The organism is Mycolicibacterium boenickei (assembly GCF_010731295.1).
Classification (GTDB): domain Bacteria; phylum Actinomycetota; class Actinomycetes; order Mycobacteriales; family Mycobacteriaceae; genus Mycobacterium; species Mycobacterium boenickei.
This window is the reverse complement of sequence record NZ_AP022579.1, coordinates 1,358,179-1,471,526: the sequence shown is the minus strand read 5'-3', so window position 1 is coordinate 1,471,526 and position 113,348 is coordinate 1,358,179. Positions and strand designations below refer to the sequence as shown.

The 113,348-nt window shown below is 66.1% G+C and carries 111 protein-coding genes and 1 pseudogene (2 of these 112 only partly in view); 49 read left to right on the top strand and 63 right to left on the bottom strand.

Translation table 11 applies throughout. The features are described 5' to 3' along the window. Positions 1 to 128, top strand: the final stretch of a protein-coding gene (locus G6N57_RS06865) for an NDMA-dependent alcohol dehydrogenase (RefSeq protein ID WP_077739824.1). It extends 997 nt beyond the left edge of the window; 128 of the gene's 1,125 nt are visible here — the last part of the coding sequence; the start codon falls outside the window, past its left edge; it ends in the stop codon at positions 126 to 128. A 59-nt stretch (positions 129 to 187) separates the two neighbouring features. On the opposite strand, the gene G6N57_RS06860 is transcribed toward G6N57_RS06865, so the two are convergent. Together G6N57_RS06860 and G6N57_RS06855 are read right to left on the bottom strand one after the other, a co-directional pair. Further along, the gene (locus G6N57_RS06860) at positions 188 to 601 is read right to left on the bottom strand and encodes a YkvA family protein (protein ID WP_077739823.1); all 414 of its coding nucleotides are present in this window, start codon (positions 599 to 601) and stop codon (positions 188 to 190) included. A 75-nt stretch (positions 602 to 676) separates the two neighbouring features. Beyond that, positions 677 to 1,453: an SDR family NAD(P)-dependent oxidoreductase gene (locus G6N57_RS06855; protein ID WP_036390576.1), complete on the bottom strand. Its 777-nt coding sequence runs from the start codon at positions 1,451 to 1,453 to the stop codon at positions 677 to 679. A gap of 72 nt (positions 1,454 to 1,525) precedes the next feature. Here G6N57_RS06855 and G6N57_RS06850 point away from each other — a divergent pair, with 72 nt between their 5' ends. The 7 genes from G6N57_RS06850 to G6N57_RS06825 all read left to right on the top strand — a co-directional run bounded on the left by G6N57_RS06850 (position 1,526) and on the right by G6N57_RS06825 (position 8,888). After that, complete coding sequence (locus G6N57_RS06850) at positions 1,526 to 2,245, top strand: pirin family protein (protein ID WP_077739822.1); 720 nt, start codon at positions 1,526 to 1,528, stop codon at positions 2,243 to 2,245. Beyond that, positions 2,223 to 3,467: a PQQ-dependent sugar dehydrogenase gene (locus tag G6N57_RS06845; RefSeq protein ID WP_077739821.1), complete on the top strand. Its 1,245-nt coding sequence runs from the start codon at positions 2,223 to 2,225 to the stop codon at positions 3,465 to 3,467. The genes G6N57_RS06850 and G6N57_RS06845 overlap by 23 nt, the downstream gene beginning before the upstream one ends. Before the next feature lie 16 nt (positions 3,468 to 3,483). Continuing rightward, entirely contained in the window at positions 3,484 to 3,918 is a 435-nt protein-coding gene (locus tag G6N57_RS06840; RefSeq protein ID WP_077739820.1) for a helix-turn-helix transcriptional regulator, read from the top strand. A 5-nt stretch (positions 3,919 to 3,923) separates the two neighbouring features. Continuing rightward, a complete protein-coding gene (locus tag G6N57_RS31785) occupies positions 3,924 to 4,343 on the top strand; it encodes a VOC family protein (RefSeq protein WP_174814462.1) in 420 nt (139 codons plus the stop codon). Positions 4,344 to 4,346: 3 nt separating this feature from the next. Further along, entirely contained in the window at positions 4,347 to 6,710 is a 2,364-nt protein-coding gene (locus G6N57_RS06835) for an ATP-binding cassette domain-containing protein (protein WP_174814461.1), read from the top strand. Positions 6,711 to 7,013: 303 nt separating this feature from the next. Then, positions 7,014 to 7,745: a TMEM165/GDT1 family protein gene (locus tag G6N57_RS06830; RefSeq protein WP_077739819.1), complete on the top strand. Its 732-nt coding sequence runs from the start codon at positions 7,014 to 7,016 to the stop codon at positions 7,743 to 7,745. 63 nt (positions 7,746 to 7,808) lie between these two features. Next, on the top strand, positions 7,809 to 8,888 hold the full coding sequence (locus G6N57_RS06825) for a phosphodiester glycosidase family protein (RefSeq protein ID WP_077739818.1): 1,080 nt from the start codon (positions 7,809 to 7,811) through the stop codon (positions 8,886 to 8,888). A 7-nt stretch (positions 8,889 to 8,895) separates the two neighbouring features. Here G6N57_RS06825 and G6N57_RS06820 read toward each other — a convergent pair whose 3' ends face one another. The 3 genes from G6N57_RS06820 to G6N57_RS06810 all read right to left on the bottom strand — a co-directional run bounded on the left by G6N57_RS06820 (position 8,896) and on the right by G6N57_RS06810 (position 10,353). Next, complete coding sequence (locus G6N57_RS06820; RefSeq protein ID WP_077739817.1) at positions 8,896 to 9,429, bottom strand: adenylate/guanylate cyclase domain-containing protein; 534 nt, start codon at positions 9,427 to 9,429, stop codon at positions 8,896 to 8,898. 208 nt (positions 9,430 to 9,637) lie between these two features. Next, positions 9,638 to 9,916 carry a barstar family protein gene (locus G6N57_RS06815; protein ID WP_077739816.1) on the bottom strand — a complete coding sequence of 93 codons (279 nt, stop codon included), beginning with the start codon at positions 9,914 to 9,916 and terminating at the stop codon, positions 9,638 to 9,640. Next, positions 9,913 to 10,353, bottom strand: a complete 441-nt coding sequence (locus tag G6N57_RS06810; RefSeq protein ID WP_234815779.1) for a guanyl-specific ribonuclease — start codon at positions 10,351 to 10,353, stop codon at positions 9,913 to 9,915. Before G6N57_RS06810 ends, G6N57_RS06815 begins: the two co-directional genes overlap by 4 nt. 80 nt (positions 10,354 to 10,433) lie before the next feature. Here G6N57_RS06810 and G6N57_RS06805 point away from each other — a divergent pair, with 80 nt between their 5' ends. Beyond that, positions 10,434 to 12,581: an acyltransferase family protein gene (locus G6N57_RS06805; protein WP_077739815.1), complete on the top strand. Its 2,148-nt coding sequence runs from the start codon at positions 10,434 to 10,436 to the stop codon at positions 12,579 to 12,581. Between the two features lie 73 nt (positions 12,582 to 12,654). On the opposite strand, the gene G6N57_RS06800 is transcribed toward G6N57_RS06805, so the two are convergent. After that, complete coding sequence (locus G6N57_RS06800) at positions 12,655 to 13,110, bottom strand: MarR family winged helix-turn-helix transcriptional regulator (RefSeq protein WP_077739814.1); 456 nt, start codon at positions 13,108 to 13,110, stop codon at positions 12,655 to 12,657. Between the two features lie 61 nt (positions 13,111 to 13,171). Between G6N57_RS06800 and G6N57_RS06795 the strand changes: the two genes are divergently transcribed. Next, positions 13,172 to 13,498 carry an antibiotic biosynthesis monooxygenase family protein gene (locus tag G6N57_RS06795; RefSeq protein ID WP_077739813.1) on the top strand — a complete coding sequence of 109 codons (327 nt, stop codon included), beginning with the start codon at positions 13,172 to 13,174 and terminating at the stop codon, positions 13,496 to 13,498. A 3-nt stretch (positions 13,499 to 13,501) separates the two neighbouring features. Here the strand turns inward: G6N57_RS06795 and G6N57_RS06790 are convergent, their stop codons facing one another. Both G6N57_RS06790 and G6N57_RS06785 read right to left on the bottom strand, forming a co-directional pair. Continuing rightward, positions 13,502 to 15,601 (bottom strand): AAA family ATPase, encoded by a 2,100-nt coding sequence (locus G6N57_RS06790; RefSeq protein WP_097926254.1) that lies wholly within the window; start codon positions 15,599 to 15,601, stop codon positions 13,502 to 13,504. A 436-nt stretch (positions 15,602 to 16,037) separates the two neighbouring features. Next, positions 16,038 to 16,853 carry a fructosamine kinase family protein gene (locus tag G6N57_RS06785; protein WP_268950796.1) on the bottom strand — a complete coding sequence of 272 codons (816 nt, stop codon included), beginning with the start codon at positions 16,851 to 16,853 and terminating at the stop codon, positions 16,038 to 16,040. Between the two features lie 108 nt (positions 16,854 to 16,961). Here G6N57_RS06785 and G6N57_RS06780 point away from each other — a divergent pair, with 108 nt between their 5' ends. Both G6N57_RS06780 and G6N57_RS06775 read left to right on the top strand, forming a co-directional pair. After that, a complete protein-coding gene (locus G6N57_RS06780; RefSeq protein ID WP_163646616.1) occupies positions 16,962 to 18,626 on the top strand; it encodes a BamB-related PQQ repeat family beta-propellar protein in 1,665 nt (554 codons plus the stop codon). Between the two features lie 227 nt (positions 18,627 to 18,853). Then, complete coding sequence (locus G6N57_RS06775; RefSeq protein ID WP_234815907.1) at positions 18,854 to 19,588, top strand: hypothetical protein; 735 nt, start codon at positions 18,854 to 18,856, stop codon at positions 19,586 to 19,588. Here the strand turns inward: G6N57_RS06775 and G6N57_RS06770 are convergent. The 14 genes from G6N57_RS06770 to fadD5 all read right to left on the bottom strand — a co-directional run bounded on the left by G6N57_RS06770 (position 19,539) and on the right by fadD5 (position 35,087). Then, the gene (locus tag G6N57_RS06770; protein ID WP_077739808.1) at positions 19,539 to 20,237 is read right to left on the bottom strand and encodes a YoaK family protein; all 699 of its coding nucleotides are present in this window, start codon (positions 20,235 to 20,237) and stop codon (positions 19,539 to 19,541) included. The genes G6N57_RS06775 and G6N57_RS06770 overlap by 50 nt on opposite strands. Positions 20,238 to 20,253: 16 nt before the next feature. Further along, positions 20,254 to 21,201: a mammalian cell entry protein gene (locus G6N57_RS06765; RefSeq protein ID WP_077739807.1), complete on the bottom strand. Its 948-nt coding sequence runs from the start codon at positions 21,199 to 21,201 to the stop codon at positions 20,254 to 20,256. Beyond that, entirely contained in the window at positions 21,168 to 21,728 is a 561-nt protein-coding gene (locus G6N57_RS06760; RefSeq protein ID WP_077741806.1) for an Rv1363c family protein, read from the bottom strand. Before G6N57_RS06760 ends, G6N57_RS06765 begins: the two co-directional genes overlap by 34 nt. Beyond that, positions 21,725 to 22,702, bottom strand: a complete 978-nt coding sequence (locus G6N57_RS06755; protein WP_077739806.1) for an RDD family protein — start codon at positions 22,700 to 22,702, stop codon at positions 21,725 to 21,727. Before G6N57_RS06755 ends, G6N57_RS06760 begins: the two co-directional genes overlap by 4 nt. Beyond that, positions 22,699 to 23,352, bottom strand: coding sequence for an Rv1363c family protein (locus G6N57_RS06750; protein ID WP_065459099.1), 654 nt, complete (start codon positions 23,350 to 23,352; stop codon positions 22,699 to 22,701). Before G6N57_RS06750 ends, G6N57_RS06755 begins: the two co-directional genes overlap by 4 nt. Next, a complete protein-coding gene (locus G6N57_RS06745; protein WP_165777818.1) occupies positions 23,322 to 24,875 on the bottom strand; it encodes an MCE family protein in 1,554 nt (517 codons plus the stop codon). The genes G6N57_RS06750 and G6N57_RS06745 overlap by 31 nt, the downstream gene beginning before the upstream one ends. Positions 24,876 to 24,881: 6 nt before the next feature. Beyond that, complete coding sequence (locus G6N57_RS06740; RefSeq protein WP_077739804.1) at positions 24,882 to 26,033, bottom strand: virulence factor Mce family protein; 1,152 nt, start codon at positions 26,031 to 26,033, stop codon at positions 24,882 to 24,884. A gap of 86 nt (positions 26,034 to 26,119) precedes the next feature. Beyond that, positions 26,120 to 27,760 carry a virulence factor Mce family protein gene (locus tag G6N57_RS06735; protein ID WP_097926541.1) on the bottom strand — a complete coding sequence of 547 codons (1,641 nt, stop codon included), beginning with the start codon at positions 27,758 to 27,760 and terminating at the stop codon, positions 26,120 to 26,122. Positions 27,761 to 27,769: 9 nt separating this feature from the next. After that, on the bottom strand, positions 27,770 to 29,335 hold the full coding sequence (locus G6N57_RS06730; protein ID WP_077741805.1) for an MCE family protein: 1,566 nt from the start codon (positions 29,333 to 29,335) through the stop codon (positions 27,770 to 27,772). Further along, the gene (locus tag G6N57_RS06725) at positions 29,332 to 30,363 is read right to left on the bottom strand and encodes an MCE family protein (RefSeq protein ID WP_077739802.1); all 1,032 of its coding nucleotides are present in this window, start codon (positions 30,361 to 30,363) and stop codon (positions 29,332 to 29,334) included. Before G6N57_RS06725 ends, G6N57_RS06730 begins: the two co-directional genes overlap by 4 nt. Further along, positions 30,360 to 31,580, bottom strand: coding sequence for an MCE family protein (locus G6N57_RS06720; protein WP_077739801.1), 1,221 nt, complete (start codon positions 31,578 to 31,580; stop codon positions 30,360 to 30,362). The genes G6N57_RS06725 and G6N57_RS06720 overlap by 4 nt, the downstream gene beginning before the upstream one ends. Positions 31,581 to 31,584: 4 nt before the next feature. Further along, entirely contained in the window at positions 31,585 to 32,454 is an 870-nt protein-coding gene (locus G6N57_RS06715) for an MlaE family ABC transporter permease (protein ID WP_077739800.1), read from the bottom strand. 1 nt (position 32,455) lies between these two features. Then, a complete protein-coding gene (locus tag G6N57_RS06710) occupies positions 32,456 to 33,256 on the bottom strand; it encodes an MlaE family ABC transporter permease (RefSeq protein ID WP_036443857.1) in 801 nt (266 codons plus the stop codon). 241 nt (positions 33,257 to 33,497) lie between these two features. Next, the gene (fadD5, locus tag G6N57_RS06705) at positions 33,498 to 35,087 is read right to left on the bottom strand and encodes a fatty-acid--CoA ligase FadD5 (RefSeq protein WP_077739799.1); all 1,590 of its coding nucleotides are present in this window, start codon (positions 35,085 to 35,087) and stop codon (positions 33,498 to 33,500) included. A 126-nt stretch (positions 35,088 to 35,213) separates the two neighbouring features. On the opposite strand from fadD5, the gene G6N57_RS06700 reads away from it, so the two are divergent. From G6N57_RS06700 to G6N57_RS06690, 3 genes are all read left to right on the top strand, one after another. Beyond that, positions 35,214 to 35,906 carry a GntR family transcriptional regulator gene (locus G6N57_RS06700; protein WP_077739798.1) on the top strand — a complete coding sequence of 231 codons (693 nt, stop codon included), beginning with the start codon at positions 35,214 to 35,216 and terminating at the stop codon, positions 35,904 to 35,906. A gap of 286 nt (positions 35,907 to 36,192) precedes the next feature. Next, entirely contained in the window at positions 36,193 to 36,342 is a 150-nt protein-coding gene (locus tag G6N57_RS06695; protein WP_162563929.1) for a hypothetical protein, read from the top strand. A 4-nt stretch (positions 36,343 to 36,346) separates the two neighbouring features. Next, a complete protein-coding gene (locus G6N57_RS06690) occupies positions 36,347 to 36,649 on the top strand; it encodes a hypothetical protein (protein ID WP_077739797.1) in 303 nt (100 codons plus the stop codon). On the opposite strand, the gene G6N57_RS06685 is transcribed toward G6N57_RS06690, so the two are convergent. Together G6N57_RS06685 and G6N57_RS06680 are read right to left on the bottom strand one after the other, a co-directional pair. Beyond that, a complete protein-coding gene (locus tag G6N57_RS06685) occupies positions 36,646 to 37,086 on the bottom strand; it encodes an SRPBCC family protein (protein WP_077739796.1) in 441 nt (146 codons plus the stop codon). The genes G6N57_RS06690 and G6N57_RS06685 overlap by 4 nt on opposite strands. Next, positions 37,055 to 37,525, bottom strand: coding sequence for an acyl-CoA thioesterase (locus tag G6N57_RS06680; RefSeq protein WP_077741804.1), 471 nt, complete (start codon positions 37,523 to 37,525; stop codon positions 37,055 to 37,057). The genes G6N57_RS06685 and G6N57_RS06680 overlap by 32 nt, the downstream gene beginning before the upstream one ends. Positions 37,526 to 37,560: 35 nt before the next feature. On the opposite strand from G6N57_RS06680, the gene G6N57_RS06675 reads away from it, so the two are divergent. Beyond that, the gene (locus tag G6N57_RS06675; RefSeq protein WP_077739795.1) at positions 37,561 to 38,652 is read left to right on the top strand and encodes an alcohol dehydrogenase catalytic domain-containing protein; all 1,092 of its coding nucleotides are present in this window, start codon (positions 37,561 to 37,563) and stop codon (positions 38,650 to 38,652) included. Here G6N57_RS06675 and G6N57_RS06670 read toward each other — a convergent pair. Beyond that, complete coding sequence (locus G6N57_RS06670; RefSeq protein WP_077739794.1) at positions 38,649 to 40,367, bottom strand: acyl-CoA dehydrogenase; 1,719 nt, start codon at positions 40,365 to 40,367, stop codon at positions 38,649 to 38,651. The two genes, G6N57_RS06675 and G6N57_RS06670, sit on opposite strands and share 4 nt — an antisense overlap. A 9-nt stretch (positions 40,368 to 40,376) precedes the next feature. Next, positions 40,377 to 41,261, bottom strand: a complete 885-nt coding sequence (locus G6N57_RS06665) for a sigma-70 family RNA polymerase sigma factor (protein ID WP_077739793.1) — start codon at positions 41,259 to 41,261, stop codon at positions 40,377 to 40,379. Positions 41,262 to 41,341: 80 nt separating this feature from the next. Between G6N57_RS06665 and G6N57_RS06660 the strand changes: the two genes are divergently transcribed. Beyond that, complete coding sequence (locus G6N57_RS06660) at positions 41,342 to 41,722, top strand: DoxX family protein (protein WP_077739792.1); 381 nt, start codon at positions 41,342 to 41,344, stop codon at positions 41,720 to 41,722. Here the strand turns inward: G6N57_RS06660 and G6N57_RS06655 are convergent. Together G6N57_RS06655 and G6N57_RS06650 are read right to left on the bottom strand one after the other, a co-directional pair. Then, positions 41,715 to 42,488, bottom strand: coding sequence for an SDR family oxidoreductase (locus G6N57_RS06655; RefSeq protein ID WP_077739791.1), 774 nt, complete (start codon positions 42,486 to 42,488; stop codon positions 41,715 to 41,717). The genes G6N57_RS06660 and G6N57_RS06655 overlap by 8 nt on opposite strands. A gap of 3 nt (positions 42,489 to 42,491) precedes the next feature. Then, positions 42,492 to 43,169, bottom strand: a complete 678-nt coding sequence (locus G6N57_RS06650; protein WP_065458920.1) for a TetR/AcrR family transcriptional regulator — start codon at positions 43,167 to 43,169, stop codon at positions 42,492 to 42,494. A 126-nt stretch (positions 43,170 to 43,295) separates the two neighbouring features. Between G6N57_RS06650 and G6N57_RS31970 the strand changes: the two genes are divergently transcribed. Further along, the gene (locus G6N57_RS31970; protein WP_003883225.1) at positions 43,296 to 43,406 is read left to right on the top strand and encodes a hypothetical protein; all 111 of its coding nucleotides are present in this window, start codon (positions 43,296 to 43,298) and stop codon (positions 43,404 to 43,406) included. A gap of 94 nt (positions 43,407 to 43,500) precedes the next feature. Here G6N57_RS31970 and G6N57_RS06645 read toward each other — a convergent pair. Beyond that, a pseudogene (locus G6N57_RS06645) lies at positions 43,501 to 43,935 on the bottom strand (CGNR zinc finger domain-containing protein); the annotation flags it as partial. A gap of 85 nt (positions 43,936 to 44,020) precedes the next feature. Between G6N57_RS06645 and G6N57_RS06640 the strand changes: the two are divergent. The 3 genes from G6N57_RS06640 to G6N57_RS06630 are packed head-to-tail and all read left to right on the top strand — an operon-like array spanning position 44,021 to position 46,538. Continuing rightward, positions 44,021 to 44,884 carry an alpha/beta fold hydrolase gene (locus G6N57_RS06640; RefSeq protein ID WP_077739789.1) on the top strand — a complete coding sequence of 288 codons (864 nt, stop codon included), beginning with the start codon at positions 44,021 to 44,023 and terminating at the stop codon, positions 44,882 to 44,884. Then, positions 44,884 to 45,561: a haloacid dehalogenase type II gene (locus G6N57_RS06635; RefSeq protein ID WP_077739788.1), complete on the top strand. Its 678-nt coding sequence runs from the start codon at positions 44,884 to 44,886 to the stop codon at positions 45,559 to 45,561. The genes G6N57_RS06640 and G6N57_RS06635 overlap by 1 nt, the downstream gene beginning before the upstream one ends. Continuing rightward, positions 45,558 to 46,538 carry a zinc-binding alcohol dehydrogenase family protein gene (locus tag G6N57_RS06630; RefSeq protein WP_077739787.1) on the top strand — a complete coding sequence of 327 codons (981 nt, stop codon included), beginning with the start codon at positions 45,558 to 45,560 and terminating at the stop codon, positions 46,536 to 46,538. The genes G6N57_RS06635 and G6N57_RS06630 overlap by 4 nt, the downstream gene beginning before the upstream one ends. Positions 46,539 to 46,640: 102 nt before the next feature. Here G6N57_RS06630 and G6N57_RS06625 read toward each other — a convergent pair whose 3' ends face one another. The 3 genes from G6N57_RS06625 to G6N57_RS06615 form a co-directional block, all read right to left on the bottom strand. Next, positions 46,641 to 47,429, bottom strand: a complete 789-nt coding sequence (locus G6N57_RS06625) for an ABC transporter ATP-binding protein (RefSeq protein ID WP_077739786.1) — start codon at positions 47,427 to 47,429, stop codon at positions 46,641 to 46,643. Beyond that, positions 47,410 to 48,441 carry a taurine ABC transporter substrate-binding protein gene (locus G6N57_RS06620; protein ID WP_077739785.1) on the bottom strand — a complete coding sequence of 344 codons (1,032 nt, stop codon included), beginning with the start codon at positions 48,439 to 48,441 and terminating at the stop codon, positions 47,410 to 47,412. The genes G6N57_RS06625 and G6N57_RS06620 overlap by 20 nt, the downstream gene beginning before the upstream one ends. Before the next feature lie 232 nt (positions 48,442 to 48,673). Continuing rightward, positions 48,674 to 49,537, bottom strand: a complete 864-nt coding sequence (locus tag G6N57_RS06615) for an ABC transporter permease (protein ID WP_097926466.1) — start codon at positions 49,535 to 49,537, stop codon at positions 48,674 to 48,676. A gap of 216 nt (positions 49,538 to 49,753) precedes the next feature. Between G6N57_RS06615 and G6N57_RS06610 the strand changes: the two genes are divergently transcribed. From G6N57_RS06610 to G6N57_RS06600, 3 genes are read left to right on the top strand one after another with little or no spacing between them, the layout of a single operon-like run. After that, positions 49,754 to 50,398: a TetR/AcrR family transcriptional regulator gene (locus G6N57_RS06610; protein ID WP_235652668.1), complete on the top strand. Its 645-nt coding sequence runs from the start codon at positions 49,754 to 49,756 to the stop codon at positions 50,396 to 50,398. Further along, positions 50,395 to 51,252 carry a 3-hydroxyacyl-CoA dehydrogenase gene (locus G6N57_RS06605; RefSeq protein WP_077739783.1) on the top strand — a complete coding sequence of 286 codons (858 nt, stop codon included), beginning with the start codon at positions 50,395 to 50,397 and terminating at the stop codon, positions 51,250 to 51,252. Before G6N57_RS06610 ends, G6N57_RS06605 begins: the two co-directional genes overlap by 4 nt. A gap of 16 nt (positions 51,253 to 51,268) precedes the next feature. Beyond that, complete coding sequence (locus G6N57_RS06600; protein ID WP_077741803.1) at positions 51,269 to 53,038, top strand: oleate hydratase; 1,770 nt, start codon at positions 51,269 to 51,271, stop codon at positions 53,036 to 53,038. Positions 53,039 to 53,051: 13 nt separating this feature from the next. On the opposite strand, the gene G6N57_RS06595 is transcribed toward G6N57_RS06600, so the two are convergent. Further along, entirely contained in the window at positions 53,052 to 53,666 is a 615-nt protein-coding gene (locus G6N57_RS06595; protein WP_077739782.1) for a DUF3159 domain-containing protein, read from the bottom strand. Positions 53,667 to 53,770: 104 nt separating this feature from the next. On the opposite strand from G6N57_RS06595, the gene G6N57_RS06590 reads away from it, so the two are divergent. The 3 genes from G6N57_RS06590 (at position 53,771) to pntB (ending at position 57,905) form a co-directional block, all read left to right on the top strand. Beyond that, positions 53,771 to 54,784, top strand: coding sequence for a magnesium transporter CorA family protein (locus tag G6N57_RS06590; protein WP_077739781.1), 1,014 nt, complete (start codon positions 53,771 to 53,773; stop codon positions 54,782 to 54,784). A gap of 118 nt (positions 54,785 to 54,902) precedes the next feature. Beyond that, on the top strand, positions 54,903 to 56,429 hold the full coding sequence (locus tag G6N57_RS06585) for a Re/Si-specific NAD(P)(+) transhydrogenase subunit alpha (protein ID WP_077739780.1): 1,527 nt from the start codon (positions 54,903 to 54,905) through the stop codon (positions 56,427 to 56,429). Positions 56,430 to 56,465: 36 nt separating this feature from the next. After that, a complete protein-coding gene (gene pntB, locus G6N57_RS06580) occupies positions 56,466 to 57,905 on the top strand; it encodes a Re/Si-specific NAD(P)(+) transhydrogenase subunit beta (protein ID WP_036446145.1) in 1,440 nt (479 codons plus the stop codon). Positions 57,906 to 57,975: 70 nt separating this feature from the next. Here pntB and G6N57_RS06575 read toward each other — a convergent pair whose 3' ends face one another. Continuing rightward, entirely contained in the window at positions 57,976 to 58,560 is a 585-nt protein-coding gene (locus G6N57_RS06575; protein ID WP_162563928.1) for a TetR/AcrR family transcriptional regulator, read from the bottom strand. Positions 58,561 to 58,647: 87 nt separating this feature from the next. On the opposite strand from G6N57_RS06575, the gene G6N57_RS06570 reads away from it, so the two are divergent. Both G6N57_RS06570 and G6N57_RS06565 read left to right on the top strand, forming a co-directional pair. Then, a complete protein-coding gene (locus tag G6N57_RS06570) occupies positions 58,648 to 59,478 on the top strand; it encodes a phytanoyl-CoA dioxygenase family protein (protein WP_077739778.1) in 831 nt (276 codons plus the stop codon). Positions 59,479 to 59,492: 14 nt separating this feature from the next. Beyond that, positions 59,493 to 59,876, top strand: coding sequence for a RidA family protein (locus tag G6N57_RS06565; RefSeq protein WP_077739777.1), 384 nt, complete (start codon positions 59,493 to 59,495; stop codon positions 59,874 to 59,876). A gap of 72 nt (positions 59,877 to 59,948) precedes the next feature. On the opposite strand, the gene G6N57_RS06560 is transcribed toward G6N57_RS06565, so the two are convergent. Together G6N57_RS06560 and G6N57_RS06555 are read right to left on the bottom strand one after the other, a co-directional pair. Next, on the bottom strand, positions 59,949 to 62,750 hold the full coding sequence (locus G6N57_RS06560) for a cadherin-like domain-containing protein (RefSeq protein ID WP_077739776.1): 2,802 nt from the start codon (positions 62,748 to 62,750) through the stop codon (positions 59,949 to 59,951). 216 nt (positions 62,751 to 62,966) lie between these two features. Continuing rightward, complete coding sequence (locus G6N57_RS06555) at positions 62,967 to 65,780, bottom strand: cadherin-like domain-containing protein (RefSeq protein WP_165777808.1); 2,814 nt, start codon at positions 65,778 to 65,780, stop codon at positions 62,967 to 62,969. Between the two features lie 121 nt (positions 65,781 to 65,901). On the opposite strand from G6N57_RS06555, the gene G6N57_RS06550 reads away from it, so the two are divergent. Then, positions 65,902 to 67,062, top strand: coding sequence for an ROK family transcriptional regulator (locus tag G6N57_RS06550; RefSeq protein WP_077739774.1), 1,161 nt, complete (start codon positions 65,902 to 65,904; stop codon positions 67,060 to 67,062). A 31-nt stretch (positions 67,063 to 67,093) separates the two neighbouring features. Then, on the top strand, positions 67,094 to 68,233 hold the full coding sequence (locus tag G6N57_RS06545) for an acyl-CoA dehydrogenase family protein (RefSeq protein ID WP_077739773.1): 1,140 nt from the start codon (positions 67,094 to 67,096) through the stop codon (positions 68,231 to 68,233). Here the strand turns inward: G6N57_RS06545 and G6N57_RS06540 are convergent. Next, positions 68,208 to 69,122, bottom strand: a complete 915-nt coding sequence (locus G6N57_RS06540; protein ID WP_077741801.1) for an alpha/beta fold hydrolase — start codon at positions 69,120 to 69,122, stop codon at positions 68,208 to 68,210. The genes G6N57_RS06545 and G6N57_RS06540 overlap by 26 nt on opposite strands. Positions 69,123 to 69,214: 92 nt before the next feature. Here G6N57_RS06540 and G6N57_RS06535 point away from each other — a divergent pair, with 92 nt between their 5' ends. After that, positions 69,215 to 70,837 (top strand): LCP family protein, encoded by a 1,623-nt coding sequence (locus G6N57_RS06535; RefSeq protein WP_077741800.1) that lies wholly within the window; start codon positions 69,215 to 69,217, stop codon positions 70,835 to 70,837. A 6-nt stretch (positions 70,838 to 70,843) separates the two neighbouring features. On the opposite strand, the gene G6N57_RS06530 is transcribed toward G6N57_RS06535, so the two are convergent. Beyond that, the gene (locus G6N57_RS06530) at positions 70,844 to 72,010 is read right to left on the bottom strand and encodes a sensor histidine kinase (RefSeq protein WP_077739772.1); all 1,167 of its coding nucleotides are present in this window, start codon (positions 72,008 to 72,010) and stop codon (positions 70,844 to 70,846) included. 1 nt (position 72,011) lies between these two features. Next, positions 72,012 to 72,650: a response regulator gene (locus G6N57_RS06525; RefSeq protein WP_234815871.1), complete on the bottom strand. Its 639-nt coding sequence runs from the start codon at positions 72,648 to 72,650 to the stop codon at positions 72,012 to 72,014. Positions 72,651 to 72,705: 55 nt separating this feature from the next. On the opposite strand from G6N57_RS06525, the gene G6N57_RS06520 reads away from it, so the two are divergent. Together G6N57_RS06520 and G6N57_RS06515 are read left to right on the top strand one after the other, a co-directional pair. Beyond that, a complete protein-coding gene (locus tag G6N57_RS06520; protein WP_077739770.1) occupies positions 72,706 to 73,587 on the top strand; it encodes a LysR family transcriptional regulator in 882 nt (293 codons plus the stop codon). 46 nt (positions 73,588 to 73,633) lie between these two features. Then, on the top strand, positions 73,634 to 74,881 hold the full coding sequence (locus G6N57_RS06515; RefSeq protein ID WP_234815870.1) for an MFS transporter: 1,248 nt from the start codon (positions 73,634 to 73,636) through the stop codon (positions 74,879 to 74,881). Here the strand turns inward: G6N57_RS06515 and G6N57_RS06510 are convergent. Then, the gene (locus G6N57_RS06510; protein ID WP_077739769.1) at positions 74,827 to 75,312 is read right to left on the bottom strand and encodes a nuclear transport factor 2 family protein; all 486 of its coding nucleotides are present in this window, start codon (positions 75,310 to 75,312) and stop codon (positions 74,827 to 74,829) included. The genes G6N57_RS06515 and G6N57_RS06510 overlap by 55 nt on opposite strands. Before the next feature lie 43 nt (positions 75,313 to 75,355). On the opposite strand from G6N57_RS06510, the gene G6N57_RS06505 reads away from it, so the two are divergent. Next, the gene (locus tag G6N57_RS06505) at positions 75,356 to 76,582 is read left to right on the top strand and encodes an acyl-CoA dehydrogenase family protein (protein ID WP_162563927.1); all 1,227 of its coding nucleotides are present in this window, start codon (positions 75,356 to 75,358) and stop codon (positions 76,580 to 76,582) included. Beyond that, positions 76,579 to 77,376: a tyrosine-protein phosphatase gene (locus G6N57_RS06500; protein ID WP_077739767.1), complete on the top strand. Its 798-nt coding sequence runs from the start codon at positions 76,579 to 76,581 to the stop codon at positions 77,374 to 77,376. Before G6N57_RS06505 ends, G6N57_RS06500 begins: the two co-directional genes overlap by 4 nt. 97 nt (positions 77,377 to 77,473) lie before the next feature. Here G6N57_RS06500 and G6N57_RS06495 read toward each other — a convergent pair whose 3' ends face one another. Genes G6N57_RS06495 through G6N57_RS06470 form a run of 6 tightly spaced genes read right to left on the bottom strand, consistent with a single transcriptional unit; the run spans position 77,474 to position 81,791 of the window. Beyond that, positions 77,474 to 78,001: a YceI family protein gene (locus tag G6N57_RS06495; protein ID WP_097926317.1), complete on the bottom strand. Its 528-nt coding sequence runs from the start codon at positions 77,999 to 78,001 to the stop codon at positions 77,474 to 77,476. Continuing rightward, positions 77,998 to 78,486 carry a DUF456 domain-containing protein gene (locus G6N57_RS06490; RefSeq protein WP_077739766.1) on the bottom strand — a complete coding sequence of 163 codons (489 nt, stop codon included), beginning with the start codon at positions 78,484 to 78,486 and terminating at the stop codon, positions 77,998 to 78,000. The genes G6N57_RS06495 and G6N57_RS06490 overlap by 4 nt, the downstream gene beginning before the upstream one ends. Continuing rightward, positions 78,483 to 79,217 (bottom strand): methyltransferase domain-containing protein, encoded by a 735-nt coding sequence (locus G6N57_RS06485; protein WP_077739765.1) that lies wholly within the window; start codon positions 79,215 to 79,217, stop codon positions 78,483 to 78,485. Before G6N57_RS06485 ends, G6N57_RS06490 begins: the two co-directional genes overlap by 4 nt. Positions 79,218 to 79,226: 9 nt before the next feature. Beyond that, positions 79,227 to 79,922, bottom strand: a complete 696-nt coding sequence (locus G6N57_RS06480) for a haloacid dehalogenase type II (protein WP_077739764.1) — start codon at positions 79,920 to 79,922, stop codon at positions 79,227 to 79,229. A gap of 31 nt (positions 79,923 to 79,953) precedes the next feature. After that, positions 79,954 to 80,922 carry an NADPH:quinone oxidoreductase family protein gene (locus tag G6N57_RS06475; protein ID WP_077739763.1) on the bottom strand — a complete coding sequence of 323 codons (969 nt, stop codon included), beginning with the start codon at positions 80,920 to 80,922 and terminating at the stop codon, positions 79,954 to 79,956. A gap of 5 nt (positions 80,923 to 80,927) precedes the next feature. Next, a complete protein-coding gene (locus G6N57_RS06470) occupies positions 80,928 to 81,791 on the bottom strand; it encodes an SDR family oxidoreductase (protein ID WP_065509720.1) in 864 nt (287 codons plus the stop codon). Positions 81,792 to 81,981: 190 nt separating this feature from the next. Between G6N57_RS06470 and G6N57_RS31635 the strand changes: the two genes are divergently transcribed. After that, positions 81,982 to 82,149, top strand: a complete 168-nt coding sequence (locus G6N57_RS31635; RefSeq protein WP_097926318.1) for a hypothetical protein — start codon at positions 81,982 to 81,984, stop codon at positions 82,147 to 82,149. Positions 82,150 to 82,296: 147 nt separating this feature from the next. Continuing rightward, positions 82,297 to 82,494, top strand: coding sequence for a hypothetical protein (locus tag G6N57_RS06465; protein WP_036443800.1), 198 nt, complete (start codon positions 82,297 to 82,299; stop codon positions 82,492 to 82,494). Between the two features lie 67 nt (positions 82,495 to 82,561). Here the strand turns inward: G6N57_RS06465 and G6N57_RS06460 are convergent, their stop codons facing one another. From G6N57_RS06460 to G6N57_RS06450, 3 genes are all read right to left on the bottom strand, one after another. Next, entirely contained in the window at positions 82,562 to 83,494 is a 933-nt protein-coding gene (locus tag G6N57_RS06460; RefSeq protein ID WP_077739762.1) for a class I SAM-dependent methyltransferase, read from the bottom strand. Next, positions 83,491 to 84,453: an SAM-dependent methyltransferase gene (locus G6N57_RS06455; protein WP_077739761.1), complete on the bottom strand. Its 963-nt coding sequence runs from the start codon at positions 84,451 to 84,453 to the stop codon at positions 83,491 to 83,493. Before G6N57_RS06455 ends, G6N57_RS06460 begins: the two co-directional genes overlap by 4 nt. Before the next feature lie 72 nt (positions 84,454 to 84,525). After that, positions 84,526 to 85,161, bottom strand: coding sequence for a TetR/AcrR family transcriptional regulator (locus G6N57_RS06450; protein ID WP_077741797.1), 636 nt, complete (start codon positions 85,159 to 85,161; stop codon positions 84,526 to 84,528). Between the two features lie 122 nt (positions 85,162 to 85,283). On the opposite strand from G6N57_RS06450, the gene G6N57_RS06445 reads away from it, so the two are divergent. Both G6N57_RS06445 and G6N57_RS06440 read left to right on the top strand, forming a co-directional pair. Beyond that, the gene (locus G6N57_RS06445) at positions 85,284 to 85,859 is read left to right on the top strand and encodes a TetR/AcrR family transcriptional regulator (RefSeq protein WP_077739760.1); all 576 of its coding nucleotides are present in this window, start codon (positions 85,284 to 85,286) and stop codon (positions 85,857 to 85,859) included. A gap of 11 nt (positions 85,860 to 85,870) precedes the next feature. Beyond that, positions 85,871 to 88,027 (top strand): FUSC family protein, encoded by a 2,157-nt coding sequence (locus tag G6N57_RS06440; protein ID WP_165777794.1) that lies wholly within the window; start codon positions 85,871 to 85,873, stop codon positions 88,025 to 88,027. Positions 88,028 to 88,032: 5 nt separating this feature from the next. Here G6N57_RS06440 and G6N57_RS06435 read toward each other — a convergent pair whose 3' ends face one another. Further along, positions 88,033 to 89,007, bottom strand: a complete 975-nt coding sequence (locus G6N57_RS06435) for a pirin family protein (RefSeq protein ID WP_077739759.1) — start codon at positions 89,005 to 89,007, stop codon at positions 88,033 to 88,035. A 76-nt stretch (positions 89,008 to 89,083) separates the two neighbouring features. Beyond that, positions 89,084 to 90,766 carry a phosphoenolpyruvate--protein phosphotransferase gene (ptsP, locus tag G6N57_RS06430; RefSeq protein WP_163646614.1) on the bottom strand — a complete coding sequence of 561 codons (1,683 nt, stop codon included), beginning with the start codon at positions 90,764 to 90,766 and terminating at the stop codon, positions 89,084 to 89,086. Between the two features lie 102 nt (positions 90,767 to 90,868). Here ptsP and G6N57_RS06425 point away from each other — a divergent pair, with 102 nt between their 5' ends. The 7 genes from G6N57_RS06425 to G6N57_RS06395 all read left to right on the top strand — a co-directional run bounded on the left by G6N57_RS06425 (position 90,869) and on the right by G6N57_RS06395 (position 98,273). Beyond that, the gene (locus G6N57_RS06425; protein ID WP_077739758.1) at positions 90,869 to 91,636 is read left to right on the top strand and encodes a DeoR/GlpR family DNA-binding transcription regulator; all 768 of its coding nucleotides are present in this window, start codon (positions 90,869 to 90,871) and stop codon (positions 91,634 to 91,636) included. Next, positions 91,633 to 92,601, top strand: coding sequence for a 1-phosphofructokinase family hexose kinase (locus G6N57_RS06420; protein ID WP_077739757.1), 969 nt, complete (start codon positions 91,633 to 91,635; stop codon positions 92,599 to 92,601). Before G6N57_RS06425 ends, G6N57_RS06420 begins: the two co-directional genes overlap by 4 nt. After that, positions 92,598 to 94,637 (top strand): PTS fructose transporter subunit IIABC, encoded by a 2,040-nt coding sequence (locus tag G6N57_RS06415; RefSeq protein WP_077739756.1) that lies wholly within the window; start codon positions 92,598 to 92,600, stop codon positions 94,635 to 94,637. The genes G6N57_RS06420 and G6N57_RS06415 overlap by 4 nt, the downstream gene beginning before the upstream one ends. 21 nt (positions 94,638 to 94,658) lie before the next feature. Beyond that, positions 94,659 to 94,916, top strand: a complete 258-nt coding sequence (locus tag G6N57_RS06410) for an HPr family phosphocarrier protein (RefSeq protein WP_029110534.1) — start codon at positions 94,659 to 94,661, stop codon at positions 94,914 to 94,916. Between the two features lie 228 nt (positions 94,917 to 95,144). Beyond that, the gene (gene mycP / locus G6N57_RS06405) at positions 95,145 to 96,494 is read left to right on the top strand and encodes a type VII secretion-associated serine protease mycosin (RefSeq protein ID WP_077739754.1); all 1,350 of its coding nucleotides are present in this window, start codon (positions 95,145 to 95,147) and stop codon (positions 96,492 to 96,494) included. After that, positions 96,491 to 97,888, top strand: coding sequence for a type VII secretion protein EccE (gene eccE / locus G6N57_RS06400; RefSeq protein ID WP_077739753.1), 1,398 nt, complete (start codon positions 96,491 to 96,493; stop codon positions 97,886 to 97,888). Before mycP ends, eccE begins: the two co-directional genes overlap by 4 nt. 46 nt (positions 97,889 to 97,934) lie before the next feature. After that, a complete protein-coding gene (locus G6N57_RS06395) occupies positions 97,935 to 98,273 on the top strand; it encodes a YbaB/EbfC family nucleoid-associated protein (RefSeq protein ID WP_077739752.1) in 339 nt (112 codons plus the stop codon). Between the two features lie 152 nt (positions 98,274 to 98,425). Here the strand turns inward: G6N57_RS06395 and G6N57_RS06390 are convergent, their stop codons facing one another. The 7 genes from G6N57_RS06390 to G6N57_RS06360 form a co-directional block, all read right to left on the bottom strand. Beyond that, positions 98,426 to 99,943, bottom strand: coding sequence for a PPE domain-containing protein (locus G6N57_RS06390; protein ID WP_133118370.1), 1,518 nt, complete (start codon positions 99,941 to 99,943; stop codon positions 98,426 to 98,428). Positions 99,944 to 100,193: 250 nt separating this feature from the next. Next, the gene (locus tag G6N57_RS31965; RefSeq protein WP_234815802.1) at positions 100,194 to 102,485 is read right to left on the bottom strand and encodes an EspK C-terminal domain-containing protein; all 2,292 of its coding nucleotides are present in this window, start codon (positions 102,483 to 102,485) and stop codon (positions 100,194 to 100,196) included. Next, entirely contained in the window at positions 102,464 to 103,636 is a 1,173-nt protein-coding gene (locus tag G6N57_RS06380; protein ID WP_077741794.1) for an ESX-1 system-associated protein, read from the bottom strand. The genes G6N57_RS31965 and G6N57_RS06380 overlap by 22 nt, the downstream gene beginning before the upstream one ends. A gap of 29 nt (positions 103,637 to 103,665) precedes the next feature. Continuing rightward, entirely contained in the window at positions 103,666 to 104,604 is a 939-nt protein-coding gene (locus G6N57_RS06375; protein ID WP_077739751.1) for a hypothetical protein, read from the bottom strand. A 402-nt stretch (positions 104,605 to 105,006) separates the two neighbouring features. Further along, positions 105,007 to 105,606, bottom strand: coding sequence for a hypothetical protein (locus tag G6N57_RS06370; protein WP_097926320.1), 600 nt, complete (start codon positions 105,604 to 105,606; stop codon positions 105,007 to 105,009). A gap of 52 nt (positions 105,607 to 105,658) precedes the next feature. Continuing rightward, positions 105,659 to 105,979, bottom strand: coding sequence for a type VII secretion target (locus G6N57_RS06365; RefSeq protein WP_162563926.1), 321 nt, complete (start codon positions 105,977 to 105,979; stop codon positions 105,659 to 105,661). Next, positions 105,972 to 106,913 (bottom strand): EspA/EspE family type VII secretion system effector, encoded by a 942-nt coding sequence (locus G6N57_RS06360; RefSeq protein WP_133118371.1) that lies wholly within the window; start codon positions 106,911 to 106,913, stop codon positions 105,972 to 105,974. Before G6N57_RS06360 ends, G6N57_RS06365 begins: the two co-directional genes overlap by 8 nt. A gap of 166 nt (positions 106,914 to 107,079) precedes the next feature. Between G6N57_RS06360 and G6N57_RS06355 the strand changes: the two genes are divergently transcribed. Together G6N57_RS06355 and G6N57_RS06350 are read left to right on the top strand one after the other, a co-directional pair. Beyond that, on the top strand, positions 107,080 to 107,541 hold the full coding sequence (locus G6N57_RS06355) for a hypothetical protein (RefSeq protein WP_133118372.1): 462 nt from the start codon (positions 107,080 to 107,082) through the stop codon (positions 107,539 to 107,541). After that, positions 107,538 to 108,002 carry a hypothetical protein gene (locus G6N57_RS06350; protein ID WP_077739748.1) on the top strand — a complete coding sequence of 155 codons (465 nt, stop codon included), beginning with the start codon at positions 107,538 to 107,540 and terminating at the stop codon, positions 108,000 to 108,002. The genes G6N57_RS06355 and G6N57_RS06350 overlap by 4 nt, the downstream gene beginning before the upstream one ends. A 304-nt stretch (positions 108,003 to 108,306) precedes the next feature. On the opposite strand, the gene eccD is transcribed toward G6N57_RS06350, so the two are convergent. From eccD to G6N57_RS06325, 5 genes are all read right to left on the bottom strand, one after another. Further along, positions 108,307 to 109,842, bottom strand: coding sequence for a type VII secretion integral membrane protein EccD (eccD, locus tag G6N57_RS06345; RefSeq protein WP_077739747.1), 1,536 nt, complete (start codon positions 109,840 to 109,842; stop codon positions 108,307 to 108,309). After that, positions 109,839 to 111,269: a MinD/ParA family ATP-binding protein gene (locus tag G6N57_RS06340; protein ID WP_077739746.1), complete on the bottom strand. Its 1,431-nt coding sequence runs from the start codon at positions 111,267 to 111,269 to the stop codon at positions 109,839 to 109,841. The genes eccD and G6N57_RS06340 overlap by 4 nt, the downstream gene beginning before the upstream one ends. A gap of 129 nt (positions 111,270 to 111,398) precedes the next feature. Further along, positions 111,399 to 111,686: a WXG100 family type VII secretion target gene (locus G6N57_RS06335; RefSeq protein WP_077739745.1), complete on the bottom strand. Its 288-nt coding sequence runs from the start codon at positions 111,684 to 111,686 to the stop codon at positions 111,399 to 111,401. A gap of 31 nt (positions 111,687 to 111,717) precedes the next feature. After that, positions 111,718 to 112,020, bottom strand: a complete 303-nt coding sequence (locus tag G6N57_RS06330) for a WXG100 family type VII secretion target (protein ID WP_077739744.1) — start codon at positions 112,018 to 112,020, stop codon at positions 111,718 to 111,720. 91 nt (positions 112,021 to 112,111) lie between these two features. Further along, positions 112,112 to 113,348: the 3' portion of a PPE family protein gene (locus G6N57_RS06325; protein WP_077739743.1), read on the bottom strand. The gene runs 92 nt beyond the window's last position; 1,237 of the gene's 1,329 nt are visible here — the last part of the coding sequence; its start codon lies off the right edge, out of view; the stop codon is at positions 112,112 to 112,114.

Below are 113,348 nucleotides of genomic sequence, written 5' to 3'. Positions count from 1 at the left end.
GCCTGCTCAACATCGACGACATGATCACCCGGACCTACAAGCTCGAAGACATCAACCAGGGCTACCAGGACATGTTGGACGGCAACAACATTCGCGGCGTCATCAAGTTCGACGAGTCGGACTGGTAACACTTTCCGCACCAGACCCAAAACCCCCTTTCAGCGTCGAAAGGGGGTTTTGCGTCTCTTCAGCGGTCGAGCCCGGTCAGGCGCACCAGGACGTCGAACCCGTCGTCAGTGCCCGGCCAGTGCGCCCGCACGGCGGCCACACCGGCATGACGGACGACGCTGCGCAGCACCACGGTCACGATGATGGCGTCGTCGGCGTAGCCGAGTACCGGGATGAAATCGGGGATCAGATCGATGGGCAGTGCCAGATAGACGACCAGCAGGGCAAGCCGGACGCGGACGCCTCGCGGCAATGTCTTGTCGGCGGCCAGTCGCCGGATCAGCCGCAGCAGGTCCGGAAGGATCCGCAGCGCCTCGGCGAGCAGGTTCCCGCGCGGACGCACGATGATCAGCGCGATGACCAGAACCAGCCAGCTCAGCACCAGGGCCGCCCCGAGGCCGATCAGCGTGTTACCCCACCAGGTGTCGACCACGTGATGATTGTCCAGCAGACGCAGAAGTCCCCCGGAACGTGCGCTCCGGGGGACCTCCGTGTCTGTTCGCGAGAGTTACTTGGGTGGCATCCGGATGCCACCGTCGACGCGGACGACCTCTGCGTTCATGTACGAGTTGGTCAGCAGCTCGACCACCATCGAGGCCAGCTCGTCCGGCTTGCCGAGGCGGTGCGGGAACAGCACCGACTCGCCCAGCTTGGCCTTGAACGCCTCGGAGGCTTCGCCCTCCCCGTAGATCGGGGTGTCGATCAGGCCGGGGGCCACGGTGTTGACGCGAATGCCCACGGCGGACAGATCGCGGGCCACAGGGAGGGTCAGGCCGACCACGCCACCCTTGGACGACGAGTAGGCCGCCTGGCCGATCTGGCCGTCGAAGGCCGCGACACTGGTCATGTTGACGATCGCGCCGCGCTCGCCGGTGTCGGTGAGCTCGTTGCGGCTCATCGCGGTGGCGGCCAGCCGGATGCAGTCGAAGGTGCCGACCAGGTTGATCGCCAGGACCTTCTTGTAGGCGTCCAGGTTGTGCGCAGAGGCGAACTCGCCGTCCTTGCCGATGGTGCGCTGGGCCCAGCCGATGCCGGCCGAGTTCACCAGGGCGCGCAGCGGGCCGAGCTCGACGGCCTTGTTGACCGCGGCCTCGATCTGCTCGGTGCTGGTGACGTCGACGCTGACGAAGGCGCCGCCGATCTCCTTGGCGAGGGCCTCGCCCTTATCCGCCTGCAGGTCAGCCACGACAACGCGGGCTCCCTTGGCAGCCAACTGGCGGGCAGTCGCCGCGCCGATACCTGATGCGCCGCCGGTGACGATGGCGCTTGCTCCGTTGAGTTCCACGCCCAACACACTAAGCCGTTGCCCTACCCGATCCACCAGTTGGTCAGCTACGGCCGTCGGTAGGCTGGCGCCATGGCTTCCGGGACGTCCAAGGTCGACATCCGACGCGCGGACGACCGCGGCGCGAGCACGACCGACTGGCTGCAATCGCGGCACTCGTTCTCATTCGCCGACTACTACGACCCGGCCAACACCCACCACGGGCTGTTGCTGGTGAACAACGACGACATCGTCGCGCCCGGGAGCGGCTTCGACACTCACCCGCACCGGGACATGGAGATCGTCACGTGGGTGCTGTCGGGCCGGCTGGCGCACGAGGATTCGATGGGCAACTCCGGGGTGATCTACCCCGGTCTGGCGCAACGCATGTCGGCGGGCACCGGCGTGCAGCATTCCGAGAAGAACGGATCTGCCAGTGAGCCCGTGCATTTCGTGCAGATGTGGGTGCTGCCCGACACCGCAGGGGTGACGCCGAGCTACCAGCAGCAGGAAATCGAACTGGCCAACTCGTTGACGCCGATCGCCTCCGGCGCCGTCGACGCGGCCGTCACCCTGCACAACCGCAATGCCACGCTGTACGGCGCCCGCCTGCAGCCCGGCGATTCGGTCGACCTGCCGCAGGCCCGCTACGTCCACCTGTTCGTCGCGCGCGGGTCCGTCACGCTCGAGGGGGCGGGGCCGCTCGCCGAGGGTGACGCCGCCCGGCTCACCGACGCGGGCGCACGGGTCACCGCTGACACGGAAGCCGAGATCCTGGTCTGGGAGATGAATGCGGGTCTGGGCGGCGCGTAGCGCGCTCGCACTCATCACCGCGACCGCACTGGTCGCGTGCGGGAGCAACCCCGACCCGGCGCCACCATCCCCATCGAGCGCCGAACCACCCGCAGGGCTGATATCCGCCGCCCTGCAGGTACCGGACGAACTGGCCCAGGATCCGCTCGACGAGCCACGCCAGGCCCTGATCCCGCCCGGCTGGACCATCGAGGTGATCGCCCGCGTGCCCAAGGCCCGGATGGCCGCGTTCGCCCCGGACGGCGCGTTGCTGGTGTCGGTCCCGGCCACCGGACAGGTCCTGATCGTGCGCCCCGACCAGCGCACCCTGCTCGACGGGCTGGAGCAGCCGCACGGGCTGTTCTTCGCCGGGCCGACGCTCTACGTCGCCGAGAGCAACCGTGTCGACGCCTATGACTACGTCGACGGCCGGGCCGTCAACCGCCGCACCGTCGCCGGTGGGCTGCCGGACGCCAAGAGCCCCGAACTGCACGGCGCCTACTCCCATGCGCTCAAGAGTGTGGTCGTGGGATCCGATGGCGCGGTGTACTTCTCGATCGGATCGACCGGCAACGTCTCAGCCGAGGACCGTGGCGCCACCCCGCCGCGGGCCACCATCATGCGGGTGCCTCCCGGCGGTGGGCCCGCCGCCCCGTTCGCCACCGGGGTGCGCAACGGCACCGGCCTGGCCCTGGCGCCGGACGGCGCACTGTGGACGGCGGTGAACAACCGGGACAACGTCGCGGATCCGCAGGGCCGGGTGCGCCAGGACTATGTGGACGACCATCCGCCGGAATCGGTGGCGAAGGTGACGCCGGGACGCGAATTGGGTTGGCCGTACTGCAATCCCGACGGCACGCCACCGGCCGGGTTCATCCGGGACATGGAGACCAACGCCGACGGCAGCAAGATGGACTGTGCGGCCCTGGCGCCCGTCGAGCAGACGTTGGGAGCGCATGCGGCCCCGCTGGGTATGAGTTTCGCCGCGCTGCCCCTGCCCTACGGGCAGGGGGCGCTGGTCGGGGTGCACGGCTCATGGAACCGACAGGCACCGCAAGCGCCCGAGGTGTCGTTCTTCGGTTGGCGCAACGGCACATTGGGACCACAGCAGACGTTGGTCGGTGGCTTCCAGGACGACGACGGCACCCGCTGGGGACGACCGGTGGCCGCGGTCGCCGGGCCGGACGGCGCGGTGTACGTCACCGACGACTACGCCGGCGCGGTGTATCGGCTCGCCCCGTAGACGTACGATCGCCGTTGTGGCCGACCAACAGCTGCGCGATCTCAAGCTGCTGCGCCGGGTCAGGGACCGCATCGACCGCGAGTACGCGCAGCCGCTGAACGTCGAAGCGCTTGCCCGCGGGGTGAACATGTCCGCCGGTCACCTGTCCCGGCAGTTCAAGGTCGCCTATGGGGAGTCGCCGTACTCCTACCTGATGACCCGTCGTATCGAGCGCGCGATGGCGCTGCTGCGCGGCGGCGAGATGTCCGTCACCGAGGTCTGCTTCGCCGTCGGCTGCTCCTCGCTCGGCACGTTCAGCACCCGGTTCACCGAGCTCGTCGGCATTCCGCCGAGTGCGTATCGGCAGCAGACTGCCGGAGTAACGGAAGGCATGCCGTCCTGCGTCGAAAAGCAGGTCACCAAACCGGTCAGGAATCGAGAAGCGCCCGCCACCCGCCTGCACCTAGCGTGAATGCCATGACAAGCACAGACATCACCATTCACTCCAGCATGCTCCCCCTCGACGATCCGGAAGAGGCGCTCGCGTTCTATCGCGACGTCCTCGGCTTCGAGGTCCGTCTCGATGTCGGCAAGGACAAGATGCGCTGGATCACCGTCGGTCCGCCGAACCAGCCCGACACCGCCGTCGTCCTCTACCCGCCGTCGGCCACCCCCGGCCTCACCGACGACGAGCGCCGCCTGATCGCCGAGATGATGGCCAAGGGCACTTTCGGAACACTCCTGCTCGCCACCAAAGATCTCGACAGTACGTTTGAAAAGGTGCAGGCCGGAGACGTCGAGGTGGTCCAGGAACCGACTGAGCAGCCATACGGCGTGCGGGACTGTGCCCTTCGTGACCCTGCCGGCAACATGGTCCGTATCCAGGAGTCGCGCTAGCCGATGCATCCCGCCGACAGCCACGATCTGATCCGGGTCACCGGTGCCCGGGAGAACAACCTCAAGGACGTCGACATCGAGTTGCCCAAACGCCGGTTGACGGTGTTCACGGGCGTCTCGGGGTCGGGCAAGAGCTCACTGGTGTTCGACACGATCGCCGCCGAGTCCCAGCGGTTGATCAACGAGACCTACAGCGCCTTCGTGCAGGGCTTCATGCCGAACCTGGCCCGTCCCGAGGTCGACGTCCTCGACGGGCTGACCACCGCGATCATCGTCGACCAGCAGCGGATGGGTGCCGACCCGCGCTCGACCGTCGGCACCGCCACCGATACCGGGGCGATGCTGCGCATCCTGTTCAGCCGGATCGGCACCCCGCATATCGGTTCACCCCAGGCCTTTTCGTTCAACGTGGCCTCGATCAGTGGTGCGGGGGCGGTGACGCTGGAGAAGAGCGGGCGCACGGTCAAGGAACGTCGCGAGTTCAACATCGTCGGCGGGATGTGCCCGCGGTGCGAGGGGCGCGGTGCGGTCAATGACATCGACCTGACCGCGCTGTACGACGACACCAAATCGCTCAACGAGGGTGCGCTGACCATCCCCGGCTACAGCATGGACGGCTGGTACGGCCGGATCTTCCGCGGCTGCGGCTTCTTCGACCCGGACAAGCCGATCAACAAGTTCACCAAGAAGGAACTCGACGCACTGCTGCACAAGGAGGCGACCAAGCTCAAGGTCGACGGGGTCAACCTGACCTATCTCGGGCTGATCCCGCAGATCCAGAAGTCGTTCCTGTCCAAGGACGTCGAGGCCATGCAGCCGCACATCCGGGCGTTCGTCGAACGCGCGGTCACCTTCACCACCTGCCCGGAGTGCGATGGGACCCGCCTGTCGGAAACTGCGCGGTCGTCGAAGATCGACGGCGTCAACATCGCCGAGGTCTGCGCCATGCAGATCACCGACCTGGCCACCTGGATCGGCGGTCTGGCGAAGAAACCCACAGCCAAGCCCGTGGCTCCACTGCTCGCGGCGTTGCAGCACACGCTGGATTCGTTCGTCGAGATCGGGCTGGGCTATCTGTCGCTGGACCGCCCCGCCGGCACGCTGTCGGGCGGAGAAGCCCAGCGCGTCAAGATGATCCGGCACCTCGGCTCGTCCCTGACCGACGTCACCTACGTGTTCGACGAACCGACCATCGGCCTGCACCCGCACGACATCGCCCGGATGAACAACCTGCTGCTGGCCCTGCGCGACAAGGGCAACACTGTGCTGGTGGTCGAGCACAAGCCCGAGACGATCTCGATTGCCGACCATGTGGTGGACCTGGGCCCGGGCGCCGGGGCGGCCGGGGGCGAGGTGGTCTTCGAGGGCAGCGTGGCGGACCTTCGGGACAGTGACACCGTCACCGGACGCCACCTGGGTTACCGCGCCGCGCTCAAGGATTCAGCACGGAAAGTCAACGGCGCGTTGGAGATCCGTGGCGCAGACACCCACAACCTACGCGATGTGGACGTGGATATCCCGCTCGGCGCGCTGGTGGTGATCACCGGTGTCGCGGGCTCGGGCAAGAGTTCGTTGATCGACGGGTCGGTGGCCGGCCGCGACGGCGTGGTGGTGGTCGATCAGAGCCCGATCCGCGGCTCGCGCCGTAGCAATCCGGCCACCTACACCGGGTTGCTCGACCCGATCCGTAAGGCTTTCGCGAAGGCCAATGACGTCAAACCGGCGCTGTTCAGCTCGAATTCGGAGGGCGCCTGCCCGACCTGCAACGGTGCCGGGGTGATCTACACCGACCTCGGTGTGATGGCCACGGTCGAGACCACGTGCGAGGAGTGCGAGGGCAGGCGGTTCGGCGCCTCGGTGCTGCAGTACACCCTCGGAGGTCGCAACATCGCCGAGGTGCTGGCCATGCCGGTCAGCGAGGCGGAGCGGTACTTCTCCGAGGGCGAGGCCAAAGTTCCTGCCGCACAAAAGATCCTGTCCCGCATGGCCGATGTGGGCCTGGGTTATCTGACCCTCGGGCAACCGCTGACCACGCTGTCCGGTGGCGAGCGGCAGCGCCTCAAGCTGGCCGCGCAGATGGGCGAAAAGGGCGACACGTACATCCTGGACGAGCCGACCACTGGCCTGCACCTGGCCGATGTCGAACAGCTGCTCGGGCTGCTGGACCGGCTGGTCGATTCGGGCAAGTCGGTGATCGTGATCGAGCACCATCAGGCGGTCATGGCGCATGCCGACTGGATCATCGATCTGGGGCCGGGAGCGGGGCATGACGGTGGCCAGGTCGTCTTCGAGGGCACCCCGGCGGCTCTGGTCGCAGAGCGCGCCACACTCACCGGACAGCACCTCGCCGAATATGTGGGTGCCTGAACCTACATTGTCAGGGGACCCGAACTTTCTGGTGTTGATCCCCAAACTTATTGTCGAATAAGCACTTTCGGGCGGGACGGTTTGCATCGTCCCGTCCGAAGTGCGTATGGTGGGTGACAGCGAAGGGGAGTAGCCCCCAATCGGATATTCGACATACTGGCCGCGCAGCGATGCGGAACCGGCCCGGTTATCCGAACCGGCCACAGCCCGGTGGGCGAGACCTTCGGCCGTAGACCATTGGTTTGCCGGCCGGAGGCATCTGATTCAGCCCCCAACGGCAGCCAACGACCGAGGAGTTGTTGAGTGCTGGCTGCTCTGCTCTTGAGTTTCGCTGTCATCTTCGTCGCCGAGCTCGGCGACAAGTCGCAGTTGATGGCCATGACCTTCGCGCTGCGCTACCGCTGGTGGGTGGTGCTCGTCGGTATCACCGCGGCCACCACTGCGGTTCACCTGATCTCCGTCGCCGTCGGCCACTATCTGGGCGCGGCGCTGCCGACCCACCTGCTCGGCATCCTCGCCGGTGTTGCGTTCGTGTTCTTCGGGCTCTGGACCCTGCGCGGCGACAAGCTGTCCGACGACGAGGCGACCAAGGCCCAGCGTTCGACCGCCCCCGCGTTCTTCACGGTCACCTCGGCCTTCCTGCTCGCCGAACTCGGCGACAAGACGATGCTCGCGACCATCACGCTGGCCGCCGACAACAACTGGGTGGGGGTGTGGATCGGTTCCACCATCGGCATGGTGGCCGCCGACGCGCTCGCCATCATGGTCGGGGCGATCGCAGGCAAGCACCTGCCCGAGCGGGTGATCCAGCTGGGTGCCGCGGCGCTGTTCGTGATCTTCGGCCTGGCGATGCTGCTGGAGGCCGCCTTCCCGGCCGCGCCGGTCTGGGCGACCACCGCGGGTGCGATCGCGGTGACCGCGCTGTGCGCTGCGGCCCTCCGTGCGCTGCCCGCGAATTTGCGGCCGGCGGTGCTGCGCAAGCCCGATGTGGCCGAACCAGCTAACACCGATCAACCAGGTGCGATCGCCTCTTGATCCAACCGTGACCAGGCTGTTACGCATGTTGACAGAGTTTCCTGTGTGGTTATTGTGTAGTTCGTGCCAGGCCTGGCAAAACTCCTCCAACGCGCGGTCGCCACTGCGTCCGCCGTTGCCGTCTGCGCGGCATTAGCCACCAGCGGCTCCCCCGTCGCACGCGCCGAGGACGCCCGGACGCTGTTGCTCGGGGCGATCGCGAACACCAAGGGTTCCTACCTCGTCTACAACTTCGGCGGCCAGTTCGCGGCACCGTTCCTGTCCGCCGACGGACGTGCCTACACGCTCAACAACGGCGGCCACCTGATGGCCATGAAGAACGCCTCGGGCCGGCTCAACCCGCGCCTGCTGGTCGACAGCCATCAGGGGTATCAGTCCCGTTGTGAGCGCACCCCCGGCGCCCGTACCAGCGAGGGCCTTTGGCAGGCGTCGGAAACCTATGCGCCCCTTGCCGCGTGGCAGGTTCTCGGGCAGCCCACCATCGCGGTCAACGCCAACTTCTTCGACGTGCGCGGGCAGCAGGGCGGCTCGTGGCGCGACACCAAGTGCTCGTCGCCGCTGGGCGCCTACGTCGACAACACCCGCGGGCAGGGCCGCGCCAATGCCGCGGTCACCGGCACCTTGGCCTACGCAGGCAAGCAGGGCCTGTCCGGCGGTGACGAACGATGGGCGGCGCTGGCCACCATGATCCTTCCGATGGGCGGCGCCCCGTATGTGGTGATGCCCAAGGGGCCCAACGACTACGACTCGGCCACCCCGGTGATCCAGCGGCTGCTGGATCAGAACGCCCGGTTCGTCGCGGTGGCCGGCATCGGACTGCTCGCTCCGGGCGAGACCGGCCAGCTCAACGACAACGGCCCGAGCGCGGCGCGGACCGCCGTCGGCTACAACCGGGCCGCCGATCAGCTCTACGTCTTCCAGGGCGGCAGCTACACACCGGACAACATCCAGGACCTGTTCCGCGCGCTGGGCGCCGACAATGCCCTGCTGCTCGACGGCGGCGGCTCGTCGGCGATCGTGTTGCGCCGCGATTCCGGCGGCATGTGGAGTGGCGCCGGATCTCCGCGTGGGAACTGCGATACCCGTCAGGTGCTGTGCGATTCGCGCGAACGGGCCCTGCCGAGCTGGCTGGCCTTCAACTGACCAGCGTTCAGTTGACCAAGATCTCCGCGAGCACGGCGGTCGGCATTCGCGGCGGCAACACGTACTTGCGTAATCCCGGATGGCACAGCTGCAGCAGCCGTTCCTGAGGCTCGGTTTCTCCCATGCGTTGGTCGCCAAGGTATTTCAACGTCACGCCGGAGGGTAGGTCGGCGCCGACCAATGCCGCCGTCGTGCCGGATATCAACGTCTGCCCGACATGCGCGACATCGCGGAGCCGTTGCGTACCGGTGCGAGAGGTGTGCACGCCGATGCACAGCTCGAACGGATCCAGCGGCGTCAGTTGCAGGTACAGCGCGCAGGCCACCGCATCGGATGCGCGGTCGAAGGTGGCGGTGAAACCGTCGCAGGAAGGCTGCCTCGCCGAGAGCGTGCCGCCATGGAGTGCCACAAAGTGCGTCATCGTCGCGCGGTAGTACGGGAGTGCAGCCGCCATCACCTCCGGCTGCATTTGCCACAGGCCGGCAGATCCCTCGGTGCGGGCCATCAGCCATGTCGTCTCGGTGGACAGTTCTTCGGTCACGCGCCTATTGCTCCCGCCTGTTTCGCACCAGTCCTCCCGCACCAAGAGGCACGCAGAATGCCAGCGTAACCAGTTTTCGCGGGACGCGCGGCGACAATCAACGGCGTTGCCGCAGAGCCTCGTTGCCAGCCCGGAGCGACCGCGCTCTTGCCCACGAGCGACGCGCGTAAGCGGTCACCGAGCCACTTTGCTGGCCCTCAATTCCGCTTCAGTTCTCCAGCCACAGGTCGACGCCTTCGGTGGCGAAGATGGACAGCACGGTGCTCCAGGTGTCTTGCCCGAGCGCCTCTTTGATGTTCCGGTACGACGTCATCACGAACCGGAACTTCCGATTGTCGGGAGTGCCGAATCCGCCGCGCAGGCAATCGGCCAGCGCATCCAGATTCGAGCCGAAGTAGCCACCGTCGCCGTTGACCGCGCGGCCCATCTCAGTGAAGAAGTCGGCCTTGGAGGCCACCTTGGTCCCATCGATCCGATACGTCTTCACATGCCTCCGATCAGGCAGAACGATTCGTAATGGTCGCCGGTGTAGTAGTACTCGGGTGGGTCGTTCTGTGGCGCTCCCCCGGTGACGATGCGCCGCTTGCCGCGGTGCTTGTTGCCGGGCGTCGGAACGGTGTACTCGTGGTAGTAGCCGCGCTCGTGTTTGGGCAGTCGGCCTTCGTAGTTTCCGAAGACGACGCCGTCGTTGCGCGGATAGGGAAACGGCCCACCCGACTGAATGAGCTCAACGGTCTTGTCCGCTTCGGGCGGCAGGCCGTTCAGATCGCAGGTACCGTCCGCTGCTGCCGGCTTCGTCGGTGACGCCGTCGCCGGAGCTGAGACCACCGGGGCGGCCGGAGACTGCGCGGTGTCAGTCGGAGCACAACAGCCCGCGAGCAGTCCGCCCAGCACTGCGAGTGCCGCAAGGCGTGATCGTCCCATCGGCACGAGGCTAGCAACAGGCACGCAAATCCAGGGTCAACGGCGCCAGTCGTGCGACGATCGTTACTCGAGTGAACAGAGTGACAACCCTCGCGGAGCCCACGGCCCGCCGCGGCAACGCCGCGAGCGGGCGAAAACCCCTGTCGAACAAACAGTTTCGCCCCGATATCGAGGGCCTGCGGGCAGTCGCAGTGCTCGCCGTGGTGCTGTTCCACGCCGGGGTGCCCGGCTTCGGCGGCGGGTTCATCGGCGTCGACGTGTTCTTCGTCGTGTCGGGATTTCTGATCACCGGACTGCTGTGGCGCGAGGCGTCGGGTACCGGGACGGTCCGGATGGCCCAGTTCTATGCCGGCCGAGCCAGACGACTGCTTCCGGCCGCCGCGCTGGTGCTGGTCGTGACATCGACGGCGGCCACCCTGCTGCTCCCACCGCTGCAGGCCCGTTCGGTGCTGGCCGACGCGATCGCCAGCGCCCTGTATGTCGGGAACTACCGCTTCGCGGCGGAGGGCACGGACTACCTGGCGGCCGAGACGGCGGCGTCGCCACTGCAGCACTATTGGTCACTCGGGGTGGAGGAACAGTTCTATCTGTTGTGGCCTGCGCTGATCCTGGGCATTGCCTGGCTGCTGACCCGCTGCGGTCGCAGCACCCGGTCGGCCGTCCCCTACGCGGGCGTCCTGGCGGTGGTGGCCGCCGCCTCGCTCACGGTGTCGTTGTCGTGGACCCAGTCGATGCCGCCGTGGGCGTTCTTCTCCCTGCCGACCCGAGCCTGGGAGTTGGCCGCCGGCGGGCTGATCGCGTTGACGGCGACGCACTGGCGCAGCCTCCCGCCGGTCTGCGCGGCCCTGGTCGGCTGGGGTGGCCTGGCGCTGATCCTGGCTACCTGCACGCAGCTCGGTACTGCCACCCCCTACCCCGGATCGGCGGCGCTGCTTCCCGTGATGGGGACCGCCCTGGTGATCGGGGCCGGTTGCGCAATACCCGATCTGGGTGTCGGACGCCTGCTGTCGAAACCGGTGATGCGCGGCATCGGCCGGCTTTCGTACTCGTGGTACCTGTGGCACTGGCCGGCCCTGCTGTTGGCGCCCGCCCTGTTCGGCCACGGACTGGGGTTGGCGGGCCGGCTGGCGATGATGGTGATGTCGCTGGGCCTGGCGATCCTGACCCTGCATCTGGTCGAGAACCCGGCCCGGTTCGCCACCGCGTTGCGGGGGTCATCGTGGCGCAGCCTGGCCGTCGGCGCGACAGCCACCGGGGTGGCCGTCTGTGCGGGCCTGGTGTTGTTGGCGGTGCGTCCCGTCCCAACGGGAGCCGGACCCGCAGCGGTTCCGGTCGCCGTCATCGGGCCGACCCGCGCGGACGCTCCGACGCAAGCGCAGACGCAGACGCCCGAGCAGCGGGTGCAGGCGGCGGTGGCCGCGGCGGCCGGCCTGCGTGCCGTGCCGTCGAATCTGTCACCGCCGCTGGGCAACATCACCAAACCCGAAGTGTTCGTGAACGGCTGCGTACTGTCCTGGAAGGACATCGCCGTGCCTGACTGCGCGTCCGGCGACACCTCGTCGGCCACCAAGGTCGCGCTGATCGGCGATTCCCACGCGGGGATGTGGCAACCCGCCCTGGAAACCGCCGCGCAGCAGCGACATTGGCGGCTGGAGACCTACGCGAAAGTCACCTGCCCGCCGATGAAGCTCCCCATCCTCAGCCCCTACCTCGAGCGCGAGTTCACCGAATGCCAGCAGTGGCGGGCCGACGTGCTGACGCGGATCGCCGCGGAACGCCCGACCCTCGTCGTTCTGGACATGGTGCGCCGCTACGGGGCCGACTTCGGGTTCGTCAGCTACGACCCGACCTGGCTGGACGGGTTGACCCGACTGGTCTCGCAGTTGCGCGGCACCGGCGCGCGGGTGCTGGTTCTCGGTCCCGTGCCCGACCCGCACACGACGGTTCCCACCTGCCTGTCGGCGCATATGGACGACGCTTCGGCGTGTGCGCCCAACCGCGCGATCGCCGTGAACGACAACGGCATTGCCGCGGAAGCCGCAGCGGTACAGGCCGGCGGTGGACAGTACGCGCGGCTGGACCAGTACTTCTGCACCGACCAACGCTGCCCGGTCATCGTCGGCAACACCCTGGTGTTCCGGGACGACAACCACATCACCGCCGAGTACGCCCAACTGCTGGCGCCGGTGCTGACCCGCCTGACCGAAAGTGCGCTGGCGCCAAACTAGAAGCCGGCCACTTTGGCCACCTCGACGTCGACACCAGGTCCGGCGGGCCGACCGCGCCCACGCCTTTCCGAAGTCACCGGTCAATCGTCGTTTCTGCCGCGGCCCCCTCGAGATTCTCCGCGCAGCGCAACAGCAACGACGCGAGTTCCCGTTGGGCTTTACCAGGAATTCCGTTCAGCATGTCCTGCTCGACACGCAGCACCGCGGCGTGGGCTCCGCCGAGTCGACGCTTGCCCGCGGCAGTCAGCTGCAACGACCGAGCACGGCCCCGCTGCGGCCCGGCCGATTCCTCCACCAGGGCATCGGCACGCAGGCCGCTCAGCACGTCTTGCAGCGACTGACGCGTGACAAAGCACAGCCGGGCCAGTTCTGCCGCCGAGGCCTGAGGGTGGTCGGCGAGCGCCCGTAGGACCGTGTACTGCGCCATCGACAATCCAGTAGGTCGCAGTGCGGCATCGCAATTGCGGCGCAAGCTCTGCTGCACCCGCTTGACGAGGTAGCCGGCGCCGGCTTCCACATTCGCAGCCATGACAGGAACCTTACATCAATGCTACCGTCGTCTTTGTAAGGAACCTGACATTGGAGGAATCGTGACGACCATCCAGGAACACAACCCCCACGCCACCCTGATCAACGTGTTCACCGTGGAGCCTCAGCGGGCGGCCGAACTCGCCGCATCACTGGGACAGGCGACCGAGGACGTGATGCGCCACGTCCCCGGATTCGTCTCCGCCAACATTCATCTGAGTACGGACGGCACTCGCGTCATCAACTATGCGCAGTGGCGCAGCGCCGAGGACTTCCACGCCATGCTCGCCGACCCCGTGGCACGGGAGCACATGGGGCGGTGCGCCGACATCGCGATCAGTTTCGACCCCCACCTGTACACCGTCGAGTCGGTGCACCAGGCGAGTTAGGCGTCAAGCCGCATCCTTCTTCTCGGTCTTCTTGGCGGGCTTCACCGACTCACCGGCCTTCTTGACGTTGTCCTTCACGTCGTTGACCGCCTTCTCAGCGCCCTTCTGGATGCCCTCGGCCGCGGACTTGATCTGCTTACGTCCGTCGTCGGCAAGCTTGTTCACGCGGTCCTGGGCGTCCTTGACGGCCTTGGCCGTCCGCTCACGCGCCTTCTCCGCCGAGACCTTCGCCCGCTCGCCCGCTTCCTTGACGGTCTTGTCCAGCTGTTCGCGGGCGTCGTCGGCCGCGGTACTGAGCTTCTTGGTGCCGTCGTCGGCGTTCGCCGAGCTGTCGTCCGCGGCAGGTTCGTCCACAACAGAAGTCAGCTTGACCGTGTCTGCACCGACATTGGTCTGCGTGATGCCCTGCGGCTCAAAGCTCGTCTTCGCAAGGCTCTGCGTACCAACGTTGTTCAGCGCATCCTGGGTGAGGCCGGTCAGCGCATCGGTGAGGCTCGAGAGGTCCAGCGCGGATCCGCCGGTCGTCAACGTGTTGCCGACGCCCAGCAGGCTCAGCAGGGTCTTGATGGGATTGGAGACCGGGGTCTGGCTCACCAGGCCGTCATCGATCGCCTTCTGGATACCCGTCACCAGGTTGTTCACCAGATGCCCGGGTACCTGACCCCAATCGACATCCGCCGGAAGCGTGCCGAAAGCCGTTGGGATATCGGCCTCGTCGAGCGAGCGTTCGTAGACGCCCGTCGTCGGGTCGTAGTAGACATCGGTGTAGCCGAGGTTGACCAGGCTGGTGAGCACCGGGGTGAGCGCCGTGCCGATCGGGTTGTTGAGGTTCGCCCCGGTCAGCAGGTTGACGACGTCGTACGCCAGGTACGTCGGCTCCAGCAACGGCAGGCTGTTGGCCGGGATGGTGATGTAGATGTTGAGCTTGGGGCCCTTGGTCGGATCGTCCCCGGGATTGGCGATGTAGTCGGTGATGTCGGCGCCGAGTTGCGACACCACCTGGTCGACCAGGACCGTGGTGAGGGAATCCAGCGTCTGGTTGCGCAGGATGTAAGTCGGGAAGAGCCCTGCCGCAACGTTGTTCGCCATCGTGAACGGGTTGGGCCAGGCAGCGAAGTCTGACAGCGGGAGATACTCGGCCGTCGCGTCGATCTTGATGGGGATCAGGTTGGCGCCGCCCAGCGTGAGTCCGAAGAGCTGAACGCCGTTGAGCAGCCCTTCCCCGTCAGTACTGCTCTGCACCTGGGTATCGGGAGTCACGGTGTCGATCCCGAACAATCCGAACAAGGGGTAGGCACGGGCCAGGATGCCGCCGTTGGCCCGGCCGGGGTTGTCGATCAGGATCATCGGCAGGATGGTGAAACTGCCGAGAAGGGGATCGGTGCCCGTATACGCCGCCCCGCCAGGCTGATTCGGCAGATCGTCGACCACCTGCTGATACGCCGCACCGGCCGCGAAGGCACCGAAGCCCCAGCCCGCCACGATAGGGATTCGAACATCGGCGACATTCGTGTCCATCGCCGGCAGGTCCATACCGGTGAGCAGCTTGAACGCGGCTTTGATTGGGATGAGGCCAGGGCCCTCCGTGGGGAGACCGAGCGCCTCAAAGATCGACTCAAGGCTGATATCGAGGTACGGCGTGTTGTTGATCTCGTCGGCCACCGAGTTCGGGAAGGACGGCGTCCACCCCAGATCGACGCCAAGCATCTTCAGGAGCGTGAACGGTCCACCGGCCGTGATCAGGTTGATCCCGGCCGACGACAGCGGGTCATTCAGGTCGATGCCGAGAAGCTCGCCCACGTCAATGGGCAATCCGTTCAGCGCGCCGCCGAGCGCCCCACCCAACGCGTCATTGATCGGATCCTCGATCGCGGTCGTCGGATCGATCCCTGCCGCCTGCAGGAGTGCGGCCAGGTTGAAGGTGTTGACGAACGCGGTCTGGAGCTGGGCGCCGACGGTTTGGAACTGGTTGTAGGCCTGAGTTCCGAAGCCGCCCGTGAGGTCCGGAATCTGGTCGGGCGGCGGGAAGATCTGGACCCCGGATTGCAACCGTAGATCGCGCTGGACCGCCGCGGCCTGAGCCGACGGCGGGGCAACGCCCACCGTAAGCGCGGTGACTGTTGCGGTTGCCGCCCCGAGGGTCGCAACCCTCTTGACGCGCCTCCGCTGCCTACGGTGTTGAACTGCCATCTGACCAGTCCTTTCGGCCGGTTTCTCAGGTTGATCTCAGGCAACGTAACACTACTGTGACCTCCATCACTGCATTGCTGGAAAAATTTCACTATTCGCCTTCGCAATTTGTCGCAAACTTGTTGAAAGTGACCCGATGCGCGCTGCGCTGGCCAGAGGCATATTGACGCTTGCGACAGGCAAGCGTTGCTTTTGTTGCGGGCAGCCAGATGCGACGTTGCTACATGCCCATGCACGCACGCCTTGCCGTTGTCAGACGTCCGCTGATCTGTCAACTGATTCCGGTCGGTACCAAAACCGCCTCAACCAGCGCCAGCAGCCGACGACACCCGCCAATGAGCGGCTCGAACTACTCGATCCGTAGTTTGCTGACGCGTGCCAGAACTCGCCGCGCTGCCGCCTCGGCCTGGTCCACGTAACCGCCGCCGAACAGCGCCACGTGAGCAAGCAACGGATAGAGCTGGTGCAGGTCGACCCGATCGCGCCACGCGTCCCGCAGCGGCCGCACCGACTGGTACGTCGCCAGCACGTCATCGAGGAACGGAAACCCGAACAGCTCCAACATCGCCAGATCGGTCTCGCGATGACCGCCGTGTGCCGCCGGGTCGATGAGCACCGCGCCGTCGGCAGTCCACATCACGTTGCCGCTCCAGAGGTCGCCGTGCAGTCTGGCCGGCCCGTCGTCATCATCGAACACGCCTGTGCGGCAGAGGTCGGCCACCGCAGCGATGGCGTCGCGTGCCCCCGCACTGAGCCTGCCTGCCGCCAGCTGCCCCATCGGGCGCAGCCGCTCATCGGCGTAGAAGGTGCCCCAAGAATCGTGGCCGGCCAACGACATTGGCAACGGCTGTGACATCGGGCCGAAGAACCCGTGTCCGTCATGACCGTCTGGTCCGGCCCCGTAGGCCGATGCACCCGCATCGTGGGTGTGGGCCAGCTGCTCACCGAAGATTCGAGCGGCCTGCGCCGTCGGCGATACCGGGCGCAGGCGCTGCAACGTCAATGAGGTTGCGTCGTAATCGATTACCGCAACACACGGCGCACCACCCTCGACGGCCAGCCAGTTGAGCCCGGCCGCCTCCGCAGCGAAGAACCCGGCCGGCACCAGCGAGTTGCGCTTGACGAAGACGTCAGCCCGATTCGCGGCCATGGCCATATCCGTCACGTTACCGGGCTGAGCTGGCACACTTTTCCCGTGTCGTGGGGGAAATCGTTGATTCGCATCATTTCGGCAGTAAGTCTGGGATTGGCGCTCGCCATCCTCGTGTGCGCCGTGAGCCTGGCCCTGACGAGTTGGCTGGCTGGTGAGCCGTCGCCAGCGCTCGGTGCATGGGAAGAGTTCCTGCCGCCCGAAGCAGCATCGCTGGGTGCGCACACACCCCGAAGCATCGCGATCGCCCTTTGTTGGCTTGTCGGCCTGCTACTGGTGACGACCGCCATTGCCTGGTTCGTCGGCAGAACCCATCCGGGCACATGGGTCTTGCCGGCCGCAGTGGGCGTGATGGTCCTGTTGTTCATGACCTTCTACGCCGACAGGCTTGGTCAGTTTGTTGGCTGGATGATGTTCTATCCACGCACGGCCCAGTTGCCGGTCACGCTCTCCGCCTGGCGGTTGGGGCTGATCGGTGTGGCCGCACTGATCATCGGCAGCTTCGCCGTCCCCCGCTTCTCCCATCGTGGCTGGCGTGTTCCTGTCGTCGTCGGAATTCTCGTCGGGCTCGCGGTGTCGGCTTCGGCAACCAACTTGACGATCCGTACCGGTGACGACCGCCGATTCGTTGACGCGTCGGTTGCATCATCGCCACCCGCGGATCTCCCCATACCGGGCACTCTCGGCATAAAGCGCTTCACGCTCAAGGTGTCCGACTGGACCAAATGGGATCAGATCGAGCACAGCGGGTGGTACGTCGCGCCCATTGCCGGTGGCTTCGTCACGTACGGCAACGGGCGCGTCACCTCCTACGGCCCCGATTCAGCTGAGCGATGGCACTATTCACGCTCCGGTCCCGGTGAATCGCGCGTGACGTCGCTGCACGTGTTCGACGGCGGGCAGACCGTTGTCGCCGCGATCGGTTCGTATCCTTCGGTATTGGTGGGTCTCGACGCATCCACCGGCCTGCAATTGTGGTGGTCCTCGAACAAGGACTTGGTCGACACCTACCGCAAGGTGATAGATCATCGCCCACCACCGGCCCTGACCTATCTGGTCGACGAGAATCCCGACGCATTGACCTGGACGCGGTTCGACACCAGAACCGGGACGCCGCTGTGGACGGCGCCGGTGCCCGGTTCCCGCTGCCGTTCTTGGGGCCGCGGCAATGCGCGTTTCCTCCAGAGCGCTGAGCGATGCCCGGGCAACGGCGGGATGGATGTCCAGTTCGCAGTTGCCGATCCGGACACCGGCACAACCGCTTGGGAGGCAACGGTTCTGCATGGACTTCCATATACCGCGGAGGATTTCAAGAACCACCGCGTGGCGATGTCCACCTCGCATGCGGGCGACGGCGCCGCCATCCTCACTGTTGGCCCCGATGGTGAGGAACGCCGCTCGGTGTTCATCAACGCCGCACGGCGGTCCTACGAGGGGCTCGGCAGCCCCGCGTATCCCATCCTCACCACCGACGGCTCCGACGAGTTCCTGACTGACGACAATGACCGGGCCACCTTACGTAGCCCGGACGGACGAGAGCAGTGCTCGTTCGACGACCGACCCGCGAGTGCCACCGGGCGAATGTCCCCGGACGGTATGGCTTTGATCCTGGACAGGCAGGTCGTTTTCGGCACGTACGACGGACTCGTGAGCTTCGACCGAGGCACGTGCGCGCGGGCCGGCAACGTCCCGACGTCGTCGCATGCGGCCGCACTCATGGCGGCGCCAGGAGTCAACCTCGTCGTCCGCACCGACGACACCGGCACCTGGGTGGACGGCTACGCCTGATCGACAACCGCATCCGCGCGCTACTCGGCTTCTGGTGGTGGTTGGGGTTGGAAGGGTGGGTACCACCACCAGTGGGCGCGTTCCCCGGTCGGCCCGCGTGGTGGCTGGGGTGGGGGTGTGGTGGGTGGACGGGTCCTCATCAAAGCAGAGAGGTTCGACAAGTTTTCGGACCGGAACGACGACAACCGCGAGCATCCGGCAAGATAGCTGAGGTGGGGATAAGCCTGTTGCCGTTCACTCGCCTCTCGGACGCTGACGTCGCGGGTGCGCTCGACCACGCGGTATCCGTGATCAACCCGGCACTTGATGTGTTCAGCCGTTTCGATCCGCTCGGGCTGAGACGACGCACCCATCGCGAGGAACCCGGCGAGGGCCCCGTGGGCAAGTCCCTTGACATCGCCGCCGCTTTGCTCAATTTCGCTGAGCTGCCAGGCACCAAGGCCTGGGCCGAGATGGATCAGCACGGCCACGTGAAGTGGTGGGTGCACCGCGCCGGGGCCGTCACCACCATCCTGGTCGCCTTCCCCGGGGCATTCGGGGTCATCGCCGACCGGCTCGGTATCCAGGACTTCCTGGGCTTCACCAACCAGGCCATCGTGTTGTGTGCTGTGGCCCGCGAGGATGGAGTCACCGACTACGACGATCAGGTGCAGTTGCTCGGCGCTGTCCTGTGCGACCGCCAGCTGTCCGAAGCGCCTACGGACGACTCCGACGTACCACCGCAATCCCTGCCGGGAAGGCTCTGGGAGTTCGCCGGTACGTTACGTGCGGTCGGCGACGAAATCACGAAAAGACCTCACCCGCAAAAGCTTTACCGCTATCTCGGCATGCTCCCTGGCGTCGGCGCGGTGGCCGACTACTTCGGCGAGTTCACCGCCCTGCTGCACGCAGCCGACGAGGGCGCCACCTGGATCAGCGAGCACTCTCCGCAGACGCCGGCTCCGGAGCCGGCCCGAACTTGAAGATGAGCGCACTGGTCGCCACCACCACCGCCGCCAGCGCGATCACCGGCGCAACGGTGAAGCGCGACAGCGTCGCTCCCAACACGGCGCCGCCACACATCGTCAGCACCACGCCGTAGCGCAACTTCTCGCGGTCCCCGGTGCCCCCGGCCAGTCGGCTGTCGTAACCGATGCCGACGATCGTCTGGGTCAGCACCGTGGTGCTCAACTCCTGGATGCCGAACTGCCGTGCGGTCGCGTTCTGGATACCGAACGTCATTGCCAGAACGATGAGCATGAACTTGCGATTGTCGTGATAGTCCACCACACCGGTCCCGGCGAGAATCGAAAGCACGGTCAGCAGAACGACTTCCACACCCAGCGCGGTGGCCAGCCAGTTGCGGACATGGCTGTCGAGATGACGTCGCAGGCGCCCGCCCACCACGGTGCCCAGCACGAATCCGATGAATGCCACCAAGGCACCGGTCACATCCACGCCCGACCCAGGTACGAACCAGAACCCGAGGAAGATCACGTTTCCGGTCATGTTGGCGACGAACACATGGCCCAGCACCAACACGCTGACCGCGTCGACGATCCCGGTGGCGGACGTCAACAACAGCAGCGCCACAACAGTCGACCGCTGTGTCACCGGTGAGGCGATGGCCATGGCTACATCCTCGCCTCTACAGCTGCGGCGACAGGTCCAATTGGGTCAACGCCGGCATCTGGGTGATGCGCCACTGTCCATCTGTGCGCTGCAGTATCAGCCGATAGGACATGTACCGCAGGGACGGGACGTTCTTGGTAACCGGGCTCGTCGACACCGTGTTCGTGTAGACGATCGCAGTCGCCTCATCGCGGCTGATGGTCTCCACCGCGGTACCCATCACCTCGGTGTTGTTGGTGACCTGTGCCTGCTTGTTGGTCGGCACGAGGGTGTCGATCAATTGCCGGTACTGGTTGGCGAAGTCGCCCGACAGGTACTTCGCGGCCCGGTCCGGCAAGCTTTCGATGTTGTCCGGGTTGTAGGTCCACAACGTGGTGATCGCGTCGGCCGACGTCCGTGCCACTTGCAGTTTGGTCGCCACCAACGCCCGGTCGGCCAGGTACGGCTGCAGCATCGCACCGCCGAACGCACCTGCCGCCACGAACACCACCGCAGCGCCTGCCGCAAAATACGTCAGGCGCTTGCCCGCCTCACGGTGCGGAACGAGAACTACGTCGTCATCGGATTCAGCCTCGCCCGAATCCGATTCGCTCGATTCCGCCTCATCCGCTTCAGCGCCGGACTCCTCAGAGCCCGTCGCCACGTCGTCAACTTCAGCGTCAACCTCGGCGTCGGCGTCAGCCTCCGGCTCGACGTCCGGCTCAGCCGTCGGCTCCGGCTCGACATCGCTTTCGGCCTCGGTCCCCGCCTTGCGACGGGTCTTGCCCACCGGGGTACGACGTTCCGGAGTGCCCTCGGCCTCGGATTCCGAGTCGGTTTCGGAGTCAGATTCCGAATCGGTTTCCGGCACCGTCTCCTCAGGCACCGCCTCGGCACGGCGCCGCCGCCCGAAACGCAGTCTGCGGCGCGGCTTGTCAGGCTCGCCGGTGGTCAGATCACCTGAATCAGCTGGCTGATCTTCCACTGCTGTCCTTCCCAAATCGTCGTCGCAATCCAACGGCTGCCGCTTTCCACCACGGACTTTCCGTCAGGGGTTCGGGTACTGATCTTCGTAGCGACCAGAACGTCGGCGCTGCCGTTGTCGTTCCATCGCTGGACACCGGCATCGAGTACCGAACCTTCGGTCGGCTCGGCCCGCGCCACCTGAACGACGATCTCGTTCTGCTTCTCCTGGAACATCTTTCGGAAATCACCGGTCGCCTGCGACGCGATGCGGTCGGCATAGTCGTTGGCGTGGTAGGGATCCAGCGTCGTGTAGACCGTCATGAACTCGCGCACGTAGTCCAACGCGCCCGCGGTCTTGATCTCCGCCCGGCGATCCGATTCGTGCCGCACCAGGATCAGCGAGCTGCCCACGATGGCAGCCGCGATGATCAGGGCCGAGATCATCCCGACGATCGGCAGACCCCAGCGGATCGGCTCTTTGGGTTCCTTGGGCTCGACGGCGAAGTAGTCGCGCTCGTCGGGCTCGATCCGACGACGCGGGCTCACTGTCCGCCTCCGTTCAGCACCGGCCGTTTGAGCACCGTCAGGTTGTCGACGAGCCAGTGGTCGTCCGACTTCTGGAATTCCACCCGCACCGTCGCGGTGATGAACTTCAGCTCCTGGGGGTTGGTGCCCCGCTGACCCTGCAGCGCCACCAGCATCGAGGCCGTGTCCTCGGTGATGCCAGGCAGCACCGCGCTGCTCACGGCCCAGTAGTCGTTGGTGGTCGGCCCGGCCTTGCGGACCGCGTCCTGCTGGGCGACCAGCTGTTGCCGGTAGTTGTCGGTGGTCAGCGACTGCGCCTTGGAGAAGTCGGCGTCGACGGAATCCACCCCGTAGCTCAACAGTTGCTCGACGATCCGCGGGCCCTGGTCGGCGATCTGCGCGCGGGCCTGGTCCACGGCCCGGTCCTGCCGGTACACCAGCAGATATCCCAGCCCGACGGCGATTCCGCTGAGCAGCGCGAGCGTCAGCAACATCGCCCCGACGCGGCGACGGACATTGGACTCGGGCCGCTCGACGCGACGCACCTCGGTCCTGGTCAGTAGATCGGCGAACGTCCGGTGGCGCGAATCCCACAGCGGCCACAACCAACCCAGGAACACCGCGGCGGTGTCCAGCAGATGGGCCAGATCACGCAGCAGCAGCCGCCCCAGACCGGCGTCACCGGTCGACGACACCACCCGGATCCCGAACACCGAACGTCCCGGACTCCAGCCCGTCAACGCCGGCAACAGCACGCGATTCACACACGAGACGGCGACCAGCAGGACCAGCCCGCCCGCGTACACCGCCCACCACAACCACTTGCCCAACGGCGTGCCCTGGGTGACCAGCGTGGCCGTCACGATCAGACCGGCCGGCGCCAGCACATCGATGGCGAAGGCACCGGCCCGCGCCGGCCAGGACGCCAACCGCGTCTGGTCCGCCCCGGCCCCCGAGGTGGAGACCGCGCCGGCGTTGTCCAGCACAGCGGTCACGACGTGACCTGGTCGAGCCGCGCGACCTTGTAGTTGCCGTCCTCGGCGCGGGCCATCTTCACCCGCAACCGGTAGCCCTGCTCTTCGTCGGACTTCTCGGTGTTGGTGACCAGCACCCGCACCGCGACCAGCAGATCCATCGACCCGTCGTCGTTGTGCTTCTCGACCGCGGCCCGCATGTCCGAAACCTTCACCTGCACGTTGGCAGCCTGATAGGCGTCGAGCAGCATGCCGCTGTACAGGCCGGCCTGCGCCCCGAAGTCACCGGTCGAACATTCGATGATCTTGGTCTGCGCCGCGATCATCGCCTGGGTGTCGGGCGCCTGGGTCGCGGTCACGCAGTCTTTGGCCGCGGCCAGGGCCTCGGCCTCGTCGCTGGCGATCCGTTCACTGTCCTGATGTGCCCGCAGCGCCAGGTAGCCACCGACGCCGACGGCCGCCGCCAGGACGAGCAACCCGGCGAGGATCGCCGCCATCCAGCCCCGCCCCAGCCGTGACGGCCGTGACTCGGACTCCTGAGAAGCCTCCTCGGCATCCGTGGCCGAGATCGGGTCGACGATCTCGGTGACGGCCTCCGCTTGCGGTTCGGTGGTGTGAGGGTCCTGCTGGTCGGTGAGGTTCAGCTGGCTGGTGCCAGCATCTCCTTCCATCCGTCATCTCCTGGTTTATTCGAGTTGGTGACGGAGTACTTCACACCGCCGGGACCGACCACCTCGCCGCTGGACGGACTATAGGTGGCGGTCGAACCTGCTGCCGGAGTGTAGATGCAGGGGTTCGGCTGCTGTCCACTACAACTCACATTGCCACCCCGCGGCGCGGTCAGCGGGTCGCTGCGCATCGCCGTTGATTCCGGTGGTGGAAGCTGACTTGCCGGCAACGGGTTCAACCCATTATTCACCGACGGCGCGGGGATGACCCGGCCCGGATCGACGGGCTGATCGCAGCGCGCGGCCGGAGCCGGGCAGTTGCGGATCTGGTTCGGGTCGCCGTACCACGGGTTGGTGCCCAACGGCTGGTAAGGCTCGTTGCTGCGGCACTCCGCCGGCGAGGCGGCCCGCTTGCCGGGCACGTCGGCACACGGATAGTTACGCGCGCCGCGCACCGCGTTCGACGCGTCCTTGGGGATCTTGCAGTACAGGCCCGACGGCAGCGGCGCCGTCGACGTGTCCGCAGGCGAACGCCACTCGGACGCGGGCAGGAACCCGGTCAGGCACGGCGGCGGCATGTTGATACCCAGGCCGAAGTGCAGCAGGCCCTTGGGCGCGAAGATCGTCGCGGTCTGGGCAACGGCGCCACCCTGAGGCAACGCCACCAACACCTGCTCGACGTTCTTGTTGTACCGCTTGAGCATGTCGATGACGATTTCCAGGTTCGCCAGCGTCTGCGGCAGGGACTCCTGGACGTCCCCGAACACCGAGTTCAGCTGATCGGCCGTCGGAGCCGCCTGCTGGATGCCACTGCGCAACGCCGCGTCGTTCTGAGCGCTCTGCGCCGCCAGCGTGTTCAGGTTCTTGGCCCACCGCGAGATCGCGTCGCCCGAGTTCACCTGGCTGTCGATGATCGGTCCGGAGTTCTCGACGATGTCGTTGACCGGACCGAGGTTGTCCTTGAAGTCGCTGGCAATCGCCTGGGTGGAATCGACCAGGCGCTGCAGTGACGGGCCGAGGCCACCGACGGCCTGAGCCGTCTCGTCGAGCAGAACCGCGATCTTCTCCTTCGGCAACGCCGCCAGGCCACGCTGGGCGGCGTCGAGAGACGGACCCACCTCGGCGGGCACGGTGCCCTTCTCGATGGTGTCGCCGTCGCGGAAGTACTTACCTTGACTGCCGCCCTCGGACACCAGGTCGATGAACTGCTCACCGACCGCCGACACCGAGTGCACGTTGGCACTGGCGTCGAGCGGCACCCGGTACTGGTTGTAGATGTTCATCCGGACATGGGCGCCCTGTTCGGTGGGCTCGACAGAGGTGACCTTGCCGATCGTCGTTCCGCGATAGGTGACGTTGGCCGTCGCGTACAAGCCGCCCGAGTTCGGGAGGTTGGCGTTCAGGTTGTACATCCCGACCCCGGCCCACGTCGGCAACCGCAGGTACACGAGCGCCAGCACGACCAGAGCGATCGCCGTCAGCACGGTGAACAGAACGAGCTGCATCTTGATGAAGCGGGTCAGCAACATGTCTCACTCCCCCCTTTCCACAAGCGGGCCACCAGGTGCATCGTGCGGGTTCGGCGTGAACCGGACGTCCGGGATCATCGTCGCCGGATCGCGGCCCCACGCCTGCTCCAGCGCCCGGAGCATGCCCGAGACACCGGTGCCGGACAGGAACGCGTTGTCCACCGAGCTCAACGTCAGGTCGATCGTCAGCGACACGTTGATGTAGTCGCCGCGCACCGCCTTCGGGATGTTCTCGATGTTGAACGGCACCGTCAGGATCAGCTTGAGCGCTTCCACCAGGTACGGGGCCGACCGCGCCAGCTGCTTGAGCGGACGCTGCAGGTTCTGCAGGTTGGTGTGCAGGTTCGCGTTGCTGTTCGACAGCGTGTCGTCGGCAGCCTTGGACAACCGGCCCAGCGAGGTCACCGCGTCGGCGAACAGATCGCGCGTATCGGCGAAGTGCTGGATCAGCGGCGGGAACTCGGTGAGCACCCGGTCCAACGTGTCGTTGCGCGCCGCGACGATGTTCAACAGCCGGTTGGTCGAATCGATCGCCCGGGTGATGTCGTTGCGCTGCTGGTTGAGCTCATCGGTGAACGTGTCGAGCCGGCCCAGGAAGTCGCGGATCTGATCGGCGCGACCGTTGAGGATGTTGAACACCTCGGTCTGGATGGTCTCGATGTTCGGGATGCCACCGCCGGTCAGGATGCCCGAGATACCGGCCAGCGTCCGCTCGATCGTCGGATAGGCCGACGACTGGGCGAGCGGGATGGTGTCCCCGTTGCGCAGCTTCTCCTCGGACGGCTTCGCCGGCGGGTTGAGCTCGATGTGCTGCGAACCCAGCAAGCTGGTCTGGCCGATCTTGGCCTCGGTGTTCTTCGGCAGCACGATGCCCGGCTCAAGGTCGACGGTCAACGTGGGTACCCAGTTGATCAGCTCGATCTTGCGGACCCGGCCGACGAACACGTCGCGCACCCGCACCCGGCTGTTGGCGTTGAGCGCCAACGTCTCCGGCATCTGCACATAGAGCGTGGTGCGGCCGGACTCGGTGCCCGGCCCACCCGGCAGTGGCACGTTGGCCACACCGCGCCACTGCCCACACGAGGTGAGGATCAGCGCGGACGCCGACAGCACCGCGACGCGTCGACCGACGCGACCCCAGTCAGGTGTCCTCATCCGTCCCGTCTGCCCTTTGCGCAAGCGGCTCATCGGTCCCGATTGCTCTTCGCGCAAGCGGCTCATCGGTCCTGTCTTTCGGCTCATCACGGCTGCCCTCCGACCTCAGCGGGCAGCGCCGGTCCGGCGGGAGCCGGGCCAGGTGCCGGAGCGGCCGGTGCGGGACCCGACATCGGATCACCCGGGATCACACCCGGCGCAGGCGCCGGCGGCGGTCCGGGCTGCGGGTACCACGGCGGCGGCAGCGGATTGCGCTCGTCATAGGAGTTCGGCGGTCCGGGCAGGTTGCCTCCCGGAGGAGCACCGAACGCCGGCGGGGCCGGCGGGGCCACGATGTCCGGGCCACCCATCAACTCGGACAACGACTCCGGCGTCAGCATCTGCTGAGTGGCCGGCTGCACCTGCACACCCTGCATACCCGGCGCCACGGTCCAGCCCGGCTCGTGGTTGCCGTGCGAGAACAAGGTGTCCCGCGACCAGATGCCCGGCACGGTGGTGTCCTTGTAGCCGCCGGGCGGCTGCAGGCGCGGATCCGAGTAGGAGATCTGCTTCGGCAGCGTCATCGCGGTGTTGGCCAGGTTCTGGCCGAACGGCAGGAAGTTGAACTTGATCGCGTCCAGGATCGGCGCCAGGTACTGCGCACACAGTTCGGCCGAATCCTGGTAGCCCAACCGGCTACCCGCCTGGATCGAGCTGCAGACGAACTGCAGCGGGTTGGAGAAGTTGGTCAGACCCGGCAGAACCGGCAGACCCACGATGCCACCCTGGTTGGGCGAGACGATGTTGAGCACGTTGGCGGCCAGGTTCGGGTAGGCGTGCAGACCCGTCTCCAGACCATTGCGCGGTTCCGGCTGCAGGATCGCCGTCGTCGCCTCCGACAAGTTGTTGATGTCGTGCGTGAGCACGCCACCGTTCTTGTCCAGGAAATCGCGGGTGGTCTTGAGCACCTTGTTGAGATCCTGCAGGGCCGTTGCCAGCTCCTGGTCGGTGTTGGTGAACGAGTTGGTGAACTGCGCCAGGTCGTTGTTGAGCGCCACGAACTGCTGATCGCTCTTGTGCAGGGCATTGACGAACAACGCCAGGCTCTTGACCACCTGGAAGAAGTCGCCGCGGCCTTGGTTGAGCGTGGTCAGCGCCTCCGACAACCCGTTGAGGGTGCGGTTGAGCTGGTCACCCTTGCCCTGGAAGCCGTCGGCGAAGGAGTCGATGATGTCGCCGAACGGGCCCTTGGGCTGGGCGGCGGTCGGGCCCAGTTCGTCGAGCAGACGGGTGATCTGGTTGCGCAACTCGTCGTACTCGACCGGGATCTGGGTGTTCTCGATCGGGATCACCGCGTTGTTCTGCAACCGCGGCCCACCCGTGTAGGGCGGGGACAGCTGGATGACGCGCGACGCCACCAGGCTCGGGTTCAGCACAGACGCCGTGACGTTCTCGGGCACCTTGTACTTGTTGTTGACGTGGAAGACGACCTTCATCTTGTCGCCGTCGGTCTCGATGCTGTCGATCGCACCGACCTTGACGCCCATGATGAGGACCTTGTCACCGGGGTACAGCGCGAGCACCTCGGGGAAGTACGCGGTGACCGTGGTGGTGGTCATCTTCTTGTACAGGTTGATGCCGAAGTAACCCAGCACCAGGGCTGCTGCCAACGCCAGCGCACCGACGATGACAGCTGCCCGGGAAGCCTTGGGCAACTTGATGTTTCGAACGTTAAATACGGTTGACATATCTGCGGCCTATCCCTGCGACCCGGGCGGAAGGAACGGCGGATTACCTGGTAGCGGCGGCGTGCCCACCGGCCCGGCATCCGGCCCCGGTCCCGGCGGTGCCGGAGGAGCGTTCACCGGTCCCGGGTGCGGCGCGTAGCCCGGCAGGGGTCCCGGCGCCACCGGGATCGGGGCGATCGGAACGGTGCGGGCTCCCGGCGGACCGGGCGCCAGCTCGACCGGTGCACCCGGCTGATCCGGCGGCATCTCGCCGGGGATGGCCGCGCTGGGCACACCCGGCGAATGCGCGATGCCGTCAGGATTCGGTGCCGAGGTCGCCAGGTCCGGCGGACCGTACTCCGGGCCACCGAACGGACCCTGGGTGGCGGCCGCGCACGGCATCGGGTTGCCCGGCGACGGGATCCCGGCCGCGGTCGGCGTGTACGAGCACGGCGATCCGGGCGGGACGGCAGGTCCCGGGTGCTCCGGGGTGCCTTCCAGCGGCGTCGGGGCCGGCGGCGGAGCGCCGTTCTCGAAGCGCTTGCCGTTGGGATCGGGGAAGCGGGCCGACGGCAGACCGGCGTTACGCCAGAACTCCTCGGGATCGATGCCGCGCTTCTTGAACGCGGAATCGACGAAGGGCTGCAGGATCTGCGGCGGGATCAGGTTGACGAGCATCACCTTGAAGTACGGGCCCGAGGCCAGCGCCTCTGCCAGCGAGGTGATGAACTTGCCTGCGACAGTGAGGGTGTCGGCCAGATCCTGCTTGCGCTCGACGAGCAGGTCGCTGACGGTGCGCAACTGCTCCAGCACGTGGTTCAGGTTCGGGTTGTCGTTGATCAGGCCCTCGACCTCACGCGACACCGTCGACACCCGCTCCAGCAACATGCTGACGGCCTGGCCACGCTCGTTGACCGCGGCCAGCAGGGTCTGGGCGTTCACCAGCAGCTGGTTGACCTGCGTGCTGCGGTCACCGAGCACCGTGGCGATCTTGTTGGCATTGGCCAGCAGCTTCTTGACGTCCTCGTCGCGCTTGCCGATGGTCTCGGAGAACTTGGCCACGCCGTCCAGCGCGGCGCTCAGGTGCGGCGAGGTCTGATCGACCGTCTCCGACAACACGTTCAGCGATTCCTTGACCGAGTTCGTGTCCCAACCCGACGCGTTGCGCGTGACATCGAGGAACGCGTCGTAGATCTGATACGGCGTCGTCGTCTGCCCCAGCGGCAGCATCCCGCGCGGGGGCAGCGTCTGGCTGCCGCGCGGCTGGATCTCGATGTTCTTGCGACCCAGGATCGTGTCGGTCCGGATCGCCGCACGGCTCTCGGTGCCGATCGTCTTGCCACCCAGGGTGTAGCCGATCTCGACCTTGTCGCCGTTGATGTCCATGCTCTTGACGGTGCCGACATCCATACCGGCGATGCGCACCTTGTCACCCAGGTTCAGGCCTCCGGTATCGGAGAACTGGCCGTAGTACGTGGGAACCGCGAACAGCATCGGCACACTCGTCAGCGTCGAACCGACGCCGATCACCAGTGCCACCACCACAACGCCCATCAGGCCTTTGCGGAAGCGGTCGGAACCTTGCAGTGTCCTCATCTCGGCGTGCACCTACCCGACGGCTGTGAACTGAGTTTGACGGTTCGGACAGGGCCACCTGGCTGCAACCCGTTGAGCTTCAACGAGAGGTCGCAGGCGTAGAAGTTGAAGAAGTCACCGTAGATGCCACCGGCACGCCCGATGATCTTCAACGCTTGAGGGAACTGCACCAGGATGTCGTTGAGCTGCTGCTTCTGGTCGATCAGCGGCTGCTGGATGACCTCGAGATAGCCCACGGTGTCCTTGAGCAGCGGCCGGTTGTCGGACAGCAGATCCGCCAGCGAGCCGGCCGCGTTGCTGATGTTGGCCACCGAGGATCCGATCGGATCGGCCCGGTTCTTCAGCCCGGTGATCAGCGTCTCGAAGTTCTTGAGGGTGTCATCGAACTGCTGCTGATGCGCGACGGTGGTGTCCAGGACGATGTTGAGGTTCTTGATCACCTCACCGATGGCCTGATCCCGATCGGCGATGCTCTGGGTGAGCTGCGCCGTCTGGTCCAGGATGTCGTTGATGGTGCCGCCCTGGCCCTGGAAGATCGTGATGATCGACTTGGAGATGGTGTTGACCTTCTCCGGGCTCAGCGACTGGAACAGCGGCCGGAATCCGCCGACGAGTGCGTCGAGGTCGAGCGCGGGCTCCGTGCGTTCCAGCGGAATGGTGCTGCCCGGCTCGATCTTCGTGTTGCTCTCACCCCGCTTGAGCTCGAGGTAGCGGTTACCGATCAGGTCCTGGTACCGGATCGCGGCAGTGGTCTGGTCGAACAACGGCAGCGACTTCTCGACGTTGAACGTGACCTCGGCCTGCTGGCCGCCGTTGACCAGCTTGACGCCCGAGACCTTGCCGACCTCGACGCCGGAGGCACGGACGAACTGCCCGGTGCGCAGACCGCTGACGTTCTTGAAGATCGCCGAGTACTCGGAGGTCCGGTTGAACCGGATCTGACCGAAGACCACGAAGATGATCGCAGTGAAGGTGAGCAGCACCAGTGAAAAGATGCCGAGCTTGAGAATCGTGCCCTTGATACTCATGGGTTGATCGTGTTCTCCCCCACTTGGCGGCCCCACACGTACTCGGCCACGAGCGGTTGACCCATCTCGAGGTGGTTGTACGGGGCGATCGATGCACCGGTATCCATCACCAGGTACGGCATGGGCCACAGGTCCTTGGTGACCGGCTGCCAGCAGCCGGGCCGGCCCTCGGGCCCGCCCTTGGCGTTGACCCGCGGCAGGTTGTCGGGATAGACGTACGGGTTACCGACGCCGATCACCAGCGAGTGCGTCTGCAGCGAGTAGCCGTTACCACCAAGCGCGCCAGCCAGTTTCGGTCCGGCATCGTGGTAGTTGCGGATCGTGCAGAACAGTGCCGGGCTGTACTTGTCGAGCAGGGCCGACGTCGGCAGCAGGTCCTGGGCACCGCGGACCAGATACGGGCCACCACGCTCGAAGATGTCACCACCGGTGTTGCCGAAACCGACCGCGGCCACCAACGCCTGATCCAGATTGCCCCGCTGCTCATTGAGCGTGCGGGCCGTGGTCACCGCATTGGTCAAACCATCGAACAGATCCGGACCCGCATTCGCATACACCTCACCCAAGTCGGCCAGACCCGCGGTATCCCGACGAATCTGAGGCATCCGCGGATTCAGATCAGCCAAGATGTCATTGCCATTGACGATCGACTGACCGAACTTGTCCCCCAAACCATCGAGCGCCTGCGCGGTGGCGGTCAGCGTCTGGTTCAGCTTGATCGGATCGATCTGCTCAGAGATCGCAGTGATCGTCTCGAACAACGTGTTGAACTCCGTCGTCACACCCTGAGCACGGATCGGCGTATCGGGCGTCAACCGATTCGGCGACGGGTTCGACGGCGACAAAAACGAGATGTACTTGTTGCCGAACACCGTGGTCGCCCGCAGTTCGGCAGTCACATTCTCCGGGATCAGCTTCAAGTACTGAGGCTTGACGTCCAACGTCAGCCGCGCCTCCGGGTTGTCATCGACGGTGACCACATCAACCGACGCCAACCGGCCGATCGGCACACCGTTGAAGGTCACCTTCGACCCCGGATCCATCGACAAACCAGCCCGGCCCGACAACACGGTCAACTGAGCCTTCTTCTCGAAGGACCCACGAAACTGCATCCACGTCAGCGCGAAGACCACCGCGGTGACGAGCGCGAGGACGAGTCCGGCCAGCTTGTACGGCGGGATCTTCGGCTTGTTCAGAGAAGCTTGAGGTGCCGTCATGCCGCTACACCGTGAGGTTGAAGTTGGGGTCGGTGCCGTAGAGCGCCAACGATGCCAACAGGACCACCAACACGATTGCGATCAACGAGGTTCGCATCGACCTCCCTACTGCCTCACCCACACCGACAGCACCGCCACTGGCGTAGTAGCCGAAGTAGCAGTGGTTCAACATGACCACGACGGACATGACGATGACCTGAAGGAAGGACCACATCACGTCGTCGACACGCAGGAACGTATGGAAGTAGTGCTCATACGTACCCACCGACTGCGAGTAGAAGACCGTCGTCACGAACTGCGCAGACAGGAAGGACAGCAGGATCGCCATCGCGTACAGCGGGATGATGACGATCGACCCGGCGATGATGCGGGTGGACACCAGGTACGAGATCGACCGGATGCCCATGACTTCCAGTGCGTCGACCTCTTCGCTGATGCGCATGGCGCCGAGTTCGGCAGTGGCGCCGGCACCGACCGTGGAGGCCAGGGCCTGCCCGGTGACGACCGGGGCAACGACGCGGATGTTTGCCAGGGCGGCGAAGAAGCCGGTGAAGGCCTCGACACCGATGTTGCCCAGGGAGGCGAAGCCCTGGATGGCGATCAGGGAGCCGGCCGACAGCGTGACGAAACCGATGATGGCCACGGTGCCGCCGATGACGGCCATGGCGCCGGTACCCATACCGATCTCGGCGACCAGGCGCAGCGCCTCACGGCGGTAGTGCCGGAACGCATGCGGGATGGAGCCGATGGCCTGGACGACGAACCACGCGACGTGGCCCATGCTGTCGAGGAACCGGCCCGGCGTGCCCGCGATGTCTGACGTGCGCGAGAACGCCCGGGGGAACCGGGACCGAAGGACTGTTGCAGTACTCATGTCAGTGCCCTGTTCCGAACCGCACACCGATGGTGGTGAGCACGACGTTGACTGCGAACAATGCCACCACGCACAGCACCAGGGTCTCGTTCACGGCGGTGCCGACGCCCTTGGAGCCACCGGCCACCGTCAGGCCTCGGTAGCAGCCGACGAGTCCGGCGATCAGACCGAACAGGGTTGCCTTGATGACCGAGATCATCACCTCGGGGAATCCGGTCAGCAGGGTCAGCGTGGATACATAGGCACCCGCGGACACGTTCTGGACGTACACACCGAAGAAGAAGCCACCGATCAGGCCGATGGTGATCACCGCACCGTTGAGCATGAAGGCCACGAAGGTGGAGGCCACCACGCGAGGAACGACGAGCCGCTCGATGGGGTCGATGCCCAGCACCTCGAGCGCGTCGATCTCTTCACGCACCGTGCGGGCGCCGAGGTCCGCGCAAATCGCGGTCGACCCGGCACCGGCCACGACGAGCACGGTGACCAGAGGACCCAGCTGCGTAACCGCACCGAGGGCAGCGCCTGCGCCCGAGACGTCAGCTGCGCCGAACTCCGCCAACAGGATGTTGAGCGTGAAGATGATGAGCACCGTCAGTGGGATCGATACCGCGAGCGTGGGCAGGAATGCCACCCGGATGAGGAACCAGCTCTGCAGCACGAACTCTTTCCACTGGAATGGCCGTGTGAGAAAGGCCTTTCCAGTGAGCACGGTCATCTTGAAGAAGCCACCGACCATAGCCAGCGGCTTCTCCAATTGACCACGTACGTAGCCGACGAGCCCGTCGGCAGGCGCCGTCACCGGTGCGCCCCCTGGACGTGTCGCACGCCCCCTCCTCGTCGCCTGTCAGCTTGTGTGATCCGTCTCTCCCTACTCGTGAGTAGTAATTGAGACCACCGGACTGTACCCGATGGAAACCGGGCCGTGCACCGCATCGGGTGGATTGTGCCATCAACCGTTAACAAGGGCATGCAAAGACAGCAAACTTTCGTGGCGACCTGCAGAAACCGTTGACGCTGAGTTACTTTCGTAACCGTCAACGCTACTGGGCGGTGATCGGCGAACCGAAACGCTCCCTGAGTTCGGTCTTGAGCACCTTGCCCGACGGGTTGCGAGGCAGGGCATCGACGATTTCGAGCGCCTTCGGGTGCTTGTAGCGCGCCAGGCGTTCGGTGAGAAAGCCGTCGAGCTCCCCGAGACTCAGGACGTCACCTCTGGCGAGCGCTACTACCGCAACCGGAACCTCGCCCCATTTCTCGTCGTGGCGCCCGATCACGGCGACCTCGGTGATGGAGGGATGCCCGGCGAGGACGTTTTCCACCTCGGCGCAGTAAATGTTCTCTCCGCCGGAGATGATCATGTCCTTCTTGCGGTCGACCACCCAGATGTAGCCCTCCTCGTCCTGCCGCACGAGGTCTCCGGAGTGGAACCAGCCGCCGGCGAAGGCCTCGGCGGTGGCCTTGGGGTTGTTCCAGTAGCCGGCCATCAAAGTTGGGGCGCGGTAGACGATCTCGCCGACCTCGCCGACCGGGACGTCGTTCATGTTCTCGTCCACGATGCGGGCCGAAACGGTGGGGATGACCTGTCCCACCGAACCGAGCTTGCGAATTGCGTCGTCCGCCAACAACATGCAGGTGACCGGGGACATCTCGGTCTGCCCGAACGCGGCGAGGATCTGGCTGCCCGGGAAGGTCTCGGCCATTGCGCGGAGCAACGTGTCCGAAGCCGGCGCGGCGCCCCACGACAAGGCCCGCAGGCAAAGATCACGTGGATTGGCTTTCTGCTCAGCGCATACCGCCTGCCACTGCGCGGGCACCAGGAAGATCGCGGTGACCTTCTCGGCTGCGAGGACGTCGAGCAACGCACCAGGGTCGAACGCGCCGAGCGGGTAGATCACCGTGGGCAGGCCGAGCGTGAGACCCGTGTTCACGTTTCCGGCGACGCCGGCGATGTGGAACAGCGGGACGCCGATGAAGCCGACGTCGTTGTTGATGTCGACGCCGGTGGTGAACAGGTTGGTCATGCCCTGCCCGACCAAGTTGTTGTGGGTCAGCACCGCGCCCTTGGGTCGGCCGGTGGTGCCGGAGGTGTACATGATCAGCGCGGGAGCATCGCTGGGGATGTCGACCGGCGCCGCGGGCGCACCGTCTTCGGCGATCAGGTCCTCATAGCCCAGGACGCCGTCTTCCGTCGGGGCGTCGGCCACGATGACCGTCGACAGCGTGGCATCGAGATCGCGCACGGCCGTGGCGACGCCGGCCAGGACGGGCTCGGTGACGACGACGCGGGCCTCGCAGTCACTGACCAAGAAGGCGATCTCCGGCGGGGTCATCCGGAAGTTCACCGGGACCGCGATGGCGCCGAGCCTGTTGGCCGCCAGCATCGCCTCGATGAACTCCGGGCGGTTGAGCATCAGGATCAGCACCCGGTCGCCGAATCCGATGCCGCGCCGGCTCAGGGCGCCCGCGAGCTTGGTCACGCGATGGTCGAGCTCGCGCCACGTGGTGGTGTGCCCCAGGAACCGTAGAGCGGTTTTCTCGGGCTGCATCAGGGCATGCCGCGTGAGTTGGTTGGACCAGTTCTGACGGCGGGCCAGGTACGGCTGCTCAGTGGGGAACGGCTCGGCAGTCAACGGATCTGTACTCCATGGGTATTGAGTTGCACGAATTTTATATTTGATCAAACATGGGGTTGCCCCGGTCACACTATGGCCTCGGCGCCTCGGCGACAAGCCCACCAGAAAGGCGACCGGATACGCGTGAATGCACCTGCCAGAGCGGCCGTGCAACGTCGTCGCGGGGGACGGCGCGAGCAACTTTCCGACGAGGTTGCCGCCCAACTGCGGGCCGAGATCATGACCGGGGTGCTGCGGCCCGGGACATTCATCCGGCTCGACGAGACCGCGGCCGCACTCGGCGTCAGCATCACCCCGGTGCGGGAGGCACTGCGCACGCTCCGCGGCGAGGGCATGGTGCAGTTGGAGCCGAACCGCGGGCACGTCGTGGTGCCGCTGACCCGTGCCGACGTCGAGGACATCTTCTGGCTGCAGGCCACCATCGCGCGCAAGCTGGCCGCCACCGCCACCACCCGCATCACCGGCGCCCAGATCGACGAACTGGAGCAGCTCAACGCCGAGCTCGCGGCGGCGGTCGAGGAACATGACCCCGTGGCGATCTCGTCAGCCGAATTCGCCTTCCATCGCGCCTTCAACCACGCCAGCGGCCGGATCAAGCTGGCCTGGTTCCTGCTGCACGTCGCGCGGTACCTGCCTGCGCTGATCTATTCGACCGATCCGAAGTGGGGCACCGAGGCCGTCGAGAATCACCGACTGCTGATCGACGCGCTGCGCAGGCGCGACACCGACGCCGCGGTGGAACTCAACGCCAACCAGTTCACCGACGCCGCGCAGCGGCTCATCGCGCGGCTGAACGACATCGGGATGTGGGACTGACAGGCTGAGTGCTCGGCTCTTGCCGGCCTCGGCGGGTCGTCACAGCGTTGCGGCGTGTCGTAGCGCGAAATCGATGTCCGCCCTGCCCGGCTGTCAGCGACAATCGAGCGACAATCGCCTCAGGTACACCGTTGGCATCTCCGGTCACAGATGCGATCAGTACTCGCGTCACTCCAGGCAAGCGAACCTCATGCGTATCGCTTTTCGGGTTGCCCACCTAGCAGCGACAGAGTCGCTGCTAGTCGGGCACTGGACAGCTGAGGCGGGCGGGGCCGGAGATGCATTAGTGGCAAAAACGCTCAGCGACAATGGGTTTGACGCGGCCCATGATGCTGAAGTGGCGATTGTCGCTGGATTGTCGCTCGCAGCCGGGCACATCGGATATCCGTCCGAAATCGGCGACCAGAATGACTGTCAGACCCTGCTGGCACCGTGACGCCATGGCGGACAAACTCCTGCTGCGCGGCACCAACCTCCGTTACGTCCTCACCATGCAGCTGCTGCAAAACGGCACGCAATCGGTGGCCGATCTGGTCGATGCGCTCGAGGACCAGGGCTTCACCACCACTGGACGTGCGTCGAAGGCGATCTCCGACGCCCTGCGGTGGGAGATGAACCACGGCCGGGTCTACCGGGTCAGGCACGGCCGGTACCGGCCGGCCGAGATGCCACGGGCCACCGAGTACCGCATCCGCAACCGCGTACTGGAGCTGCGGGCGGCAGCAGCCGATCTCGCGGCCTAGGCGGAGAGCTGCTGCACCCTACCGACGAGGGCGTTGGCCAGGTGATCGAGCGTGTCGCCGGCCAACTTCTTCACCATCATGGCCGGGACCGGCAGCTTGACCTCGACGTCGAGGTCAACCTGAAGCAGTGTGCTGTCCGGCCCGAGCGGCACGACCGAGAACCTCTGCTCCTGCTTGGTGAAGTGGTCACCCTGCTGCATCACGGTGAATATCTGGTTCTCCGCGGGGTAGTAGACCGCGTTGATGAAGACACCGGACTGACCCTGGATCTCGACGTCGAGCCGCAACTGGCTGGGCCGGCCGTCGTCGTAGCGGGCCAGAATCCAGCAGCCCTTGATCTCGGGGTTCCACTGCGGATAGGCCTCGAAATCACCGACGATCGCCATGATCTTCTCGGCAGGGGCATCAACCTCGACGGTCTTGCTCACGAGTGGCATCCGGCGAGCATATCGACTGCAGCAGATCGCGGATCACGTCGGGAATCGGTACCGGGCGCCGCGTGGTCCGGTCCACGTAAACATGCACCCAGTGGCCGACCGCCGCCACCGGGCCGTTCGGCTCGAACAATCCGAGCCGGTAGGTGACACTGCTGTTGCCCAATCGGGCCACCGCCAGGCCGACGACCAACGGGTCGGGGAACTTCAGCTCGGCGAAGTAGCGGCAACCGGACTCGGCGACCACACCGAGCCACGGAGCGTTGACCGGATCGACGTCGCAGTTGGTGTTGATCCAGGCGTTGATCGCGGTGTCGAACAGCTCGTAGTACACCGCGTTGTTGAGGTGGCCGAACATGTCGTTGTCCGTCCATCGGGTCAGCACCGGCCAGTGCAGCGGAAAGTCCAAGCTGGTCGGCACGGGTTCGTCACGGCTGGTCATGGCTGAAGTCTGACAGCAGGTGACAGGCTGGTGACATGTTGATCCGCGGAGCCGTCCTCGAGCACATCGGCCTGTCCCGTCCGTACGCCGCATCCCAGCCGATCCAGGTGAGCGACCTCGACCTCGCCGAACCGGGCCCGGGCGAACTGCTGGTGCGCATCGAGGCCGCGGGGTTGTGCCACTCCGATCTGTCGGTGGTGGACGGCAACCGGGTGCGCCCGGTTCCGATGCTCCTGGGCCATGAGGCCGCCGGGATCGTCGAGGCCGGTGACACCGATCTGCCGGTGGGTCAACGGGTGGTGATGACGTTCCTCCCGCGCTGCGGGGAATGCCCGGCGTGTGCGACCGACGGACTGACACCGTGCGGACCGGGATCGGCCGCCAACGGCGCCGGCACGTTGATGAGCGGCGACATCCGGCTGACTCGCGACGGCCGGCCGGTCTTCCATCATCTCGGGGTCTCCGGCTTCGCCACCTACGCCGTCGTGGACCGTCGCTCGGTGGTCCCCGTCCCCGCTGACGTCCCTGCCACAGTGGCCTCACTGCTCGGGTGCGCCGTGCTCACCGGCGGCGGCGCAGTGCTCAACGTCGGCATGCCGCGGCCCGGACAGACGGTGGCAGTGGTCGGACTGGGCGGCGTGGGCATGGCGGCGGCCCTGACCGCACTGGCCCACGACGACGTGCGCGTCATTGGCGTGGACCAGCTGCCGGACAAGCTGGCCAAGGCCCGCGCGCTCGGTGTGCACGAGACCTACACCCCTGAGCAGGCCGCCGACCTCAAGGCCGACGTGGTGATCGAAGCCGCAGGCCATCCCGCCGCGCTGGAAACCTCCATCGCGCTCACCGGGCCCGGCGGCCGCACCATCACCGTCGGCCTGCCCCGCCCGGACGCCCGAATCTCTGTGTCGCCGTTGGGTTTCGTCGCCGAAGGCCGGTCCCTGATCGGCAGCTACCTGGGCTCGGCGGTGCCGGCCCGCGACATCCCGCGGTTCGTCGAACTCTGGCGAGCCGGGCGGCTACCGGTCGAGCAGCTGGTGTCCTCGACCATCACCCTCGACCAGATCAACACCGGTATGGACGAGCTGGCCGACGGGCGCGCGGTCCGCCAGATCATCGAGTTCGGCTAGAACCAGCCGTCCCGCATCTCCAGCGTGGTGCGGTCCAGACTCTCCAGCAGGTCCAATTGCGGTGTGGTCTTGGGGAGTTCATAACGGAAGAAGTACCGGGCGGCCTGCCGCTTGCCGTCATAGAAGTCTCCGGTACATCCTTCCGCGGCGAGCAACTGCTCCAGCCAGATCCAGGCCACCACGATGTGCCCGAACGCTTCGAGGTACACCGCGCTGTTGGCCATCGCGGCCTCGATGTCACCAGAGGCGAACATCGCGCCGGTGATCGCGACCAGCCGCTGCCAGGCGGCGTCGAGCTGAGTAGCCAGATCAGGAGCCGCACCCGAGGCCGCGGAGAGGGTCGCTTCAACCCGCTCCCCCAGCGCCGCGAGGCTGGCGCCACCATTCTGGGTCACCTTGCGGCCCAACAGGTCCAGGCTCTGGATACCGTGCGTGCCCTCGTGGATGGGGTTGAGCCGGTTGTCGCGGTAATGCTGCTCGACGTCGTACTCGCGGGTGTACCCGTAGCCGCCGTGCACCTGGATCGCCAGGCTGTTGGCCTCGACGCACCATTGCGACGGCCAGCTCTTGGCGACCGGGGTGAGGATGTCGAGCACGGCGGTGTCCTCAGCGGACCCGGTGTCGACCAACTTGGCGCAGTAGAGCGCCAGCGCCAGCCCACCTTCGACATAGGCCTTCTGCGCCAACAGCATTCGCTTGACGTCAGCATGCTCGATGATCGGCACCTGCGGGGTCGACGGGTCCTTGACACCCAGCGGCCGGCCCTGCGGGCGCTCGCGCGCGTACTCCAGCGACTTGAGGTACCCGGTGTAGCCCAGTGCGACGGCGCCCATCCCGACGCCCAGCCGGGCCTCGTTCATCATGTGGAACATGTAGACGATGCCGCGGTGCGGCTCGCCGACCAGATAGCCGACCGCGCCGTCGAAGTTGAGCACGGTGTTGGTGATACCGCGTTGCCCCATCTTGTGATTCAGCCCGGAGATGGCCACACCGTTGCGGGTGCCGTCGGCCAGGAACTTCGGCACGATGAACAACGAGATGCCCTTGGTCCCCGCCGGGCCACCCGGGATCTTGGCCAGTACCAGGTTGACGATGTTCTCGGTCATCTCATGCTCGGCGCCCGAGATCCACATCTTCGAACCGAACAGCCGGTAGCTGCCGTCGGGCTGCGGTTCGGCACGGGTGGTGATGTCGGCCAGCGACGATCCGGCCTGGGTCTCCGACAGCGCCATGGTGCCCGAGAACCGGCCCGCCAGCATGGGTTTGACGAATGTCTCGATCTGCTCGGGTGAGCCGAACCGGGCCAGCAGGTTGGCGTTGGCGATGGTCAGCATCAGATAGCCCGACGTCGACACATTCGCCGCGGAGATCCACGCGAACGCGGCCTGCGCCACAGTGGCAGGCAGTTGCGCGCCGCCGATCTCGGCATCCATCCCCATGGCGATCAGGTCGGCGGCCGCGAACGCGTCCCACGCCTCTTTCACGTCGGGAATCAGCGTGACGGTCTGCCCGTCAAACGTCGGCTCGTTGGCATCGCTGAGCTTGTTGTGCGGCGCGAAGTAACGGGTCGCGAGTTGCTCGCACAGGTCCAGCACGCCGTCGAAGGTCTCGCGGGAGTGCTCGGTGAAACGGTCCAGCGTCGTGAGCTTTTCGACGTCCAACCACTCGTAGAGCAGGAAGTCCAGGTCGCGCCGCGAGAGGATGGTCGACTTCATGCGGCCAGGTTAATCGCCGGCGGGCGGCTCGGGCAGTGACATCCGGGCCAGCCGGCGGGGATCGACGATCGACACGATCCCCACCAGTCGGCCCCCGTCGACGACACAGGCCATCACGCTGAGCGGACGACCGGTCGGTCCCCACGCCAGGATCCCGGGCTCACCGTTCACGGACACGCGGCGGGCCAGCACGCGGGTCCCCTGGCCGCGCCGGACCGCGGCGACGATGGCGTCCGATCCGGTCCCGACGGTCACTCCGGTAGCGGTGTACCGCTGCCAGCTGACATCCGGATCCAGCACCCGGAGCAGGGCATCGAAGTCGCCGTCACGCGCGGCGGCCAGGAACGCGTCGACCACCTGACGCTGCTCCTGCCTGCGTCGGCGGCTCCCGGTGGGCGGCGGCACGTCCTGCACCTTCCGGCGCGCGCGGCTGGCCAGCATCTTGACGGCATCGCCGGACCTGTCCAGGATCTGCCCGATATCGGCGAAGGGGACCGCGAACATGTCGTGCAGGACGAACGCGAGGCGTTCGTCTGGGCGCAGCGATCCCAGCACCACGAGCATCGCCAGCCCGACCGAGTCCGCGAGCACGGCGGCATCCTCCGGGGAGTCCACGTCCTCGGTGACGACGAATTCAGGAAGCTCAGCGGTGGCCGTCAGCTCGGCCCGGCTCGTGCGCGACCGCAACATGTCGATGCAGATGCGGCCCACCACCGTGGTCAGCCAGCCGGCGACGTTCTCGATCGAGCCCGCGTCCTGACGGGACAGTCGCAGCCATGCTTCCTGCACGGCATCCTCGGCGTCCGCCCGGGAACCCAGGACGCGGTGGGCAACCGCGAAAAGCCGCGGGCGCTGTTGCTCGAATACCTCCGCCAGTGATCCCTCGGGCCTCATCAGTTACCTCTCCTCGCGCGGATCCGTCATAAGAGTGACGAGTCGGCAGGACCCGACGTAACCACGGAACGGAGCGAGGAATGCACACCACCCTCTGGATCATCACCATCATCGCCGCTGCGGCCTACGCCGCAGGCGGCACCACCATGCTCGTGACGTCGCGGGAGCGGTACCGGTCGATGGGAAAGACGCAGCATTGGGTCGACGACTTCGGCGACGGTCACCTCAAGGCGATCGGGGCCATCAAACTGGCCGGCGCGATCGGCCTGGTGCTACCCGTCGCGGTGGGCATCGCACCGGTGCTGACCCCGCTGGCCGCCTGCGGGCTGGCCCTGTTCATGGCCGGTGCGGCCACGACGAGATTCCGCCGCAGCGAGTGGCTCTACATGGCCGGCGACATCGTCTATCTCGGCGTGTTCGCGTTCCTGGCCTGGGGCTGGTTCACCCTGCCCGTCACCTGATGGTGCTGACGCCGCCGTCGACCGGGATGACCGCGCCGGTGATGTAGGCGCTGGCGCGGCTGGCCAGGAACACCGAGATGCCGGCGATGTCGTCGGGCCGGCCGATCCGGCCCAAGGGAAGAACGGCACCTACCTCTTCCGAGCCGGCGCGCAGCATCTCCTTGGTCATCCGGGATTCGAACAGGCCCGGGGCGATCGCGTTGACGAGGATCTTCGGGGCCAGTTCACCGGCGAGGTGCTTCGTCAGCATGTGCACGGCGGCCTTGCTGGCGCTGTAGGAGAAGTTGTCGCGGCCCTTGCCGGGCGCGACGATGCCGTCGATGCTGCCGGTGTTGATCACGCGGGCCGGATCATCCTCGGTGGCAGCGGAATTCAGCAACGGGGTGAGCGCCCGGGTCAACAGGAACACACCTTTGACGTTGACGTCGTAGACCTTGTCGAACCCGGATTCGGGGAACTCCTCGTACGGTGCGCCCCAGGCCGCGCCCGCGTTGTTGAACAGCGCGTGGAGGGCGTCCTCGCGGCCGGTCACGGCGGCGGTGAGGGCGGCGACGCCTTCCGCGGTGCCCAGGTCGGCGGGCACCGCGGAGATCCGGCCGAGCGGCGACAGCGCCTCCACCGCCGCGGCCAGCTCGGCTTCCTTACGGCTGGAGATGTATACGGATGCCCCGGCTTGCAGCAGGCCCCTGGCCATCATCAGGCCGATACCGCGGCCGCCGCCGGTGACGACGGCGACCTTGCCGTCCAGTCGGAACAGATCAGTCATGTTCTAAGCCTTCTCGTCGACCTCGACCCCGAGCGGGGATTCGTTGCGCACCGTCTCGTCGCGGATCAGCCCGCGCAGCAGCGCCGTGCTGAACTCGACGGCGATCTCCTGGGCGGTCCGTCGGCCGTGCGGGCGCAACCAGCGGTAGGAGCCCAGCGTCATCCCGATGTAGCCCAGCGCCAGCACATGCGAATCGCAGTCGTAGAACTCGCCGCTGGCGATGCCGCGGTCGATCACGTCGCGCACATGCTCGTAGACCTGAGTCTCGGCGTGCCGGATGTAGGCCACCTGCTCCTCGGTGAACCACTCCGCGATGTAGGGGCCTTCCTGAAAGTAGACCGCCGCACGCTCGAGGTCGCCCGCGATGCCGACCAGCAACCGCCGGGTGAAGTTGTAGATGGTTTCCCGGGCCGACGCGGTGGGGTCGTCGTGCAGGGCCTCGACGGTGAAGTCCGCGGTGCTCTTGTAGATGTCGTAGAGGATCAGCGACTTGCTCGAGTAGTAGTGATAGACCGTGGCCTTGTTCAGGCCGACGGCTTCGGCGACGTCGTCCATCCGGGTGCCGTGATAGCCGCGGGCGGCGAACAGTTTGGCCGCGACAGTCAGCAGCTCATCTCGGCGGGATGTCCCGTTGGCGGCCGCACCGCCGCGGCCCCGGCCGCCCTCTGCGTCTGATGACATAGCACACTCACTATCAGCATCGCCCGGACCTTGCCCAGGAAATCAATCAACTAGATGGTTGAAGAGTGTAGGCAATTCCGCGCGCGGCCCTGTTCCGGCCTTGCCTACTGCGTCTAGACTCCGGGCATGGATCCGAATCCTGACTACGACCTCAGCGACGAGAGCGACTTCTTCTTTCCGTGGCTGGCCTGGGGTCTGCGTGGCGTCTACCCGCCGCCGGCCTATCCCCCGGTGTAATCAGGGACTGTTCGTCAGTCTTCGCAGTCCTCGCGCGCTGGTGATACCGGCGCGCCTTTGTTCGGTTTCCGCAGGCGGCCATCGAACACCAGCGTGCGGTGTTCGGCTTGCTCCGATCGATCAGGAACAGCCGGCAGTCCGGGTTCGCACACGCGCGTAGCCGCCCCGCCCCCTCGGCCCGCAGCGCGTCCCACGCCAGAATCGCCCGCAGGGCGCCGCGCCGCGCGTCGTCCGCATCGAACTCCCAGTTCAAGCCGTTCTCCGTCGCGCGTCCCCGCAGCACCGCCGCATTGACAAACGGGTCGAGCGCAACCGCCGTGTCGGTTCCGCGCACCACAGCCTGAAGCGCATTCCGGGCTGCGATCAGCTCTACCAGTTCCGCTTCGGTCGCCCCGTGCTCACGCAGCCAGACATCCGCATGCGGCTGCTCCGCGAGCACATCGCGCTGCCTTCCTTGGACCACCGGCGTGGTGTTGAGCAGATCGAGCAGCAGGTCCTCGTCCCGCAGCCCCACCTCCGTCAGCCTCATATCTAACCTCCAAACAACTATTGACAGGTTATGCCGCCGGGCGTTAGATGTCACTAACCAGTAAAACTAGTTAAAGGAGTTAGTCATGACCGTTCATCATCGCTACGCCACCGTCGACGGGCAGCGGCTGTTCTACCGCGAAGCCGGCGCACCGGACGCCCCGGCGATCGTGCTGCTGCACGGCTTCCCGACGAGCTCGTACATGTTCCGCGACCTCATCCCCCGGCTGGCCGAGCGCTACCACGTCATCGCCCCCGACCACCTGGGCTACGGCCACTCCGACGCACCATCGGTCACCGAGTTCGACTACACCTTCGACGCGCTGGCCGACCTCACAGACGGTCTACTGAGCCAACTCGGGGTGTCCCGCTACGCGATCTACGTCCAGGACTACGGCGCCCCCATCGGCTGGCGCCTGGCACTGCGGCATCCGGAGGCCGTCACGGCGATCGTCAGCCAGAACGGCAACGGCTACGACGAGGGCTTCGTCGAGAGCTTCTGGAACGGTGTCTGGGCCTACCAGCGCGAGCAGACCCCCGAGACCGAGGCCGGCGTGCGGACCGCGCTGAGCGTCGACGGCATCAAATGGCAGTACCTGACCGGGGTTTCCGACGAAAGCCTGGTAAACCCCGACACCTGGGTGCACGACGCGGCGATGGTGTCCCGGCCGGGCAATGATCTGGTGCAGCTCAAGCTGTTCCGCGACTACGCGACCAATGCCCCGCTGTACCCCACGCTGCACGAATACCTGCGCACCAGTGCGGTGCCCGTGCTCGCGGTGTGGGGCGAGGGAGATCCGATCTTCGGGCCCGACGGCGCGCGCGCCTTCGCCAAGGACGCCGTCGACGCCGAGATCCACCTGCTCGACGGCGGGCACTTCCTGCTGGAGACCCATGTCGACCAGGTCGCCGCATTGATCGACGATTTCCTGCAGCGTCGGGTCGGCTGATGCGGCCCGCGGTGCTGGTGTTCGACGTCAACGAGACCCTCATCGACATCGAGTCCCTGCGGCCACATTTCGAGCGAATGTTCCGCGACCCACAGGTCCTGCGCGAATGGTTCGGCCAGCTCGTCATGTACTCCATGGCCATCACGATGTCGGGGCGATACACCGATTTCTTCGCCCTTGGGCAAGGAGTCCTGCGGATGACCGCCGAGGTCCACGGAGTCGAACTCGGCGACGACGATCTGCACGCGCTCACCGACAGCATGCGAACGATGCCGGCACACGCCGATGTCGCCGAGGGGCTGCAGGGTCTGCGCGACAGTGGCTATCGCCTTGTCACCCTCACGAATTCGCCGCACAGCGATGGACCAACACCGCTGGACAACGCCGGACTGGCGGGGTATTTCGAGCACCAGTTCACGGTCGGTGACCAACGCATCTTCAAGCCGGCACCGTCGCTGTATACCGGCGTCGCCGACTACCTGGGGTTAGAGCCCTCGGACTGCATGATGGTCGCCGCCCACATGTGGGACACCCTGGGCGCCCAGGCCGCCGGCTTCAGCGGAGCACTCATCTCCCGCCCCGGCAATGCCGTGCTGCGAGCACCAGATGTGCCCCAACCCACCGTCATCGCATCAGACCTCTTGCAGCTAAACCGTATTCTGGAGGAACAATCATGAGCACCATGCGCGCCATCGTTCTCGACGGCTTCGGCGGGCTCGATCACCTCGTCTATACCGACATTCCCAAGCCTGAGCCCAAGGCAGGCGAAGTGGTCATCAAGATCAAGGGATTCGGGATCAATCACGCCGAAATGCACATGCGGCGCGGCGAATGGGCCGAAGCCGCTCCCGTCAGCGGCATCGAATGCGTCGGCATCGTCGACTCGTGTCCCGGCGGCGAATTTCCCATCGGCGCGAAAGTCGCCGCACTCATGGGCGGATTGGGCCGCACCATCAACGGGAGCTATGCCGAGTACACCCGGGTGCGCGGCGCGAACGTCGCACTGATCGACGCTGACCTGCCGTGGGCCCAGCTGGCCGCTCTGCCCGAAACCTACGCCACGGCGTGGACCTGCCTGTTCCGCAACATCAACCTGCAGTCCGGCCAGACCCTGGTGATCCGCGGCGCCACATCATCGTTCGGCCAGGCCGCGGTCAAGCTCGCCGTCAACGCGGGGGCCAGGGTCATCGCCACCACCCGCAGCATCGACCGATTCGCATTGCTGGAAAGTCTCGGCGTCGATCGCGCAGAAAAGGAAGTGCCTGACCTGAGCGGGCACCTCGCTGAGTCCGGAAAGGTCGACGCGGTGCTCGACCTGGTCGGCAACAGCACGATCCTCGACTCCCTGGAGATGCTGCGCCGCGGCGGAACCGCTTGCCTGGCAGGATGGTTGGGTGGACTCGACCCGATCCCCGACTTCAACCCACTGCTGCAGATGGCCAGCGGCGTCAATCTGACGTTCTTCGGAAGCTTCGTGTTCGGCTCACCTGGGTTCCCGCTGTCCGACGTGCCGTTGGGCGACATCGCCCGCCAGGTCGCCGACGGCGGGTTGCAGGCCGCGCCGTCGCGGGTCTTCACCTTCGATCAGATCCGCGACGCACATGAGGTCATGGAGTCCGGCGAAGCAGGCGGGAAGATGGTGGTGGTCGTCTGACCAGCCTGACGCGGCGTGTTCGCTCTATCGCTCCGACGAAAGTGACGCCATGGTCGTTACCCGCAAGGGTTTACGACCGTGGCGTCACTTTCGTCGCATGAATCAGGCGGCGGCCAGTTTCACGGCCTCACTGACCTCCGTGCGCAACTTGAGGTACTCCGGCGACCGGCGCAGTTCGTGCGCGTCGACTCCGGTGCGTGGCAGTTCCACCGGCAGGTCGAGGGCGATCTTGCCGGGCCGGCGGGTCAGCACCACGATCCGCGATCCCAGGAACGCGGCCTCGTCGGCACTGTGCGTCACGAAAACCGTTGTGCGACCGGACTCCGCACTCACCTGCCGGACATCCTCCTGCAACCGCTCGCGGGTCAGCGCATCCAGCGCCGCGAACGGCTCGTCCAACAGGAACAACGGGGTCTCGGCAGCCAGCGCCCGCGCGATCGCCACACGCTGCTGCTGCCCGCCACTGATCTCCCAGATCTTGCGTTTGGCCGTGCCTTCCAGGCCGACCCGCTCCAGCAGCTCCTCACGCCGCTCGGCCCGGCGCTCCCGCGGCACCTTGGCGTACTTGAGTGCCAGGTCCACGTTGCCGCCGACGGTGCGCCACGGGAACAGCCTCGGCTGCTGGAACACCACGCCCGAGGTCACCCCGGGTGTCGGCGGCGTACCGGCCACGTGAACCTCACCCTCGGAAGGCGTTTCGAACCCGGCGATCAGACGCAACAGGGTGCTCTTGCCACACCCCGACGCCCCCACCAAGACCAGGAACGAGCCGGGCTCGACATGCAGATCCAGTGGCCCGAGCGCGGTCACCTCATCCGAGCCGCGACCGTAGCGGTGTGCGACGTTCTTGATCTTCAGTCCGCCGGGCGCGTCACTGCTTGGCGATGACATCCGGCAACCCCTTCGTATAGATGGCGTCTTTGAGGACCTGCAGCGGCGCAGCCTCGGGGATCTGCTTCTGATCAGCCAGGAACTGCGATGCGCTCTGCAGATTGGCCGCGATGTTGCCCGGTGTGCCGTCGGTACCCAGCCACTCGGGCGAAGCCACCTCGGCCGGCGTCAGGTAGACACCCTGCTTCAGTTGTCCCGCAACATCTTCGGGGCTGAGGCCGACCTCGGCCGCGATCGCCTTGGCGGCGGCCTGCGGGTCGTTCTTGATCACGTTCAGCGCACGGGCCTGCTGCTGGCGCCAGATGTCGACGACCTCGGGGTGAGCGGCGGAGAAGTCGTCGGACACCGCAGCCAGGTCCAGTGTCGGCTTGCCGTCCTTGGCCAGCTGCCGGCTGGTGATCAGATCCTTGCCGGTCTTGCGCAGCTGATCCAGGGTGGGCAACCAGCTGTAGGCCGCGGCGATGTCGCCGCGCTCCCAGGCCGCCAGGATGGCCTGCGGCTGCAGGTCGATCAGCTGAACATCGCTGGGCGACAAGCCGTTCTGCGCCAAGGCAGCCAGCAGACTGTAATGCGCGGTCGACGCGAACGGCGTGGCGACACGCTTGCCGCGCAGGTCGGCGATCGAGTTGACCCCGGCGCCGTCACGGGCCACCAGGGCCTCGTTGTCACCGGCGACGTCGAGCACGAAGGCCACCTGGTACGGAATGTTCAGCGGGGCCGACAAGCCGCGGGCCACCGGACTCGAACCCAGGGCGCCGAAGTCCAGCTCCTTGGCGATGAACGCGGTGTTCACGTCGGCACCCGAGTCGAACTTGGTCCACTTGATGTTGTAGTCGGGCAGTGCCTCTTCGAGCCACTTGTTGTTCTTGACGATCAGATCCCCGCTCGGGAAAGACTGGTAGCCAATGCGAATGGTGGGCTTCTCGGAGCTTTGCCCGGAGTGGTCCACCGCGCAGCCGGACACGGCCACTGCCGTTATCGCAAATGCAGCTAGTACGCCTTTGAATCTCAAGATGCTGTCCTTCCGGTTGGAAAACGTGGTCGGCGGTCCGGGAGCATGGCCTCGTCGCTGGGCAATGGGAGCGCTCGGGCGGAAATGTCGGTGGCGACGGCTAGCGTGCGGTTATGTCGCGGTTCCGGTTGTTGCCCAGCCCTGAGCAGGAGGGGGTTCTGCTGGCTCACTGCAGGGACGCGGCCTAACCCGATGGATGCGACTGAAATCTCGGGAAACACCCGTGAGGACGTCAAATCTTTCCTCTCCATGGCACAGCCCGTCGCTCCACAGCCCGCAAACCTCCGTCGATCACCAGACCCGAGATCCCGATGGCGAAGATCCCGACCAGCACGACCGGCGTGTTGTTGTAATTGCTTGCGTCCTTGACCAATCCGCCGATACCGGGGATGCCGTTGAACAGTTCGGCGGCCACCACCGACGAGTACGCCATCCCGACGGCCAGCCGGATGCCGGTGAAGGTTTCCGGCAGCGCCGACGGCACCACGACGTCACGGATGACCTGCGCGCGGGTTGCCCCCAGCGCCCGGGCCGCTTCCTGCAGCCCGACCGGTGCGGCGACGACGGCGGCCGTGGTGGCCACCGCGGCCGGCGGCAGTGCGGCCAGGGCGAGCAGCGTGATCTTGGGTGCTTCGTCGATGCCGAGCCAGATCACCAGCAGGAAGAAGTAGGCCAGCGGCGGCAGGGCGCGCAGGAACGTCAGCCATGGTTCGAGGACGCTGCGCAGCCAGCCGACGGACCCCATGAGCAGGCCGAGTCCGACGCCGACCACCACACCGATGACGACACCGGCCAGCACGCGGCGCAGCGTCATATAGAGGTGCTCGTAGAGCAGGTATCCCGCGTAACCGCGGGCCCCGTCATGGGTGGTGGAGACGTCGATGAACGCGCGCCAGACCGTCGACGGGTACGGCACGAACGTCTGATTCCAGATCCCGGCCCAGGCCACGGCCTGCCACACCGCGAAGAACACCACGACCGACAGCAGCGGCAACGCGGAGCGGGTGAGCAGGGCCCGCCATCGGTTGGACGCGGCGGCAGGACGTGGGGGGCCGGTTTCGGCCTCAGGGGGAACGATGTCGACGAACACAGACACTGTGGGCAGCTTTCTGTTGCTGAAGGCAGGAGGTGGCGATTGGCTTCAGCGACGACAGCAACCGGGCAGCGTTCCGTTCACCCGGGTATTGGTACCGGCGACCGGGGGCCGGGTGAAGGTCTGAAATCGAGATGAGTTTATTTGCCGCCCCGGGTTGACACCGTCCGATGTAAATGAGTACGTTCATTAATGAGCGTACTCATTAGTGAGGTGATCATGACCGGCCGTCGGACGCGCAACATGCAGGACAAGCAACAGCGGATCTTCGCCGCGGCGAGTTCACTGTTCGACGCGCACGGGTTCGAGCCCGTCACCGTGGCCCAGATCGCCGAGGCCGCCGATGTCGCGGCCGGGACCCTGTTCCGCTACGCCTCATCGAAAGCCGAACTGCTGCTGATGGTCTACAACGACCAGTTCCGGCAGGCGATCGAGACCGGCATGCGCAACGCGGCCGATATCGACGACCCGAGCGCGGCGGTGTTCGCGATGGTGGCGCCCGTCATCACCGAGGCCGCACGTCAGCCGGACAACGCGACGGCCTACCAACGCGAGCTGCTGTTCGGGTCTCCCACCGAACGTTTCCGCGCCGAGGGCCTCGACCACGTCAAACGCCTCGAAGATGCGATCGCCGCGCGCCTGCTGCGCTGCCGCTCGGCCGATCCGACCACCGACACCGAGTTGCAGGCCAACGCGGACCGCGCCGCCAGAAGTGTCTTCGCGGCCCTGCATCTCTTGGTGGCCCAACCCTCTACCGGCGTGAAGTGGGGCGCCGACGGTGCTCACGAACTGCTCCAGCAGATCAACCAGATCGTGCTGGGGTTCCTGGCAGCCACAACACCACGAGAAGGAGAACCATCGTGACCAACTCCATCAAGAAGGTGACCGTGCTCGGAACCGGCGTGCTCGGTTCCCAGATCGCGTTCCAATCCGCGTTCAAAGGCTTCACCGTCACGGCCTACGACATCAACGACAAAGTCCTCGAGGCGGCCAAGGGTCGGTTCGACAAGCTGGCCGAAACCTACGCCAACGAGGTGCCCGACGCCCGCGACGGCAAGGCCCAGGATGCGTTGAGCCGGCTCACGCTGACCTCCGATCTCGCCGCGGCCGTGGCCGACGCCGACCTGGTCATCGAGGCGATCCCCGAGATCCTCGATCTCAAGCGGGAGACCTATCAGAAGCTGGCCACGCTCGCGCCGGCCAAGACCATCTTCGCCACCAACTCCTCGACGCTGCTGCCCAGTGATCTCAAGGATTCCACCGGCAGGCCCGACAAGTTCCTGGCGCTGCACTTCGCGAACCGCGTGTGGCAGTTCAACACCGCCGAGATCATGGGCACCACCGACACCGACCCGGCCGTGTTCGCCGCGGTGGTCGAGTTCGCCAAGGCCATCGGGATGGTCCCGGTCGAACTGCACAAGGAGAAGGCGGGCTACGTCCTCAACTCACTTCTGGTGCCGTTCCTCAACGCCGCGGCCGAGCTCGCGGCGGGCGGCTACGCCGACCCCAGCGCGGTCGACGACACCTGGCGGATCGCCACCGGCGCACCGGTCGGCCCGTTCCAGATCTACGACATCATCGGCCTGACGACGCCGTACAACATCATGGCCAACGGAGACGCCGAAGCTCAGAAGCTCGCTGCGTGGCTCAAAGAGAACTACATCGACAAAGGCAAGTTGGGCCTCGCCACCGGCGAGGGCTTCTACAAGTACAACTGAGCAGAAAGTGGGCGAAATGTATTACAGCAGTGGCAATTACGAAGCATTCGCACGCCCCCGCAAACCGCAGGGCGTAGAAGACAAGACCGCGTGGTTCGTCGGCGCCGGTTTGGCATCGATGTCGTCGGCGGTCTTCATGATCCGCGACGGACAACTCCCCGGCAACAAGATCACCATCCTCGAGCGGCTGAAGCTGCCCGGCGGCGCCCTCGACGGCATCAAGGAGCCGGAGAAGGGCTTCGTGATCCGCGGTGGCCGCGAGATGGAAGACCACATGGAATGCCTGTGGGACCTGTTCCGGACCATCCCCTCGCTCGAGATCGAGGGCGCCAGCGTGCTCGACGAGTTCTACTGGCTCAACAAGGACGATCCGAACTACAGCCTGTGCCGGGCCACCGAGAACCGCGGCCAGGATGCCCACACCGACAACAAGTTCGCGCTCAACGCCAAGGCGCAGAAGGACATCGTCAAGGTGTTCCTCGCGACCCGCGAAGAGCTGGAGAACAAGCGCATCAACGAGGTCTTCGGTAAAGACTTCCTGGACAGCAACTTCTGGCTGTACTGGCGCACCATGTTCGCGTTCGAAGAGTGGCACAGCGCGCTGGAGATGAAGCTGTACATCCACCGCTTCATCCACCACATCAAGGGCCTGCCGGATCTGTCGGCGCTGAAGTTCACCAAGTACAACCAGTACGAGTCGCTCGTCCTGCCGATGTACAAATGGCTGCTGGAGCAGGGGGTGACCTTCCACTTCGATACCGAGGTCACCGACATCGACTTCGACATCACCGCGGACCGCAAGCAGGCCACCAGGATTCACTGGATCAAGGACGGTCAGCCGGGTGGGGTCGACCTCGGCCCGAACGACCTGGTGCTCACCACCATCGGCTCGCTGACCGAGAACTCCGACGACGGTGACCACCACACACCGGCCAAACTCAACACCGGGCCCGCGCCGGCGTGGGACCTGTGGCGCCGGATCGCGGCGAAGGATCCGTCGTTCGGACGCCCCGATGTCTTCGGCGCCCACATCCCAGAGACGAAATGGGAATCGGCGACCGTCACCACCCTGGATCACCGCATCCCCGAATACATCCAGAAGATCTGTAAGCGGGATCCGTTCTCCGGCAAGGTGGTTACCGGTGGCATCGTGACCGCCCGCGACTCGAAGTGGCTGATGAGCTGGACCGTCAACCGGCAGCCGCACTTCAAGCAGCAGCCGTCCGACCAGATCGTGGTGTGGGTGTACGGGTTGTTCGTCGACACCCCGGGCGACTACGTCAAGAAGTCACTGAGCGAGTGCACCGGCGAGGAGATCACCCAGGAATGGCTGTATCACCTCGGCGTGCCGGAATCCGACATTCCTGAGCTGGCCGCCAACGGCGCCAAGACCGTGCCCGTGATGATGCCGTACGTGACGTCGTTCTTCATGCCGCGGCAGGCGGGCGACCGTCCCGCCGTCGTCCCGGAAGGCGCGGTGAACTTCGCGTTCATCGGTCAGTTCGCCGAGACCACCCGCGACTGCATCTTCACCACCGAGTACTCGGTGCGCACCGGGATGGAAGCGGCGTATCAGCTGCTGGGCATCGACCGCGGGGTGCCCGAGGTGTTCAACTCCACCTACGACGTCCGCAAGCTGATCTCCGGAACGGTGCATCTGCGGGACGGCAAGGAGGTCGACCTGCCGGTCCCGGAGATCATCCGCAAGCGCGTGATCGGCAAGATCACCGACAACGAGATCGGTGAACTGCTGGCCGAATACGGCTTGATCCCCGGCAACGGCTGAGGATCGACGCCGCTCAGGTCGCCGAGCGTGGCAGTGCCCGGATGGCATACCGGGCACTGAGCAGGACCAGCGTGGTGGTGACGACGAACAACGGCCAGCCCATCGCCAGCCGCGCGACCGCGAGCAGTCCGTCCTGGCCCGTGTCGTAGAGGTAGTTCTGCACCAGGAACCGCGACCACGACACGGTCGCCAGGACGGCGGTGACGATGTTGAAGACCAGCCGCACCCCGGGGACCTGACGCCAGGTGCTGTCGCGACCGGTGGCCCAGGCCCAGATGACGCCGACCAGCGGACGCCTGACCAGGATCGAGCCGGTCATCACGATGGCCGAGGCCAGCGACATCCAGATGCCCGGTAGATAGAAGTCTTTGGCCTGCCCGGTGAACAGGGCCAGCAGCGCGCAGCCCGCCACCCCGACGAATCCCCACACCGCGGGCCGGACCGATTCGCGGCGCAACAGCTGCCAGCCGAACACGGCGGCCGCGGTCACCAGCGCGGCGATGATCGCGGGGACCCGTCCCGAAAGCGCGGAGACCGTCGCGTACACGGTCACCGGCAGTGCCGAATAGATCATGCCGCTGACACCGCCGACACGCGCCATCAGTCCGTCGAGTGGGGAATCCGTCATGGGGGTGTGGGCCTCGTGTTCAAGATCCGGCAGGTCCCCATCGAGAGTACCGAGCCCGCGTGTGGCTACCCCGCCAGCGTCCCCACGGTGCTTGACTGATCCGTGTGAGGAAGGTGCAGGGACGGATCTGGCGCTCCGGCAAACCGGTCGACGGTTTCACGTTCACGGACATATCGGACTGCCTGGCCGAAGAGGACACCTTGGTCTGGGCCGACATCTACGACCCCGACCACGAGGCGCTCCGCGAGCTGGCGCAGGAACTCGGGCTCAACATGTGGGCGGTCGAAGACGCCGTCGCCCCCAAGGAACGCACCAAAACCTCGGTGTACCAATCGCATACGTTCTTCACGGTGTACGCGGTCGACACCCGGACGCCGGGTGAGGACGCCCCACCGGACACCTCGCTGTTGGTGAAACACCGCATCTCGGCGTTCGTCCTGCCGCATGGCCTGATCACCGTCCGGCTGCCCAGCGTCAACGGTGCGACCACCGAGTTCGACATCGACGAGGTGTCACGACGCTTCGACGACCTCGGCGGTCAGAACTACGGTGTCGGCGCCCTGGTGCACGGCCTGCTCGACGTCGTGGTGGACGGACACTTCGAGGCCGTCGAGGCACTCGACGAAGCCATCGAATCGCTCGAAGACGAGTTGTTCGCCGACGGTGGGCCACGCCGCGGCCTCCAACGGCGCACCTTTCAGCTGCGCAAGGACCTGGTCGAGCTGCGCCGGGTGGTGCTGCCGATGCGTGAGGTGGTCAGCACCATCCAGCACCGCAGGCTCGACTCGTCCACCTCTCCGGCCCTCGACCCGCTATACGCCGACCTGTACGACCATGTGCTGCGGGCCTCGGAGTGGACCGAGTCCCTGCGCGACATGGTCACCACCGTGTTCGAGACCAACCTGTCCCTGCAGGACGCCCGGCTGAACACGGTGATGAAAAAACTCAGCGGCTGGGCCGCCATCATCGCGGTGCCGACCGCCATCACGGGCTTCTACGGCCAGAACGTCATGTATCCCGGGATCAACACCGTCGTGGGCTTCATCGCCAGCAGCATTTTGATTGTTGTGCTCGTGATCCTGTTGTATGTGATGTTCAAACGCCGGGACTGGCTGTAACCCGAGCTGGGCCGTTGAACACATCCCCCAAAAGGGGCATGGGCGTTATCTGAACACAAATGCGACACTCTTCCAGGCTGAACGAAGAGGCCTACCAGAAAGAAACGGAGCAGAGTCGATGCTCATCGGGATCCCGCGCGAGTCCCTACCTGGGGAAACGCGCGTTGCCGCCACGCCGCAGACTGTCGGACAGATTATCAAGCTCGGGTACGAGGTTGTCGTAGAAAGCGGCGCCGGTGCTGCCTCGAGCTTCTCCGACGCCGCCTACGTAGAGGCTGGTGCCGAGGTCGGCTCGCCGTGGGACGCCGACGTCGTCTTGAAGGTCAACGCGCCTGATGATGCCGAGATCGGCAAGCTGCGCGACGGAGCGACGCTAGTGAGCTTGATCTCACCCGCGCTCAAGCCGGAACTCGTGGAGAAGCTGTCCACCCGGCCCATCACGGTGCTGGCGATGGACGCGGTGCCGCGTATCTCGCGCGCCCAGTCGCTCGACGTGCTGTCCTCGATGGCCAACATCGCCGGCTACCGCGCCGTGGTCGAGGCCGCCCACAGCTTCGGCCGGTTCTTCACCGGTCAGGTCACCGCGGCGGGCAAGGTGCCCCCGGCCAAGGTGCTCGTGGTGGGTGCCGGCGTGGCCGGCCTGGCCGCCATCGGCGCGGCCGGATCGCTCGGCGCCGTCGTCAAGGCCACCGATCCCCGCCCCGAGGTCGCCGACCAGGTCGCCTCCCTCGGCGGTGAGTACGTGTCCGTCGACCCCAACGCCGGCGAAGTGTCGGCCACCGGCTACGCCAAGGAAATGGGCGACGACTACAAGGCCCGTGAGGCCGAGTTGTACGCCGAACTGGCCAAAGACGTCGACATCATCATCACCACCGCGCTGATCCCGGGTAAGCCCGCGCCGCGCATCATCACCGGTGACATGGTCGCCTCGATGAAGGCCGGCAGCGTCATCGTCGACATGGCCGCGGCCAACGGCGGCAACGTCGAGGGCACCGTCAAGGACCAGGCCATCGTCACCGACAACGGTGTGACGATCATCGGCTACACCGACCTGGCCGGCCGCCTGCCCGCCCAGGCCTCCCAGCTGTACGGCACCAACCTGGTCAACCTGCTCAAGCTGCTGACCCCGGACAAGGACGGCAAGGTCGTCCTCGACTGGGACGACGTGGTGCAGCGCTCGATGACCGTGGTGCGCGACGGCGAGACCACCTGGCCCCCGCCGCCGGTACAGGTCTCGGCTGCCCCGGCCGCTCAGCCCGCCGCGGCTGCGCCGGTGGTCAAGGAAGAGAAGAAGCCGATGTCGACCGGACGTCGTCTCGGCGTCACGTTCGCCGCGGCTGCCGCGATCTTCGCCCTGATCGCGATGTCCCCGGCGGCGCTGCAGGTCCACCTGACGGTGTTCGCGCTGGCGATCGTGATCGGCTACTACGTGATCGGCAATGTGCACCACGCGCTGCACACCCCGCTGATGTCGGTGACCAACGCGATCTCCGGAATCATCGTGGTGGGCGCTCTGCTGCAGATCGGCCACGGCGACATCGCGATCACCTCGCTGGCCTTCGTCGCCATCCTGCTGGCCAGCATCAACGTATTCGGCGGCTTCGCGGTGACGCGTCGCATGCTCGCGATGTTCTCCCGCAGCTAGAACCTGCGTGCCCACAGAGACTTTGGAATGGATTCCATGTTCACCCTAGAAAACGTTGCCACCGCGGCCTACGTCGTCGCGGCCCTGCTGTTCATCCTGGCCCTGGCCGGACTGTCCAAGCACGAAACCTCCCGTGCCGGTAACACCTTCGGCATCACCGGCATGGCGATCGCCCTGATCGCCACCATCGCCCTGGCTGTCGAGCGCAAGATCGAGCCGCTGGGCCTGGCCCTGCTGATCGGCGCCATGATCGTCGGTGCCGCAATCGGCCTGTGGCGCGCCAAGGTCGTCGAGATGACCGGCATGCCCGAACTGATCGCCCTGCTGCACTCGTTCGTCGGTCTGGCGGCCGTGCTGGTCGGCTGGAACGGCTACCTGCACGTCGAGAACAACCTCGGCGGCGAGGAAGCGGTCAAGCTCGTCGGCGAGAAGATGCTGGGCATCCACTCGGCCGAGGTGTTCATCGGTGTGTTCATCGGTGCGGTCACCTTCACCGGCTCGATCGTGGCCAACCTCAAGCTCTCGGCTCGCATCAAGTCCGCGCCGCTGATGCTGCCCGGCAAGAACTTCCTCAACATCGGCGCGCTGATCGTCTTCGCCGCACTGACCGTGTGGTTCGTCATCGAGCCGCACCTGTGGCTGCTCATCGTGGTGACCGTGCTCGCGCTGCTGCTGGGCTGGCACCTGGTCGCCTCGATCGGCGGCGGCGACATGCCCGTCGTGGTGTCGATGCTCAACAGCTACTCCGGTTGGGCCGCAGCCGCCTCCGGCTTCCTGCTCGGCAACGACCTGCTGATCATCACCGGCGCCCTCGTCGGCTCCTCCGGTGCCTACCTGTCCTACATCATGTGCAAGGCCATGAACCGGTCGTTCATCTCCGTGATCGCCGGTGGTTTCGGCATCGAGGCCGGGCCCGCCGAGGACAAGGACTACGGCGAGCACCGCGAGATCAACGCCGAGGGTGCAGCCGAACTGCTCGCCCACGCCGACTCCGTGATCATCACGCCCGGCTACGGCATGGCCGTGGCCCAGGCCCAGTACGGTGTGGCCGACCTGACCCGCAAGCTGCGTGAGCGCGGCGTCAACGTCCGCTTCGGCATCCACCCGGTCGCCGGACGCCTGCCCGGCCACATGAACGTGCTGCTGGCCGAGGCCAAGGTGCCCTACGACATCGTGCTCGAAATGGACGAGATCAACGACGACTTCGACGGCACCTCCGTCGTGCTCGTGATCGGCGCCAACGACACCGTCAACCCGGCCGCCGCCGAGGATCCGGGCAGCCCGATCGCCGGCATGCCGGTGCTCACGGTGTGGAACGCCGACCACGTCATCGTGTTCAAGCGGTCCATGGCCTCCGGTTACGCCGGCGTGCAGAACCCGCTGTTCTTCCGGGAGAACACCCAGATGCTGTTCGGCGACGCCCGCGACCGCGTCAACGACATCCTCGCGGCACTGCCCGTGGCGGAGCACGTCTAGGTTCTCTGCCCAGCAGACGCCAAAGCCCCCAATTCCTTCGGGAAATGGGGGCTTTCGCGTCGGTCCTCGGTCAGGTCCGCAGCTTCTCGAGCTCCTGGGTCACCAATGCCTCCAGCCGACCGGGCGGGAATCTGCCCGGCTCGCTGATGGCGTGCAGGGCCAGGCCGTCGATCAGGGCGCAGAGGATGTCGCACTGCGCGGCCGGATCGAAATCGTTGCGCAGGTATCCCTCGTGCTGCCCCTCGGCCAGCAGTGCCTGCACCCGCGCGCGGATCGCACCGTAGCGGCTGCGGACTGTCGCGGCGAAGGCCGGCTCGGTTTCGCTGCTGGCCAGTGCCTGGGCATAGATGCGCCACAGCGCCTCGTTGGCCTGGGTGGTGGGTAGCGGAACGACGCACAGTCTGCGCAGACCGTCGAATCCATCGGGGGCCACCGCGGCCAGCAGGGCGTCGAACGGATCGAACACCGCTTGGGCCGCGGCCACCAGCAGCTCCTGCTTGTCCTTGAAGTAGTGCATGACGACGCCTGTGGTGTAACCGATTTCGCGCGCGATGGACCGCAACGACGCCGCCGACAGGCCGTCCCTGGCGATGACGCGGATCGCCGCGTCGACCACCTCGCCCTGCCGGGTCGATGCGGTACTGCTGACGGACATATCCACGCTCCAGGTCTTGACAGCCGGTCCGAACGTGAGCAGCATAACACTCGTTATGTACATCACAACTGTTATGAGGTAGCGATCATGCAGGTAACCGACCAGATGAAGCGAGACCTGGCTGCCGACGGCGCCATCGTCGTCCGTGGTCTCTTCAGCCCCGAACAACTCGCCCGGGTCCGCGAGGCCTTCGACTACGGCATCGAGCATCCGAGCCCGGGCGCCAAACGGGTATACCCGGGCACCCCCGACGAGCACTTCAACGAGTACGGCAACCCGGAGAACATCGAGCAGTACCTCGGTTTGATCAAGGAACTCGAACTCGCGGACTTCGCTGCCTCCCTATGGGATTCGGAGCACGTGTGGTTCCTGGGCGAGGAACTGTTCATCAAGAAGGGCGGCAAGGCCGGCCGCTCACCCTGGCATCAGGACACCGCCTACATGCCCGCCAACGGGCCGCACCTGCTCAACATCTGGGTCAGCTTCGAGACGTTGCCGCGGTACAACGCGCTGGAATTCGTCCGCGGATCGCACGCCGGCATCCAGTACGACGGCACCACCTACACCGATCCGACCGATCCCACCAAACCCTTGTGGCCTGACTCAGATTGGCCGCGACTGCCCGACATCGAAGGCGACCGCGCGAAGGACCCGACGTCCTGGGACGTCATCTCCTGGGATCTGGAACCCGGCGACGCACTCGTATTCCACTCCGGTTCCCTGCATGGCGGCGCCCCGGTCACCCCCGACTGCCCCGACCGCCATACCCTGGTGTTCCGGTTCTTCGGCGATCAGCTGTTCTACCGGCCGGTGCCCGACGCGAGGCCGGATTTCGCCCACGACGTGAGTGCACTCAACGACCCCTCGCTGACGCCGGGCGAGCCCTACCACCCCGAGTACTTCGCGCAGCTGCGCTGAACCAGGAGCCAGGCATGAAAATAGTTGTCCCGCAGTGGATGCAGCCGATGTACGACACCCACCACTTCGCGCCCGCGGTGATCGACGGCGACCACTTGCGCTGCTCGGGAATGATCGGCATCCGCCCCGACATGAGCGTCGCAGAGGATCCACGCGAGCAGTTCACTCAGGCCTTCGAGAACCTGCGCGGGCTGCTCGCCGAGGCAGGCCTGACCTTCGCCGACGTCACCGACATCACCAGCTACCACGTCGGCCTGCAGCAACATGTGCAGGTGTTCGGCGAGGTGAAGGATGAGTTCGTCACGGCTCCATATCCAGCCTGGACCGCCGTCGGCGTCACCGAGCTGGCCGTCCCGGGCGCGCTGGTCGAGATCCAGATCATCGCTCGGATGCGTTGAACGCCAACCGCTCCGACACACTCACCGGGAGTGAGCGGGTCGGAGCGGTTGGGTTGCTGGGCTGTCCAGCGACTACATGTTCTCCCTGTCCTCGTCGATCCTGTCCTGGTCGTTGACGCTCTGCACGTCGCCGTCGAGATCAGAGGTGATGTGGCCGGTCATCGTCCGCTGCAGCTTGTTGATGGTGGCATCGGCGTCGAGGTAGCCGGTGTGCGTACCCGTGACGGTGATGTCGGCGACATAGTGGATGCTGGACTGGCTGGCGGTGGTGTCCGTCGATTCGGTGCCGTTGAGGATCATCCCCTCTTCGTTGACGTAATCGGTGTAGGTGACGGTGCGGACGATGTGCCCCGTCGCCGAATCGGTGGTCTCGGTGACCACCGCGGTGCCGCCACCGGCACCGGCGTACGTTCCGGTCGGCGGCAGCGGCGCCGTGCTCGGCACGTACGTCTTGAGTTCGGGCGCCCAGGTCGGATCCGGGGTGGTGCGATCACCCTCCACCGGACCGACGCTGGTGGTGTAGTTCAGCTTGGCGATGACCAACCGGGTGTCTGTCGCATCAGCGCCGCTGGCTTCCCAGAACGCCACCGCATCTCCGGTGTTGTTCCAGCTCGCCATGCTCCGGGCGGTGTACCCGTCGCCGTCGACGAACACCGGAATCCCGTTCTCGCCCTTGAGGTCATCTTCGATTGCGATGACCCATTCCTGGTTCGTGATATTTGTCGAATCCCCGGTTCCCCGGTACTTCTCGTACACCACACCTTGGATGTCCGCCGGCAGGAAGGCCGGACGGACGATCCGCGACATCGGCGTCAGCGCGTCATACCCACGCGTGCTGCCGACCGCGATCCACTGGCCGTTGGGAGACATGTCGATGTCCTCGTCGTAGTCGAGGTTGCCGGTCAGCCGGGTGACCTCGCCGGTCTCCAGGTCGACCACGATGTCATCGACATTGCCTGCCTCGTAGCGGCCGCCGAGGATGATCACGCCCTTACCGTCCGGGGTCCACTGCTTGCCCTCGCCGACGGGGTAAACCACACGGGCGTCGGCGATTTCATATCCGGCGTCAGTACGCTCCAACCGGCCGACCACCGGCACCGCCGTGATGAGACCCGTCGAGGTCATCTGGATCTGACTGAACAACACATGCGTACCGTCAGGCGAGATTCTCATCTCACGTTGCGGATCGATGGCACGTGCACCGGAAGGTGGCGTGATGACCGGAACCAGTTGTTTGCCTTCTGCGGTCTCTTCGTACACGACATAGGAGTTCGGGCTGGTCCTGACTTGGATCATCAGCCGCCCCGTCCCGTCGTCGAACGGATCGACTCTGCCCAGCCCTGCAGTGATGTCCGTGGACACGCCGCAGGTGATGCATTCGACAGTCGAGCCGTCGACACTGATCCGATAGATCTCCTCGCGACCGCCGGCCGTTGGTGTGGCGGAGAAATAGAGGGATTTTCCGTCGTCGGCGAAGCGCGGAGTGTTCGGGTTGGTGATGCCGTCCGGCAGGTCCAGGATGACCCGCTCCACAGTGGGGCTGAGCACCGTGACATCGATGTCGTTCTGGGCGGTGCGGGGCTTGAAGAGTGCCAACAGGTTGACCTTGTCACCGTCGGTCACTGACACCGTGAACGAATCCACCTGTGCCGCATCGTAATCGATGTCGTCCGGCGTGTAGGTGAACTCACCGGTCTCCTGGTTGATGGTGACCGTCCCGTACTTCGGCGCCTCGGTCACCGTGTAGGTCAACTCATCACCCTCGGCGTCGGTCACCCCGATATTGCCGGTCACGGTCTGGCCGGTCTGCACCGTGGTGGTCGGGCTGCTGACCACCGGCGCCTGGTTGAACGCGTTACGACGGACCCACGCCAGTGCCGCCCACATGATCGGCGTGAACGGTTCCGGCGAATCCGGAGCGGGGGCGAGGAACGGATTGAGCACCGTGGTGACGATCCCGTTCAACACACCCATGACGCCTTCGGCCGGGTTCTCGGCCTGCGCTGCGGGGGTGGCGATCGCGCCGGCCGTGGTACGCACATCAACCGCGGCAGAGGTGATCACGGACTCGGCATCGTTAGTCGCCGCTGCGAGACCCGCATCGCTGAACTTCTCGGAGATCTTCTCGGTCACCCGATCACCGATCGTCCCGGTGACCTGCTCGACCCGGTCGGTGACCTCCTTGGCTTTCGCCAGTGACCGCTCGAGGGTGGCGCTGAGCTCGACCGGCCCGACCGGAGCCGCGGTCTTCGAATCGGCGTCCGCCACGGCATCCACGGTCCGTGGCGACGCGATGTCGGGCAACGAGATTTCCGGTAGCGAGAGCGTCGGCAGTGACAACTCCGGCTTCTCCGTGCCGTTATTGCGGGTCAGCACGCTCTCCCGCACCTTGTCCGGTATCGACGACAACGACGCCAGATGCGCATCGATCGCTCCGGCGAGGCCGTCGGGCCGGCCCGGTTCCTTCTGTGCCCCACCGCTGCTGCTGATCGTCACGCCGGGTGCCAGCTCTTTGGTCGATGACGTCTTGCCCGACCGCTTCGGCTTGGGCAACTTCTTGGCCCAGCCCTTGCCGGGGCCATTGGCCGATGTTCCGCTCTGGCCCGGCGAGCTCTCACCCGAGGCCCCGGCAGATGTCGGCCCCGTCGAGGTCTCACCTGATGCCGAGCTCGCGGAGGCCGACGTCGACGAGTCCGAGGAGGATGTTCCGGTCGGGTCGGCCGCGGCGACACCGTGGCCGGACGCGAGTGCGGCGACCAGCCATCCCGTAACCACGATGCCGCTGTAGGCACCGATACGCCCCGTGGTCTGGAGTGTCCGGCGAGATGGCGGGGCAGTGTGTTGCGGATTGAAGAGCGGATTGACAACAGTCATAGCGTGACTCCAGTTGCCCTGCGGGCAGGTTTAATTGGGTTGACGAATTTAATAACAGCACTTTTCTGACCGATCGGAAGACGATTGACAGAATTGGGACGGTTTCATATGGGAGTGCGCGAAGCGGGCCGAATCCGTTGCACGCCAACCACTCCGACACAGATCGGCGGTGGAATCCGGTCGGAGTGGTCGACTTGGAGGATGCGGCGTGGGCCGTTACGCGTTCTGCTGGGCGTCCTCGATCGCGTCCTGATCCAGGATGCTCTGCACATCGCCGTCCACATCAGAGGTGATGTAGCCGCTGTAGGTCTGCCGGTTGGTGATGGTGGCATCACCTTTGAGGTAGCCGGTGTGCGTACCCGTGACCGTGATGTCGGCGGCGTAGTGGATGTACATCTGATTGGCAGTCGAGTCAGTCGACTCGGTGCCGTTGAGGATCATTCCGTCCTCGTTGACGTAGTCGGTGTAGGTGACGGTGCGGATCGTGTGTCCCGGGTTGGTCTGGTCCGCGGCCTCGCTCACCACGGCGGTGCCGCCACCCGCGCCGGCGTAGGTACCGGTCGGCGGAAGCTCCGGTGCGCTGGGAACGTACGTGCTCAGCTTGGGCAGTGTGGACGACATTTCCGGAGTTGAGTTGTCGCCCTCGAGCGGGCCGACGCTCGTCGTGTACTTCAGGTTGGCGATGACCAACCGCGTATCCGTCGGGTCGTCCTTGCTCTGTTCCCAGAATGCGACCGCGCTGCCGTCCGGATTCCATCCGGGCATGCTCTGACCGGCGTACCCGTCACCTTCGACAATCAACGGCAACCCGTCTTCACGCTCCAGCTCGTCGTCGATCGCGACCACCCAGGCCTGGTTGGACACATTGACCGGGGATGCATAGGCGTTGTAGACCGGCCCCACGATGTAGGCGGGCAGAAATGCCGGTCGCTGGATCCGCGACATGGGCGTCAGCGCATCGAGGCCGCGCGTACTTCCGGTGACGATCCACTGCTCGTTCGGCGATTCGAAGACGTTCTCCTCGTAGTCGAGACCGGCTGTCTCGCGGGTGATGTTCCCGGTGGCGAGATCGACCTTGATGGCATCGACGTTGCCCGCGTCGTACTGGCCGCCCATGATGATCACGCTCTTGCCGTCGGGCGTCCAAGACTTGCCCTCGCCATAGGGGGCGACCACACGAGCATCCTCGATCTCATACCCGGCCTCTGTGCGGACGAGCTTGCCGACCACCGGGACGATCGCGACGTAGCCGTTGGTGCCCAACTCGAGCCGACTGAACAACACGTGGGTGCCGTCCGGCGAGATCTTCATCTCGCGCTGCCTGTCGACGACGTACGTCGGGCTGTCCGGCGTGGTGAGCGGCACCAACTCCCGTCCGTTGACACCGTCCTCCAGGACCGCATACGTGTACGACCCCGTACTCGACGTAACGCGGATCAGCACCCGGCCCGAGCCGTCTTCGAAAGGCAATGGTTTCTGCAGATCGTCGGTAACGGTCGTGGTGACACCACAGGTAAGGCACTCCAGCCCGGTGCCATCGATGTTCATCTGGTAGATCTCGTCGCGACCACCGGCAGCGGGTGTCCCCCCGAAGTAGATCGACTCACCGTCTTCAGAGAACCGCGGCCGCGTCGGGTTGGTGATGCTGTCGGGCAGGTCCAGGATCACGCGCTCCACCTCGGGGCTGAGCACAGTCACGTCGACGTCCTTCTGCGCCGTGCGCGGCTTGAACAGACTCAGCAGGTTGATCCTATCGCCATCGGTGACCGACACCGTGAACGAATCCATCTGCGCCGCATCGTAATCGATGTCGTTCGGGGTGTAGGTGAACTCGCCGGTCTCCTGATCGATCGTCACCGTCCCGTACTTCGGCTGCTCGGTCACCGTGTAGGTCAGTTCATCACCTTCGGCATCCGTCGCGCCGAGATTGCCGGTCACCGTCTGGCCCGTCTGCACCGTGGTCACCGGGTCAGACGGCAGTGTCGGCGCCTGGTTGAACGCGTTGCGGCGCACCCACGCCAGTGCCGCCCACATCATTGGCGTGAACGGTTCCGGCGAATCCGGAGCCGGCGCGAGGAACGGATTGAGCGCCGTGGTGACGATCCCGTTCAGGACACCGAGTACCCCTTCGACGGGAGCCGCGGCCTCGACTGCCGGCACGGCGGCCGATGCGACCGTCGCCTTCGCAGCCGTCCGTAGATCGGCTGCGGCAGAATCGAATACCGCCTCATCAGTTGTCAGCACATCTGGAGCGGCGATCTGCCCTTTGACCCTGTCCGTGAGCTTCCTGGTGACCTGCTCCACCCGCCCGACCGACTGCTCAAGGGTGGCGCCGATACTCACGGAGTCCGCCGCGGCGAGAGTCGCCTTGGTATCGGACACCGCCTCCGATGCGCGCGGCGACGCGAGGTCGCGCAACCGCAGGCCAGGCAGAGGCGATACCGGCTTCTGGACACCGTCCGACAAATGAGCAATCGTCGACCTCACCTTGTCGGGAATTGACGACAGCCCATCCAACTGCGTGTCGATCGCCTCGACCAGGCCGGCGGGTTTGTCAGTTTTCTGTTGTGGTGCAGGGTCTTCGACATTCACTTGTGTCGGTACATTGCGCACACCGCCATTGCTGCTGATCGTCACGCCGGGTGCCAGCTCTTTGGTCGATGACGTCTTGCCCGCCCGCTTCGGCTTGGGCGACCTCTTGGCCCAGCCCTTGCCGGGACCGTCGGCCGATGATCCGCCCTTGCTCGCTGCCGAGCTGTCGCCCCGGCTACCGGTGGTGGTGTCACCGGACGACGTACTCGCCGGACTCGAGGTGGACGACTCCGACGAGGACGTCCCTGTGGTGTCCGCCGCCGCGACGCCGTAGCCGGACGCGAGCGCGGCGACCAGCCATCCCGTCACCACGATGCCGCTGTAGGCACCGATACGGCCGGTAGTTTGAAGTATCCGGCGAGTTGCGGTCGGGCCTGCCGGAGCGCCCGATTGAGGGGAGGTGAACTGCGGATTGATGAGCGGATTGACAGCAGTCATGGCGCGGCTCCGATGCCCTAGGCCTATTTAATTTCTGTGACGAACTTAATAGCAGCATATTGTTGAGACCGTCAAGGAGGTTCTGCTGAAACGGTCAGAATCGGCGCGGCAGGAGAAGCAGGTGTTGCACCTGTTGCATCGCCAACGCGTCGTCCACCTGCTTCGGACCGAGGGCCCACTGGCCCGGGCCGACTTGGCCGATCGGCTCGGGCTGAGCCGTCCCTCGATCACCGCAATAGTCGGCGAGTTGATCGAGGACGGGACCCTCATCGAACTGGATGCCCGCATCGAAGGACCGGGCTACCGTGGCCGCCCGCGCAAACTACTGGGCTGCAACCCCCAGGCAAGACGGGTGCTCGGCATCTGGATCGACGAGCGTCGAGCACGCGTCGCCCTGGCCGACGCAACCGGCAACATCTCGCGCGAGGACGAGACACCTACAACCGGTCGCACCCCCGCGTCGGTGATCCGCTCGATCACTCGGATCGGCAAGCAGATGATCGAGGAAGCCACGGACAGTTCAGTCGTCGCCGCCGGTGTCTGCCTCCCCGGATTCATCGACAGCACAACCGGTTTCGTCGTCGAATCGAAAGCGCTGGGTTGGTCCGAGGTGGAGCTGGGCAAGCCGATCTCACACGCGCTCGGAATTCCGACCGCCGTGCAGGACACCACCCAGGCAATGACACTGGCCGAGACCATCGCCGGCCAGGCCAGAGAGGTGCGTTCGGCCGTGCTGCTCAATTGCGGTGGGCACTTCAACGTCGGCCTGATCATCGGGGGACGTCCGTACCCAGGGGCCAGCGGTGTTGCCGGCGCTATCGGACACATGCCCGTCGCCGGCAGCCAAGCGAAATGCGCATGCGGGCGCATCGGCTGCGTCAACGCCGGTATGTCCCTGCACGCCATGCAATCGGTCGCGCCGCACACCGAGGGGATGGCGCTCAAGGAGATCGACCTCGACGCGGTGGCCCAGGAGACAGCCCGAAACCCGCACTCCCAGAAGATCATCAGCGATGTCATCGACCAGATCGCCCGCACCGCGATCCTGATCGAAGCAGTGCTCGATCCGGAGATTCTCATTCTGTCCGGGCTCATCACCGAGTTCGAAGTACTCATCGTCGCCCTCGAAGCGCGCATCGAAGAAATTCGCCCACCCGAGCGACGGGGCCGCACGACCACCGTGCGCTCGCAGATCGGACGTGACTACCGGGTCGCGGTCATCGTCGCCCTGCAACAGCTCGACCCCGACATCGCGGGGCTGCTAGAAACCCCCAGCCCATGACCTGCCGCCAGGAAAACTAGGATGTGCAAGTATGCCTGTTGACCGCCTGCTCCCCTCCGATGAGGCGCGCGAACTCATCGAGCTCACCCGCGACATCGCCGACAAGGTGCTCGATCCGATCGTCGACCAGCATGAGAAGGCCGAGACCTACCCCGAGGGTGTGTTCGCCCAGCTCGGCGCCGCGGGGCTGCTGAGCCTGCCGCAGCCCGAACAGTGGGGTGGCGCAGGCCAGCCCTACGAAGTCTACCTGCAGGTCCTCGAGGAGATCGCAGCGCGGTGGGCCGCGGTCGGGGTCGCGGTCAGCGTCCACAGCCTGTCCTCGCACCCCCTGCTGGCCTACGGCACCGAAGAGCAGAAGCAGCGCTGGCTGCCGGGCATGCTCTCCGGTGAGCAGATCGGCGCCTACAGCCTGTCCGAGCCGCAGGCCGGATCCGACGCCGCGGCGCTGAGCTGCAAGGCCACCCGCGACGGCGACGCCTACGTCCTCAACGGCTCCAAGGCCTGGATCACCCACGGCGGCAAAGCCGATTTCTACACCCTGTTCGCCCGGACCGGTGAGGGCTCGAAGGGCATCTCGTGCTTCCTGGTCCCCGCCGGACTCGACGGGCTGAGCTTCGGCAAGCCCGAGGAGAAGATGGGCCTGCACGCGGTGCCCACCACCTCGGCGTTCTACGACAATGCCCGCCTCGACGCCGACCGGCTGATCGGGCAAGAGGGACAAGGCCTTTCGATCGCGTTCTCCGCGCTTGACTCCGGCCGGCTCGGCATCGCCGCCGTGGCGGTCGGTATCGCCCAGGCCGCCCTGGACGAAGCCGTTCGCTATGCCAACGAACGCACCACGTTCGGCCGCAAGATCGCCGACCACCAGGGGCTCGGGTTCCTGCTGGCCGACATGGCCGCCGCCGTGGTGAGCGCGCGGGCCACCTATCTCGACGCCGCGCGCCGCCGCGATCTCGGGCTGCCGTACTCGACCCAGGCCAGCGTCGCCAAGCTGATCGCCACCGACGCCGCGATGAAGGTCACCACCGACGCCGTGCAGGTGTTCGGCGGCGTCGGCTACACCCGCGACTTCCGCGTCGAGCGCTACATGCGCGAAGCCAAGATCACCCAGATCTTCGAGGGCACCAACCAGATTCAGCGGCTGGTCATCTCGCGGGGACTGGGATCCTGACGAATGGCGTCACCGCGGCCAGGAACTGCTCGGGCTGCTCGACCATCGGCGTGTGTCCCGCGCCCTTGATCACCACGAGCGGCAACCCGGCCGCGGTGTACCGCTCGACATTGGGCGCCGTCGGGGTCAGCACGTCCTGGTCTCCCCACAGCACCAGCACCGGCTTATGCAGTGCGACAAGCGTTTCCACGACTGGGTGCGGCCCTTCGACGGAGTCGCACAAGCCGGCGTAGGTGAGGCGCTCCAACGAGCGGTGCGCATAATCGGGCACCGGGAAGTCCGCGGCGAATCCGGTCTGCAGGGAACCCTCGCTGATCGCGTCGACTCCGCGGAAAAGATCCATCGCCGGACCGATCACCGGCCAGCACACCATCTTTCCGAGCAACGGCATGCTGACCAGGTCGTCGGCGGCCGGGGTATCGGAGACCACCACGCGCTCCACCAGGTCCGGATACTGCCGGGCCACCTCGGCCGAGACCGCGCCGCCCATCGAATGCCCGATCAACACCGCGTGACGCACACCCAGCGCGACGAGCGCGTTGTGCACCGCCTTGGCCTGTCCGGCCGATTGATACGCACTGGCATCGCTGGGCGCTTCCGAGCCGCCGTGGCCGACCAGATCGATCGCGATCACACGCTGATCGCGGACCAGCTGCGGGGCGACCCGTTCCCACCATTCGATCGAGGACGAATACCCGTGCAGCAACACCACGGCGCGCTCCCCCGGCGGCCCGTACTCGCGCACGTTGAGATCGGGGCCGTCCAGTTCCAGCACGTGCCCACCGGCAAAAGGCTCGGCCTTTCGCACCTCTTTGTTGACCACAAGTTCGTTCAGCAGCAACGCGACGACGGCCAGCAGAAGCACGCTCACGGCGATGCGCAATTTCACGTTGTGCACGCTAATGCCGAGACGGCGGCGATGACCAGCCGTTTTCCCCGGTGGGCGGAGTCTCAGCGAACGACCCCATAATGGCAGGTGCCATGAATGCACCCACCCACGCCGCGAGCACCGCCCGGCACCGTATGCCGCGCCGTGGTGTGCAGGTGGCCCGCCGGGTATCCGTCGGCCTGGTTGCGGCAACGGTGCTGGCCGGAACGGGCGCCGGCTGGGTGTCCTACCACGGCGCGCTGGACGGCATCACCACGTCCAACGCGCTGGAAGGCGGCCCGGTCTCGTCCGGGGACACCGAGAACATCCTGATCATGGGGTTGGACAGCAGGCTGGACCAACACGGCAACCCACTGCCCCAGGATGTCTATGAAGCGCTGCACGCCGGTGACGAGACCGTGGGCGGCTACAACGCCAACGTTCTGATCGTGGTGCACCTACCCGGAAACGGTGGCCCGGCGACCGCCTTCTCGATCCCGCGTGACGACTACGTCGAGCTGGCCGGCTGCGACGTCAAGCCGTGCAAGGGCAAGGTCAAGCAGGCCTACGGCTGGGCGTACCAGCGCGAAATGGAATCGCTGGAGGCCAGCTCCGAAAACACCGCGCTGAACGAACAGCAGGCCCGTGAGGCCGGTCGGCGGGCCCAGATCGCCACGGTACGCAACCTGCTCGGCATTCCGATCGACCATTTCGTGGAGGTCACCCTCGGGGCGTTCTTCCAGATCGCCAAAGCTGTGGCGCCGATCACGGTGTGCCTCAACGCCGATACCGCCGACCCGTACTCCGGTGCCGACTTCCACCAGGGTGTCCAGCAGATCGACGCCGCGCAGGCGATGGCCTTCGTCCGTCAGCGCCGCGACATCAACGATGAGAACTTCACCGACCTCGACCGCACCCGCCGCCAGCAGGCCTTCATCGCCGCACTGGTATCGGCGCTCGGGAAGAGCGGCGCCCTGTCCAGTCCCACCATGCTGCGCGACCTGCTCAACGTCACCAAACAGAACGTCGCGCTGGATTCCGGGTTCGACCTCGCCAGCTTCGCCAGCCGGGCCTCGGCACTGACCGGCGCGCCACCCACCCTGTACACGTTGCCCATCAAGGAATTCGGGCAGAACTCGCTGGGCGAGGACATCAACATCGTCGACATCCCGACCATCCGGGCCATCGTGCACGACCTGGTCGCCGAACCGGGCAGCAACACCAATGCCCCGGCGGCGCCGACCCACGTCCTCGAAGGCCACGGCGCGGTGCTCGACGTGGTCAATGCCTCCACCTACTCCGGGCTGGCCGCGCAGCTCGAAACCACCTTCTCCGCAAACGGATTCACCCCGGGGCAGATCGGCGACGCGGAATCTCTGGCTGCGGTCAGCACGATCGACTACGGGACCGGCGCCGAGGCCGCGGCTCAATCGCTGGCCGACAAGTTGGGCGTGATCGCCACCCCGTCGTCCGAGGTGGCGGCCGGGACCGTGCAACTCACGCTCGGCACGGACTTCCCCGGCGACGAGTACCTGACCGGTTCGACCGAGTCGTCCTCGGAGGGTTCATCGGACTCCGCCTCGGATTCGACGTGGGACTCCAGCAGCGAGACGACGGAGGAAACCACCGCCAGCACACCGGTGACCACCGTGGCCGCGACCGCAACCGGCACGAAGTCCGCGGCACCGACCGACCTGAGCCAGATGAAGGTTTCCGGTGTGCCCTGCGTGAAATAGCTGACGCTACAGCGTGACCCGGACCTGCGTGCCGAATCCGGCCTCCGACGAGATCGCCATCGAGCCGCCCATGGCCTCGATACGGACCTGCAGCGAGGCCAGCCCGATGTGCCCCTCGGCGACCGACTGGGCCACCGACGACGGGTCGAATCCCCTGCCGTCGTCGGCCACGGTCAGCACGACGCGCTCGCCAGAGGGGTGCAACCCGACCGAAATCGTGCTCGCTCCGGCATGTTTGTTGATGTTGGACAGCAGCTCACGGGCCGCGCGGTACAGCAGCGCCTGGCCTTCGGGGTGCCCGACGTCTTCCAGATCCGCTCGCACCGTGATGTCGGGCCTGGTCTCGTACTGGCGCAACAGTTCCCGCACCGCCGGGGTGAGCCCCAGCTGGGCCAGCACCTGCGGATGCAGAGCGGTCACCGTCGAGCGCAACTCGACCGCGGTGTCCTGCAGGGCCGCATGGACCCGGTCCAGTCCCGGGTCGGAGATGCGTTCGCGGATCTCGTCGAGGTCCAGCCGCGCGGCCAGCAGGGTCTGCAGCGGTCCGTCGTGAAGATGTTCGGCCAGCTCGGCATTGCGCAGATGGTCGGCCCGGGTCGATTCCGACACCAGCTGGCGCCGGACCTCCATCAGCGAGCGCACCCTTGCCGAACGCCGCGCCAGCACGAACGACAACGCGGCCGACGCCACCGCGAGCCACGCCAGGAATCCCACGTGCATGTACACGATGTCGGGCAGGCCGACGTTGTCATCGCGCTCGGAATAGAGGATCCACACCGCCAGGTAGCCCAGTGCGGTGCTGGCGCCGAGCAGCGCCGTCAGCCACGGACGATCCTGGAACGCAACGGATATGGGCAACAGGAAGAACACCGGCAGCAGCGCCGCGGTGGCACCGCCCGACACCGCGCACAGGGCGACCAGCACCAGCACATCGACTGCGGTGGAGGCCCATTCGGCCCACGGCGGCATGGGCCCGCGGAACACGACCACCAACCACAGCACCGCCACGGCGGCATACACGCTCAGGATCACCGCGTACAGCACGGGCAACCAGTGGTCGACGTCCCACACCGAGACCAGCAGCACGATCAGGCCGATCAGCGGTAGCCGCAGCACCGCCGAGACCCGCACGGGCTGAGTGGTGAAGAACTCGACGACGCGCCCGCTCGACATGTCAGTCCAGCAGCCGGCGACGCATCGCCTCGGCGACTGCCGCGCCCCGATCGCTCACACCCAACTTTTCGTACAGGCGCTGCACGTGGGTCTTCACCGTGGACGGGGCAAGGAACAGCTCCTTGGCCATCGCCGGGATCGAACGGCCCTTGGCGATCAGGTCGAGCACCTCGCGTTCGCGCGGGCTGAGCACCGGCACATCGGGTTCGTTGCGGCGACGGATCTCACCGGCCAGTCCGGCCGCCAAGTTGGGATCGAGCACGTCGCGGCCCTTGGCACACGACAGCACGGCGTTCACCAGCTCACTGCGGGTGGACTCCTTGGACAGGAAACCGGCCGCCCCCTGCTGCAGTGCGGTGTAGACGATCGCCGACTCGTCATGAGCGGAAACCAGCAACACCCGCGTGGGCAGCTCGTCGCGGCTCACCGCGGCGGCCACCTCGGCGCCGTCGAGCTGTGGCATCCGGTAATCCAGCAGGGCCACCTGCGGCCGGTGGGTCCGGATCAATTCCAGTGCGTCGGCGCCGTTGTCGGCTTCGGCCACCACGTCGATCTCACCGCTCGAGGTCAAGGCCCGCACCACACCTTCGCGGAACATCGGGTGGTCATCGCCCACCACCACCCGCACCTTTTCGGCCATGCGCCTCAGCATGGCACAGCGCGGGTCGGTGATCAGCGCGTTTAGAGTCGGCAGTATGCATCTGGACGAGCTGCAGTGGTTCGTGGTGCTTGCCGAAACCGAGCATGTCACCGACGCCGCAGCCGAACTCGGCATCAGCCAGCCCACCCTGTCGCGGGCACTGGCCCGGCTGGAGGAACAGGTGGGGGTGCCGCTGTTCGACCGGGTCAACCGTCGGCTGCGGCTCAACGCCTACGGGCACATCCTGCTGGAGCACGCCCGCCGCAGCATCGCTGAAATCCGTTCGGCCACAGAGCGAATCGCAGAGCTCCGTGACCCGGATACCGGCACGGTGCGGTTGGCGTTCCTGCATTCGCAGGCCGGCTGGTTCGTGCCGGATCTGTTGCGAAGGTTCCGTGCCGAGGCGCCGTTGGTGCGCTTCGAGCTGTTTCAGGGCGCTGCTCATCACATCGTCGAACGGCTGGCCAACGGTGAGGCCGACCTCGCGATCACCTCACCGCGTCCGGACGGCTTTCGCTGGCGCGGACTGTACATGGAACGGTTGTGCCTGGCGGTGCCGCGCGAGCATCGGTTCGCCCGGCGGTCCCGGATCCGGCTGGCCGACGCCGGTGCCGAGTCCTTCGTCGCACTGGCGCCCGATTTCGGGTTACGCCAGCTCACCGACGAACTGTGGGCCGAGGCAGGCATCTCACCGCCGGTGGTGTTCGAGGCCATGGAGATCCCGACCATGGAAGGGCTGGTGGCCGCGGGTTTCGGGGTTGCGGTCGTGCCGGTGCCGCGACCCGAACGGGCTGAGCCCGGTGCCGCGTACATCCCGTTGTCGGAGAGTTCGGCCAAGCGCCAGATCGGCCTCACCTGGCACACGGACCGTCAGCTGCCGCCCGCCGCGGCGCGGTTCGCCGAATTTGTCATGCTTAATGCGCATGACATTGACTAAACTCATGCATTGGACACATCTTTGCTGACGTCCTACCGTCGTCTGAGTGTCCACTTCCCTGACTTCCGTCGACTGGCAGGGGCATTCACGTGGGTCCAGTGAGTACCGCCGCCTGCTGGCCGCGTTGTTCTGCGCCGGTGTCGCGACATTCGCACAGCTGTACTCACCCCAGGCCGTACTCCCGCTGATCGCCCGCGACATGGGCACCGGCGCCGCCCATGCCGCACTGACGATTTCGGCCGCGACCGTGGGCCTGGCGCTGGGCGTCATCCCGTGGTCGGCCCTGGCCGACCGGATCGGCCGGGTCCAGGCGATGACGATATCCATCACCGCCGCAACGGTTCTCGGGCTGATCGTGCCGCTGGCACCGACCGCCCCGCTGCTGTTGTCCGGCCGGCTGATCGAAGGGCTGATGCTGGGTGGTGTGCCCGCGGTGGCCATCGCCTACCTCACCGAGGAGATCGAGGCCGGTCATGCTGCCCGCGCGGCGGGCACCTACGTCGCGGGCACCACGATCGGCGGGCTGGCGGGACGCCTGGTCACCGGACCCATCGCCGAGTTCGCCGGTTGGCGCGTCGGCGTGCTGGTGGTCGCGGTGCTCTGCGGACTGTCGGCGTTCGCATTCGTCAAACTCGCCCCACCGGCGCGCGGGTTCACCCCGACCCGCACCCACAACCTGGCCCGGCGGCTGGCCGAGAACCTGCGCTCACCGCGTCAACTCGTGCTCTACAGCCAGGGCTTCCTGCTCATGGGCGGGTTCGTGGCGATGTACAACTTCCTCGGGTTCCGGCTGATGGCCGCACCGTTCGGCCTGCCGCAGACCGTGGTCAGCCTGGTGTTCCTGGCCTATCTGTCGGGTACCTGGGCCTCGGCCCGCGCCGGCGCCGAGGCCACCCGGTTCGGCCGCAAGACCGTGCTGCTCGGCTCGATCGCCACGATGATCGCCGGCGTCGCGATCACGCTGGCCGGCAACGTCATCGTGGTGCTGATCGGGCTGGTGATCGCCACCGCCGGGTTCTTCGGTGCGCATGCGATCGCCTCGGGCTGGGTCGGCGCCGCGGCCGGTGACGGCAAGGCGCAGGCGTCCTCGCTGTACAACCTCTTCTACTACGCGGGTTCCAGCGTCATCGGCTGGGCCGGAGGGCTGGCGTTCGATGCCGAGGGCTGGCCGGCCGTGGCCGGCACCGTGATGGGCCTGGCCGTCCTGGCCGGGGTGCTGGCCTGCACGCTCAGCCCCAACTACCAGAGCTCGATGTCCCGGCCGTACTCCGACTCCGGGCGCGGACCGAAGTAGCGCCGCTGCGACTCCTCGATGAGGACGTCGTTGATGCTGGCCTCCCTGCGGGCCATCAACCCCTCAGGCGTGAATTGCCACAGCTCGTTTCCGTAGCTGCGGTACCACTGGCCTTGCGCGTCATGCCATTCGTACTGGAACCGCACCGCCATCCGGTTCTCCCGGAACCCCCACAAGCTCTTGCGCAGTACGTAGTCCAGCTCGCGCTCCCATTTCGCGGTCAGGAACTCCACGATCTGTTCCCGTCCGACGATGTGCAGGTCGCGATTGCGCCACTGCGAGTCCGGCGTATAGGCCAGGCTGACCCGCTCCGGGTCGCGGGTGTTCCAGGCATCCTCGGCGGCTTGAACCTTCTGGAGCGCTGTTTCCAGAGTGAAGGGCGGGAAAGGCGGGCGAGCGTCGGGCGGGATGGGGGGCGGCGTTCCAGACATGCCACCTTTCTACCTGTTTAACCATGTGGCTATCGTGGCTGGCATGGACTTCGCGATGTCGGCCAAAGCGGCTGATTACCACTCCCGGTTGACCGACTTCATGACCGAGCACGTGCTGCCGGCCGAGGCCTCATATCACGCCTATCGCGAGGAGAAGGGCCCCAAGGACCACACGGTGCCGCCGGTGGTCGAGGAGCTCAAGGTCAAGGCGCGCGAGCAGGGCCTGTGGAACCTCTTCCTGCCCTCGGAGTCCGGCCTGACCAACCTGGAGTACGCGCCGCTGGCCGAGCTGTCCGGGTGGAGCATGGAGATCGCTCCCGAGGCGCTCAACTGTGCGGCCCCCGACACCGGGAACATGGAGACCCTGCACCTGTTCGCGAACGAGGCGCAGCGCAAGCAGTGGCTCGATCCGCTGCTCAACGGTGAAATCCGCAGCGCCTTCGCCATGACCGAACCCGCCGTGGCGTCGTCGGACGCCCGCAACATCGAGACCACGATGCTGCGCGACGGAGCCGACTATGTGATCAACGGCCGCAAGTGGTGGATCACCGGCGCGGCCGATCCGCGCTGCAAGATCCTGATCGTGATGGGCCGCACCAATCCCGACGCCGCGTCGCACGCCCAGCAGTCGATGATCCTGGTGCCCGTCGACACCCCTGGCGTCGACATCCAGCGCTCGCTGCCGGTGTTCGGCTGGCAGGACCAGCACGGGCACTGCGAGATCGTGTTCGACAACGTCCGGGTGCCGGCCGAGAACCTGCTGCACGAAGAGGGCTCTGGTTTCGCCATCGCGCAGGCCCGGTTGGGGCCGGGCCGAATCCATCACTGCATGCGCGCTCTCGGGGCCGCCGAGCGTGCCCTGGCCCTGATGATCGACCGGGTGCAGAAGCGCGTGGCATTCGGTAAGCCGCTGGCCGAACAGGGTGTGGTGCGGGAGTCGATTGCCAAGTCCCGCAACGAGATCGACCAGGCCCGTCTGTTGTGTGAGAAGGCTGCCTGGACCATCGATCAGGAAGGCAACAAGGCCGCCCACGTGCTGGTGTCCCAGATCAAGTCGGTGGCCCCGCAGATCGCCTGCAACGTCATCGACCGGGCCATCCAGGTGCACGGCGCCGCCGGAGTCAGCGACGATGTCCCGCTGGCCCGGCTCTACGCATGGCACCGCGCGATGCGCCTGTTCGACGGACCCGACGAGGTCCACATGCGCACCATCGCCCGTGCCGAACTGGGCCGCGAGAAATCGCCTCTGGCGGCGGTGATCGCGCAGTGACCGTCGAACTGGGAGAACTGTCGGGGGCGTGGAACTTTCGCGACGTCGCCGAGATCACCGCAATCCGTCCGGGGCTCCTCTACCGCTCGAGCCAGCTCAGCCAGCTCTCGGATGACGGCCGGGCGGTATTCCGCCGGCTCGGCATCACCGACGTCGCCGATCTGCGCTCACACCAGGAAGTGCAGCGACAAGGCACCGGGCAGGTACCCGACGGTGTGGCGGTTCACCTGCTGCCGTTCCACCCCGACGACCCGTCGAACGACGCGCCGCACGAAAGCACCTTCCAGCGGGTGATGTCGGAATCCGCCGAGGGCGAGGACATCGCCACCGCGGCGCGCCGGTACATGACCGAGGTGTACGAGGAGTTCCCGACGCTGCCGGGTGCGCACAGCGCGGTGCGTGAGGTGATTTCACTTCTGGGACAGGAACGTCCGGTTCTCGCGCACTGCTTCGCCGGCAAGGACCGGACCGGTTTCACCGTGGCCACGGTGCTGGAGTCCGTGGGCGTCGACCGCGACCGCATCTTCGAGGATTTCCTGGCCAGCAACGGCGCGATCCCGTCCCTGCGAAACCGGATCATGGAATCGGTGCGGGCCCGGGCACAGGAAGCTCCGGAGATGATCACCTTCGCCGAGGCGCGGTTGACCGACGAGGTGCTCGGTGTGCGCGAGGAATACCTCGCCGCCGCGTGGAAGAAACTCGACGAGGCGTACGGCTCGGTGGGCGGTTTCTTCGAGGCGGCCGGGGTGACGGCAGACGAACTCGCGGCGCTGCGGGCCGGCCTGGTCGGGTAGGACACGCCCAGCTCCATGTTGACTTTGAGCTGACGCTGCACTTTTACGGGTAGCGGTGTGCGTGGTGTCAAGGTCAACGGACACCGCCGCGCGCCGGTCAGGCCGGGCGGGCGGCGGCCAGACTCACCGCCACCTCGTCGGTCACCTTCATCGCACCCATCAGCATCGAGTACTGCTTGAGCCCGAAATCGCTGTGTCGCACCACGGCCGTGCCGAGGACGGACTCGTCGGACACCTCGACCTCGACGTTCTGCTCACCGGAGTGGCCGGCGAGTTCGAGAACGCCGACGATGCGTACGCCGGCACCGGAGCGCGACATCGAGGTGGACCGGAAACGAGCCTGCGGAAACTTCTTCGCGCGCAGTGTCTTCAACGCGTTGGATCGGATCAGACCCTTTTCCGCACCCGTCAACGGCGTCATGCCGCCCTCGCCGCGCAGCACGTCGAACGAATCCAGGTCGACCGTCACTTCCACCGCCGACGGTGATTCGCCGTCCCATTCGACCGTCGCGTGCCACGAACGCATCGCGATGGTCAGCCGATGACCCATGCGTGACGCGCTGCCCGTCACACCGGTGCGCAACAGCAGCTCACCCGAATCGGGGCCCAGGGTCCAGGCCGTCACGACGCGATCACCAGGCCGGTCACCCAGGCGATGGTCGCCAGCAGCGCCCCGGTCAGCTCGACACCGACCGACAGCGCAACACCCTTGAGCGCGTGCACAGTTGACGTCCAGGCCCGCCGATAGTCGCGACGTGCGGACAACTCCGCCAGGTACACACCGGCCACGAAACCGATCACCAACCCGATCACCGGGATGACGAAGAAGCCGATCAGGCCGAGCACACCACCGGCCACCAGACTCCAGATGCCCACCTCTGCGGCCCGCATGCGCCGGACCGGCCACACGTACTTGATCACCTCGGCGGTCACGAAGAACACTGCCGCGACACCGAGCGTCACCCACGCGACGGTGGTGTGCTCGACGACCGCCCACACCGCGATCGCGGCGAACACCAGGAAACCGCCACCGGGCAGGACGGGCAGCACGATGCCGACAAGGCCGATGGCGATGACGAGCGCGACGAGAACGACGCCCCACGTGCTCACGGCGTGCTCAAACGTTTCTGCCCGCGCACCCACTGCATGGTGCCCATGGTCTTGGACCGCACCCGCTCCAGACCCAACCCCTCGAACCGGTCGGCGAGCTCATCCTCGGAGAAGAAGCGCGCGCCGCCCTTCGACAGCAGCTTGGCCGGCCCGCGAGTCGTCGCGGTGGGCACCATGACCGCGATGCGTCCGCCGGGTCGCAGCACCCGCACCATCTCCGCCAACGCCGCCTCGGCGTCGGGGATCAACTGCAACACCGCGATTGACGTCACCGCGTCGAAGACGCCGTCCCGGAACGGGAGTTTCTGGGCGTCGGCGCGCAAGAATCCGACCTGCCGGCTCGCTTCGGCCTCGACCGCGCGCGCCAGCATCGGCTCCGAGATATCCACACCGAACGCGAATCCGTCCAGCCCGGCCGACCGAGCCAGCGCGGCCGTCACGTTGCCCGGGCCGCTGCCGACGTCGAGCGCGAGGCCGCCGGGTGGGATGTCCAGCCATTCGGTGGGCTCCTGCCACGCCGTCATCACCTTGCGACCGAGAGCCTGGGCGTTGTCGTAGAGCATCGACCCGACCGGCGACGCCCATACCTTCTGGATGAAGCCCGCGTTCTTGGGGGCGTCACTGCCCTCGCCCAAGAGATCGAGGTATCCCTTGCCGACGTCCGGCTCGGCCGGCGGATCGATCAGGAGATCAAGTGCCTTGCGCAGTGCTCCACTCGATGCGGTGTCCACACCTCTACGCTACGCACCGAGTTGGTCGGCGAGGTCGACAAAATCCGTCGCGACGATGTCGAAGCTGTCGGACGCGACGTCGTGCGGGGCGCGATCCGGCCCGTACTCCAGAGGCCGGGCCACGTACGCGGTCCCGAGCCCGGCCGCACGGGCGGCCCGCAGGTCCGAGGGATGGGCCGCGACCAGCGTCAGCTCCGCGGGAGCGACGTCGAGCAACTCGGCGCAACCGAGGTACGCCTCGGGGTCGGGCTTGTAATGCCGGAACAGCTCGGCCGAGATCACGCAGTCCCACGGCAGCCCGGCATGTTTGGCCATGTTGGTCAACAGCGAGACGTTGCCGTTGGACAGCGTGGTGATGACGTAGCGCTGCTTCAGCCGGGTCAGCCCGGCCACCGAGTCGGGCCACGGGTCCAGCCGGTGCCACGCTCGGTTGAGGTGGTCGATCTCGGTGTCCCCGGCCGGGATGCCCGCGGTGCCGAGCAGGTCGACCAGGATCGCGCGATGCAGATCGTCGATCCTGGTCCACGGCAGCTCACCGCGGCGCACCCGATCCATCGCCGGGGCATAGCCGGCCCGCCAGCTGTCGGCGAAGGCCGGCCAATCCCGTTGCAGCCCGTGGCTTTTGCCGAAGGCTTCCAGCTCGCCGATGATGCTGGACCGCCAGTCGACGACGGTCCCGAACACATCGAAGGCCAGGGCTTTCATCTGGGCTCGATGTTCTTCGCGCAAGCGCTCATCAGCCGGGCTCCAGAACGAGCTTCCCGCGCACCTGCCCATTGGCCAACGCATCGAGTGCGGCCGCGCCCTCCGACAACGGGAACCGCACCGGTGCGGGCGGACGCAGCCCGTCGGCCACCAACTTGTTCAGTTCAGCCCCGACCTGTACCTGGGCCGCCGGGTGGCGCCGCACGAACTCGCCCCAGCCGACACCGACCACGCTGACGTTGCGCAGCAGCAGCCGGTTCACCTTGACCGTCGGGATCCCGGCGCCCGCGGCGAATCCGATCACCAGCAGCCGGCCCTCGGGGGCCATCACCCGGATCGCGTCGTCGAAGGCTTCGCCGCCGATCGGGTCCACCACCAGGTCGACACCCTGGCCGCCGGTGGCTTCCATGACGGCCTCACGCCAGCCATCGGCTAGCGGCAACACCACGTCGGCCCCGAGCGACGATACGAACTCCTCGGCCCCGGACCGGTGCACCATGGCAATCACCTTGGCGCCCATGGCTTTGGCCAACTGGATCGACGCGACGCCGATGCCGCCCGCCGAACCGAGCACCAGGACGGTCTCCCCTGCCACCAGTCCGCCGCGACGAGCCAGCGCGAACTGCATCGTGTAGTAATTGCCGAGCAGTGACGCCGCCTGGCCGTCGTCGAGACCGTCGGCGGTGGGGATCACGTTGGCAGGCAGGGCCATCACCTGCTCGGCGTACCCGCCCAGCATGGTCATGGCGGACACCCGCTGGCCCGGGGTGAACCCCGAGCCCTCGGGTGCCGAGCGCACCGTTCCGGCCACCTCCATGCCTGGCGTGAACGGCGGTTCCAGCCGCAGCTGGTACTCACCGCGCAGCAACAGCAGATCGGGGAAGCAGACGCCTGCGGCGCCGACGTCGATGACCACCATGTCGGAGGACACGGGGTCGTCGACGTCGACGTACGCCAGCCCGGCGGTACCGGTAAGTGCCTGCGCTACAAGCGCTTTCACCAGTTCTAGCCCAGCTTGAAGCTGGCCTGCTGGGCAGCGGACAGATCGGTGATCTCGCCCCACTTGGCGGCGATGTCGTCGACCGAGGGCACCTCGCTGAAGGTGATGCCGTCGTTCTGGAACAGCGCGGTGCGCTGCACCTTGCCGCCGCCGACGATGAACACCGAGTCGGTGTCGGGCAGTTCCTCGGTCATCAGGTAGGCCACGACCGGGGCGACGTACTCGGGGGTGAGCTTCTCGAACACCTCGGGCGGCAGGATGTCCTGGGTCATGCGGGTGGCCGCGATCGGGGCGACCGCGTTGGTCTTGATGTTGTACTTGGCGCCTTCCTGGGCCAGCGTGTTGATCAGACCGACCAGGCCGAGCTTGGCGGCACCGTAGTTGGCCTGACCGAAGTTGCCGAACAGGCCGCTGGTGGAGGTGGCGACGACGACGCGGCCGAAGCTCTGCTCGCGGAAGTGCGGCCAGGCGGCGCGGATGACGTTGTAGCCGCCGTAGAGGTGCACCTTGAGCACCGCATCCCACTGCTCGAAGGTCATCTTGTGGAAGGTGCCGTCGCGCAGGATGCCCGCGTTGGACACCACGCCGTCGACCTTGCCGAACTCGTCGATGGCGGTCTTGATGATGTTGGCGGCGCCCTCGGGCTCGGCGACGCTGTCGTAGTTGGCGACTGCGCGTCCGCCGGCGGCCTTGATCTCGTTGACCACCTCGTCGGCCATGTTGTGGCCGGCGCCGGTACCGTCGCGGGCGCCGCCCAGGTCGTTGACGACGACGCTGGCGCCCTCGCGGGCCAGCGTCAGGGCGTATTCACGGCCCAGACCTCCACCGGCTCCGGTGACGACGACAACGCGATCCTGCACTCCTGGCATGGGGATTCCTCCTCGATAACGGGCCGCGAAACGGCTCAGCTCCCCTCCTGTATACGGCGGCTGCCTCGGGGTCGGCGCACCGGGTCGGCGAGTGAGCACCATCACGGCTTCCGGGCGTTTAATTTGGAATCATTCCAGTATCGCTTTAGTTGAATCAATCAGGAAAGCGATACCGAAGAGGGATAGAAGAATGAAGAAGTTAGGTTTCACCGCCGTCGTCGCCAGCGCGCTGGCCGCTGCAGTCGTCGGCCTGGCCGGTCCGGCTTCGGCCGATGTGTCCCATCACGATTGGCTGAATCAGATCGGCCCGCACGTGACCGTGCCGCACGTCGACACCACTGTGCACCAGAGCCACTGAGGCCCCTGCCGCTGACAGGCAAGTTCGGATGCCCCGAAACGGGTGTGGTGACCACTGTCACCGCACCCGCGACCGTTTTATAGGACTAAACGCCAAGGTCAATCGGTTGATCTAGGGCGGAGTGTTTCACAAAAAGGATAGATATCAATGAAGAAGTTCGGAGTTCCCGCATTGCTCGTCAGCGGAGTGGCCACTGCCCTCGTGGGCCTGTCCGCGCCCGCATCGGCCGGGGTCGACCACCACCTCTGGGTGCACCAGATGCATCAGAAGGCGACTGTTCCCCAGGTCGATACCACCGTCAAGCACACCAACGTGAATCGCACCAACGCGATGTCGAACCGCTGACCGGCAGAGAAAAACGTAAGGGGCGCCCCGCAATCGGGGCGCCCCTTACGTTTATGTCAGAGCGGACTCAGAGCTTCTCGGCCGTGACAAACGTGGAGAACGCACGGGTGTCGTCATGGTCCAGCTCGACATAGCGCCCCAGCCGGCGCATCTCGTCGAGTGAGTGCACACCCTCGGACCGCCAACCGCGGGCGCCCAGCCACTCGGCGACATCGGCGCGGTCCGGGTCCTCGTAGATCAGGTCCTGGATGTTGAGTGCCTGCTCCATGTTGAACTGCGCCGCGAACCGTTCGAAGCGCTCACGCATCTCCTCCCGCCGCTCGCTCGCCGTCACCCCAGCTGTCTCGGCGGCGATCCGGCTACCCGGCGCCGACAGTTCCGTAACGAGCTCGAACAGTCGGTCCTGGGCGTCGGCAGGCAGGTACATCAGCAGGCCCTCGGCCAGCCACGCCGTCGGCTGCCCATCGTCAAAACCCGCTTCCCGCAACGCCTTGGGCCAATCCTGACGCAGATCGACGGCCACTTCGCGCCGCTGCGACGACGGCTGTGCACCGTGGGCGGCCAACGTCTCGGCCTTGTACTCCAGCACCTTGGGCTGGTCGATCTCGTACACCGTGGTCCCGGCCGGCCACTCCAACCGGTAGGCCCGGGAATCCAAGCCCGAGGCCAGGATGACGATCTGACGGATGCCCGCCTCCGCGGCCTTTGTGAAGTATGCGTCGAAGAAATGCGTGCGCACCGCCTGGTAGCTGCCCATGTGCTCGAAAATCTTGGCGGCCTCGCCGTCTACCTCGGCGATCTTGGCGGCGACATCCTGATCCAGCAGCGTCTCCCAGAAGCCCGTTCCGGCGCCGGCGACCAAGATCGCCGCGTACGGATCGCGGATCAACGGGTTCTCGCGCCCGGTCTCTCCGGCCCGGGCGGCGGCCACCATGACCGCGGTCGAGCCCACGCTGGTGGCGATGTCCCAGGTGTCGTCATGGCTGCGCAGTGAGCTCATCGGGATTCTCCATCCAATCGGGCGCGCAGCAGCACGCTGTCCAAGCCGAGTTCGGCCAGTTCGTCGACGTCGGCGGCCCGGCCCAACCGGGCCATCTCGTCGGTGCTGTCCACCGCGTCGACATCCCAGCCGTGGGCGGCCAGCCATTGGGCGGCATCGGCCCGCTCGTCGTCGGTGTACATGAGCGCGTCCGCATCGATGTCCAGGCCCAGCGAGGTCCGCATGTGCTCGCCCCGGGCGCGGCGCGCCGCGCGCTTCTCGGGCGTGTAGCGGGCCGGGTCCATGGCGAAATCCTCGACGGCCAGGCGGCTGCCGGGTGCGCTGTGGGCGCCGATGAGCTCGAACAGCCGATCCTGGGCGTCGGCGGGCAGATACGGCAGCAGGCCTTCGGCCAGCCACGCCGTGGGTTGGGCCGGGTCGAATCCGGCGTCGATCAAGGCGGCCGGCCAGTCCTCGCGCAAGTCGATCGGCACGGGCACGTGCTCCGCCCGGGCGACGGCCCCGTGCGCCTGCAACGTCTCGGTCTTGTACTCCAGCACCTTGGGCTGATCGATCTCGTACACCGTGGTGCCGGCCGGCCAGTCGAGCCGGAATGCCCGCGAGTCCAAGCCGGCGGCCAGGATGACGACTTGACGGATGCCGTCGTGCGTGACGTCGGTGAAGTAGTCGTCGAAGTAATGGGTGCGCACGGCCTGGTAGTTGCGGGCCATGACGTGGATGCGGTGGGCATCCGGGTTGTCACCGATCCAGTGCGGTTCGCTGCCGGCCAACTGCGCCCAGGCCGGACCGGCCGCTGCCACCAGCAGGAAGGCGAACTCGTCGCGGATCAGGGAATCGGGTTGTGCGGTCTCGGCGGCGCGGGCGGCAGCAACCGCGAGCGCGGTGGCCCCGACGCTCTCGGTGACGTCCCAACTGTCGCCCTCGGCCCGACCCGGCCGCACATCGCTCAGATCAGTCATTTGCCAAGCAATGCTACCGAAGAACTTAGCCAGGCTATACGGTGATGTGGGGCACCTCACGGTGCCGACGCGTCAGTCGCGCAGCTGCCAGAGCTTGTTCGCCATCAAGAGTTCGAACTTGTCCACGATGACGGCCACATCGTCACGATGCCCCACGTAACCGGCGTAAAAGCCCATCCCCCACATCACCGCGACCAGCATCTCCACGATCGCCGGGATGTCGGTGTCGGTGCTGAGCTCGCCGCGCTGGATGGCCTCGTCGACCGCCCACCTGACGAACTCCCGCGAGCTCCGCAGCGCGTCGTGCTCCTCGGAGATCAGTTCGGGATGTCGTTGCGCTTCAAGCACCGAAGTCACGAGGAATGCCGCCGCAGACCGGTCAGTCGATTCGGCATCCATCGCCGCGGCGAAGAACGCCGATATTCGGTTCAGCAGGGTCGTGGCTTCCCGCGCTTTGGCAATGCCTGCGGCGATCACCTTCGCATTGGTCTGCTCGACCACGTCGCGGTAAAGAACACGTTTGCTGCTGAAGTAATGATTGATTGCTGGGCGCGTGAGATCGGCGCGGATCGCGATCGCCTGGAATGTAGCTGCGTCGTAGCCAAGTTCGCTAAAAACTTCACGGGCAGCACGCACGATGCGTTCACGAGTCTCCGCCGCCTTTGCTGCAGGAGGCCGTCCCGGTCCTCGGCTCGCTGTGTGGGCCACACTCAAATTGTGCCACACGTCACCTGAGAGTCCCGATGCCGTCATGTTTGTGTGCGTTATATGCGGCTGACCAGCAAAGCCCCACCACGCCCAAAATTCAGTGACGACTAGCGTGGTGCCCCATGGCAGGGGGAGTTTCGCGGGAGGCCTACTTCGAAACCGGTCTGGACGTGTTGTCCGATCGCGGATACGGCGGGCTCAAACTCGCGGAGGTGTGCAACCGGCTGGGCGTGACAACCGGGTCGTTCTATCACTACTTCCCCAACTGGGCGTCCTACACACGGGAACTGATCGCACACTGGCGTGAGGCGCGCACCCTGCGGGTGGTCGAGGCGGTCCGCGCCGACCACGACCCACACCACCGCATCGAGACCCTGATCGGCGAGACCCTGGACCTGCCCTACGGCGCCGAGGCGGCGATCCGGGTGTGGAGCTCGCTCGACGCCGACGTCTACGAAGTGCAGGCCGTGGTCGATCAGCTGCGCTTCGACATCCTCTACGAGTCCGCCCTCGAGCTCATCGGCGACGAACGCAACGCCCGGTACTTCGCGGCCTGGGGCGTGTACCTCATCGTCGGTTTCGAACAGAGCACGCTGCCGCGCGACGTCGAGGCCCTGCAGTGGATCACCACCCAGATGCGCGACGCGCTGGAATCGGGCAGCTTCACTCCGCCCGCCGGAACGGACCAACCGGTCTAACATCGGCGATCATGCTGACCCCGGCCGAGATCTGGCGCCGGGCAGCTGAACGTCTGCGTGACACGTTGCGCGCCAGGGACCCCGAATACGACGCGCTGCGCCGCGCCCTGCGGGCCGCCATCGTCCTGCCGATCGCCGCTGCCGTCGGCTTCGCCGTGGGCGGCGACTCCCAGACCCCGCTGTTCGCGATCTTCGGCGCGGTGTCCCTGCTCATCACCGCGGATTTCCCCGGCAACCGACCGGCCCGAGCCGTCGCGTACGGCGGCCTGGCCGTCAACGGCGCCATATTGATCGTGCTGGGCACACTGCTGGCCCCGTACCCGTGGTGGAGCGTCGCGGCGATGTTCGTCGTCGGCGTTGTGGTGTCGTTCTCCGGGGTGCTCAGCGAGGTCGTCGCCGCCGGGCAGCGGGCCACCCTGCTGCTGTTCGTGCTGCCGCTGTGCACGCCCGTCGGCCCGATCCCCGACCGCCTCCTGGGCTGGCTGATCGCGCTCGTGATCTGCGTGCCTGCCGCGCTGTTCCTGTTCCGGCCCAAACACCACGACGAATTGCGCCGCTACTCGGCGCGGGTGTGCCGGCTACTCGCCGACCGGCTCGAAGGCCAGGCCTCGGCCCGCGACGTCACCCGTGCGATGAACAAGCTGTACGAGAGCTTCCTGGGCGCCGACTACCGGCCCGTCGCCCTCAGTGCAGGCAGCCGGGCCCTGGTGCGCGTCGTCGACGACCTCGGCTGGATCTGCGACCAGGTCACCGACGACACCGGGGAACTGCTCGGTGCGATGCGCGACCCCGCGGTGCGGGTACTGCGCGACAGCGCCGCGCTGCTGCGTATCCACGATCGGGCCGAACGGGCCGCGCGCGGAGCCGATCTCCGTGCGGCACTGGCCGAGCAGCGCACCGTGGCCCAGGGCAGTTATCGCGACGACATCACCCAGATCCTGGGTACCGCCGACGACACGGACGCCGTCGAACTCGGTCGCGGCCTGCTGGTCCGCCGCACCATCTCGGCCACCATCGCGGTCACCGGACGGGTGATCGGCAACGCCGCACTGGCGGACGCCCGCCCGGTGTGGGCCCGGGTGCTGGGCCGGCGGCTACCCGAGACCGGCGCCGCGGACTGGGTGATGCCGGAGGCCGTCGCGGTCGCGGCCATCGCCAAGGGCCTGGTGGCGACCCGGGCGGTGGTGTTGCGCAACAGCCTGCGCACCGGGCTGGGTTTGGCCGTGGCGGTGGCCGTCACACACGTGTTCCCGGTCCAGCACGGATTCTGGGTGGTGCTGGGCGCCATGTCGGTGTTGCGCAGTAGCGCGCTGACCACCGGGACTCGAGTGCTGCGGGCGGTGGCCGGCACCGCGATCGGATTCGTGCTGGGCGCGGTGCTCATCGAGTTCGTCGGGGTGGACCCCGTGGTGTTGTGGATTCTGTTGCCGCTCGTGGCATTCGGATCGGCGTATGTGCCCGAGGTCGGCTCGTTCATCGCCGGGCAGGCCGCGTTCACCATGATGGTGCTGATCAACTTCAACCTGATCGTGCCGACCGGCTGGCGGGTGGGACTGGTCCGGGTCGAGGACGTCGTGGTCGGCGCGGTGGTCGGGATCGTGGTGTCGCTACTGCTGTGGCCGCGGGGGGCGACGGCGTCGGTGTCGAAGGCCATCGATCAGGCCCGGCTGATGGGAGCGCAATTCCTCAAGTCGGCCGTACTGCGCGTCACCCGAGGCGCCTCCGAACAGGCCACCGACCGCGTCATCGCACTCAGCCACGACGCACTGTCGGCCTCCCGAACACTGGATGATGCTGTCCGCCAATATCTTTCGGAGAACGGCGGGCCCTCCGATCAACGCGCGCCGGTGGTACGCGCGGCCAACCGGGCCAACCGGGTGCGCGCCGCAGCCGAGCTGATCGCCGACGTCGTGCCCCCGCCGCTGGGCGTCTACCCCCGCACCCGCGAAGTGATCGAGGAACACGCCGCGGCCATCTGCTCGCGGCTCACCGGAGCCGACGCGGCAGCGGTGCTGGTGCCGATCGGCGAGAGCTTCGTGGTGTCGTTGCGCGCCGAAGCCGCCGGAACGGAGCTTGCCGTTTCGGCGGCCCTGCCGTTGGTGACGGCTGCAGCGCATCTCGGCGAGCTGGAGTTGTTGTACCCGCAGCCCGCCGAGTCGGTGGGTTAGGCCGGTCAGCTCAAGGGCCGGTGCGGCATCAGCGCATTCGGCGGGATCTGGCCGAACTTGCCCGCCTGGTAGTCCTCCAACGCCTGGATGAGCTCGGACTTCGAGTTCATCACGAACGGGCCGTAGTGGAAAACCGGTTCCCGGATCGGCTTGCCGCCCAGCAACAGAACCTCCATCGCGGGACGGTTCGAGTCCTGAGTTCCCTCGGCCGACACGGTGATCCGGTCGCCGGGGCCCAGCACTGCGAGCTGACCCTGATGGATCGGGTGGGCTACCGGACCGACGCTGCCGCGCCCGCTCAGTACGTACACCAGTGCGTTGAAGTCGCGGTTCCACGGCAGGTTGAGCTGCGCACCCGGTTCGATCGTGGCGTGCGCCATGGTGATCGGGGTGTGCGTCGCACCCGGGCCCTGCGCGCCGTCAATCTCGCCGGCGATGATCCGGACCAGAGCGCCACCGTCCTGGGAAGACAGCAGCTTGGCGTCGGGACCCTCGATGGCCTGGTAACGCGGCGTCGCGAACTTGTCCTTCTTGGGCAGGTTCACCCACAGCTGGATGCCGTGGAAGGTGCCGCCGCTCTCGACCAGTTCGGCCGGCGGGGTCTCGATGTGCAGAATGCCGGATCCGGCAGTCATCCACTGGGTGGCACCGTCGGTGATCAGGCCGCCGCCGCCGTGGGAATCCTGGTGGGCGAAGCGACCGTCGATCATGTAGGTGACGGTTTCGAACCCGCGGTGCGGGTGCCAATCGGTGCCCCGCGGCTCGCCGGGCTGGTACTCCACCTCACCCATCTGGTCCATGTGGACGAAGGGGTCGAGGTCTGCGGCGCTGACTCCACCGAATGCGCGAACGACGGGGAATCCCTCGCCTTCGTACCCACGCGGACCGGTCGTGATGGAGCGGACCGGGCGTTCGGTGTCCGACGCCTGAGCTGCCGCGATACGGGGCAGGGTCAAGGTGTCTGCGGTGATGGCTGGCATCTCCTACCTCCAATTTGTAGTCTGATGACAGCTATAACCGGACTACGGTCCGATTATTCCCCCAGGTGCTCGACGGTCAGGCGAGGGCCGCCTGCGCGGCCTCGCGCGCCTCGGCAGCCGACGCCGTATCCAGGACCGCCTCGGCAGCGGCGCGACACTGCTGCAGCGTCACCTGCGCGACCCGCGCGCCCACGGCAGCGATCGCCGCGGGCGCCATCGACAACGACGTCACCCCCAGGCCCACCAACACGGCGGCCAGCAGCGGATCGGCCGCGGCCTCGCCGCACACGCCCACCGGCTTGCCCGCCGCCGCTCCGGCCCGCGCCGCCAACCCCACCAGGGCGAGCACCGCGGGCTGCCACGGATCGGTCAGGGCGGCCAGGTCTGCCGACATCCGGTCGGCGGCCATCGTGTACTGCGCGAGATCGTTGGTGCCGATCGACAAAAAGTCGACGTGCTCCAGAATCTTGTCGGCCAACAGGGCCGCGGCGGGCACCTCGATCATCACCCCCGGGGTGAGCCCATGCGAGCGGGCCTTGGCGGCAAAGCTTTTCGCCTCGGCAGCGGTGGCGATCATGGGCGCCATCACCCACGGCTGGTTGCCCTTGGCCTTGGCCGCGGCCGCCACCGCCGCGAGCTGATGATCCAGCAGGCCGGGATTACCCTCGGCGATCCGGATGCCGCGCACGCCGAGGGCCGGGTTGGCCTCCTCGGGGTGACCCGCGAACTTCAGCGGCTTGTCCGAGCCCGCGTCGAGGGTGCGGACCACCACCTTCGACCCGGCGAAGGCCTCGAGCACCTCCCCGTAGATCGCGGCCTGCTCGTCCACGGTCGGCTCGGTGTCCCGGTTGAGGAAGCACAGCTCTGTCCGGAACAGCCCGACACCTTCGGCCGGGGTTTCCCGCGCCGTCCTGGCGGCCGCGCCGTCCTGCACGTTGGCCAGGATCGCGATGGTGTGACCGTCTGCCGTCGCCCCTGGCCCGGTCCACTGCCGGACTGCCAGGGCATCGCGTTGGGCGGCGGCGACGGCTGCCGCGGCGACCGAGGGGTCCGGGTCGGTGGTGACCGTGCCCGCGGTGCCGTCGAGCAGGACCATGGCACCGGCGAGGACGGAGCCGAGCCCGCTCACCGCGACCACGCAGGGAATACCGAGCTGGCGGGCGATGATCGCGGTGTGACTGGTCGGCCCGCCCAGCGTGGTGACCAACCCGACCACCAGCTGCGGGTCCAGGCCCGCGGTGTCGGCCGGCGCGAGATCTTCGGCGCACAGGATCGACGGGACGTCCGGCAGCGGCACACCGGGCTCCGGTAACCCCGACAGCTCGGCGATGACGCGGTCACGGATATCCCGCAGGTCGGTGACGCGTTCAGCCATCAGCCCGCCAAGCTGCGTGAACAACTCCACGAACTGGTCGACAGCCTCGGTGACGGCGCGAACCGCCGGGGCTCCGGCGGCGATCCGCTTGTCGGCGGCCCCCAGCCAGGCTCGGTCCTGGGCCAGTGTCGCCGTGGCGGCCAGAACTTCGGAGGCGGCGCCGGTCGCGTGGGCGGCTCGATCCCGAAGCCGGGTGGCGACTTCCGTCGCCGCCGCCCCGAACCGCGCCGCCTCGGCCGGCCGGTCCGCCTCGGCGATGAGGCCGGCAGGTACCTCGATCTCCGGCAACCTGCTGACCCGGATCACAGGTGCGTACTGCACTCCCGGAACCACCGGAACCCCACGCAGAACGGTGGGTGATGCAACCGACGATGTAGTGCCCATGTGAGACAGATTACAAGAATGCGTTGACAAGTCAACACAGCCAAGCGTAAAACAACAGATATCAACATTCGATCGGGCTCTAATCCACACAAACGGAGGCTCATGTACGCCGAGGAGCGCCAGCAGGCCATCGCCGCGCTGGTCATGAGCAGGGGCCGGGCCTCCGTCGCCGAGCTGGCGCAGACATACGACGTCACCACCGAGACCGTCCGCCGCGATCTGGCGGTGCTCGACAAGGCCGGCGTCGTGCGTCGCGTACACGGCGGCGCCGTACCGGCCCGGACGCTGCACCTCGTGGAAGCCGGCGTCGGCGAACGCGACACCACCCGTGCCGCGCAGAAAGACGCCATCGCCGCGGCCGCCGTCGACTTCTTCCCCCTCACCGGTGCCAGCGTCCTGCTCGACGCGGGGACGACCACCGCCCGCGTCGCCGCCCAGACCCCGACGGATCGAGACCTCACCGTGGTGACCAACTCCGTACCCATCGCCGGACTTCTCGCCACCATGCCGACCGTCACCCTGCAGTTGCTCGGCGGCCGGGTCCGCGGCCTCACCCAGGCCGCGGTCGGCGAGCAGGTGCTGCGCGTCCTCGAAACCCTGCGAGTGGACATCGCGTTCATCGGCACCAACGCCCTCAGCGTGCGACACGGACTCTCCACCCCGGACACCGAGGAAGCAGCCGTCAAGCGGGCCATGGTGCAAGCAGCGAATTACGTTGTGGTGGTCGCAGACTCATCGAAGGTCGGCGAAGAGGACTTCGTCAGCTTCGCCCCCATCGACAGCGTGGACACCCTGATCACCGACAGCGAGATCTCCGACGACGACCGCGCACTGCTCACCGGGCACGGCGTCGAGGTGGTGACCGCATGATCATCACCGTCACCCCGAACCCCAGCCTCGACCGCACCGTCACCTTGGCATCCCCGTTGACGCGCGGAGCGGTGCAACGCGTCGACTCCGTCACCGTCGAACCCGGCGGCAAGGGCATCAACGTCGCGCGTGCGCTCACCCTGGCCGACGTCGCCGCCGAGGCCGTGCTGCCCGCCGCCGACTCCGATCCCCTCCTGAGCGGGCTCCGCGCGCTTTCGGTTCCGTTCACCGGTGTGCCCATCGCGGGGCCCGTCCGCACCAACCTCGCCATCACCGAATCCGACGGCACCACAACCAAACTCAACGAACGCGGAGCTGTGGTGGACGCCGACGCACTGGAGGCGCTGACCCGCTGCGTGCTGGCCAAGGCGCAGGACGCGTCGTGGGTGGTGCTGTCCGGGTCGCTGCCGCCCGGATTGCCGCTCGACTGGTACGCGCAGGTGGTCTCGCTGCTGGCACCACTCGACTGCCGAGTGGCCGTCGATACCTCCGAGGCACCGTTGGCCGCCCTGGCCGCCGCGTTCGAAGTGGCCGCGCCCGACCTGATCAAGCCCAACGCCGAGGAGCTCGCCGACCTGGCCGGGGTGCCGGCTGCCGATCTGGAAGACGCTGCCGCCCAGGATGATATGGCGCCGGTGGTGGCCGCCTCCCGAGCTCTCGTAGCGCGGGGCGTCGGCGCCGTGCTGGCCACTCTCGGCGCTGCCGGCGCGGTGCTGGTCGATGAGTCAGGGGCCTGGCTCGCGACGCCGCCGCCGATCGTGCCCCGCAGCACCGTCGGCGCAGGTGACTCCTCCTTGGCCGGATACCTGCGCGCCGTCGTCGCCGGTGCCGACGCCCCACAGCGACTGCAGATGGCCGTCGCGTACGGCAGCGCCGCGGCGGCGCTGCCCGGATCCGCCCTGCCCGGCCCGGCCCAACTCGACCTCGACGCTGTCCGTACCCACTCCTTGAAGGTGCCGCTATGACTCAACCGATCATCACCCCCGGGCTGGTCCTGCTCGATGTCGACGCGGGCGGTGACAAGGAAGCCGTGATCACGCGTCTGGTCGGCGCACTCGCCGAGGCGGGTCGCACCAGCGACACCGACGGCCTGGTGGGCGCCGCGATGGCCCGCGAGGCCCAGTCCGCCACCGGACTTCCCGGCGGCATCGCGATTCCGCACTGCCGGTCGCCCTACGTCGATACGCCCACGATCGGCTTCGCCCGGCTGTCCCCGAAGGTCGACTTCGGCGCCCCCGACGGCCCGGCCGATCTGGTATTCCTCATCGCCGCACCGGAATCCGGTGGGGCCGAACATATGAAGCTGCTGTCCAGCCTGGCCCGGGCGCTGGTCCGCAAGGACTTCGTGGCATCGCTCCGGGACGCCGGTAGCGACTCCGAGGTGGTGACGCTCGTCGACGGTGTGGTGAACCCCGCGCCTGCCGCTCCTGCTCCGGCTCCTACGGTAGCTGATGAGCCTGCCGCTGAACCGGCTGCTGAGCCGGTGTCGATCGTCGCGATCACGGCCTGCCCCACCGGCATCGCCCATACCTACATGGCGGCCGACGCACTCAAGCAGGCCGCCGAGACCGCTGGCGTGGCATTGACCGTCGAGACCCAAGGCTCGTCCGGCAGCACTCCGCTGTCAGCGGCCACCATTGCCGCGGCAGATGCCGTCATCTTCGCCACCGACGTCGGCGTCAAGGACAAGCAACGCTTCGCCGGCAAGCCCGTCGTCGCCTCGGGCGTCAAACGGGCCATCAACGAGCCCGACACCATGATCTCCGAAGCCGTCAGTGCGGCAAGCGATCCCAATGCCCCGCGAGTGACCGGCTCAGCCGAGACGACCGCTGCGTCAGCTCCATCGGGCGACGTCGGCTGGGGCACGCGGATTCGGCAGATCCTGCTCACCGGTGTGAGCTACATGATCCCGTTCGTGGCGGCCGGCGGCCTGCTCATCGCGCTGGGCTTCCTGTTCGCCGGCTACGACATCGGCAATACCCCCGACGGCGCGCAACCACTGTCCTACGGCATGAACTCGCTGGGCCACCACATCGCCGTCACCAACACGCTGACCGACCTTCCGCCCGGTGGGCTGACGCAGTACCTCGGAGCGGTGCTGTTCACGCTCGGCGGGCTGGCCTTCATGTTCCTGGTGCCCGCCCTCGCCGGCTACATATCCTTTGCGATCGCCGACCGGCCGGGTATCGCACCGGGTTTCACCGCCGGAGCCGTCGCCGTCTTCGTGGGCGGCGGGTTCATCGGCGGTATCGTCGGCGGCCTGATCGCCGGGTTCGCCGCACAGTGGATCAGTTCTTTCAAGGTGCCGCAGTGGTTCCGGGGGCTGATGCCGGTGGTGGTGATCCCCCTCGGCGCCTCGCTGATCGTCGGCCTGCTGATGTTCCTGCTGCTCGGGCGTCCGCTGGCCGCGCTGACCACCGGCCTGACCAACTGGCTCAGCGGCATGACCGGAACCTCCGTCGTGGTGCTCGGCGTGATCCTCGGGTTGATGATGTGCTTCGACCTCGGCGGTCCGGTCAACAAGGCGGCGTACGCATTTGCCACCGCAGGACTCAACGTCGCCGACCCCGCCACCCTGCGGATCATGGCCGCCGTGATGGCCGCCGGGATGGTGCCACCGCTTGCCATGGCGCTGGCGTCGACACTGCGGCCGGGGCTGTTCACCGAACCGGAGCGTGAGAACGGCCGCGCGGCATGGCTTCTCGGGGCGTCCTTCATCTCCGAAGGTGCCATCCCGTTCGCCGCCGCGGACCCGCTGCGGGTGATCCCGTCGATGATGCTCGGCGGCGCTGTGACCGGCGGCATGGTCATGGCGTTCGATGTCACGCTGAAAGCACCGCACGGCGGCATCTTCGTGTTCTTCGCGATCGGCAACCTGCTGTGGTTCCTGGTCGCCCTGGCGGCCGGCACCGTCGTCGCCGCCCTGGCCGTCATCACAGCCAAGCAGTTCGCCAAACCAGCTGTCACCACGCCGGAGACGCCGGCGCTGGCCACCACCTAGTCACAACCCAAAGGAGAAACGATGCCCAGCAAGACTGTCACCGTCGGTTCCGCCATCGGCCTGCACGCCCGCCCCGCCGCGATCATCGCCGAGGCCGTGGTCAACGCCGGTGTCCCGGTCACCCTGTCCATGGATGGCGGCGAGCCCGTCGACGCCGGGTCGGCCCTGATGATCATGACGCTGGGGGCCGGCAACGGAGCCCAGGTAACCGTGGAATCCGACGACGCCGACGCGTTGGCCACTGTGGCGGGGTTGGTGGAGCAGGATCTGGACGCGTAGGAGTCGTGGGCAGTCTGCCCGTCAGCACTCCCCTGCTTGCCGCGTGCAACACTCACCGCGGGCACAAAGCGTTATCAGCCTCACCTGGGCACCCTTATGATTGCCTGCGTGCAAATAGCCGGACGGCTTGACGTGAGACGATGCGTTTCTGAACAGGCCGGATATTGTTTGCTGAAAGTGCATCAGCACACTGCAAACGTGTCCGATGTCATTGGGGGAGTGTGAAGCGTGCAGCGCTTAGCCGTGATGCTGCTGGCAGTTTTGTTGGCGTTATTCAGTGCGCCTCCGGCGTTCGCGATCGATCCACCTGCGATCGACGCCGCCGCCGTTCCACCTGATGAAACCGGCCCCGACCAGCCGATGGAGCAGCGCAAGATCTGCGCGGCACCCACGGTCATGCCGAACTCGAACTTCGCCGACAAGCCGTGGGCGGCCGACTACCTGAAGCTGGCCGAGGCGCAGAAGTTCGCAACCGGCGCCGGCGTAACTGTCGCGGTGATCGACACCGGGGTCAACGGTTCGCCTAGGGTTCCGGCCGAACCAGGCGGTGACTTCGTCGACGCCGGAGGCAACGGGATGTCCGACTGTGACGCCCACGGGACCCTGACCGCGTCGATCATCGCCGGCCGCCCATCCCCCACTGACGGATTCGTCGGTGTAGCGCCCGATGCACGACTGATTTCGCTGCGTCAGACGTCAGTGGCATTCCAGCCCAAGGGTTCGCGCCAGGATCCCAACGACCCGAACTCCACCCAGACCGCCGGCTCGATCCGCAGCCTGGCCCGGTCTGTGGTCCACGCGGCCAACCTCGGTGCGCAGGTGATCAACATCAGCGAGGCCGCCTGCTACAAGGTGACCCGCCGGATCGACGAGGCCAGCCTGGGCGCGGCCATCAACTACGCGGTGAACGTCAAGGGTGCGGTGATCATCGTCGCTGCCGGCAACACCGGCCAGGACTGCACCCAGAACCCGGCCCCGGATCCGTCGATCCCCGCCGATGCGCGCGGCTGGAAGGGCGTGCAGACCATCGTCAGCCCGGCCTGGTACGACCCGCTGGTCCTCACCGTCGGCAGCGTCGGCCAGAACGGCCAGCCGAGCAACTTCTCGATGTCGGGTCCTTGGTTGGGCGCGGCCGCTCCCGGCGAGAACCTGACCGCGCTGGGCTACGAGGGCCAGCCGATCAATGCCACGCCAGGCGAGGACGGCCCGGTGCCGCTCAACGGCACGTCGTTCTCGGCGGCCTTCGTCTCCGGCCTGGCCGCGCTCGTCAGGCAGCGGTACCCGGATCTGACCCCGGCTCAGGTCATCAACCGGATCACTTCCACCGCACGGCATCCCGGCGGCGGCGTCGACAACTATGTCGGTGCCGGCGTGGTCGATCCCGTGGCCGCACTCACGTGGGAGGTCCCCGAGGGCCCGGCCAAGGCGCCCTTCCGGGTCAAGGAAGTTCCGCCGCCGGTGTACATCCCGCCGCCAGACCGCGGCCCGATCACCGGCGTGGTGGTCGCCGGAGCGGCGCTGGCGCTGATCCTCGGGATCGCGGCGATGACCCGACGCGCGTTGCGGCGGCGCCAGTGAACTTCCTGCGCCGGAATTTCGGCTTCCGCTTCACCACGGGGCACGCCATCTGGGCGGCCACGCTGATCCCGGCGTGCATCGCGGTGTGCATGCACTTCAAGCTGCTGTGGCTGGGCATCACGCTGTCGGCGCTGATCGCGCTCTTCTCGGTACTCACCATTCGCGGCTACCGGCTGACCGGCTGGGTCCGGGCGGTCTTCTCCTGGCGGCGGCGCCACCGCAGCACCCCCGATGTGCCGTCGGAGCCCGCGGTCGGCGCCACGGTCATGCCGGGAGACCACGTCGCCGTACGTTGGCAGGGTGACTACCTGGTTGCGGTGATCGAGTTGATGCCAAGGCCTTTCACCCCCACCGTGATCGTCAACGGCGACGCTGTCTCCGATGACACCGTCAGCACCAAGCTGGTCGAGAAGCTGCTGCGGGCACACTGCCCCGATCTCGAGGCCGATGTGGTGTCCGCCGGCTATCGCGTCGGCAAGACCGCTCCGGCCAGCCTGGTGGCGCTCTACGAACAGGTGGTGGGCCCGTACCCGGCGCCGGCAAACCGGCGCACCTGGATCGTGCTGCGCGCCGATCCGGAGAAGACCCGACGCTCGGCCCAGCGCCGCGACAGCGGGGTGTCCGGGCTGGCCCGGTACCTGGTGGCATCGGCCACCCGCATCGCGGATCAGTTGGCCAGCAACGGAATCGACGCGCGGTGCTCACGCAGTTTCGACGATTACGACAAGGCGACCGAGATCAGTTTCGAGAAGGAAACCTGGTCGGTCATCAAGGGCCGCAGTACCTTCACCGCGGCCTACAACGCGCCCGGCGGTCCGGACGTCTGGTGGTCGGCGCGTGCCGATCACACCACGACGTGCGTGCGGATCCGTCCCGGTGCAGCGCCGACGTCGACGGTGTTGTTGACGACGCTGTCGAATCCGACGACACCGCGCGGGTTTTCCTGCCTGTACGGCGGGCAGCGCGCCGCTCTGCAGGGTCTCACGCCCGTCACCGACAAGCACTACGACCTGCCGATCGGCTCGGCCGGGGTGCTGGTCGGTGAGACATCGGACCGCTACCCGGTGTACATGCCGTTCGACAACGTCGACGTCAGCATCAACCTCGGCGACGCCCGGTTGTTCACCCAGTTCGTCATCCGCTCGGCGGCCTCCGGTGCGGTGGTGACGCTCAGCCCGCAGTTCCGCGAGTTCGCGACGATGATCAACGGGCGCGTCGGGCGAGTCCCACGCGTCGCGTGGCCGAACGCCACGACCTACCTGGGCCCGCATCAGGGCGTTGGCCGAGTGATCCTGCGACCCAACTTCATTGACACACCACGGCACCGTCAGCTGCCGATCACGTTGATCAATCCGCGTGAAGAGAGCCGCTACCAGATGGCGCTTGAGCAGTGACATCAAGCTTCCTGGGAGAGGGGTCCCAGAAGGGTCGGGAGGAACGATGACAGACGAGATGCATCCGCAGGTTGCTGCGGTCTTGCGCCAAGCCCAACAGCTGCAGTCGCTGATGGACGATCAGTTGCACAAGATGAACAGTGAAACGTTCACGGCCGCAGATGAAGCCAGGAGCGTTGAGGTCACGCTCAACGGGCATCACCATCTGATCGACGTGTACATCAAGGACGGGCTGCTGCGACTGGGCGCCCAGGCTGTCGAGCAGCGGCTGAACGAAGCGATCCAGAAGGCAACGGCCGCTGCGACGGCATCCATCGAAGCCGACCGCGAACGACTCGATGCGATGGTTGCGGAATTGACCGCGGACGACCAACAGCCCGGCTGAGGTCGCCCGGCATCTTGGTTCAGCCCGTCTCGCCGTGGCGAGGCGGGCTGATTTGTGTGGATCCGAGTCTTGTGGAAATCGACTAGTGCACAACGAAACTCGCCGACGAAACATTGCGTGTCGTCGGCGAGCCGCTGTCTACTGACGTTTGACTACTTGCCGTCCTTGGCATCCTTGCGCGCACGGCGACCGATGACCGCCTCGGTGTAGGCGCGGTCCTCGACGTAAAGGTCCTCGTCCTCCGAGAGGTTCGGGTTGCGGCGCTTCTCCTTGCCCTGGCCCTGACCGTGGCCGCCGCCCATACCACCCATACCGCCGCCCATACCGCCGGCACCGGCTCCGCCGGGTGCACCTGCGGGCGCACCGCCGCCACGGGCAGCCGCAGGTGAAGCCGCCACCGAGTCCGCTCCGACAGCGGGGCCAAGCGGACCGGCGGGCATACCGCCGCCACCGCCACCCATGCCACCGCCACCCCCGCCGGCGCTGGCCGGCTTGAGGCTGGGCTCGCCGAGACCAGGCACCTCCGGCATGCCTTCGGTTCCCTTGGGCAGACCACCGCTCGGCATACCGCCTGAGGGGGCGCCGCCACCGGACGGGGCGCCGCCGCTTGGAGCGCCGCCACCGCTGGGAGAACCGCCCGACCCCTGTCCGGCGGATGGATCAGCGCTGGCGGGCGACATCGACGGCGTATCCACCGACGGTATCTCCGGAATCTCGGGGGTAGTGCCGCTTGGCGGCGGACTGGTACCTGGTGGGTTAGTACCTGGTGGATTGACACCTGGTGGTTGATTGCCGGGATTTGTCGACGGCAACCCGCGGATTGACGGCGGCATGCCGGGCCTAATTTCCTTGAAAGCGACGCGATCTGCATATTTCTTCAGCGCCGCCTCCGACCGCTCCTGAAAATACTTATTCAGCGCGCCTTTGCCCAGGCTTGCAACCGGTGAGAGGTCGACGATGATACTAACGAGGCCGCCCGGATCCATTTTCTCGTAGGTTGCGACATCATCCAGTGTGGGGTGCTCACTGACAAGATCCCTGTGCGCGGAGATGAAATTTTCCGCTTGTTGGACCATCCGCCCGCACTCCGGGATCATGTCGTGCCACCAGCTACGCAGGAGGTTCATCGCGTTCGTATACGCATCGGCTGCGGTGCCGTCACCGTTCGGCGCATTGAAATCGTTCACGTGATGGGTGCCGAGCCAGCTGTGGCAGCGGGCCCACGCGCTACTAAAGTCCTTAAGCGACGACGTACCGTCGCCGTTGTGGATCTTTTTCGCAGTCTCTCGCCAATTAGCGAAGCCGCCCGTTTCTGCTGAGGCAGGGTAAGGGACATTCACGGTGGCCGGTGCGGGGTCCATTACCCCGCTTGGCACCACCGTCTCGACCTTGTTCGAAGGCCGGGCGCCGTCGCTATGCATCTGCTTGTCGAACTCTTCCTTCGACTGGCTGACAACCTTGTCGAAAGCATCGGCACCGGCACGTAGGGCTGACGCCATACGCCCCGCTTCGGTGTCAGCAGCCGCGAAAGTCAATTCCAATCTGCTGGAAGACGCCTTGAGTTGGTTTAACGCGGCGGCCGTGATTTCCAACGAGTCCGGTGCCCCCGGTTCGGATATTGGTGATGCTGACGCCGGATTCGCCGTAATTTTCTCGGCCGTCTGTTTCATGTCGTCGGACGACCACCCGACCACCCCTCCTGCCACTGCTATTCATCCTCCCTATGTCGATGCCGCCGACATACGATCGCGGGCACCAGTGACGAAACCAAGATTTCGGCCGAGCGGCACCGCCGTCCGGGCGACCCGCAGCATCCATTTCTGGCGATAATCATATGGGCAGACGGCCATGACGACGTTCACTTCTTTTGCTGCCCGGATGCCTCGCCAGCCGCGTCTCATCGGACCCGAGCCGACCGTCCTAGGCATCGAGTCCGTCGGCGATCAGCTGACCCACGTGCTGCCAGTAAATGAAATCGGTAACGGCTCGGCGTTGATCGGGTCCGTCCGTGGCGGCGTGTGCCTCGTACACAGCCAACTCTTGAGCGTGGATTGCATACGCCAAGAACGCCTGCAAGTGCACCTGCCCGCGGTTGGACGCGCTGCTGCACAGCGGCTCCCAGACCGCTTCCCACAACGCCGTCCGACGGTCTTCGGGTGGGCTGGTGTCGGCCGATGCCGGCGGCAGAATGTTGATCAGGTCGGCGTCGCCGAACCCTGCCAACCGCATCGCGATCTGCGGGGCGATGATCTGCAAACGGTCCCGGCCCGCCATCTGGCCCTTCGCCGGGATGTCTTCCGGTGTCAGCACAACCTTGTGGGCACCCGCGTCGGAGTTCGCGAAGTGCTCTTCGCGGCCGATCACGGCCCGCAGCGTCGTGTCATGATGCTGGGCCCAACGCTGAACAGCCACCATCGGGTGGATCGCAAACGAGGCGCGCTCGCTGGCCGGGATCGACTCATCGGCACTGACCAACTTCACATGCTCAGGCAACCGCACCTGCGCGGGCAGGTAGGCCAACCCGTAGTTATTGGCCACCACAATCTGTCCTTGGGCGGTCAACGCAGTGATCCAGTAAAAGTCGAAGTCCTCGACATTGAGCATGTCGGGCGCGTTGAGCGCCGCGGCGATCCGGCGCGCCACTACGAGCGGATCCGAACTCCGCTTCGCCGCGGCCTGCGCCGCATCGCGCTCAGCACGAGCGGCTGAGACCGGAATCGGCGCAACTTGAGCGCCGCCGGCGATATTCGCGGGCGGGGTAACCGCAGGGGGCGGTGCTGCCGCCGGCGGTGCTACCGGTGCAGCGGGAGGCGCCGTTGGTGGCGGGCCCAGGGGCATACCGCCCATGCCGCCGCCCATGCCGCCCATCGGGCCGCCCGACGCCGGTGTCTGCACCGGGGCAGCAGGTGCTTGTGCACCTGTTTGCGTCAGCGGCCCGGACCCCGTGCTGGCTGGTGTCATCGCATCGCTGGCCGGAACCGCAGGCGACGGAGCCAGCGGCGGGGGTGCGCCTCCAGAAGAAGCAGCGTGCACAGGCGTACCCGCCGAGTCAGCGAAACCCTTCGAGAAAGCCTGCAACGGATCAGTCGGTGCACGACCGGCTGCTGCCTGAGCGGCTGCCTGCGCCGGGCCGCCAGCTTGTTCCGCGCCGCTCGCTCCGGACGAGCCCAGGCTGCTTAGCGGACTGCTCGGTGCGCCTCCACCGGCACCCGAGGCGCCTCCACCGGAACCACCGCCAACGCTAGGGACACCCATCCCCGGGGACGGACTAGGCGTCGGCGGTGTTCCCGCCGGTAAACCCGCCTTTGGCGGGGCTACTGGCTGCTGCCCGCGGGGGGACAATGGCGGCTGAGGCGCAGGTTCCGGCAGCGCCGCCGCTTTGCCATCAGCGGACTTTGCCGGAATATCTTCTGGCACAGCATTGGGTGCTGGTGCCACTTGTTCCGGAAGCAACGCGTCCGGCTTATCGCTTAAATGGGGTTGAAACAGGTTTGGAGCTACCTCCGGTGTCGGCCCGTCAATAAACTGCCCCACACCAGGCGCGTCGGCTGCGTCTGCCTTGCCAAAGGCGAACTGCACCGACTTTGCGTCCGCTGGCTCGCCTTTGGAACCGCTGGCGGTATGCGCACCACCATCGTCGCCATTTAGCTGTGGCGAAAGTGGCCCCTTTTCCCCGCCAGCGAGGAATGTTTTCGCCCTGTCACTTACGGTCTGCGTGTTTTCGCCGAACTTCCGTTTAACAACTTCTTCGATTTTATCTGTTATATCAGATCGCTTTTCTGGATCCTTCTCAGAATTTGCGGCCTCGATAAGCTTATTAATTTCATCGATTCCCGCGTTTACGTTCGATCTGATCGTTCCTTTAGTTTCGGTTATGTGTGCAGCCGCATTTTTACACCATTCGATGATGCCGCTTAGTTGCGTCTCGAGGCCGCTTAGCGCAGAACTGTGATCTTCGACCTTTTCATTCGCACCGCTGCTTGCCTTGCCTTTCCAGCTATCTGGCGTATCAAAGATCGCATTCTTACTGCGATTCCAAGATGAACTGGCTCCTCGCAAGACCGATAATGTTCCATTAAGGCGAACTTCCAAATTCTGAAATTCAGATTCGTGTGTCTCCGGCCAAGCGCCCTTATCTGTCATACGCTTCGCATAATTTGTCGGATCGCCGCCATCGCTGCTTTTGGCCATCATTGCATTGTTGCCTTGCATGCCCAATGGACTGTACCAACTAGTTGCGAGGCGGCTTCAGCTAGGAAATTATCCACCTGCGTATAAGTCGGCAACGCCATCACATACCCGCGACGATACTGAGCCGACAATGTCGCAAAGTCCTCGAATACGGGGTTTCCACTATCCCTGCCGAGTTGCTCGATCGTGTCAGCATTTTGCAGCATAAGAGGACCGACTCGGTCATTGATTAACTTGTCTTCGGTAGACCACTGTGTCGCAGGAATATTGGGGTCGATTGCTCTCCAGTCAGCAGTTTCGTTTGAAAAGTTGTCGACCACCTCAGCCCATTTTTTGCACGCAGGGTTCGTTTCCTCAAGGAAAACGCGCACATCACCAGTACTGGGTGATTGAGGCGTCGTACTTGGCGGATCCGGCACACCCACCAGAGGGGCTATAGGCTGTGCACTTCTGTAGGCAATTGCCGAGCAAACGTTCGCCGTGGCATTGGTTAGCGCGTTTATAACTAGCGCCATTCCATTGTTGTTCTGCGTGTAGTTCGGAATTTTGGCAACGAACGCCTCATTATATGCAATGAATTGCTGGTAGAGCTCTCGCATTACCCTATGCGGCGTGCGTTGTACCAAATTCTTTGCCTGATCGGCAGATTTTGTCATTATCTTGCCAACATTGTCGTACATCGTACGTTCGTCAGATGTCCACGAACTGGCAGGCGTCGCTACGTTACGGTCACCCCATCCGGCATTCTTGAGCTCATCTGCAAATCCTCGAGCAATTTTTCCCCAAGCATCACAGGTCTCATCATCGGTGATAATTGTCACCGGCCCAGTGTCATTCGCACTAGCAAACTCTGAATTCCCGTTCTGCGCTGACGGGGTGGAACCGTTACCGCCACTGGAGTCCGGTCGCAGCACAAGGACGGTGCCGACGATGCTCACCGCAATAACGGCAACCAAGGCTAGTCCGATCAGGATCCATTTACCCTTGCCCCCCTTGTTCGGCGGCGGGCCGCCAGCCCACTGTTGCGGCGGGCCCCACTGCCCACCAGGCTGGCCCTGATACGGCGCGCCATACGGCTGGCCCGGTTGTTGCGGCTGCCCGCCCCACGACGGTCCGCCACCACCGTTCGGCGGCACAGAACCATACGAACCTGGCGGAGGAGGCAAACTCATCGACACACCTTCACATCAACGAACTACGGTCACAACAAAATCGACGAATCGGTCGGCGCCTTGCGAGGTGCCGGATTCACCGGTGCAGCTTCATGTTTCGGTCCAGCTGGCGCGTTCTCCGATGCTCCACCGCTCGACGGCCCAGCCACCGGGGCACGCTCAGCGGTCGAACCGCCGCCGCCTGCACCAGGAACCGGAGCGGTGGAAGGCTTCTTCTCGGGTTCCTGCTGATCCTTGCCCTCGGACTCCGCCCTATCGGCTTTCTGAGCGTCGCCGTTCTTGCCGGCTTCACCTGCCATCTGTGAAATCTGTTGGACGCCACTTTGCGCCGCTTGCATGATGCCCTGTGGCAGTTGGCCGGCCTGCTGCATCATCTGCATCGGCATTTGCATCATCGGCTGACCCATTTGCTGCAGCATCTGCAATGGATCCTGGCCCGACAATGAGCCGGCTTCCCCTGCAGCCGATGCGCCACTGGATGCCGATGGCGCTCCCTCAGTAGAACTTCCGGGAGATCCAGGAGAAGCCGCTGACGATCCGCCACTGCCACTGCCACTGCCACTGCCACTGCCGGATACCAATTGCCCAAACTGTCCGCCCGATCCAGGCGTACCGCCCCCGCCCGTCTTCTCCGGATGGAAGAGTGCATCGAAGTCCGCGACCCGCTTGGTGATGCTGTCTGCAATCTCCTGATCGGTTGTTTCGTACCGGTCAGCCGCCACGCCGATATCTTGGGCGGTCTTCAACGAATCCTTCTTGATCTTGGGCAGGCCCTCGATCAAGGCCGCTTCCTTCTCCTGTGTCAGGCGAATGAGCGCCTTTGAGAGGTCGTCCGTGCCGCCCGAGTTGAACTGCTCCGGTGGTGGCGGGATGCTATTGGCCGCATCTTCGAGGCCCTTGCCCCCGGACCGGAGCTCAGCGGTGTTCACCCGCAGCTCGGTCTGACCGCCGGCAGAATATCCCTGCATACCGATCCCTACCCCTCTGCCCAACCCGCGACGGAGGGCATCCCAACCGGATCCCGATGTGGAACGCCCTGCCCATACACACCCCGGGCGCCGCGTGGCGGGCATACCCGTCCCACAGCAGCCATCGGCAGTCCCCTCTACCAGTAGTTCAGCAAAATGCTACCCGAGCACCCAGCACCCCGAATGCACAAAGTTCCCCGCCCGCAGACCGTCTCCCGCTGGCTTCGTGTCTGTACGCAGCCCACCTTGCAGATCCAATACTCCGTCACCGCCAGCTCGTACGTTTGCGGCAGTTCTGTCGAAACGGCCTGCCCTGCGCGCGCAGGCGATGGATCAGCGGAAGTCTGCGGGTGCGGGATTCACCACCCATCTACAGGTGCGGTGGGACCGAGTCGCCGGTCGTCACTGCGCCTGGTCGGAATGGCGTGCCATCAGCGCGAGTTCAGCCTCGCCAGCCTGTTCCGGGGTCGCGTATGGCATGTTCGTTGCCACGAAGTCGCGGGCGTCACGGAAGTCCATGCCCTGCTCGACGAGCATATTGACCACCCTGACGTGCACTAAAGCCGTCGCGCGTTTGGCGGCCACACCGGCCACAAAACGGATCTCGTCGGCAAGTTGAGCCTCGGTCAGGGTAGTCACCTTCGGGTCCAGGTCCACTCGGGCGACGGAACCACTGAGGTAGGCCGCAACGGCCACCGTGCTTGGCGGGTTGATGGCTTGGACCACCGGGATCTGCTCTTCGTCTTCGGGTTCCGCCTCTGCGTCGAAGGCACCGAAGCCGTCATCCTCGGCCTCCTCGACTTCTTGGTCGGGGTAGTCGTGGACTGCGTCGAGGCCGCTGTCGTGCGACGTGCCGTCGGCGGCGGCGTCCACCGCATAGTCCGGCAGGCCGTCTAGTCCTGACACATCGTCGTCGAACACCGGTGTGTCGAAGTCAAGCGCGTCGAGGCCGCTGTCGTTGGCGTCGTCATCGTCCCAACCATCGGAACCGTGGGGCGTCATGTGTCAGTCATATCCCATCGCGGCCCGCCGACTGTCACTCGGTCGGTCAGCCTCACCGCGGATGCATCTCCTTGTCGATCTTGGCTGCGGCTTCAGCATCCGTCTGGTCGTACTGCGACGCAGTGACGTCGAGCTTCTTCGCCATATCCTGCGACACGGATGCCATTGCAGCGCATGCCGCAGCGCGGGCGTCGTTCGCCATCCCCAGGGCTGTGATGCTCGCTAAGCAGATCGGACCGTGGTTCACGAACATCGATGCGGCCACGCCGTCAGTGACTTTGGCGTTCGATTGAATAGACGTCATGGCCGTGCTCTGGCCGTCGGATAGTTGGCGAACATGGGAGGACGTGACCCCCAGCGTGCCGTCAGACATTGATCGATCCCTCCCCGGTACCTGTCGCGGTGCCATCGGATGGAGACCACGGCTTTGACGTCGTGTTTCCGCCTGGCGGTGACATGACTGCCGGCGGCGCCCCCTTGGACTTGGCTCCGGCAGCGACCTCTCGGTAGGCGCTAGCTGCTCGCGCGAACTTCTGGGCGTTCGCCAGGGTCAGCGATTCCATTGTTGCGCATGCCCCTAACGCGACGGGCATCGTTCCCGCGACTGCACCGAGTTCGAATGCCATCTGGTTCGCAGGGCCTGTCGGCGGAATCTTCCCGATAACAATCGCGATTGGGATCATGTAGGTCAGTGACGTCGCAGTGATGTCGAGAACCGTACGTGTGTTCTTTATCTGTTCCGCTTCGTTAGCGACGATGCCCTTCACTTCGGCATCGATTTTGCTCATCGCCGCTGCACGTTGCTGTTGCTGCTCATTATCGGCGGTGTAAGCATCCGACCCGGTCCCGTACCACTGGTCCGTAGGCGTTGCCTGCTTCAAAGTATCCGAGATTTCGGAGAAACCGTTGGCGCCCTTCGCGAACCGGTCGCCGGTCTCCGGATCGCCGACGCCGCACATCAACTGCATCCCATTAATGGCGAGAAGGGCCGCGCCGATGATGGGTGTGCCCAGACCCTTCATTTGGCGTGCGTTCGGATTGTAGGCGGATTTCAATCCGGGAGTTGATTCACCGAATACTTTGAAATTATCCCCGAGTTTATCGACGTATTTAGGCCCCAATTTACCAATGCCGAAATCGCCGATCATTTGGGCTGCACCTATACCGTCCGCCGCAAGACCCGCCTTGGCTAGAGCCACTTCCCCTGGCTTGTCCGCGCCTAGGGCGTCGAGGTGTTCGTAAGTACCTTTGACGGCGAAGCCGAATTCAGCGAAGGACTTTACATTCTCTAGGTATGCCAGGCCCATTGATCCCCACTTTCCGCTTGACTGCGTAAGCCTAACAGGGCGTCCGGCACCGTCGGCGCGCAAATTTGAGTGGTTAGCGAGTGCCTGGAGGTGCTCAGACGCCATGGTCAATCATTGCCGGGCCATCACCTGCGCCCGGGAGTGTAAGGCCCAGTAGACTGCCGGAATGCTGGCTTTAGGTGGGGCGATGGAACCATTGTCCGGACGTAGTTGGCCGGACAGTCCGGAAGAAGCCTTGTCCAATCTGATCGTCCTCATCTGCGCCGTAGCGATCACCGCCGCATTAATTGGATTGGTTGGATGGTTCCTTTGGTGGTGGTGCTTTACCAACCGCCCGAAAGCGTATCGCCGGCGATTGGAGAAGCAATCGGCCGAGTTCCGTACGCGTTGGCCGCAGGAACAGTTGGCATACGCGCCTTCTGCCGAATTGAGCAAGGAAGCGCAGCGGTGTTGGGCCTTGATTCTTGTGCTCGAAGACTCGGACAATGCGACGGACGCTCCACGCGGTAGCGACGAGCCATCAAGCGATATCTCTGCATTACATCATTGGGTGAACGCCGTAGTGGTGGCGCTAAATTCCGCCACCGATCGAGAGCGCCAAGGCGCAGTCGGGAGGTTTTCCGAATGATATTGGCTGGCGAGTTCGACCTGCGGTCCCGGTTTGCGGCGACGATCCCCGACGTGGTGACCATTTGGGGAGGCATCGGTATCACATTGGCGGTCATATTATTTGTGGCCGCGTGGTATACGAAGAAGGCGGAGTACCAGAAAAGGGCCCGTCTCTACACATCGTCGTCAGCGTTCTGGGCCCGGTGGCCGGGTGAGCGGGTTTGGGTGGCGCCGTACGATGAGTTGGCTGCTGAAGCGTCCAGGTGCGAGCAGATCCTCGGAAGCATGGGCCTGATACCGCCACAGTATGATCGCAAAGACGGTGGTCCGGTGGTGCAGGCCGACGATGCCGACAAGCGCAATCAGCGCGTCGTCCGCGAGGGAGCCAGTTTTCGGGCCAAGCGTGGCGCTGTGCTCCAAGCGATGAGCCACGCGGTCTCGCAAGGCAGGGGTCCGCAAGCGCCGCCGTATGGCGGCTGAATTCCTCAGCCAACAGCGGTAATCCGGGTCGTCACGGACACAGCAACACCGGTCAGTTCAGTCCCGATGGGGTCATTGCTCCTGAGCAATTTCTGCTGACCGTCCGCCTCATGTGCGATACCGCCCCGACGGTGTACCCATCCACCTTCACCAGCGGAGTGCCACCTACACGGAAAGCTTCAGCTGGTAGTCAACGACAGTATGACTGCGTGTCTGGTCGGGGCGCACAGGCTCATGCGCACCCCGACCTCAAACTACGCCGTTCTAACTGGCGAGGCCAGCCTCGCCCACCGAATCGTAAACCTCAGTGCAACCGCAGGTTTCGCAGCAGGTCGTACACGCCGGCGATCCACAGCAGCAGCGGGATCACCGCTGCGATGGCTGCGCCGTCGGTCAGCTCGAGGATCCGCTTGGTCACCGGCGACACCCGGCGCACGCCGTCGGTGGCACCGACGGCGATGACGGCGACCAGACCCAGGGCTGTGTAGATCGCCAGCACCAACCAGGCGCTGCTCGGATTCCACAGGCACAGGCGCACCATCACGCCGGTCGGCACGGCGATGGCCGCCGCGAGCAAGGACCAGGAGCACCACCGCTCGGCATAGAGCCGCGAGCGGAAGCCACAGATCACGGCGACCAGTGCGGCCACGATCATGCTGTGCACGAAGAAGTGTCCTTGCACCACAACCGCGATGGCGCCGACCGCCAGCACCAGCGAGCCGGCCGACAGGAAGCCGATCAGCAGCTGGCGGGTGAGCAAGCTGCGTTCCTGCAGTCGGGCAGCCGATTCCGGCACCGAAGCGATGATCGCCTTCCACGTGGGCGAGGCCTCGTCGACCTCGTCCGGTGTGATCACCGGGTCGAGCAGCTCGTCGTTGGACACCGACTCACCCGGCGCCGGGATCGGCGGCAGGGCGATACGGGCAACAGCGACAGTGAGTTTGGCCGCGTTGGTCACCACGATCAGTCCGAATGCGATGGCGCCGGCCGGCACCCAAGTAGCCCCGCCGTACCCGATCGTGATCGCCGCTCCGGTGATCGCGATCGCCAAGATGGCGACGAATGAGGCCACGTCAGCACGACGACGCGGCCCACCGCGGGTCGCCAACGTCAACAACAGCACCACTGCACCGGCACCGGCAGCCTGTGGTGCGCCAAGGGAATCCGCGTCGTACGGCAACGGCACGGCCAGTGCCGCGGCGCCGCCCAACACGATCGTCGCGGCCAGCAGCAGGCTCTCTGCCAGCTCGAGGTTCTCGTACCGGCTCTGGGCTGCGAAGCTGCCGCCGAGCAGACCAAGGCCGAACAGCCCGAGCGCAATCGCCCACCACCAGCCCTGGCCGGCGCCACTCGAGGACACCAGCGACATCACGGTGATGGCCGTGGCCACCACCGGGATGGCCACGCCGACAAAGCGGTTCAGCGCGGTCCGGTCGAAAATCGGTGATTCGTCCAGCACGGCGATCGCGTCGATCACGTCCTCGACCAGCGGGCGGTACCGCTCGGTGCGGCTGACCGAGACGAGCGTCAACAGCGAACCGTCGACCACGCCGGCATCGTCGAGGGATTCATCGGCCTTCAACGGCGGCGCACCCGGGCGGGCAAACGCCCACATCCCCTGCTCGGAGAAGTCGAAGCCCGCGAGGGTGTCCTTCGGTGTGTCCTCGAGCAATTCGCCCAGCACACTGACGGTTTCGTCGATGTAGGTCTCGATGGGCGCGGCGGCGGGCAACACCAGATCGGTCATCCGCTTGCCGGTCAAGATGGTGACCCGGGTGGTGGACGGCCTGCTGGGCGTCGCGCCGCTAGTCGGGCCGGCGGCGGCTGCGGTCGCGGTCAACGCCGTTCAAGCCTGTCGAAATCGTCGGACAGGGCGGCAGCCAGCTCGGTGATGCGGCGCTGGAAAGTGTCGCTGAGCAGGTCGAGCTGGATCTCGGTGCCCGCGGCGATGTGCTTGTCCCACGGCAGCACGATGACCCGGCCCGGGGGCACGTGGCGCTCGAACTGCTGTACCAGGTCCTCGATGTCGACGTTGGGCTTGCCCGGCGTGACGTGGTTGATGACGACACAGGACCGGCCGAGCAGATCTTGATATCCGTTCTGGCGCAGCCAGTCCATCGTGATGGCGGCCTGCCGGGCCCCGTCGATCGATGCACTCGCCACGATCACCATGCCGGACACGGTGGAAAGCACACCGCGAGAAGCCTTCTGGAACAGGCCGGCGCCGCAATCGGCGAGCACGAGGTTGTAGTAGCGCGACACCACTGCGGTGGCGCCCTTCCAGTCCTCGTCGTCGAACTCGCGCTGCGCACCGCTGTAATCCTCGGAGGACAGCACCTCGAGGTTGGACCCGTTCATGCTCGTGTAGGCGCGAATATCGTTGTAACGCGACAGTTCCTGGTCGGCAAGCAGGTCGGAGATGGTCGCCGCGGACTGCCGTCCGGCGCGGTCGGCCAAGTTGCCGCCGTCCGGGTCGGCGTCGATCGCCAGGATGCGGTCACCGCGAACCTTGGCCATCGCCGAGCCGAGCGCGACGGTGACGGCGGTCTTGCCGACGCCGCCCTTCAGACCGAATACGCCGATCTGGTAGGAGTCACGGGCATTGCGCCGAATGCGGCCGTGCAGTTCGAGTTCGTAGACCTCGTCGGGCGACAGGCCCAGGTTGATCCGTGTGGTGAGGTACAGCCAGTGCCGCCATCCCCGCTGGGACGGCATCTTCACACCGGTCTTCACCCCGACGTGGGACAGCGCGTCGATCGCGCGGTGGTTGCCCATCGAGGCGGCCGACGTGGGGCCGGGTGCAGCGGGAGTGGGGATCGCCTGGCCTGCCCGCCACTGGCCGCTGACCTCGGGATCGAGATCGGCGAACTGCGACGGCGCCGGGCCGGGCGCAACACGCGGGGCCGGGCCGGGCAGGGTACGGGCCTGCTCGTGACGTGCACCCTGGCCGAACTGCTGCTGCTGCGGCGAGCGGAGCATCGAGTTCTGCGGCCACTGCGGGGCGGTGGCCGGCGGCTGCGGCATCGGCGCCGGCATCTGCGGTGCGGTCTCCGCGTGCCGGGGCTGCGGGGCGGCCTGAGTCTGGGTTGCTCCCGTGGGGGCCACGGGTACGTCCGTGGAACTTGTCTCCCCGACCGGAACCGGCGGTGGCGGCGGCGCGGCCGCGGCGGCCTTCAGAATGGCATCTCTGTCCACGATGGCAGTGGCGTCGTCGACCGGCTTGCCCGGTTCAGACGAGTGGAAGAGCCGGTCATAGTCGGCCGACATGGGGACCCCTCAGATAGTCAAATACAGATGGTTAGATCTTTACACCCAAGCACAAGTGGTGGGCGGGTTCGGCCATCACTAGATGTACCGAGTACCCGCCCACCAATGCATGCTTGCTGCCGAGCAGTGTCAGGCAAACATTCCCGTGACGCCGGCCTCGGTCTGGGACATGGTCTGCCCCGCCTCGCTGATCGTCTGGGCGAGATTCTGCAGAGCCGAGTTCAGCTCGTTGGCGGTGCTGTCCCAGCGGGTCTGAACGGCCTGGTAGGCCTCCGAACCCGAGCCGCCCCACGCCGAGGCAAGCGAGGCAAGCGAGCCCTTGCCCTCGTCCAGCAGACCGGCAGTGGTGCTGACCGCGCCCTGGATCTCGCTGGCTCCGCCTTCGATACCGGCGAAATTCCAAACCTGTTCCGTCATGTCTTTGTCTCCGTTCTCGAGGTCAGTTAGGTCAGATGTTCATCGACGAGGCCAGGTTGCCGGCCTGATCGTCGTCGGTGCTCGTGTACTGAGTACCCGAGGTGTGGATGTTGGTCGAGATCTCGTTCAGCTCCTGGATCTGCTTGTCAGCAGCCTCGTGGAACCGGAGCAGCGCCGCCTGAGCGGCCTGGCCGGCCTGACCCTGCATCTGCGTGGCCAAGGTGCCACCGGTCGACTCAACCTGAGCGATGACGCTCTTGAGCTCACCCGAGATGCGCTCGAAATTAGCAGCCTCCTTGGCGAGGACGGCGGCATCTGTATTCATCTGTGCCATGTTGGATTCCCCTTATTTTTCCTTTGTCCTCACCAGATAGATATTGGCGAGTCCTCCGGCCGGGTGGCCGGAAAGTTCTTGTCGTGGACGCCTACCAGTCGTCGTCGGCGTCTTCTGTTTGGTCGTATGTCAGGGCGGTCGGCGCGATCAATCCGTCCTTCGTGCCGCCGCTCTGTTCTTCCTTGTTCTTGGCGGCGTGCACCGGTGCACCACCGCCCCCTCCGGCGCCGCTACCCACCGGTGCCATCGGGCCCGCGGGACCCATGGCCGAGGCGGCCGCGGCCGGCTTGGCCTCTCCGCTGATGCCCAACATGCTGGACAGCAGCGCCGTGCGCGGCGGAGATCCGAGCGCGCCAGGCAGCGATGCCGCGCGCACCAGGCCCGCTCCCGAACTCGGGCCGGTGCCACCGGCCAGCGGATGGTTCGAGAACGGCATCGCCCCCATCAGTCCGGACTGCATGCCCGACTGACTGCCACCCATGCTGGAGAACTGGCTGACCATCTGCGTCACCTGCTGCAGTGGCTGCGTGAAGGTCTGCATCTGGGACTGGAGCATCTGCGGGATCTGTCCCGCGAGCTGCCCGGCCTGCTGCCCCATCTGCATGGCCATCTGCATGCCTTGCTGCATCGGGTTCTTCTCGTTCGGGTCCTTTTCCTGCTGACCCGCGTTGTCGCCCTTGCTGGCCGCCCCGACCGCCCGCTGCTCGGCATGGTTGGCCTGCGCGGCGGCATTGCCCGTGGCCAATTTGACCGATGAGAGCGTGGACAGGGCGCTGAGCCCTTCGATCGTCATGTTGCGGGCCGCACCCATTGCCGTCCGCGGAGCCGTCGACGCGAGCGCTGCCGCCACGGTCGTCTCACCGACCCCGGGGAGGACGATCGGCGTCATCGGCACGATCGGCTCGAACAGCAGGTTGACGGTGGTTTCGGCGTGGTACGCCTCCATCGCCCCGGCCGCCTGGTTCCACATCCGGACGAAGTAGTCGATCTCATTGAGCCCGATCGGCATCGTGTTGATGCCGAGGAAGTTGGTGGCTTCCAGGACTCCGTGAGTGATGTGGTTCTGCTCGATCTCCGGAATGGGCGGAGTGGTCGTCAGAGCCAGGGTGTACGAACTCGCCTGAGCGCTGGCCTGCAATGCGCGCTTCTGCGCCTGCAGCGCCATCGTCCGCAGCCAGATGATCATCGGCATGGCCGCGGAGACAGCACGTTCACTCGCCCCGCCGCTCCACACCGCGGTCAGGTTGCTCAGTGCCCCGGCAAGTTCGTCAGCCTGGGTCTCCAGCAGGATCGCGAGACCCTCCCAACCCGTTGCCGCCTGGAGCATC

Coding starts and splice junctions, on each gene's coding strand:
- G6N57_RS06850 (WP_077739822.1), top strand. CDS start 1,526: ATGGCTTCCGGGACGTCCAAGGTCGACATCCGACGCGCGGACGACCGC.
- G6N57_RS06845 (WP_077739821.1), top strand. CDS start 2,223: ATGCGGGTCTGGGCGGCGCGTAGCGCGCTCGCACTCATCACCGCGACC.
- G6N57_RS31785 (WP_174814462.1), top strand. CDS start 3,924: ATGACAAGCACAGACATCACCATTCACTCCAGCATGCTCCCCCTCGAC.
- G6N57_RS06835 (WP_174814461.1), top strand. CDS start 4,347: ATGCATCCCGCCGACAGCCACGATCTGATCCGGGTCACCGGTGCCCGG.
- G6N57_RS06810 (WP_234815779.1), bottom strand. CDS start 10,353: ATGGGACGATCACGCCTTGCGGCACTCGCAGTGCTGGGCGGACTGCTC.
- G6N57_RS06800 (WP_077739814.1), bottom strand. CDS start 13,110: ATGGCTGCGAATGTGGAAGCCGGCGCCGGCTACCTCGTCAAGCGGGTG.
- G6N57_RS06770 (WP_077739808.1), bottom strand. CDS start 20,237: ATGGCCATCGCCTCACCGGTGACACAGCGGTCGACTGTTGTGGCGCTG.
- G6N57_RS06750 (WP_065459099.1), bottom strand. CDS start 23,352: ATGGAAGGAGATGCTGGCACCAGCCAGCTGAACCTCACCGACCAGCAG.
- G6N57_RS06740 (WP_077739804.1), bottom strand. CDS start 26,033: ATGAGGACACCTGACTGGGGTCGCGTCGGTCGACGCGTCGCGGTGCTG.
- G6N57_RS06735 (WP_097926541.1), bottom strand. CDS start 27,760: ATGTCAACCGTATTTAACGTTCGAAACATCAAGTTGCCCAAGGCTTCC.
- G6N57_RS06730 (WP_077741805.1), bottom strand. CDS start 29,335: ATGAGGACACTGCAAGGTTCCGACCGCTTCCGCAAAGGCCTGATGGGC.
- G6N57_RS06725 (WP_077739802.1), bottom strand. CDS start 30,363: ATGAGTATCAAGGGCACGATTCTCAAGCTCGGCATCTTTTCACTGGTG.
- G6N57_RS06720 (WP_077739801.1), bottom strand. CDS start 31,580: ATGACGGCACCTCAAGCTTCTCTGAACAAGCCGAAGATCCCGCCGTAC.
- G6N57_RS06715 (WP_077739800.1), bottom strand. CDS start 32,454: ATGAGTACTGCAACAGTCCTTCGGTCCCGGTTCCCCCGGGCGTTCTCG.
- G6N57_RS06690 (WP_077739797.1), top strand. CDS start 36,347: ATGGCGGACAAACTCCTGCTGCGCGGCACCAACCTCCGTTACGTCCTC.
- G6N57_RS06685 (WP_077739796.1), bottom strand. CDS start 37,086: ATGCCACTCGTGAGCAAGACCGTCGAGGTTGATGCCCCTGCCGAGAAG.
- G6N57_RS06680 (WP_077741804.1), bottom strand. CDS start 37,525: ATGACCAGCCGTGACGAACCCGTGCCGACCAGCTTGGACTTTCCGCTG.
- G6N57_RS06675 (WP_077739795.1), top strand. CDS start 37,561: ATGTTGATCCGCGGAGCCGTCCTCGAGCACATCGGCCTGTCCCGTCCG.
- G6N57_RS06670 (WP_077739794.1), bottom strand. CDS start 40,367: ATGAAGTCGACCATCCTCTCGCGGCGCGACCTGGACTTCCTGCTCTAC.
- G6N57_RS06665 (WP_077739793.1), bottom strand. CDS start 41,261: ATGAGGCCCGAGGGATCACTGGCGGAGGTATTCGAGCAACAGCGCCCG.
- G6N57_RS06660 (WP_077739792.1), top strand. CDS start 41,342: ATGCACACCACCCTCTGGATCATCACCATCATCGCCGCTGCGGCCTAC.
- G6N57_RS06655 (WP_077739791.1), bottom strand. CDS start 42,488: ATGACTGATCTGTTCCGACTGGACGGCAAGGTCGCCGTCGTCACCGGC.
- G6N57_RS06650 (WP_065458920.1), bottom strand. CDS start 43,169: ATGTCATCAGACGCAGAGGGCGGCCGGGGCCGCGGCGGTGCGGCCGCC.
- G6N57_RS31970 (WP_003883225.1), top strand. CDS start 43,296: ATGGATCCGAATCCTGACTACGACCTCAGCGACGAGAGCGACTTCTTC.
- G6N57_RS06640 (WP_077739789.1), top strand. CDS start 44,021: ATGACCGTTCATCATCGCTACGCCACCGTCGACGGGCAGCGGCTGTTC.
- G6N57_RS06635 (WP_077739788.1), top strand. CDS start 44,884: ATGCGGCCCGCGGTGCTGGTGTTCGACGTCAACGAGACCCTCATCGAC.
- G6N57_RS06630 (WP_077739787.1), top strand. CDS start 45,558: ATGAGCACCATGCGCGCCATCGTTCTCGACGGCTTCGGCGGGCTCGAT.
- G6N57_RS06625 (WP_077739786.1), bottom strand. CDS start 47,429: ATGTCATCGCCAAGCAGTGACGCGCCCGGCGGACTGAAGATCAAGAAC.
- G6N57_RS06610 (WP_235652668.1), top strand. CDS start 49,754: ATGACCGGCCGTCGGACGCGCAACATGCAGGACAAGCAACAGCGGATC.
- G6N57_RS06600 (WP_077741803.1), top strand. CDS start 51,269: ATGTATTACAGCAGTGGCAATTACGAAGCATTCGCACGCCCCCGCAAA.
- G6N57_RS06595 (WP_077739782.1), bottom strand. CDS start 53,666: ATGACGGATTCCCCACTCGACGGACTGATGGCGCGTGTCGGCGGTGTC.
- G6N57_RS06585 (WP_077739780.1), top strand. CDS start 54,903: ATGCTCATCGGGATCCCGCGCGAGTCCCTACCTGGGGAAACGCGCGTT.
- pntB (WP_036446145.1), top strand. CDS start 56,466: ATGTTCACCCTAGAAAACGTTGCCACCGCGGCCTACGTCGTCGCGGCC.
- G6N57_RS06575 (WP_162563928.1), bottom strand. CDS start 58,560: ATGTCCGTCAGCAGTACCGCATCGACCCGGCAGGGCGAGGTGGTCGAC.
- G6N57_RS06570 (WP_077739778.1), top strand. CDS start 58,648: ATGCAGGTAACCGACCAGATGAAGCGAGACCTGGCTGCCGACGGCGCC.
- G6N57_RS06565 (WP_077739777.1), top strand. CDS start 59,493: ATGAAAATAGTTGTCCCGCAGTGGATGCAGCCGATGTACGACACCCAC.
- G6N57_RS06560 (WP_077739776.1), bottom strand. CDS start 62,750: ATGACTGTTGTCAATCCGCTCTTCAATCCGCAACACACTGCCCCGCCA.
- G6N57_RS06555 (WP_165777808.1), bottom strand. CDS start 65,780: ATGACTGCTGTCAATCCGCTCATCAATCCGCAGTTCACCTCCCCTCAA.
- G6N57_RS06545 (WP_077739773.1), top strand. CDS start 67,094: ATGCCTGTTGACCGCCTGCTCCCCTCCGATGAGGCGCGCGAACTCATC.
- G6N57_RS06535 (WP_077741800.1), top strand. CDS start 69,215: ATGAATGCACCCACCCACGCCGCGAGCACCGCCCGGCACCGTATGCCG.
- G6N57_RS06530 (WP_077739772.1), bottom strand. CDS start 72,010: ATGTCGAGCGGGCGCGTCGTCGAGTTCTTCACCACTCAGCCCGTGCGG.
- G6N57_RS06525 (WP_234815871.1), bottom strand. CDS start 72,650: ATGGCCGAAAAGGTGCGGGTGGTGGTGGGCGATGACCACCCGATGTTC.
- G6N57_RS06520 (WP_077739770.1), top strand. CDS start 72,706: ATGCATCTGGACGAGCTGCAGTGGTTCGTGGTGCTTGCCGAAACCGAG.
- G6N57_RS06510 (WP_077739769.1), bottom strand. CDS start 75,312: ATGTCTGGAACGCCGCCCCCCATCCCGCCCGACGCTCGCCCGCCTTTC.
- G6N57_RS06505 (WP_162563927.1), top strand. CDS start 75,356: ATGGACTTCGCGATGTCGGCCAAAGCGGCTGATTACCACTCCCGGTTG.
- G6N57_RS06480 (WP_077739764.1), bottom strand. CDS start 79,922: ATGAAAGCCCTGGCCTTCGATGTGTTCGGGACCGTCGTCGACTGGCGG.
- G6N57_RS06470 (WP_065509720.1), bottom strand. CDS start 81,791: ATGCCAGGAGTGCAGGATCGCGTTGTCGTCGTCACCGGAGCCGGTGGA.
- G6N57_RS31635 (WP_097926318.1), top strand. CDS start 81,982: ATGAAGAAGTTAGGTTTCACCGCCGTCGTCGCCAGCGCGCTGGCCGCT.
- G6N57_RS06465 (WP_036443800.1), top strand. CDS start 82,297: ATGAAGAAGTTCGGAGTTCCCGCATTGCTCGTCAGCGGAGTGGCCACT.
- G6N57_RS06460 (WP_077739762.1), bottom strand. CDS start 83,494: ATGAGCTCACTGCGCAGCCATGACGACACCTGGGACATCGCCACCAGC.
- G6N57_RS06455 (WP_077739761.1), bottom strand. CDS start 84,453: ATGACTGATCTGAGCGATGTGCGGCCGGGTCGGGCCGAGGGCGACAGT.
- G6N57_RS06445 (WP_077739760.1), top strand. CDS start 85,284: ATGGCAGGGGGAGTTTCGCGGGAGGCCTACTTCGAAACCGGTCTGGAC.
- G6N57_RS06440 (WP_165777794.1), top strand. CDS start 85,871: ATGCTGACCCCGGCCGAGATCTGGCGCCGGGCAGCTGAACGTCTGCGT.
- G6N57_RS06435 (WP_077739759.1), bottom strand. CDS start 89,007: ATGCCAGCCATCACCGCAGACACCTTGACCCTGCCCCGTATCGCGGCA.
- ptsP (WP_163646614.1), bottom strand. CDS start 90,766: ATGGGCACTACATCGTCGGTTGCATCACCCACCGTTCTGCGTGGGGTT.
- G6N57_RS06425 (WP_077739758.1), top strand. CDS start 90,869: ATGTACGCCGAGGAGCGCCAGCAGGCCATCGCCGCGCTGGTCATGAGC.
- G6N57_RS06420 (WP_077739757.1), top strand. CDS start 91,633: ATGATCATCACCGTCACCCCGAACCCCAGCCTCGACCGCACCGTCACC.
- G6N57_RS06415 (WP_077739756.1), top strand. CDS start 92,598: ATGACTCAACCGATCATCACCCCCGGGCTGGTCCTGCTCGATGTCGAC.
- G6N57_RS06410 (WP_029110534.1), top strand. CDS start 94,659: ATGCCCAGCAAGACTGTCACCGTCGGTTCCGCCATCGGCCTGCACGCC.
- G6N57_RS06395 (WP_077739752.1), top strand. CDS start 97,935: ATGACAGACGAGATGCATCCGCAGGTTGCTGCGGTCTTGCGCCAAGCC.
- G6N57_RS06390 (WP_133118370.1), bottom strand. CDS start 99,943: ATGAAACAGACGGCCGAGAAAATTACGGCGAATCCGGCGTCAGCATCA.
- G6N57_RS31965 (WP_234815802.1), bottom strand. CDS start 102,485: ATGCAAGGCAACAATGCAATGATGGCCAAAAGCAGCGATGGCGGCGAT.
- G6N57_RS06380 (WP_077741794.1), bottom strand. CDS start 103,636: ATGAGTTTGCCTCCTCCGCCAGGTTCGTATGGTTCTGTGCCGCCGAAC.
- G6N57_RS06375 (WP_077739751.1), bottom strand. CDS start 104,604: ATGCAGGGATATTCTGCCGGCGGTCAGACCGAGCTGCGGGTGAACACC.
- G6N57_RS06370 (WP_097926320.1), bottom strand. CDS start 105,606: ATGACGCCCCACGGTTCCGATGGTTGGGACGATGACGACGCCAACGAC.
- G6N57_RS06365 (WP_162563926.1), bottom strand. CDS start 105,979: ATGTCTGACGGCACGCTGGGGGTCACGTCCTCCCATGTTCGCCAACTA.
- G6N57_RS06360 (WP_133118371.1), bottom strand. CDS start 106,913: ATGGGCCTGGCATACCTAGAGAATGTAAAGTCCTTCGCTGAATTCGGC.
- G6N57_RS06355 (WP_133118372.1), top strand. CDS start 107,080: ATGCTGGCTTTAGGTGGGGCGATGGAACCATTGTCCGGACGTAGTTGG.
- G6N57_RS06350 (WP_077739748.1), top strand. CDS start 107,538: ATGATATTGGCTGGCGAGTTCGACCTGCGGTCCCGGTTTGCGGCGACG.
- G6N57_RS06340 (WP_077739746.1), bottom strand. CDS start 111,269: ATGTCGGCCGACTATGACCGGCTCTTCCACTCGTCTGAACCGGGCAAG.
- G6N57_RS06335 (WP_077739745.1), bottom strand. CDS start 111,686: ATGACGGAACAGGTTTGGAATTTCGCCGGTATCGAAGGCGGAGCCAGC.
- G6N57_RS06330 (WP_077739744.1), bottom strand. CDS start 112,020: ATGGCACAGATGAATACAGATGCCGCCGTCCTCGCCAAGGAGGCTGCT.